General features: G+C 37.1%; 125 protein-coding genes, 1 tRNA gene, 4 pseudogenes and 1 riboswitch (1 of these 131 running past the window's edge). Of the genes and pseudogenes, 41 read left to right on the forward strand and 89 right to left on the reverse strand.

The annotated features are described in order from the left end of the window. The 8 genes from M3183_RS07130 to M3183_RS07165 form a co-directional block, all read right to left on the reverse strand. On the reverse strand, positions 1 to 363 hold the 5' portion of the coding sequence (locus M3183_RS07130; protein ID WP_251467987.1) for a head decoration protein. It extends 15 nt beyond the left edge of the window; only the first 363 of its 378 coding nucleotides appear in the window; the start codon lies at positions 361 to 363; its stop codon lies off the left edge, out of view. Beyond that, positions 363 to 1,415 (reverse strand): head maturation protease, ClpP-related, encoded by a 1,053-nt coding sequence (locus M3183_RS07135; protein WP_251467989.1) that lies wholly within the window; start codon positions 1,413 to 1,415, stop codon positions 363 to 365. Before M3183_RS07135 ends, M3183_RS07130 begins: the two co-directional genes overlap by 1 nt. A gap of 3 nt (positions 1,416 to 1,418) precedes the next feature. After that, on the reverse strand, positions 1,419 to 3,014 hold the full coding sequence (locus M3183_RS07140) for a phage portal protein (RefSeq protein WP_251467990.1): 1,596 nt from the start codon (positions 3,012 to 3,014) through the stop codon (positions 1,419 to 1,421). 18 nt (positions 3,015 to 3,032) lie between these two features. Continuing rightward, on the reverse strand, positions 3,033 to 3,254 hold the full coding sequence (locus tag M3183_RS07145; protein ID WP_251467992.1) for a DUF6148 family protein: 222 nt from the start codon (positions 3,252 to 3,254) through the stop codon (positions 3,033 to 3,035). Between the two features lies 1 nt (position 3,255). Continuing rightward, positions 3,256 to 5,070, reverse strand: coding sequence for a phage terminase large subunit family protein (locus M3183_RS07150; protein ID WP_251467994.1), 1,815 nt, complete (start codon positions 5,068 to 5,070; stop codon positions 3,256 to 3,258). 3 nt (positions 5,071 to 5,073) lie between these two features. Beyond that, complete coding sequence (locus tag M3183_RS07155) at positions 5,074 to 5,586, reverse strand: hypothetical protein (protein WP_251467996.1); 513 nt, start codon at positions 5,584 to 5,586, stop codon at positions 5,074 to 5,076. A gap of 457 nt (positions 5,587 to 6,043) precedes the next feature. Further along, positions 6,044 to 6,373 (reverse strand): hypothetical protein, encoded by a 330-nt coding sequence (locus M3183_RS07160; RefSeq protein WP_251467998.1) that lies wholly within the window; start codon positions 6,371 to 6,373, stop codon positions 6,044 to 6,046. Positions 6,374 to 6,715: 342 nt separating this feature from the next. Continuing rightward, complete coding sequence (locus tag M3183_RS07165; RefSeq protein WP_251468000.1) at positions 6,716 to 6,952, reverse strand: hypothetical protein; 237 nt, start codon at positions 6,950 to 6,952, stop codon at positions 6,716 to 6,718. 473 nt (positions 6,953 to 7,425) lie between these two features. On the opposite strand from M3183_RS07165, the gene M3183_RS07170 reads away from it, so the two are divergent. After that, positions 7,426 to 8,139: a hypothetical protein gene (locus M3183_RS07170; protein WP_251468002.1), complete on the forward strand. Its 714-nt coding sequence runs from the start codon at positions 7,426 to 7,428 to the stop codon at positions 8,137 to 8,139. Between the two features lie 44 nt (positions 8,140 to 8,183). Here M3183_RS07170 and M3183_RS07175 read toward each other — a convergent pair whose 3' ends face one another. The 21 genes from M3183_RS07175 to M3183_RS07270 all read right to left on the reverse strand — a co-directional run bounded on the left by M3183_RS07175 (position 8,184) and on the right by M3183_RS07270 (position 18,552). Then, positions 8,184 to 8,636 (reverse strand): ArpU family phage packaging/lysis transcriptional regulator, encoded by a 453-nt coding sequence (locus M3183_RS07175; RefSeq protein WP_311315353.1) that lies wholly within the window; start codon positions 8,634 to 8,636, stop codon positions 8,184 to 8,186. A 65-nt stretch (positions 8,637 to 8,701) separates the two neighbouring features. Further along, positions 8,702 to 9,049 (reverse strand): organic solvent tolerance protein OstA, encoded by a 348-nt coding sequence (locus M3183_RS07180; RefSeq protein WP_251468006.1) that lies wholly within the window; start codon positions 9,047 to 9,049, stop codon positions 8,702 to 8,704. A gap of 66 nt (positions 9,050 to 9,115) precedes the next feature. After that, positions 9,116 to 9,370, reverse strand: a complete 255-nt coding sequence (locus M3183_RS07185; protein WP_251468008.1) for a hypothetical protein — start codon at positions 9,368 to 9,370, stop codon at positions 9,116 to 9,118. Next, positions 9,370 to 9,660: a pyrophosphohydrolase domain-containing protein gene (locus M3183_RS07190; protein WP_251468010.1), complete on the reverse strand. Its 291-nt coding sequence runs from the start codon at positions 9,658 to 9,660 to the stop codon at positions 9,370 to 9,372. The genes M3183_RS07185 and M3183_RS07190 overlap by 1 nt, the downstream gene beginning before the upstream one ends. Before the next feature lie 12 nt (positions 9,661 to 9,672). Then, positions 9,673 to 9,885: a hypothetical protein gene (locus M3183_RS07195; protein ID WP_251468012.1), complete on the reverse strand. Its 213-nt coding sequence runs from the start codon at positions 9,883 to 9,885 to the stop codon at positions 9,673 to 9,675. A gap of 236 nt (positions 9,886 to 10,121) precedes the next feature. Next, entirely contained in the window at positions 10,122 to 10,379 is a 258-nt protein-coding gene (locus M3183_RS07200; RefSeq protein ID WP_251468013.1) for a hypothetical protein, read from the reverse strand. After that, positions 10,380 to 10,496 carry a DUF3983 domain-containing protein gene (locus M3183_RS07205; protein WP_251468015.1) on the reverse strand — a complete coding sequence of 39 codons (117 nt, stop codon included), beginning with the start codon at positions 10,494 to 10,496 and terminating at the stop codon, positions 10,380 to 10,382. Further along, entirely contained in the window at positions 10,496 to 11,035 is a 540-nt protein-coding gene (locus M3183_RS07210; RefSeq protein ID WP_251468017.1) for an ERCC4 domain-containing protein, read from the reverse strand. Before M3183_RS07210 ends, M3183_RS07205 begins: the two co-directional genes overlap by 1 nt. Continuing rightward, entirely contained in the window at positions 11,032 to 11,403 is a 372-nt protein-coding gene (locus tag M3183_RS07215; protein WP_251468018.1) for a YopX family protein, read from the reverse strand. The genes M3183_RS07210 and M3183_RS07215 overlap by 4 nt, the downstream gene beginning before the upstream one ends. Next, the gene (locus M3183_RS07220) at positions 11,390 to 11,668 is read right to left on the reverse strand and encodes a hypothetical protein (RefSeq protein ID WP_251468020.1); all 279 of its coding nucleotides are present in this window, start codon (positions 11,666 to 11,668) and stop codon (positions 11,390 to 11,392) included. Before M3183_RS07220 ends, M3183_RS07215 begins: the two co-directional genes overlap by 14 nt. 2 nt (positions 11,669 to 11,670) lie before the next feature. Beyond that, positions 11,671 to 12,099, reverse strand: a complete 429-nt coding sequence (locus tag M3183_RS07225; protein WP_251468022.1) for a hypothetical protein — start codon at positions 12,097 to 12,099, stop codon at positions 11,671 to 11,673. Positions 12,100 to 12,641: 542 nt separating this feature from the next. Next, positions 12,642 to 14,981 (reverse strand): phage/plasmid primase, P4 family, encoded by a 2,340-nt coding sequence (locus M3183_RS07230; protein WP_251468024.1) that lies wholly within the window; start codon positions 14,979 to 14,981, stop codon positions 12,642 to 12,644. A 75-nt stretch (positions 14,982 to 15,056) separates the two neighbouring features. Continuing rightward, entirely contained in the window at positions 15,057 to 15,533 is a 477-nt protein-coding gene (locus M3183_RS07235; RefSeq protein ID WP_251468026.1) for a DUF669 domain-containing protein, read from the reverse strand. Next, positions 15,533 to 16,225 carry an AAA family ATPase gene (locus M3183_RS07240; RefSeq protein ID WP_251468028.1) on the reverse strand — a complete coding sequence of 231 codons (693 nt, stop codon included), beginning with the start codon at positions 16,223 to 16,225 and terminating at the stop codon, positions 15,533 to 15,535. Before M3183_RS07240 ends, M3183_RS07235 begins: the two co-directional genes overlap by 1 nt. Before the next feature lie 2 nt (positions 16,226 to 16,227). Beyond that, complete coding sequence (locus tag M3183_RS07245) at positions 16,228 to 16,776, reverse strand: host-nuclease inhibitor Gam family protein (RefSeq protein WP_251468208.1); 549 nt, start codon at positions 16,774 to 16,776, stop codon at positions 16,228 to 16,230. A 19-nt stretch (positions 16,777 to 16,795) separates the two neighbouring features. Next, positions 16,796 to 17,023 carry a hypothetical protein gene (locus M3183_RS07250; RefSeq protein WP_251468030.1) on the reverse strand — a complete coding sequence of 76 codons (228 nt, stop codon included), beginning with the start codon at positions 17,021 to 17,023 and terminating at the stop codon, positions 16,796 to 16,798. A gap of 102 nt (positions 17,024 to 17,125) precedes the next feature. Next, positions 17,126 to 17,455 (reverse strand): hypothetical protein, encoded by a 330-nt coding sequence (locus M3183_RS07255; RefSeq protein WP_251468033.1) that lies wholly within the window; start codon positions 17,453 to 17,455, stop codon positions 17,126 to 17,128. 84 nt (positions 17,456 to 17,539) lie between these two features. Beyond that, positions 17,540 to 17,719, reverse strand: coding sequence for a hypothetical protein (locus M3183_RS07260; protein ID WP_251468035.1), 180 nt, complete (start codon positions 17,717 to 17,719; stop codon positions 17,540 to 17,542). Further along, a complete protein-coding gene (locus tag M3183_RS07265) occupies positions 17,719 to 18,030 on the reverse strand; it encodes a hypothetical protein (RefSeq protein ID WP_251468037.1) in 312 nt (103 codons plus the stop codon). Before M3183_RS07265 ends, M3183_RS07260 begins: the two co-directional genes overlap by 1 nt. Positions 18,031 to 18,094: 64 nt before the next feature. Then, on the reverse strand, positions 18,095 to 18,226 hold the full coding sequence (locus M3183_RS27060; protein WP_285878969.1) for a hypothetical protein: 132 nt from the start codon (positions 18,224 to 18,226) through the stop codon (positions 18,095 to 18,097). 35 nt (positions 18,227 to 18,261) lie between these two features. Next, positions 18,262 to 18,552, reverse strand: coding sequence for a helix-turn-helix transcriptional regulator (locus M3183_RS07270; RefSeq protein ID WP_251468039.1), 291 nt, complete (start codon positions 18,550 to 18,552; stop codon positions 18,262 to 18,264). A 160-nt stretch (positions 18,553 to 18,712) separates the two neighbouring features. Between M3183_RS07270 and M3183_RS07275 the strand changes: the two genes are divergently transcribed. The 3 genes from M3183_RS07275 (at position 18,713) to M3183_RS07285 (ending at position 21,197) form a co-directional block, all read left to right on the forward strand. Continuing rightward, positions 18,713 to 19,420 (forward strand): LexA family protein, encoded by a 708-nt coding sequence (locus tag M3183_RS07275; RefSeq protein ID WP_251468041.1) that lies wholly within the window; start codon positions 18,713 to 18,715, stop codon positions 19,418 to 19,420. An 11-nt stretch (positions 19,421 to 19,431) separates the two neighbouring features. Next, positions 19,432 to 19,650: a helix-turn-helix domain-containing protein gene (locus tag M3183_RS07280; protein WP_251468043.1), complete on the forward strand. Its 219-nt coding sequence runs from the start codon at positions 19,432 to 19,434 to the stop codon at positions 19,648 to 19,650. A 125-nt stretch (positions 19,651 to 19,775) separates the two neighbouring features. After that, positions 19,776 to 21,197: a recombinase family protein gene (locus M3183_RS07285; RefSeq protein ID WP_251468046.1), complete on the forward strand. Its 1,422-nt coding sequence runs from the start codon at positions 19,776 to 19,778 to the stop codon at positions 21,195 to 21,197. On the opposite strand, the gene M3183_RS07290 is transcribed toward M3183_RS07285, so the two are convergent. From M3183_RS07290 to M3183_RS07305, 4 genes are all read right to left on the reverse strand, one after another. Then, positions 21,186 to 21,395, reverse strand: a complete 210-nt coding sequence (locus M3183_RS07290) for a hypothetical protein (RefSeq protein ID WP_251468222.1) — start codon at positions 21,393 to 21,395, stop codon at positions 21,186 to 21,188. The genes M3183_RS07285 and M3183_RS07290 overlap by 12 nt on opposite strands. A gap of 199 nt (positions 21,396 to 21,594) precedes the next feature. Then, positions 21,595 to 22,317, reverse strand: coding sequence for an EcsC family protein (locus M3183_RS07295; protein ID WP_251468048.1), 723 nt, complete (start codon positions 22,315 to 22,317; stop codon positions 21,595 to 21,597). An 87-nt stretch (positions 22,318 to 22,404) separates the two neighbouring features. Continuing rightward, entirely contained in the window at positions 22,405 to 23,619 is a 1,215-nt protein-coding gene (locus M3183_RS07300) for an ABC transporter permease (RefSeq protein WP_251468050.1), read from the reverse strand. After that, positions 23,612 to 24,352 (reverse strand): ABC transporter ATP-binding protein, encoded by a 741-nt coding sequence (locus tag M3183_RS07305; protein WP_251468053.1) that lies wholly within the window; start codon positions 24,350 to 24,352, stop codon positions 23,612 to 23,614. Before M3183_RS07305 ends, M3183_RS07300 begins: the two co-directional genes overlap by 8 nt. 794 nt (positions 24,353 to 25,146) lie before the next feature. Between M3183_RS07305 and M3183_RS07310 the strand changes: the two genes are divergently transcribed. Together M3183_RS07310 and M3183_RS07315 are read left to right on the forward strand one after the other, a co-directional pair. Then, positions 25,147 to 25,566: an HIT family protein gene (locus tag M3183_RS07310; RefSeq protein WP_251468055.1), complete on the forward strand. Its 420-nt coding sequence runs from the start codon at positions 25,147 to 25,149 to the stop codon at positions 25,564 to 25,566. 135 nt (positions 25,567 to 25,701) lie between these two features. Continuing rightward, positions 25,702 to 26,229, forward strand: coding sequence for a tryptophan transporter (locus M3183_RS07315; RefSeq protein ID WP_251468057.1), 528 nt, complete (start codon positions 25,702 to 25,704; stop codon positions 26,227 to 26,229). Positions 26,230 to 26,291: 62 nt separating this feature from the next. Here M3183_RS07315 and M3183_RS07320 read toward each other — a convergent pair whose 3' ends face one another. Beyond that, positions 26,292 to 26,483, reverse strand: a complete 192-nt coding sequence (locus M3183_RS07320) for a hypothetical protein (protein ID WP_251468059.1) — start codon at positions 26,481 to 26,483, stop codon at positions 26,292 to 26,294. Between the two features lie 241 nt (positions 26,484 to 26,724). On the opposite strand from M3183_RS07320, the gene M3183_RS07325 reads away from it, so the two are divergent. Continuing rightward, positions 26,725 to 27,300 (forward strand): HTH-type transcriptional regulator Hpr, encoded by a 576-nt coding sequence (locus M3183_RS07325; RefSeq protein ID WP_251468061.1) that lies wholly within the window; start codon positions 26,725 to 26,727, stop codon positions 27,298 to 27,300. Here the strand turns inward: M3183_RS07325 and M3183_RS07330 are convergent, their stop codons facing one another. Then, positions 27,301 to 27,642 (reverse strand): DUF1878 family protein, encoded by a 342-nt coding sequence (locus tag M3183_RS07330; RefSeq protein WP_251468063.1) that lies wholly within the window; start codon positions 27,640 to 27,642, stop codon positions 27,301 to 27,303. Between the two features lie 199 nt (positions 27,643 to 27,841). On the opposite strand from M3183_RS07330, the gene M3183_RS07335 reads away from it, so the two are divergent. After that, positions 27,842 to 28,021 (forward strand): hypothetical protein, encoded by a 180-nt coding sequence (locus M3183_RS07335; protein ID WP_251468210.1) that lies wholly within the window; start codon positions 27,842 to 27,844, stop codon positions 28,019 to 28,021. 72 nt (positions 28,022 to 28,093) lie between these two features. Here M3183_RS07335 and M3183_RS07340 read toward each other — a convergent pair whose 3' ends face one another. Beyond that, entirely contained in the window at positions 28,094 to 28,186 is a 93-nt protein-coding gene (locus M3183_RS07340) for a YjcZ family sporulation protein (RefSeq protein WP_251468065.1), read from the reverse strand. 348 nt (positions 28,187 to 28,534) lie between these two features. Here M3183_RS07340 and M3183_RS07345 point away from each other — a divergent pair, with 348 nt between their 5' ends. Continuing rightward, positions 28,535 to 29,404, forward strand: a complete 870-nt coding sequence (locus M3183_RS07345) for a peptidylprolyl isomerase (protein WP_251468067.1) — start codon at positions 28,535 to 28,537, stop codon at positions 29,402 to 29,404. 50 nt (positions 29,405 to 29,454) lie between these two features. On the opposite strand, the gene M3183_RS07350 is transcribed toward M3183_RS07345, so the two are convergent. The 7 genes and pseudogenes from M3183_RS07350 to M3183_RS07380 form a co-directional block, all read right to left on the reverse strand. Further along, positions 29,455 to 29,643: a sporulation YhaL family protein gene (locus M3183_RS07350; RefSeq protein WP_251468069.1), complete on the reverse strand. Its 189-nt coding sequence runs from the start codon at positions 29,641 to 29,643 to the stop codon at positions 29,455 to 29,457. A gap of 104 nt (positions 29,644 to 29,747) precedes the next feature. Beyond that, positions 29,748 to 30,691 (reverse strand): annotated as a pseudogene (gene yhaM, locus M3183_RS07355) (3'-5' exoribonuclease YhaM). Positions 30,692 to 30,742: 51 nt separating this feature from the next. Further along, complete coding sequence (locus tag M3183_RS07360) at positions 30,743 to 31,639, reverse strand: ATP-binding protein (RefSeq protein WP_251468071.1); 897 nt, start codon at positions 31,637 to 31,639, stop codon at positions 30,743 to 30,745. A gap of 44 nt (positions 31,640 to 31,683) precedes the next feature. Continuing rightward, positions 31,684 to 33,729, reverse strand: a complete 2,046-nt coding sequence (locus tag M3183_RS07365) for an AAA family ATPase (RefSeq protein WP_251468073.1) — start codon at positions 33,727 to 33,729, stop codon at positions 31,684 to 31,686. Between the two features lie 15 nt (positions 33,730 to 33,744). Further along, a complete protein-coding gene (locus M3183_RS07370; RefSeq protein WP_251468075.1) occupies positions 33,745 to 34,962 on the reverse strand; it encodes a metallophosphoesterase family protein in 1,218 nt (405 codons plus the stop codon). 314 nt (positions 34,963 to 35,276) lie between these two features. Beyond that, entirely contained in the window at positions 35,277 to 36,530 is a 1,254-nt protein-coding gene (locus M3183_RS07375; RefSeq protein ID WP_251468077.1) for an ABC transporter permease, read from the reverse strand. Beyond that, positions 36,523 to 37,422 carry an ABC transporter ATP-binding protein gene (locus tag M3183_RS07380; protein WP_251468078.1) on the reverse strand — a complete coding sequence of 300 codons (900 nt, stop codon included), beginning with the start codon at positions 37,420 to 37,422 and terminating at the stop codon, positions 36,523 to 36,525. The genes M3183_RS07375 and M3183_RS07380 overlap by 8 nt, the downstream gene beginning before the upstream one ends. Before the next feature lie 123 nt (positions 37,423 to 37,545). Between M3183_RS07380 and M3183_RS07385 the strand changes: the two genes are divergently transcribed. Next, positions 37,546 to 37,731 carry a YhzD family protein gene (locus M3183_RS07385; protein WP_251468080.1) on the forward strand — a complete coding sequence of 62 codons (186 nt, stop codon included), beginning with the start codon at positions 37,546 to 37,548 and terminating at the stop codon, positions 37,729 to 37,731. A 92-nt stretch (positions 37,732 to 37,823) separates the two neighbouring features. Here the strand turns inward: M3183_RS07385 and M3183_RS07390 are convergent, their stop codons facing one another. After that, positions 37,824 to 38,615, reverse strand: a complete 792-nt coding sequence (locus tag M3183_RS07390) for an enoyl-CoA hydratase (protein ID WP_251468082.1) — start codon at positions 38,613 to 38,615, stop codon at positions 37,824 to 37,826. A 188-nt stretch (positions 38,616 to 38,803) separates the two neighbouring features. Here M3183_RS07390 and M3183_RS07395 point away from each other — a divergent pair, with 188 nt between their 5' ends. Then, positions 38,804 to 39,679: a nuclease-related domain-containing protein gene (locus M3183_RS07395; RefSeq protein ID WP_251468084.1), complete on the forward strand. Its 876-nt coding sequence runs from the start codon at positions 38,804 to 38,806 to the stop codon at positions 39,677 to 39,679. A gap of 545 nt (positions 39,680 to 40,224) precedes the next feature. Here M3183_RS07395 and M3183_RS07400 read toward each other — a convergent pair. The 3 genes from M3183_RS07400 to M3183_RS07410 all read right to left on the reverse strand — a co-directional run bounded on the left by M3183_RS07400 (position 40,225) and on the right by M3183_RS07410 (position 43,191). After that, complete coding sequence (locus tag M3183_RS07400) at positions 40,225 to 41,739, reverse strand: coproporphyrinogen III oxidase (protein WP_251468087.1); 1,515 nt, start codon at positions 41,737 to 41,739, stop codon at positions 40,225 to 40,227. Positions 41,740 to 41,852: 113 nt separating this feature from the next. Next, positions 41,853 to 42,722, reverse strand: a complete 870-nt coding sequence (locus tag M3183_RS07405) for a Cof-type HAD-IIB family hydrolase (RefSeq protein ID WP_251468088.1) — start codon at positions 42,720 to 42,722, stop codon at positions 41,853 to 41,855. A 121-nt stretch (positions 42,723 to 42,843) separates the two neighbouring features. Continuing rightward, positions 42,844 to 43,191 carry a YlbF/YmcA family competence regulator gene (locus M3183_RS07410; RefSeq protein WP_251468090.1) on the reverse strand — a complete coding sequence of 116 codons (348 nt, stop codon included), beginning with the start codon at positions 43,189 to 43,191 and terminating at the stop codon, positions 42,844 to 42,846. Between the two features lie 155 nt (positions 43,192 to 43,346). Here M3183_RS07410 and M3183_RS07415 point away from each other — a divergent pair, with 155 nt between their 5' ends. The 7 genes and pseudogenes from M3183_RS07415 to M3183_RS07445 all read left to right on the forward strand — a co-directional run bounded on the left by M3183_RS07415 (position 43,347) and on the right by M3183_RS07445 (position 49,954). Beyond that, on the forward strand, positions 43,347 to 44,732 hold the full coding sequence (locus M3183_RS07415) for a YheC/YheD family endospore coat-associated protein (RefSeq protein ID WP_251468092.1): 1,386 nt from the start codon (positions 43,347 to 43,349) through the stop codon (positions 44,730 to 44,732). Further along, on the forward strand, positions 44,729 to 45,832 hold the full coding sequence (locus M3183_RS07420; protein WP_251468094.1) for a YheC/YheD family endospore coat-associated protein: 1,104 nt from the start codon (positions 44,729 to 44,731) through the stop codon (positions 45,830 to 45,832). Before M3183_RS07415 ends, M3183_RS07420 begins: the two co-directional genes overlap by 4 nt. Next, on the forward strand, positions 45,810 to 47,174 hold the full coding sequence (locus tag M3183_RS07425; RefSeq protein ID WP_251468095.1) for a YheC/YheD family endospore coat-associated protein: 1,365 nt from the start codon (positions 45,810 to 45,812) through the stop codon (positions 47,172 to 47,174). Before M3183_RS07420 ends, M3183_RS07425 begins: the two co-directional genes overlap by 23 nt. After that, the gene (locus M3183_RS07430) at positions 47,171 to 48,196 is read left to right on the forward strand and encodes a YheC/YheD family endospore coat-associated protein (RefSeq protein WP_251468097.1); all 1,026 of its coding nucleotides are present in this window, start codon (positions 47,171 to 47,173) and stop codon (positions 48,194 to 48,196) included. The genes M3183_RS07425 and M3183_RS07430 overlap by 4 nt, the downstream gene beginning before the upstream one ends. Before the next feature lie 71 nt (positions 48,197 to 48,267). After that, complete coding sequence (locus M3183_RS07435) at positions 48,268 to 48,477, forward strand: YheE family protein (protein ID WP_251468212.1); 210 nt, start codon at positions 48,268 to 48,270, stop codon at positions 48,475 to 48,477. A 64-nt stretch (positions 48,478 to 48,541) separates the two neighbouring features. Further along, a complete protein-coding gene (locus tag M3183_RS07440; protein WP_251468099.1) occupies positions 48,542 to 48,733 on the forward strand; it encodes a hypothetical protein in 192 nt (63 codons plus the stop codon). Between the two features lie 130 nt (positions 48,734 to 48,863). Continuing rightward, positions 48,864 to 49,954, forward strand: a pseudogene (locus tag M3183_RS07445) (ABC transporter ATP-binding protein). A gap of 30 nt (positions 49,955 to 49,984) precedes the next feature. On the opposite strand, the gene M3183_RS07450 reads toward M3183_RS07445, so the two are convergent. Next, positions 49,985 to 50,227, reverse strand: a complete 243-nt coding sequence (locus M3183_RS07450; RefSeq protein ID WP_251468101.1) for a hypothetical protein — start codon at positions 50,225 to 50,227, stop codon at positions 49,985 to 49,987. Between the two features lie 293 nt (positions 50,228 to 50,520). On the opposite strand from M3183_RS07450, the gene M3183_RS07455 reads away from it, so the two are divergent. Then, positions 50,521 to 50,724, forward strand: a complete 204-nt coding sequence (locus M3183_RS07455) for an alpha/beta-type small acid-soluble spore protein (RefSeq protein WP_251468103.1) — start codon at positions 50,521 to 50,523, stop codon at positions 50,722 to 50,724. 82 nt (positions 50,725 to 50,806) lie between these two features. Here M3183_RS07455 and fumC read toward each other — a convergent pair whose 3' ends face one another. After that, the gene (gene fumC / locus M3183_RS07460; protein WP_251468105.1) at positions 50,807 to 52,186 is read right to left on the reverse strand and encodes a class II fumarate hydratase; all 1,380 of its coding nucleotides are present in this window, start codon (positions 52,184 to 52,186) and stop codon (positions 50,807 to 50,809) included. A gap of 358 nt (positions 52,187 to 52,544) precedes the next feature. Then, complete coding sequence (locus tag M3183_RS07465; RefSeq protein WP_251468107.1) at positions 52,545 to 52,859, reverse strand: YbjQ family protein; 315 nt, start codon at positions 52,857 to 52,859, stop codon at positions 52,545 to 52,547. Positions 52,860 to 53,015: 156 nt separating this feature from the next. Between M3183_RS07465 and M3183_RS07470 the strand changes: the two genes are divergently transcribed. Further along, positions 53,016 to 53,930 (forward strand): nuclease-related domain-containing protein, encoded by a 915-nt coding sequence (locus M3183_RS07470; protein WP_251468109.1) that lies wholly within the window; start codon positions 53,016 to 53,018, stop codon positions 53,928 to 53,930. A 1,036-nt stretch (positions 53,931 to 54,966) separates the two neighbouring features. Here M3183_RS07470 and M3183_RS07475 read toward each other — a convergent pair. From M3183_RS07475 to thiT, 6 genes are all read right to left on the reverse strand, one after another. Next, complete coding sequence (locus M3183_RS07475) at positions 54,967 to 57,048, reverse strand: transglycosylase domain-containing protein (protein ID WP_251468111.1); 2,082 nt, start codon at positions 57,046 to 57,048, stop codon at positions 54,967 to 54,969. 100 nt (positions 57,049 to 57,148) lie between these two features. Then, positions 57,149 to 57,616 (reverse strand): helix-turn-helix transcriptional regulator, encoded by a 468-nt coding sequence (locus M3183_RS07480; RefSeq protein WP_251468113.1) that lies wholly within the window; start codon positions 57,614 to 57,616, stop codon positions 57,149 to 57,151. A gap of 417 nt (positions 57,617 to 58,033) precedes the next feature. Continuing rightward, positions 58,034 to 58,189 (reverse strand): FeoB-associated Cys-rich membrane protein, encoded by a 156-nt coding sequence (locus tag M3183_RS07485; protein WP_251468115.1) that lies wholly within the window; start codon positions 58,187 to 58,189, stop codon positions 58,034 to 58,036. Between the two features lie 20 nt (positions 58,190 to 58,209). Beyond that, positions 58,210 to 60,213 carry a ferrous iron transport protein B gene (feoB, locus tag M3183_RS07490; RefSeq protein ID WP_251468117.1) on the reverse strand — a complete coding sequence of 668 codons (2,004 nt, stop codon included), beginning with the start codon at positions 60,211 to 60,213 and terminating at the stop codon, positions 58,210 to 58,212. After that, positions 60,213 to 60,437: a FeoA family protein gene (locus tag M3183_RS07495; protein ID WP_251468119.1), complete on the reverse strand. Its 225-nt coding sequence runs from the start codon at positions 60,435 to 60,437 to the stop codon at positions 60,213 to 60,215. The genes feoB and M3183_RS07495 overlap by 1 nt, the downstream gene beginning before the upstream one ends. Before the next feature lie 176 nt (positions 60,438 to 60,613). After that, on the reverse strand, positions 60,614 to 61,207 hold the full coding sequence (thiT, locus tag M3183_RS07500) for an energy-coupled thiamine transporter ThiT (RefSeq protein ID WP_251468121.1): 594 nt from the start codon (positions 61,205 to 61,207) through the stop codon (positions 60,614 to 60,616). Positions 61,208 to 61,277: 70 nt separating this feature from the next. After that, positions 61,278 to 61,383, reverse strand: a riboswitch (TPP riboswitch). Positions 61,384 to 61,511: 128 nt separating this feature from the next. On the opposite strand from thiT, the gene M3183_RS07505 reads away from it, so the two are divergent. From M3183_RS07505 to M3183_RS07525, 5 genes are all read left to right on the forward strand, one after another. Next, positions 61,512 to 62,072 (forward strand): GNAT family N-acetyltransferase, encoded by a 561-nt coding sequence (locus M3183_RS07505; protein WP_251468123.1) that lies wholly within the window; start codon positions 61,512 to 61,514, stop codon positions 62,070 to 62,072. A gap of 147 nt (positions 62,073 to 62,219) precedes the next feature. Beyond that, positions 62,220 to 63,527 (forward strand): hemolysin family protein, encoded by a 1,308-nt coding sequence (locus M3183_RS07510; RefSeq protein ID WP_251468214.1) that lies wholly within the window; start codon positions 62,220 to 62,222, stop codon positions 63,525 to 63,527. Between the two features lie 239 nt (positions 63,528 to 63,766). Next, entirely contained in the window at positions 63,767 to 64,168 is a 402-nt protein-coding gene (locus M3183_RS07515; protein WP_311315354.1) for a MerR family transcriptional regulator, read from the forward strand. A 60-nt stretch (positions 64,169 to 64,228) separates the two neighbouring features. Continuing rightward, positions 64,229 to 65,584 (forward strand): hemolysin family protein, encoded by a 1,356-nt coding sequence (locus tag M3183_RS07520; protein ID WP_251468128.1) that lies wholly within the window; start codon positions 64,229 to 64,231, stop codon positions 65,582 to 65,584. 119 nt (positions 65,585 to 65,703) lie between these two features. Then, entirely contained in the window at positions 65,704 to 65,889 is a 186-nt protein-coding gene (locus M3183_RS07525; protein ID WP_251468130.1) for a hypothetical protein, read from the forward strand. 41 nt (positions 65,890 to 65,930) lie between these two features. Here M3183_RS07525 and M3183_RS07530 read toward each other — a convergent pair whose 3' ends face one another. Both M3183_RS07530 and M3183_RS07535 read right to left on the reverse strand, forming a co-directional pair. Next, positions 65,931 to 66,227, reverse strand: a complete 297-nt coding sequence (locus tag M3183_RS07530) for a hypothetical protein (protein WP_251468131.1) — start codon at positions 66,225 to 66,227, stop codon at positions 65,931 to 65,933. An 85-nt stretch (positions 66,228 to 66,312) separates the two neighbouring features. Further along, positions 66,313 to 66,570, reverse strand: coding sequence for a CGCGG family putative rSAM-modified RiPP protein (locus tag M3183_RS07535; RefSeq protein WP_251468133.1), 258 nt, complete (start codon positions 66,568 to 66,570; stop codon positions 66,313 to 66,315). A gap of 280 nt (positions 66,571 to 66,850) precedes the next feature. Here M3183_RS07535 and M3183_RS07540 point away from each other — a divergent pair, with 280 nt between their 5' ends. Beyond that, positions 66,851 to 68,107, forward strand: a complete 1,257-nt coding sequence (locus M3183_RS07540; protein ID WP_251468135.1) for a DUF445 domain-containing protein — start codon at positions 66,851 to 66,853, stop codon at positions 68,105 to 68,107. Positions 68,108 to 68,324: 217 nt separating this feature from the next. Here M3183_RS07540 and M3183_RS07545 read toward each other — a convergent pair whose 3' ends face one another. Next, a complete protein-coding gene (locus M3183_RS07545; RefSeq protein ID WP_251468138.1) occupies positions 68,325 to 68,816 on the reverse strand; it encodes a PTS sugar transporter subunit IIA in 492 nt (163 codons plus the stop codon). Between the two features lie 84 nt (positions 68,817 to 68,900). After that, a pseudogene (locus M3183_RS07550) lies at positions 68,901 to 69,137 on the reverse strand (family 4 glycosyl hydrolase); the annotation flags it as partial. A gap of 375 nt (positions 69,138 to 69,512) precedes the next feature. Between M3183_RS07550 and M3183_RS07555 the strand changes: the two are divergent. Next, the gene (locus M3183_RS07555; protein ID WP_251468139.1) at positions 69,513 to 69,818 is read left to right on the forward strand and encodes a YciI family protein; all 306 of its coding nucleotides are present in this window, start codon (positions 69,513 to 69,515) and stop codon (positions 69,816 to 69,818) included. Between the two features lie 94 nt (positions 69,819 to 69,912). On the opposite strand, the gene ald is transcribed toward M3183_RS07555, so the two are convergent. Then, on the reverse strand, positions 69,913 to 71,049 hold the full coding sequence (gene ald / locus M3183_RS07560) for an alanine dehydrogenase (protein ID WP_251468141.1): 1,137 nt from the start codon (positions 71,047 to 71,049) through the stop codon (positions 69,913 to 69,915). Between the two features lie 129 nt (positions 71,050 to 71,178). Continuing rightward, the gene (locus tag M3183_RS07565) at positions 71,179 to 72,417 is read right to left on the reverse strand and encodes a PucR family transcriptional regulator (protein ID WP_251468143.1); all 1,239 of its coding nucleotides are present in this window, start codon (positions 72,415 to 72,417) and stop codon (positions 71,179 to 71,181) included. A 317-nt stretch (positions 72,418 to 72,734) separates the two neighbouring features. Here M3183_RS07565 and M3183_RS07570 point away from each other — a divergent pair, with 317 nt between their 5' ends. Both M3183_RS07570 and M3183_RS07575 read left to right on the forward strand, forming a co-directional pair. Continuing rightward, positions 72,735 to 74,129, forward strand: coding sequence for an amino acid permease (locus M3183_RS07570; RefSeq protein ID WP_251468145.1), 1,395 nt, complete (start codon positions 72,735 to 72,737; stop codon positions 74,127 to 74,129). A gap of 91 nt (positions 74,130 to 74,220) precedes the next feature. Continuing rightward, positions 74,221 to 75,036, forward strand: coding sequence for a 5'-nucleotidase, lipoprotein e(P4) family (locus M3183_RS07575; RefSeq protein WP_251468147.1), 816 nt, complete (start codon positions 74,221 to 74,223; stop codon positions 75,034 to 75,036). Between the two features lie 72 nt (positions 75,037 to 75,108). On the opposite strand, the gene M3183_RS07580 is transcribed toward M3183_RS07575, so the two are convergent. Both M3183_RS07580 and M3183_RS07585 read right to left on the reverse strand, forming a co-directional pair. Then, a complete protein-coding gene (locus tag M3183_RS07580) occupies positions 75,109 to 75,474 on the reverse strand; it encodes a cytochrome-c oxidase (RefSeq protein ID WP_251468149.1) in 366 nt (121 codons plus the stop codon). A gap of 161 nt (positions 75,475 to 75,635) precedes the next feature. Further along, a pseudogene (locus M3183_RS07585) lies at positions 75,636 to 76,544 on the reverse strand (DUF2935 domain-containing protein). 236 nt (positions 76,545 to 76,780) lie between these two features. On the opposite strand from M3183_RS07585, the gene M3183_RS07590 reads away from it, so the two are divergent. Together M3183_RS07590 and M3183_RS07595 are read left to right on the forward strand one after the other, a co-directional pair. Further along, positions 76,781 to 77,596 (forward strand): cation diffusion facilitator family transporter, encoded by an 816-nt coding sequence (locus tag M3183_RS07590; RefSeq protein WP_251468151.1) that lies wholly within the window; start codon positions 76,781 to 76,783, stop codon positions 77,594 to 77,596. Positions 77,597 to 78,390: 794 nt separating this feature from the next. Beyond that, positions 78,391 to 78,576: a hypothetical protein gene (locus M3183_RS07595; RefSeq protein ID WP_251468153.1), complete on the forward strand. Its 186-nt coding sequence runs from the start codon at positions 78,391 to 78,393 to the stop codon at positions 78,574 to 78,576. Positions 78,577 to 78,704: 128 nt separating this feature from the next. Here M3183_RS07595 and M3183_RS07600 read toward each other — a convergent pair whose 3' ends face one another. From M3183_RS07600 to M3183_RS07625, 6 genes are all read right to left on the reverse strand, one after another. Beyond that, entirely contained in the window at positions 78,705 to 80,030 is a 1,326-nt protein-coding gene (locus M3183_RS07600; protein ID WP_251468155.1) for a glycoside hydrolase family 18 protein, read from the reverse strand. Then, positions 80,027 to 80,665, reverse strand: a complete 639-nt coding sequence (gene cdaS / locus M3183_RS07605) for a sporulation-specific diadenylate cyclase CdaS (protein WP_251468157.1) — start codon at positions 80,663 to 80,665, stop codon at positions 80,027 to 80,029. The genes M3183_RS07600 and cdaS overlap by 4 nt, the downstream gene beginning before the upstream one ends. A gap of 374 nt (positions 80,666 to 81,039) precedes the next feature. Beyond that, entirely contained in the window at positions 81,040 to 81,642 is a 603-nt protein-coding gene (locus M3183_RS07610) for an NADPH-dependent FMN reductase (protein ID WP_251468159.1), read from the reverse strand. A gap of 40 nt (positions 81,643 to 81,682) precedes the next feature. Beyond that, positions 81,683 to 82,096 carry a DoxX family protein gene (locus M3183_RS07615; protein WP_251468161.1) on the reverse strand — a complete coding sequence of 138 codons (414 nt, stop codon included), beginning with the start codon at positions 82,094 to 82,096 and terminating at the stop codon, positions 81,683 to 81,685. 94 nt (positions 82,097 to 82,190) lie between these two features. Continuing rightward, complete coding sequence (locus tag M3183_RS07620) at positions 82,191 to 82,970, reverse strand: dioxygenase family protein (protein WP_251468162.1); 780 nt, start codon at positions 82,968 to 82,970, stop codon at positions 82,191 to 82,193. Positions 82,971 to 82,996: 26 nt separating this feature from the next. Next, complete coding sequence (locus M3183_RS07625; RefSeq protein WP_251468163.1) at positions 82,997 to 83,626, reverse strand: alpha/beta hydrolase; 630 nt, start codon at positions 83,624 to 83,626, stop codon at positions 82,997 to 82,999. Between the two features lie 237 nt (positions 83,627 to 83,863). Between M3183_RS07625 and M3183_RS07630 the strand changes: the two genes are divergently transcribed. Beyond that, positions 83,864 to 84,391: a helix-turn-helix domain-containing protein gene (locus M3183_RS07630; RefSeq protein WP_251468164.1), complete on the forward strand. Its 528-nt coding sequence runs from the start codon at positions 83,864 to 83,866 to the stop codon at positions 84,389 to 84,391. A 237-nt stretch (positions 84,392 to 84,628) separates the two neighbouring features. Then, positions 84,629 to 85,201 (forward strand): acetylglutamate kinase, encoded by a 573-nt coding sequence (locus M3183_RS07635; RefSeq protein WP_251468165.1) that lies wholly within the window; start codon positions 84,629 to 84,631, stop codon positions 85,199 to 85,201. Between the two features lie 128 nt (positions 85,202 to 85,329). Here the strand turns inward: M3183_RS07635 and M3183_RS07640 are convergent, their stop codons facing one another. The 3 genes from M3183_RS07640 to M3183_RS07650 all read right to left on the reverse strand — a co-directional run bounded on the left by M3183_RS07640 (position 85,330) and on the right by M3183_RS07650 (position 89,152). After that, positions 85,330 to 86,742: a SpoVR family protein gene (locus M3183_RS07640; protein WP_251468216.1), complete on the reverse strand. Its 1,413-nt coding sequence runs from the start codon at positions 86,740 to 86,742 to the stop codon at positions 85,330 to 85,332. Positions 86,743 to 87,108: 366 nt separating this feature from the next. Then, the gene (locus M3183_RS07645) at positions 87,109 to 88,113 is read right to left on the reverse strand and encodes a DUF3231 family protein (protein WP_251468166.1); all 1,005 of its coding nucleotides are present in this window, start codon (positions 88,111 to 88,113) and stop codon (positions 87,109 to 87,111) included. Positions 88,114 to 88,162: 49 nt separating this feature from the next. After that, positions 88,163 to 89,152 (reverse strand): M14 family metallopeptidase, encoded by a 990-nt coding sequence (locus M3183_RS07650; protein WP_251468167.1) that lies wholly within the window; start codon positions 89,150 to 89,152, stop codon positions 88,163 to 88,165. 137 nt (positions 89,153 to 89,289) lie between these two features. Between M3183_RS07650 and M3183_RS07655 the strand changes: the two genes are divergently transcribed. Next, positions 89,290 to 89,544, forward strand: coding sequence for a YhdB family protein (locus tag M3183_RS07655; protein ID WP_251468168.1), 255 nt, complete (start codon positions 89,290 to 89,292; stop codon positions 89,542 to 89,544). A gap of 94 nt (positions 89,545 to 89,638) precedes the next feature. Here M3183_RS07655 and M3183_RS07660 read toward each other — a convergent pair whose 3' ends face one another. Both M3183_RS07660 and M3183_RS07665 read right to left on the reverse strand, forming a co-directional pair. Continuing rightward, a complete protein-coding gene (locus tag M3183_RS07660) occupies positions 89,639 to 91,372 on the reverse strand; it encodes a phospho-sugar mutase (RefSeq protein WP_251468169.1) in 1,734 nt (577 codons plus the stop codon). A 400-nt stretch (positions 91,373 to 91,772) separates the two neighbouring features. After that, the gene (locus tag M3183_RS07665) at positions 91,773 to 92,171 is read right to left on the reverse strand and encodes a YhcU family protein (RefSeq protein WP_251468170.1); all 399 of its coding nucleotides are present in this window, start codon (positions 92,169 to 92,171) and stop codon (positions 91,773 to 91,775) included. A 112-nt stretch (positions 92,172 to 92,283) separates the two neighbouring features. Between M3183_RS07665 and M3183_RS07670 the strand changes: the two genes are divergently transcribed. Further along, complete coding sequence (locus M3183_RS07670) at positions 92,284 to 93,204, forward strand: RluA family pseudouridine synthase (RefSeq protein ID WP_251468218.1); 921 nt, start codon at positions 92,284 to 92,286, stop codon at positions 93,202 to 93,204. A gap of 43 nt (positions 93,205 to 93,247) precedes the next feature. Here M3183_RS07670 and M3183_RS07675 read toward each other — a convergent pair whose 3' ends face one another. Next, a complete protein-coding gene (locus M3183_RS07675) occupies positions 93,248 to 93,502 on the reverse strand; it encodes a GlsB/YeaQ/YmgE family stress response membrane protein (protein WP_251468171.1) in 255 nt (84 codons plus the stop codon). A 310-nt stretch (positions 93,503 to 93,812) separates the two neighbouring features. Between M3183_RS07675 and M3183_RS07680 the strand changes: the two genes are divergently transcribed. Next, complete coding sequence (locus M3183_RS07680) at positions 93,813 to 94,442, forward strand: DUF47 domain-containing protein (protein ID WP_251468173.1); 630 nt, start codon at positions 93,813 to 93,815, stop codon at positions 94,440 to 94,442. Positions 94,443 to 94,453: 11 nt separating this feature from the next. Continuing rightward, positions 94,454 to 95,455, forward strand: a complete 1,002-nt coding sequence (locus M3183_RS07685; RefSeq protein WP_251468175.1) for an inorganic phosphate transporter — start codon at positions 94,454 to 94,456, stop codon at positions 95,453 to 95,455. 46 nt (positions 95,456 to 95,501) lie between these two features. Here M3183_RS07685 and deoC read toward each other — a convergent pair whose 3' ends face one another. Then, positions 95,502 to 96,176, reverse strand: a complete 675-nt coding sequence (gene deoC / locus M3183_RS07690; protein ID WP_251468178.1) for a deoxyribose-phosphate aldolase — start codon at positions 96,174 to 96,176, stop codon at positions 95,502 to 95,504. A 213-nt stretch (positions 96,177 to 96,389) separates the two neighbouring features. Between deoC and M3183_RS07695 the strand changes: the two genes are divergently transcribed. Next, positions 96,390 to 98,567, forward strand: a complete 2,178-nt coding sequence (locus M3183_RS07695; protein ID WP_251468180.1) for an MMPL family transporter — start codon at positions 96,390 to 96,392, stop codon at positions 98,565 to 98,567. 17 nt (positions 98,568 to 98,584) lie between these two features. Here the strand turns inward: M3183_RS07695 and M3183_RS07700 are convergent, their stop codons facing one another. The 4 genes from M3183_RS07700 to M3183_RS07715 form a co-directional block, all read right to left on the reverse strand. Further along, complete coding sequence (locus M3183_RS07700; RefSeq protein WP_251468182.1) at positions 98,585 to 98,926, reverse strand: cupin domain-containing protein; 342 nt, start codon at positions 98,924 to 98,926, stop codon at positions 98,585 to 98,587. A gap of 163 nt (positions 98,927 to 99,089) precedes the next feature. Next, positions 99,090 to 99,410: a hypothetical protein gene (locus M3183_RS07705; RefSeq protein ID WP_251468185.1), complete on the reverse strand. Its 321-nt coding sequence runs from the start codon at positions 99,408 to 99,410 to the stop codon at positions 99,090 to 99,092. Positions 99,411 to 99,644: 234 nt separating this feature from the next. Then, positions 99,645 to 100,658 (reverse strand): DUF1646 family protein, encoded by a 1,014-nt coding sequence (locus M3183_RS07710; protein ID WP_251468220.1) that lies wholly within the window; start codon positions 100,656 to 100,658, stop codon positions 99,645 to 99,647. A gap of 135 nt (positions 100,659 to 100,793) precedes the next feature. Further along, positions 100,794 to 101,816, reverse strand: coding sequence for a diguanylate cyclase domain-containing protein (locus M3183_RS07715; RefSeq protein ID WP_251468187.1), 1,023 nt, complete (start codon positions 101,814 to 101,816; stop codon positions 100,794 to 100,796). 550 nt (positions 101,817 to 102,366) lie between these two features. Here M3183_RS07715 and M3183_RS07720 point away from each other — a divergent pair. Further along, on the forward strand, positions 102,367 to 103,638 hold the full coding sequence (locus M3183_RS07720; protein ID WP_251468189.1) for a sensor histidine kinase: 1,272 nt from the start codon (positions 102,367 to 102,369) through the stop codon (positions 103,636 to 103,638). A gap of 24 nt (positions 103,639 to 103,662) precedes the next feature. Here the strand turns inward: M3183_RS07720 and M3183_RS07725 are convergent, their stop codons facing one another. From M3183_RS07725 to queG, 6 genes are all read right to left on the reverse strand, one after another. Continuing rightward, positions 103,663 to 104,703, reverse strand: a complete 1,041-nt coding sequence (locus M3183_RS07725) for a CAP domain-containing protein (protein ID WP_251468190.1) — start codon at positions 104,701 to 104,703, stop codon at positions 103,663 to 103,665. A 207-nt stretch (positions 104,704 to 104,910) separates the two neighbouring features. Further along, positions 104,911 to 106,077: a sporulation protein YhbH gene (gene yhbH / locus M3183_RS07730; protein WP_251468192.1), complete on the reverse strand. Its 1,167-nt coding sequence runs from the start codon at positions 106,075 to 106,077 to the stop codon at positions 104,911 to 104,913. Between the two features lie 234 nt (positions 106,078 to 106,311). Continuing rightward, a complete protein-coding gene (locus M3183_RS07735) occupies positions 106,312 to 108,207 on the reverse strand; it encodes a PrkA family serine protein kinase (RefSeq protein WP_251468193.1) in 1,896 nt (631 codons plus the stop codon). Positions 108,208 to 108,559: 352 nt separating this feature from the next. Then, complete coding sequence (trmL, locus tag M3183_RS07740; protein WP_251468194.1) at positions 108,560 to 109,051, reverse strand: tRNA (uridine(34)/cytosine(34)/5-carboxymethylaminomethyluridine(34)-2'-O)-methyltransferase TrmL; 492 nt, start codon at positions 109,049 to 109,051, stop codon at positions 108,560 to 108,562. A 70-nt stretch (positions 109,052 to 109,121) separates the two neighbouring features. Beyond that, positions 109,122 to 109,997, reverse strand: coding sequence for an amidase domain-containing protein (locus M3183_RS07745; RefSeq protein WP_251468195.1), 876 nt, complete (start codon positions 109,995 to 109,997; stop codon positions 109,122 to 109,124). Positions 109,998 to 110,092: 95 nt separating this feature from the next. Next, the gene (gene queG, locus M3183_RS07750; RefSeq protein ID WP_251468196.1) at positions 110,093 to 111,232 is read right to left on the reverse strand and encodes a tRNA epoxyqueuosine(34) reductase QueG; all 1,140 of its coding nucleotides are present in this window, start codon (positions 111,230 to 111,232) and stop codon (positions 110,093 to 110,095) included. A gap of 134 nt (positions 111,233 to 111,366) precedes the next feature. On the opposite strand from queG, the gene M3183_RS07755 reads away from it, so the two are divergent. Next, on the forward strand, positions 111,367 to 112,038 hold the full coding sequence (locus M3183_RS07755; RefSeq protein ID WP_251468197.1) for a B3/B4 domain-containing protein: 672 nt from the start codon (positions 111,367 to 111,369) through the stop codon (positions 112,036 to 112,038). Between the two features lie 360 nt (positions 112,039 to 112,398). Here M3183_RS07755 and M3183_RS07760 read toward each other — a convergent pair. Next, positions 112,399 to 112,472, reverse strand: a tRNA-Gly gene (locus M3183_RS07760). Between the two features lie 208 nt (positions 112,473 to 112,680). Here M3183_RS07760 and M3183_RS07765 point away from each other — a divergent pair. Next, a complete protein-coding gene (locus tag M3183_RS07765; protein WP_251468198.1) occupies positions 112,681 to 113,616 on the forward strand; it encodes an NADP-dependent oxidoreductase in 936 nt (311 codons plus the stop codon). Between the two features lie 55 nt (positions 113,617 to 113,671). Here the strand turns inward: M3183_RS07765 and M3183_RS07770 are convergent. Continuing rightward, a partial coding sequence (locus M3183_RS07770) for an IS3 family transposase (protein WP_251467466.1) occupies positions 113,672 to 113,761 on the reverse strand: 90 nt, incomplete at its 5' end.

A 113,761-nucleotide genomic window follows, 5' to 3' on the forward strand; every position in this document is an offset into this window, starting at 1 on the left:
TTTCTTTACAAAAATACTTAAACCACGTAATGATGCCTTGTGGGTATCAGCAGTATCGGTTCCGCCAAATACTAATGCTGATTCATTAAATTCACCTGTTAAATAAATTGCAGCTGGTTTTGTCTCAGATGTTGCATCAACATCATCTGCTAATACTCCATAGGCTGTTTGTGAGCCATCAGAAGCTGTTGAATTAACAGTAGTTCCCTCACCTGTTGCAGTGACAATACCAATAACTGTTCCTCGAACGTATGAGGCTCCTGACTTTAGATTAATAGTTTCAGTGACAACTGGCATCACTCCACCAACAAAAAGATTATCCTGTTCTGACGTACCTAATGTACTTACTAATTGTTCCGGCATTATTTAACTCCTCCTCGCATTTTATTAATGAAATTGGCGATATTTTTACCTTGTTCATCTGCTTTAACATTATCAGATTTACCATTGTTTTCAGGAGCCGCTGAGCCTGCAACTTGATCCAATTCTTCTCCATCCTCTTGGCGATTTTGCAAGAAGTTTTGGCCGCGTTGCTTTTCCGCTTTTATGATTTGGATTGCAACATTTTCAGCAGTATCCTTTGTTTCAAATTTCGCCTTATTAATTAAACTTTCATTGCCTGGCATCTGCAATTCTTCAATTGCTTTAATACGGGAATTTTCAGCGTTAACTCCTGCTTCATACCCATCATTTCTAATTTGTTGATAGAGTTCTGAATAATCATTTTTTAATTGTTCAAGATTCATAATTTCGTTTTCCTCCTTTGTGCTTTGAGTGGTTACCTGATTAGTAACAGGTGGATTGGATTTACTCATTTGATTTCTCATTTTGTCGATTACCTCTTGAGGTAACAACCCTGTGCCAGTTCCTGCATCTCCAACAACCTGTACAGACTGTCCGAACATAATTTCGTCAATTAGATTATGTTCAAGAGCTTGTTGTGGTGTTAACCAGGTTTCCGCATCCATCATTGATAGCAATTCGTCATATGACTTACCACTTTTTAGGCTGTATGCATTGGCAATGGTTTGATTAACATTCTTTAAAAAACCAGATGCTTGGTCCATATCTCGATAATCCCCTTGTGCCATAACAGAGGCATTATGAATCATCATTTGAGAAGTTGGAGACATCATTATTTTATTACCAGCCATTGCAATAACACTGGCTGCGCTGGCTGCAATCCCCACGATTTTTACAGTGACATTACCTGAATAATCCTTTAATGCAGTATAAATTTCAGAGGCATCAAATACGGATCCACCGCTACTGTTAATTTCCACCTCCAAATCCTGATTGTTCGCATTCATTAAATGGTCAGAGATCTTTTTAGGACTAACTGCATCAATTCCAAACCAATCATAAATCCATTGATTACTACTCGGGATAATTGGGCCTTTAATATTGATCTTCATCTTTTACACCTCCTTTCCATTTTCGGTATCGACTTCATTATCATTTTGATTTGATTCTGGGGCATTTCCTCCAATCCCATTTGAAGCTAATCCCCCTTCCATTCTTAACTTTTCTTCTACTACCCTTTGTCTATGATTCTTATAGAAATCCCCACCCGTCAGTTCAACGGTTTCGCGCGCACGGGTACTGAATCCGTTAAGTACTCGTTTTTCAGCAGCGTTTACCTCTTTGAGTGGGTCAATCTGCCCTTGAGAAGGTCCATTCCACTCGGCCATGCAATATGATTTTCTTGCTAAAGGGTCAGTAAAAAAACCGGGCGCATTGATTCTCCCTTTTGCTACGGCTTCTGCAAGAAATTCTTCATAAATCGGTTGGCAAAAATCATTTGCCATCCATGACCGCCTCATCCTAAACATTTTCCAAGCTTCTAAAAGCGCTGCGCGACTTGCAGAATAGGAGGCATTAAAGTGTTTAAGTAATAATTCATAAGGAATTTCTAAGGCTGCCCCAACTTGACGGCATATGGCTGTTACAAAACCTTCAAATGCAACATTAGGACGTCCAGGATTAGATTCTTGAATACTTTCATTCTCCCCTAAATTAACGATGGTCCCATTCCCTAACTCATAGGAGTAATCATCCTCTTCATCTATTAGTTCATCATCGGAAAAACTTGGACCAAGTGGATCTACATCAGGTGTTTCAGATTTAATAAAAACCGTATACATTCCTGATACGACCGCAGCCATTAATTCTGCATCTGAGTACCTTGCTAATTGTTTAAGACTCTCAACTACCGGTGCAAGAATTGGCACTCCTCTTCTTTGCTCTGGTCTTTCTGATTCCATTAAATGAATAACGTTTGGGCGTCCTGTCTTTGCACCGAATTTAGGAATCCTTTTCCATTCCTTTTTAGCTAATGAAATAGAACTTGGGTGATGTTGTGCAATATGGTACGCCACCACTTCACCTCTAAAATTAATTTCCACTCCATTAACAATTTTAGAATCAAAAATTGAATCAATATTGTAGTCTGGATTACAAACACGGTCAGCCTCTATCAAATGAACTCGAATATCATAAGGCATTTCAGCCCTCGGAATAATGGGGAGTAAAGCAAAACAATCACCGCTCATTAACCATGACAAGAAAGCTAGTTGCTGAAGTTCATAAAAATTATTCATTCTCTGTGCATCACAATTGATTGAATCTGCCCATAAAGAAAACTCTCGCTCCACCTTGGTTTCCCAATCGTCGGCTTCTTCGAGAGTCATTCCCAAATATTCATAATCGATTTGTGCATTCAGTTTTAATCCTGCCCCTATGACATTAGTCCTTACGGTTTTAAGTGCGCCTGTTGCAAGGGGTGCCCCCATATATAAATCCCGTGATCGTTCTCTTAATTTCGGGATATTATACTCAATGTCTTCAAGGACAGAGCCGGAATGAGTAAGCCAGCCGAGTAGACTTTTCTTTTTCGTACTGGCACCGTGATTCCCATATCCTTGATTCAGAATACGCAACCTTTGTCTGGCACTCGCTCTTTTTAAGGCTATTTGGGGTGCAATTGCTTCAAAAGCTTTATCCACAATGTTCACTTTCCCACCTCCTTTCTGTTAAAAGTCACGAGGAACTACCCGAACAACTCTTCTGCTTTTACCACTCAACTTAGAAACCTGATTTCTCCAGAACTGAATTTGCTTTCTGATTTCCGAAAGATTGGCTCTTGTTAAGGACCTGCTCCCTAAGCTATAACTTTGTCCAGTAGTCACAGCAAGTTCTGCTTCAAGCCATGCTTCAAGATGTGTCTTGGCTCTATCTAAATCTATACCAGTCATTTTATCTCACTCCTTTGGATACCACGCCAGGTCGTCGCTTCTTCCTTCTTTTGTTCGTAGAGGATGAATATTCTTTATCAAGATTAGGATTTAAGATTTCAAGAGCAGCAGTATTGTAAACTCTTAAGTCTAATGGTTCATTTCTATCGCGTATCTTTTTCCAAACCCTATATGCAACGCCTTGAGAATATTTGGTTTGTATTTTTTCTGCTGTTAATCCTTCAAAATATTTTTGGTTATACTCTAAAGGAAAGTGACAGAATCCAGGTCCTATTTCTCTAATCTTAAGACTAGACATAACCTTGGCTTTGCCTTCTGATACACCTAAACTAATCAATAAAGCTTTTTCTCTTTTGGTTCTGGAATATCCATTGATTAAAGGAACATATTCATTATTTTGAGCACCTTGTCCTTTAATTGCGTAGATTCTTCTTGATTCTCTAGGCGCCGTAAATCTATATACCTCTTGTGTAAAGTGCCCACCAGAGTCAATACAGGTGCAAGCAATCCCATATAAACTTCCATCTTGCTTTGACCATGTTCTAGATAAATATTCATCCAGTTCACGCCAAATTTTTGGTTGCCTTAAATCTCCATATAATTGATGATATTCTATGCCCCATGATTCTTTTCCAGCACCCCATCCAACTATCTCAATCTCAAAACGGTCATCTTGAGTATCAACTGCAGCTGTTAAAATTTTTACTCCATCTGGAACAGGAGCAGGATACCCTTCTCTTCTATTGAACAGTTCCTCCTCATCCATTTGTTCCCCTTCTTCTTCCCAGGACTGTCCTAAAACTGTGTTTGTCCAAACCTTTAACTTCTCTCTACCTTCATGCTTAGCAATTAAAAACGATTGGACGATTTCTTCCCAAGAAGACCAAGGGCTAACTAATTGATTTAGGTGAAACCCACGTCTGGAAGAATGTTCTTTTTGTGCTACCCATTGCCCTTTCCCTTTCTTCCACTCTTTTTCAGGATATAAGAACCCGCAGCTACTGCACCTATGGCCAACTTTTTTTATTTGAAATTGTCCACTGTCAGATTTCTCATATGCAAATTTAATCTTTTCCCATTTAATTGGTTGCATTTCCCCACAATTAGGACAAGGTAAACACCATTCTTCCATAGTGCTATCGTTATAGAGTTGCTCTATTCGGGATGTTTCTTTGATTAGTGGTGTTGAAACAAATACATGCTTCCTATTATGCCTAAACGTAGTAGTACGTTTTAATGCTAATGATATTGGATCACCTTCTGTTCCAGCAGAAACGGGATAACGATCTACTTCATCACATAGGACAATTCTAATTGGCCTACTGGACAATGACGCAGGAGCATTAGCACCAACAATAGCAATATAACCACCGGGAAAACTTTTCTCATCAATTGTATTTCCTGAATCCCGACTTTTTGCCTCACTCACTTTTGAACGGAGAGTAGGACTTACATCAATCATTGTTGACAACCTTTTTTTAGAAAAGTAATCAATTAAGTTTTTATTAGGCAGCATAAACATAATTGGACACGGATCATAATCTATATGAAACCCAACCATATTTAACATAAATTCTGTCTTCCCAACCTGTGCAGAAGCCATAATTGCCACTTCTTCGGTTTCTTTATCTGCAACAGAATCCATGATTGCTCTCATATAAGGGGCTCTTTCTGTTCTCCAAGGTCCGGGTTCCGCGCTGGTCTCAGATGTTAAAACTCTATACCTGTCCGCCCATTCCGAAACTGTTAGATCTGGATTCGGCTCCCAAAGTTTAGCCAAACTTTTAAAGAGGCGAACTGTCTTTTCATGAACCATTTCTTAATCGTCACTTTCAGATTTCATAAATTGCTCTGGTGAATAGTTTGACAAAGACCTTAAAGCTTCGGAAATTTCTGTATTGAGAACTTTTTCTATTTTAGATGCAGGCTCACCATCTAATTGAGGTGAAACTCTTGCAGGAATGGACTGTAATTTTGATTTTGTAGTAAGAATCATATCAGTCATAACAGCTCGAACATCTTTCGCTTCATGAAGTTGCCCTTTAATTGCCCTTAATTCAAGCTCTGCTTTTTCTTTTTTTATTAATTCATGTTCTGTTTTGGCATCTACATATCTTGGTTTTTTAGAATCTTCTTTTCCGCCTTGCACATGTTCGATATAAGCCTGAAGGTTTTCACCAAGAAAATATTTCCCTCTTTTACATTGTTTTAAGACTCCATCCCGTGTAAGCTGCCTTATCCATTGTGGAGTTTTTCCAACAAGACGAGCAAACTCACCAGTTAAAATTTCTGAATCATATAGCGTTTCCCCTTTCGCTTTTTCTTTTCCCATAACAGCTTTCCTCACTTTCGTTCTACTAAACTAAAGGTTTTATCGTTTTTCCGACCCATAAGATGAAGGAATTTCTATTTTTTAATAGTAAATGTCATTTTTAAGGCGAAAGCGAAAGTAAATTTTTGAAATTAAAACTAGCGCAGCCGCGGGGTCGAACGCACCCGCTAATTTTTTTATTTTTTCAAAGGACCCAAAAAATTTTTTCGACATTTTTTTCTAGATATTTTTGTTTCTTCTTTGACTTTCTACAAATTCTCTAACTTTTTTAATCGGAGTTTCTAGCAGCATTTCAAGACCATTGTTTAAATCTCTCAATCTATCTAGTTCTTTTTTCTTTTTGTTATCAATCCTTAAAGCATAGATTGGCATAACAATCCATAGAATCAATGCAATAACAAAGAATAATTTGATTAATGCATTTAGGATTAATGAAACATATCAATGAACTCAATCATTAGCAGCAACTCCTTGCTCTTGCCATCAATGGCTTACGAATAATGACCTGGCTTTGTACTGCTAACTTCTTAGTTGTTGACAATGAAGGTTTGTTCGCAAGATAAAGATACGCAACATTGATTCGCTTAAATAACTCTTTTAATTCATTCCATTTCTTACGCATAGCATCAAGTAGAGGTCGCAAAGCTTCAGCTAATTTAGTTAAGTTTAGTATAAGTAGTTCTTTATTCATTTCCTTCTTAACCTTCTCTTGCTTCTTTCTCTTAGGTGACTTAAACTTCTCTAGCTGCTGTTTCTGTTCTTCTGATAAATGATCAGCAATTTTCATTTCATCACCTTCTAGTAAAAATAAAAAACACCTGTCTTTTAAACAGATGTTTTATAGAATATTTACCTTGCAAAGGCATTTGCAAGTATATATATTTCTTTATCATTCTTTATCATTATTGTTTATATCCAGTCGCTGTTACCTGGCTGTTACTTTCGCGTTACCTTGAAATAATTTTAATCGTTACAAACGTTGATACAACAATGTTTGTGTTATTAATTAAGTGTTACCATAAATGAAACATTAGAATTAGTAAAAAGTACTGACAATATTAACGAGACCCAGAACATCTGTTTGCTATTTATGTATATAAAAAGCACCCTCGAAAGGATGCCTAAATATCTAATTATCATCAATATCCTCTTCTGTAAACTCTTCTTCGGATAAATCCAAGAGTTCCCTTACGTAGGTTAATGTCTTATCTTCCAATAAAGTTGAGAATTTCTTATTTATTTCTTCTTGAGTGTAAATCCCTTTTTCAATAAGTAACTCATTAATTGCTTTAATCTTAATCTTATTTCTAACAACTTCTACACCAATTTTTTTTCCTAACTCTATAGCATCGATTGTTTTCGCCATGTTTTACACCTCCCTTCGCCCTAATTATGAGCAAAAGGAACTATATGGACAATTACTATCTTTCGTCAAATTTTGACATGTTTAATACATAATAACAACTGATTCTTAGGCCAATCAGAGTTATCAGCTCTGCCTCTTATCAAGTATCCCTCTGTAGCGACATCATCTGATTTTCAATATCAGCTACCACTTATTGCGGTAGGTAGCAAACCGTGTCGATCCACACCTTATCTGCTGACATCACAGACCCGGAAGGGATAGGAAAGCTATGGCCATTTTACAAAGCCACAACCAGGAGTGGAGTATAAATTGTATTAGCAATAAAAATGGAACTGGTAGGCTTGTCCCTTACTCAATTCCTGATGTTATAAATTTATCATGTTAAAAAGCCAATATCATACAAAAATATTATAAATTTTTATGAAAATAATTATAATATTTTTGTATCTTATTAATTATCAAGGAGTTAATCTATGAAAATATTTTATACATTGGAATCCAGTTATGTCAGCTGGAATCATGAGATTAAACTTACAGGATTGAATTTTCCCATCATCGAAATTAATATGACTAGGGAAAATCCGAACTCAGTTATATTTTGTTTTATCGTCGAGGATGGATTAGATATAGAAAACTTAAAAATAATCACTAAAGAAAAACTCATTGAATTAATTGATTTATTACTTTACAAATACAATGTAGTTTTTTACGACTTTTATCTAAGTAAAATTGAATTAAATGAAAGCGATGCTATAGGACAGACCCGTTTCGATATGCAAATAAAGATATACCAAGAAATATCTGAGGTGAATAAAAAGGAATTACAAAATTTGATTCGTGACAAACACCTGATACATTCTATTCAATCAAAAACAAACTTCCAATTGTTCAAAGAAGCGATGCGGGTTAGAGAGGAGATTGGTCAGTTTGTTATTTTGTATAGTATTTTAATAGATCTAAAAGGTCCACAACAATTTAAAGTAGATAATTTTATTAAGTCAGCCGAAAAAAATGTGGAATTAAGAACGAGTACAAAAAATGAAAATCAAAAAGAGACAATCTATACATGGATTAGAAACCAATTAGGTCATACTCAGAAAACATCTGACCTTAAAGAAGTAAGAATTTTAGTTTCAAACAATATAGGGAAATTTATAAGGATTGTAAAAAAGGCAATTTTTTCTTAATAATTTGGGAGAGAAAAAAAGCCACAATCTGTGGCCTTTTTCTTTTAATTTTTAGTTACTGCAATATTTAAATTCAGCGCCAGCCGGTAGAAAGCTTTCCACCTAATCTTGTCATAGGTCATCGCTGATATTGGAGGCTGGAACTTGTGACAATAAACGTTATAATCTGTTAAGTAGTCGCTGTCATCTGCCATGTATCTGGATTCAATTAAAAACCTTTCCATTGGCGGCAAATGCTTCACAGCTCTTTCAGTTCTTAAGCAAAATTGTTTTCTCTTTTCCTGTTCATCCACATTGTACATAGCAATTGATGCAGTTTGGTCACTCGTCTGATTTGTTGGACCATGGAATCTTGGTGTGCAACTGGCGGTAATCGATGCTTCACGCTCTTCAAATGTCAGGTACTTAAACAGCCGAAACTTTTCAAGGTGCACTTCCACCATTCGCTTTGTTGCTTTTCTATCTAATTCAGGAAGTTCAAAATCCAAATTCAACACCCCTTAAGAGGTGCCCTGAGAAATCCCAGGGCTTTGTCTATTAATTTTGTAATTTATTTCACCCTCTACAGCATAGGTTCATCCGATTGTTCATCATCAATGGATAATTGACCTTCTGAAACTGAAACATTTCGATTTCCGTCCACAGAATACTCAATGCCTTCATGGTCATCAATGCTCATTTGTCCCTCTGGCACATTATCATTTTGTGGACGACTCTCCATTACTTCTTTTGGAGTTTGATAAACATAAGTTAAATCAATTAAGTAATACTGACCGTACTTGTTATATTTCTCTGTAATTTTGTGCATTTGAAGATTTTCATTTTCTTTAGCAGCTAAAACAATTTCCTCAGCTTGCTCACGAGTATCTGCGTAATGTTGTTCCTTTTGATTAAGTTGTACTTTTGCCATTTTACATTCTCCTTTATAAATAGATTGAATATATGGTTTTTAGGAATTCTCAGCCTATTTTAGACGTTAAATAGCAATCTTAGACTTTATATATTCTTCGATTCTATTTACATCTAAAATAAGCTCAGATAAAGTCACAGCAGTTGATTGTTTGACTTTCATCCTTGTGAAGGCTTTAAGAGCCTGCTGGACAGTACCATAAAAACCATGAGTTTTAAATATTTCATTTCCATTCTTATCCTGTTTTCCGGTATATTCTTTAAGGATGAATTGCCTTTCGTCCGATTCAAGAAATAGGTTTCCTTCTATCTGTACTTTCATCAGTACGCCTTCCCTCCATGTTTGTATGGTCTTGTTTTATTAAATTCCATCTTTTTTGAAATGGCTGATTCTAAATCAATTCCCTTTAACCCACACAAATCAAAGGTTCGGATACATACATCTGCCAATTCCTCAGCAAAATTCTCATGGTCACCCTTGCGATCAGCTTCCAGTGCCTCAGATACCTCAGCATGAATTAAAGCTAATAAAGTACCTGTTTCACTTGGTTCATCATGCCAGCCCTTGGATTTTGCGGTCATATATGCTTCTTTACATAAGTTGTTAATCATTTCTTTCTCCTTTCATCTGAACCATCGGTGTTCAGGATGCTCGATATCCACCTGACGCATTTCGGCAATAACTAAAGCCATTTTCAATTCTTCATAATCCATATCGTAGATGGATTTGCCATCAAATTTTATTGCACCTAAATTTTCAAGTCTTTCGATTATCATGTTGCGTTTCATTTCTTGGTGAAGGTTAACTTTTTTCATAGAATCATATAAAATACCCATTTCTTCACCTCATTTTTTTAAGTCACTAAAGAATCGAACTATGACGTAACTCGCTTTTCATCAAATGTAGAATACCCACACCTTTTACATTTTTTCCAATGCCATTCATTGCCCCAACCATCATGTTCATGTTCTATATGCTTTTTTTCAAACTCATGACCTTTTCTTTTGCATATCCATTTCTTAAAAAACATCATTTTCACTACTCCTTTTAAGACGCAATTTTGGTCAATTGTTCACCACAATTCATTCCCATCAATCCAATTAGAAACATTGTTAGCAAAATCAGCTAAATGACCTTTTGAATTTATTGAAAGCAAATAACCATAAACACCAGGACACTTATATAACAATGAATCGTATGAATCTCTTTTAATAAATAAAGTTTCGTTATCTCGGTGGAATTCTACATACTCCCCATTATCTAAATCCTTTAACTGATCTTCAATCGATAAATCTAAAACATCAAATATAGATAACTGCTGCATATTCATCTATTCTAATATCCCAGCTTTAACGAATATGTTTCGCCAGCACGTTTTTACAACATCTTTTCCCCTTCGTTTGATGGCTTTTTTAAGCCTTCGCTTTTGTTTACGCTTATTTTTCATTAGATAATCCCCGACCTAAGATAATGCTTTGCTTGATAATAAAAATGGTGATATATCCAATTGCCGCTATATTTTTGGTCTAAATACACAATTTCAAAATTGTATTTAGCTTTGAATGTATTGAGCCTGCCAAGCAATGCCAATGGATTGTATTTGGAACGATATTCACCTTTCAGGATTTTTTCGTACCCATGCAGGTCCTCCACAATCAAAGTAAAGGGAATGTCCTTAGACCGGATTAATTCATTCTCAAATGCTGTTGCCGTATCTTTTTGTAAATTACCTGTGATTTCATCAATATGGGCCTTCCGTTCCAATCGACTATCTAAATAGATATCACGAGCAATTCCCAACTCTTCATTTCTAGGAATCATGCAGCCATAATCACCAGTGTTCAATTTTTGTATTTTTATAGGAATTTCCTTTTGCCGCAAATAATTTAGGATATGACCATTAACCTGTTCCCTGGTGTCTATGACTATCGTTAATGTTTTGAGTATTTTATTTAATTCCGTATCTGTGTAATGATAGGAGATCACTGAACTCCCTCCAGTAACTCTGGTTTCTCGAATGAATTCCCAATTACCTCATAAAGAGAGCTAAAATCTTGTCTCATTCCCATATATTGCTTAACGCCGACTAACCAAAATCCATGATAACCATAAACGACTTTCCCTATAAATCTTCTTTTTCTTCCGTATGCGTAGTAATGTCCTTTTAAAACATCCCCTTCATAAATCTCTTTACCGTTCTTATCCTTTAATCCGGTGTATTGCATTAATTCAATTTCATCGAAAAGCCGCCAAGCAGATTTTGTATTTATCATTTTGCTTTCAAAATTTATTTCATGTACTGGAATTATTTCTTTTAGACTTTTTTCCCACGCACGATACTTAATTTCTCTCATGCAATTCCACCTCAATCCATTTGAAATGTTGCATCATGTTTGTATAGCCTGCATTACAAACCGCATCATCACCGAATTCTTTTTTTATTACGGCTTCATGAGCTTTCATTTCTCTAATTGCTTTTTCTTTATTTTTGAAAATAGTTGCATCGTTTAAATCTTGAGTAATAAAATCACCGAATTCATTGTTATCTGCATAATACCAAGCACCGGTTAATCCATCTTTAGATTCATCTTTCAATTGTAAAACCCAAGCATCTTCCATCCTCATGCTCCTTTCTTCGCATATGCAACAGCACGTCTATATAATTCCTGTGCTAATTTATCAGATTCAGCATTTTCAAATTGCCGGAAATCATCATAAATATCTTTCCAACCATTCTTATTAAGAGCGATCATCCAATCATCAAACATCATTAGAGATTCTTTTTCATCCAATAACCAATCAAGCAATTTTTCATTTTCCTGCCATCCACAGAATTGATGAACCATTTTTTTGAGTGTGATTTTCACAGGACTGGCATTTTTCCACGATTTAAACCAAGCATCGATTTCTTTAAAATTATTTTCAGCAGCATCCATTACATCTGCTGGAATCAATTTTTGTCTATCAATTGCAATCCGATCATCTTTTTTATCAAGATAAATATCGGCACCAGATTTCCATATTTGGCTTAGAATCATTAGTACTTGCATGGCAACTCCTTCAACTCCACGTTGTAAAAGTAAATTTTTTTACGTTTGAATCCACGCGACTCTAATTCTTTGTAAAATTGCATAGTGCTAATTGGTTTAACACCTGTTAAATTGCAATAAAACAAATACCTAGAGAAAATAGTTCCTTGCCATATTCTTTTTGCTCCTTTTTTTCGACGTAGGTTGTTAGAAATGAATACTTCCATCACTTCTCCACCTTTCAGTTATTAGGAATATTGAAAGACAGCCGTTTGCTAACGAAAAAGGGTATTTAATAACGTTTAGTTACTAAGTGAATTTCACTTAAAACCCTTTAACACCAACGCTTCAACCGTAATTTAGTAGTCGATAGTTAGAAAAGTTATCGGGATTTCGGCTTGTAGCGTATATAATAGACTTATATATATATTATTTTTTTATTTTTTTAATTTATAAAAAAACCAATAATCTTACTAACTAACTACTAAAAAAACACTCTCAATACATTGATACAACTGACTTTGCAAAAAATTATTAAAAGTTATTTAAACTAACTTTAGTTACTAAGTGAGCTTAAAAAAGGATGTTTCTTCGTTTTCGGTAATCCCTTTAGTAACTGGTATTCGTTCCTTTAAGGTAATTCCTGTCAAAAATGTTTTATTTCCAGTTCCTTTCGTTTTTCCGAATCCTTTTGTTTCTAACATTCGATAAAATGACCGATTTCCTAAAGTACGTTCACCGGATTTATAACACCAGTTGTCATATACGTTGTATAATTCTTTTGCTTCGATTTTGATCGCTTCATTTTTCGGTTCATCGATGTAACAAGCTTCATTCAAGAAAGGAGCTAAAATATCCATATCTTCTTTGTACTGACCCGTTGCATCCAATACAACTTTCGGTTCTTTTAAACCTGATTGCTGCCATTTTAGACAACCTTGGACCGCCCAATTTAAAATACCAGGCATTTCCATTGATAGTTTTTCTTCAAGTTTTTTATCCCGTTCGTGTGGTTTTAGGCTTAAAGTAAAAGGAATAATTTTCACACGTCTCCAAATACCGTCGTCCACACCACCAATTACTGGTTTGTGATTAGTTGTGAAAAAGACTTTGAATTCGGGGATGAACTCAAAATATTCCTGTCGTAGGAATCGTGCTGTGATTGGTTCACCACCAGTAATAGTCTTAACAAGTGATTCTTGAAGTTTTTCACCTTCTTCTGACTCCACTGCTGAAACAAATCGAGATCCAGCCAATCTAGCAATATCGTTATTCGCTCCATCGTTTTTTCTTTTAATAAAAGTTTCTGAGTTTGTCTGGGTTCCATAATCCCCTACTATTTTTTTAATCGTATTCACAAAAGTAGATTTACCATTAGACCCTCCACCAACAAGAAAGAACATACCTTGCTCGGAAATATCTCCAGTGAGCGAATAACCTATGAGTCGTTGCATGTAATCAATCAAATCTTTATCACCTTTAAAAATTTGATTTAAAAACGTTAGCCAAACAGGACATTTTGCATTTTCGTCAAATTCGACATTTGCTAATTTTGTTAAATTCAATTCACGATCATGCGCTTTTAATTTGCCAGTTTTTAAATCGATGATGCCATTTTCGACGTTAAATAAATATTTATGTCTATCAAAATCATCACGACTGCCAGGAACCAATGGCATAAGGTCCTTAATGCTATTCATTCGAATATTTCTCCGTTCACACATTCGGGCCCATTTCTTTTCAAATTCATCATCTGACTTATAAAGACTCCGTAGCACTTTTGCGGTAATTCGCTCTATTTCTTTCTTGGTGTCTAACTTCCATCGCTTACCGTCCCAGATTAACCAACCCATATCAGATACATATTTGATTACATGGCCATATTCATAAGCAATCCGTTCAGCATTACCAAGTTCAGTTAAACGAAATTTCTTTTTCGGTTTTTCTTCCACAACCTCAGCAGCATCTCCAGTGTGAAAGTCAAAAGAGAACTCTGCGAATTGCTCCTTGTTGTCTAAGATCGTTGTGGAAGTAGAAGCAATGGCTGTTGCTATTGTCCTTTCGCCATATGTTTCATTAGTATCTCTATAATGGATTACATCCCATTTATCACGCATAAGGCCCGATTCCCGGAACATCGTATCCATGCGAGTTGCTGATTTACCTGTCCAGAATGCTAAGTGATTACATAGTGCTAAGTCACTTGCTGAATGATCACCATCGATTAAATTACCATTGAACAATGAGCGTATTTCATCACCATTTTTTGAGCGGAATATTCTCTCCCAAAGAACATCATTTGAAATTTTGATTTCATCTTTTTCAAATTCAGCAAGATTGATACGGCCTTGAATATCGCTGTCATCAAAATATCGTTCAAAAACATCTCCAAGTTCATCTGTTCGTTCATAAACATCATTGGAATTTTCACGATTTCCAGTGAATGTGAAGTAACGACCATAAGAATAAATTTCTAATCCATGTTTTGTATTTTTTCTCCCAGTACCAATTACATTCTGTGGAAGATTACCTTTTACAATGATGTGGATACCTTTACCGGATGGTGAAAACTCTGTATAACTATCAAGCGTATCTATGATTTCTGTTGCAAATGCATTAGGTTTTTCATCAGTAACACATTTATCAATATCAATTCCGATGTAATTGTCTTGCCGACTAAAAACAAATCCAATGCCGTCATAATCACCCTGAAGATAAAACTTAACTGCCGTAGCAAATGTACTCCATGTCCGGCGATTGTTTGCCTGGGCCATCTCTCCACTTGCTTGATACGGTACTTTAGTTGGCTTATTATTTCGTTTTTCCATTTTCCACAAAATCCATTGAGGAAGGGCTTTTAATTCGGCAGGGATTTCGTTAAAGTTGTATGGATTTTCTTTCATTTCGCCCTCCGATTACGTTTTTAGGGTATAAAAAAGAGAAGCCGGCAAAGACCAACCTCTCTATTCAGTTATTTCTCAAAATGGGATATCATCATCATTAATTGTTATTCCGCCATCTTGCATTACTGGAGTAACATCCGACACATCATAATATTTCGCTTTAGCAGCCTTTCGTTTTTCTTTAACACCGTCAACGTCTTTTTCATATTCTTCATGCTTAACAGTGATTTTTAAATTTTTATTGATAAGCTGTTTGGCCATATCATCCGGCGAATTAAATGGATGACCATTAGGAAAACCACAAGCTTTTAATAATGAGTTGACTATCTTTACAGCAACTTCATGTTCAAAAGTAAATGTATTATAAAGAATCTTTGCGCCTTGATGGTTTTGCGGTACATCACTTCTGATTTCAAAGTCAACTGATAATTTTGGCTTACCAGCTTGTGTTTTACCTGCTTCAGCGTTATAGATCACAGCTTCATATTTACCTTCGGCAACTAATTCAAATCCAGCACTTGCATTTTCCTCATCAAATTTAAAGAATGACATTATTTATTTCCCCCTGTATTTTGATTTGTGGATGACACTATTAATTCATCTTGCACACAGCCTTTACGCTGATCTAAGTGGTTTTTCGCAAAAATACTTTGATTTCCTTCGAGAATAAAACCTCTTGTACCATCAGCTTTTCGAACTAATCTTGCAACAACATGAACAATCCCCATGATGTGATTAACAATCTTATCTCGAATATCTGGAATGAATTGATTGTATTGCTGCCCATCATCATGAGTAATAACCCTTGTTGTCTCCCAAGCCGTAAAAATAATATTTGCATCTAATGTGTTAAACGTTTCTACTAATCCTAAAAGATGGTTATCTAGTAAAGCGTAATCTTTTAATTCTGGCATTCCACTTTTGGTGTTTTCTCCTTTCTTTAATAACCATAATTTTTGGTAATGAGTTAAATTATCGATGAATACATTGTCATATTTATCGATATTTGCTTTTGCAATAGCATAGAATTGCAAGATGCTGTCATGCGGATTTTTACCATCGATTTTCGCTACATCAACATTTGAATAGCCTTCAAGCACTTGACTGGTACCATCGATATCTAATACCAATGTTTTACCTGGGAGCTTACCTGCTACTGTCGTTTTTCCATCACCGGGTTTAGAGTAGATGATGATTTTTGCTTTTTTACTTTTTGTAATTTGGGCACCGTTTGTGATTTCCACTTTTACACCTCCACACTATAAGTAATTGATTCTGGCTTAACGGTCATACCAGGAACAATTTGTCCATTTTCATCAACTACAGCCTTTTCGCCGGATACTTCCACAATCTTTACTGCCTTTTTAAAGTCAGCCCATTTCAAACTATTTTTGATATATTCATCCATGCCATTTTCAATAACATGCTGTAGGATTGCGGACTCATCTGCTTTATCTGGAACCTCCTTAGTCTTACGTGATTTTGATTTACCATAAGGCGTGCTGATTGTTTTAGCTTTAGGATCTTCAGCCAGTTGTTGTGAATGGAATAGTTGAATATGAGATTCAAAGAAACTAATACTATTAACAATAGGATTTAACTCTTCTTGTTCCCATCGAGCGATACGGTCCCGTTCAATATCTGCCAGCTGCTTAATTTCCTTTTCCTTAGACTTTAAAGCGGATAATTTACGGAATGCCCAATTCAAGCCGTTAATATCCATAATTTCAAACTTACTTTCCTGCGCTTGGATTTCTTCAACTTCCATTAGTTCGATTTGCTGTAATGAGTTCATCATTATTTTTATCTCCTTTTTATTTCGATTGATAAAAAACAGTAGTTTCTAATTGGTTGTCATAATCATCTGCATAACACCAATGTGTACCATCGTTGCTGTCATATTCCACCTGAACAGCAGGTTGCAATTCGACCATAATCTCCGCTGCTTTTTCCTTATTTTCAATAAAGTAAAAATTTATTCCAACTTTTGCTCCCAATTCAAGAGCCTTGCGAATATAAGCTAATTTATCTTCAATATTCATTCCGTTACCTCCCCTTGATTTTTTGCTGTTACATCCTCTATGATGTATGTAGGTTGTTTAGAAAAACCCTTCTTTTAAGACTCGCTGTTGCCGCAGTGGGTCTTATTTTCGTTGTGGCCATTTTTCCGGATTAATTTCCCTTTGTTCTTTGATGTAGACGAATATTGTATTAAGCGAGACATCAAAAGCTTTAGCAATATCTCTTAAGGTGTTACCTGCTTTATACATCTTGTATAGTTTTTTAATATCGATATCATCCGTGATTCTTCTTCTATAACTCTTACGGACTTTTGATTTCTTATGCTGCATTTCATGTATATCTTCATACGATGAACCCTTTGGTTTTTCTATTGGAATGATTGGATGCTTTTCGATATAAGCTAAACGTTCTTCCTCAGTCATATACCAAACTGTAACCTCTCCATGTGACATTTATTTCACCTCCTTTCAATTGCCGCAAACGCCAGTAATGCAGGTACAAAGATAATCAAACCAGTAAAGATGTAACCCATGTGCCTACCTCCTTAAGAGCTCGTCCTGGATTACTTCCAGTAACGCCTGCTGCCTCTGTACATATTCATCAATGGGATTACCACCAGCGATATGAGAACCGATTCGGCGTTCAGTATCAAAGGCAAGGTTTGCTAAATCTGCATCTGATAAGTGTGGAAGGCATGTTTTCCAATAATCCAGCATTAGCAATTAATTCCTTTAATTTGATAATTTAGTAATTTGAGAGTCTGCCTAACTGCAAATTCAATCGCAGGGTTTGCGGCATTAGCTTCATAAAAGTTTATAACTTTTTCCTCCGGCCCTGGTTCAACTTCATATCCCACATACAATGCTTGGCAAACAGTATCTAAATCCAAATCATTTAATGGTGCTGTTTTGTCATCCCACAAATTATGTGAATGCCATTGAACTATACTTGATTTATCCCCACTACTTCTTTCCAGGGCAACTTCCAACGCTTTAGCTTCTTCTTTCGACAAAATAACTTTATTCACCATTTTCACCCCTTAATCGACAACATATTTTGCAAATTCCTTTAAAAAAAATAAAATTTAAAATTTAATTTTTAATGGTGATTTTTCCCATGGTTAATGTGACAAATTTAATTTCCTTACCATACTTTCTTGACAAAATGCTTTCAAATATAGGTTTCAATTTACGAAGTTTTTCTTCAGTCATCTCAATTCTCATGTTGATCACCTCTTGATAAAGCATATGCTGGTTATTCATGTGGACTGCTCTACAAGTTCGATATTTTTTAACATCTCAATTCGCTTCTCAATCTCCTTTCGAACGAGTACGATTCTATCGTACTTTGGGCCAAAAAAAATTTCCTCATAAGTTACATTGAACAAGTACATATATTTTTTGATTAAATCATCTGGAAGATTGCTAGAGTCCTGTTCATATAACCAGAGGGTTTTCGGTGATACATGCATAATTTCTTTAGCGAACTGCGCTTGATTATAACCTGTACGTTCACGAAGTTCACTGATTGTCCACTGCTTTTTTACCACTGTTATCTCCTCCTTATGTACCCATGATATTACCATTTTAATGTAATTTCAATACAAAATTACGATATTTTCATACAAATTTCATACTTTACGAATTTTTCGTAATATGTTATTGTTTAGTTGTAAATTATAATTTACAAAAGAATTTAAGGTGGTGATTTTGATGGATGAACAAAAGAAGGTCATCGCTAGTAATATTAAAAGTCTTCTAGTAAAAAATAATATGACCCAATCTGAACTAGCGAATAGAATCGGAATTGCAAAAAGCACTATGAGTGATTACATGAATTATAGAGCTATGCCTGGTCCAGGAGTACTTGAAAAAATGGCCATAGTATTTGGTGTAACTAAAGCAGATATAGATACTACTTATAAGAATACAACTGCTCAAATAATTAATGGCAAATTGGAATTAGTTAAAGGAACAAATTTAGTTGAACAATATTTGTCAATTCATAATAAAAAGACACGAAAAATTCCTATCATAGGAAAAATAGCAGCTGGACAGCCTATTGAAGCAATTGAAGATATTGTTGATGAGATAGTTCCACCTTATGAAGTTGCAAATCCCACTGAAATTTTTGGTTTAGTTGTTCATGGTGAAAGTATGAACAAGATAGTTCCAAATGGAAATTACGCGATATTAAGAAAGCAATCAGAAGTTGAAAATGGAGAAATAGCCGCGGTAATTGTAAATGGGAATTTTGCAACACTAAAAAAAGTATATAAATTTACAGACTTAATTGTATTAGAACCAAGTTCTTATGATGATTCATTTATTGATCAGAAATATACAAAAGAAAATTGTGAAGATATAAAAATAATTGGAAAATATTTATACAGTGTAAGTCCTATGATCAATAATTAGGCGGTGAAAGAGTGTTTGATGTCGGCAGATGCCGACTAAATGAAATCCTTAAAAAAAAGAAAATGTCACAAGTTGAATTAGCATTAAAACTAGGAATGAAGAAACAGCAAATTAATGCTTATGCTAATAACGAAACCACCATGTCTTATAAAACAGCAAAGAATATCGCCTTTCAACTGAATGTGCAAATGGAAGACCTATATGATTTCATTTGGTCGGAAAAACAGTGAGTTAATCTCACTGCGCACGACAGTCAAGTACTTACTTTACTCCAAAGAATACAAACTTCAGATTTCATACACCCATACATACATTACTCCCAAAAACATAATTAATTATATTGAGGTGATCTAAAATGAAATGTGTTATTTATATAAGGGTATCCACTGATGAACAAGCAAAACACGGATATTCTATAGCTGCTCAGGAAGAAAAATTACGCGCTTTTTGTCTATCTCAAGGTTGGGAAATCGTTGACGAACCTTTTATTGATGATGGATATTCTGCTAAAGACTTAGATAGACCTAAATTTCAATTAATGATGGAAAAAATAAAAAAAGGCGGAATTGATGTTTTATTAGTATATAGATTAGACAGATTGACTAGATCTGTACTTGATTTATATGAAGTATTAAAAGTTTTGGATGAACATGAGTGTAAATTTAAAAGTGCGACAGAAGTTTATGATACTACAAATGCTATGGGAAGATTATTTATCACTCTTGTTGCCGCTATTGCACAGTGGGAAAGGGAGAATACAGCTGAACGTGTAAGAATGGGCATGGAGAAGAAAACCAAATTAGGTAAATGGAAAGGTGGAATGCCTCCATTTGGTTATCAAATTATTAATGAAGAATTAGTAATAAATAAAGATGAAAAAAAAGTGGTAAAAAAAATTTTTGAATTAGCTAAATCACTTGGATTTTTTACAATAGCAAAACAACTAACTATTAATGGATTTCCCACCAGAAAAGGTGGCGATTGGCACGTTGATACAGTGCGAGGAATCGCAAATAATCCAATATATGCAGGTTATTTAACCTTTTATGATAATCCTAAAGATTATAAAAAGCCGCCAAAGCCAGAGGATTTATTCGATGGTATCCACGAAAAAATTATATCTAGAGATGCATTTTGGGAGTTGCAGGATATTCTTGAAAAGAGAAGAACATTCGGAGGAAAAAGAGAAGTGAGCAATTACTATTTTTCAACAATTTTAAGATGTGGTCGTTGTGGATCTGCGATGAGCGGGCATAAAAGTTCTGAAAAAAAAACTTATAGATGCTCGGGAAAAAAGGCTGGAAAAAAATGTACAAGTCATATCATTTTAGAGGATAGTTTAGTTAAGAAAATTTTTACTGACTTTGACGATTTAATTGATGAAATCAAGGGTCATACAGAATCAAGTACTTCTGATAAAAAAATAAAAGATTTAGAAACAGAACTAGCACATATAGAAAAAATGTTGGAGAAAGAAAACAATCTCTATAGGTTTGACCGTATTAGCATTGATGAATTAATTAAGAATACTGATGAATTAAGAGCAAAAGAAAAAAGTATTCGGGCTGAGCTAAGTGCATATAAAAGAGGAAACGAAAATACAGATGAAATCACTTATCTTACTGAAAATATTAGATCTCTTTGGGAATTGGCAAATGATAATGAACGGAAGCAAATGATGACCACACTTTTTTCTCAGATTGTTATTGACACCAAAGAAGAATATAAAAGGGGTACTGGAAAACCTAGAGAAATAGTAATAGTTTCAATAAAATAGCATTTTGTCTTTTGTCGGTAGCGGAACGCTCGTACCATGGGCTTTAATCCCTGCTGCCGCTATTTGTAATGTCGACCCGTTTGAACTTGCCAGACGGAATCTTATCCCAGTTGTAACCGGACTAATCGTGACAACTATTGCAGCGATCTTTTTAATATAAAGTGAAACTTCAAACAGCGGGATTTTTCCATCCACCACTGATTGTTAGTCCCGCGCTGCTATTTTACCCGATTAGTTCAACTAAGCCGTCAAAAAGCACGGCTGCAAGTTTCACTTTATCTCACCAATCGGTCATATGAGGCAGTGCCCCCCTGCTTATACTTCCTGCTATCGCTAAGTTCTGAAGCAGGGGTGATACTGCCGTTAATGCGGGATAAACTGAAAATCCCCTGAACTTTTAAAGTTCAGGGGATTTTTGTAACATCCGTAAGCGATAGGCATTCATTGCCGTTTCTCCGAGAGTTTTTAAAATATTGTTATTCGCATAGGCGCCGACGAATGCGCCTATTCCCGGGACAAGCTGAAACATTTTAGCAAGATCCATATAATCACGATATTCCTGCTGAAACTTCCGCCAATCCATTTCCACAAGCTCTTCTTTCTTTGTTTCCCAATTCTCAATATCATCTAATGTCTGCCTGCGAATTTCATCACTGGAAAAAGCCAGCTGAAAAACATGCAGAATAAATAACCGTTCTTCATACTCTTTTGTATTAAAACCATAAATGGCAGCTGTTTCGAATAAAAATTTCATTTCAATTGTCAAAAGCAGCGGAAAATCAGCCAATCCTAATAAAAGGCCGCCTGCACCCGTACCAGCACCTTCAACAATCGCCGTCTTTTGATACGTTAAGATTTTTTTTCGAACCAGCTCATCTCTTTCTTCTAAAGTAAGTCCTAATGCCTGCTTATGATTTGTTGTAATTTGTGAGCCCAATAATGTCGCTTTTACCATTGCTTTAATGCTGTCAGTCATCATCTGATGAACCTTATCTGGAATGTAGTCATTCACTTTTACTTGCGCTTTTTTTGAAATCCGCTTCATCATCCCAGAGCGTCTTGTTAGTTTGTGTTTCCATTCCTTCACTTCATCATATACTTTCAATTCATACTCATTCATTTCGCTTGCACCCCTTATCTATACTTATGCGAAACGTTTAATAAATCAGTCCTTTTTTGAGAAAGTGAAACGCCAATCAGCAGGGTTTTACCGCCCTTTTAAACGATTTTTACTGTAAATATTGATAAACAGCCAATTAAATATGATACCAGCCAGAATATCTAGAAGAGCGGTCGAAACCTCTCCTTTAATAAGGATCAGCAATGCAAATAGAACTGCCTCAATTGATAGAATTATCATTAATAAAGAATGAAAAGCCTTATGTTTATCTTTCACCGGAACAGGATATAAATCAATCCATAATTTATTTTGATGATGATTTATGAGCGGCAGTAATTGAAACCCGGTTAAATACAAAAACAACACACTCAGTAAGATCTGTCCTAGACCGAAGGAAATAAAATAAATAGCCAGCCCGCCAATAATTGTCAAGCGGATAAATAGACCCAGATAATCGGAGGACCGTAAAAACGTCCGGGACAATAAATACATATATGTCTGGTCTTGAGAAAATTTAATTTGGCTGAGGGAAACATCAAGATACTTTCTTCGTTTCACCGTTTCCTTTATATTTGGTACATCTGTAAACATATTAGCCATTCTGTAAAAGGAAGACATCCGCTTTTCTTCCTGATCAATCAGTACATCCCATTTTAAGCCCATTTTCCGTGTCCGCACGTAAAAATAGCGGAAATATAGCAGCATAATAACGCCTATGACTATAAGGATAAAAATATTTGCCTGCTTTAACAGCAGGTAAGTTAGGGTAAAATTTATAAAATAACGAACAATCGTATCCCATCTTTGGACAGAGAGTTGTACAAAGTACAGAATCTTCCATTTCACAGCTAAATTCCAAACTTTAACCACTAAGAGTACCGCTAAAAATGGCAAAAATAAACTAAAGCCGCTTGCACTTACATGGGCATACATTGGCATCAGAACCGCAAAGACCAATAAGAGTACATATCCCTGAAATAGCCAGCTAACCGCTCCTGATCGCAAAAAATATCCCTTGAGTCTATCTTCTACTGGAATTAAAAAAACTTTATCTGCCTCAAGCAAAAAGTTATAAACAGGACTATATGTAAGAAAAAAACCAAGAATAACAGCTAAAATCTCCTCAGAAGGAAATTGAGGTGACAGGGTCTCAACCCAATTTTGATAATAAAAAGCTGCTGTACCAATGAGAAACAATAATACGATGACAAGGTGCCCATTAAAAATATACTTTAAATATCTGCTTAAATCTTTTAACCGATTTCCAGCCCTGTCTTTCCATAATTTTTTATCATCAAACATGGTTTTCTTCCTTTGTTAATTGAATGTATAAATCATCAAGTGATGCTTTTGGCATCGAAAACTGTTCCCTTAGTTCAGCAAGTGTTCCTTTCGCCCTAATTTTTCCTTCATGAAGAATAACAAAACGGTCACAATATTTTTCTGCAGTAGCAAGTATATGTGTTGACATTAAAATTCCAGCCCCATTTTCCTTCATTTTTTTCATCAAATCAAGCAATGATTGTATTCCCAACGGATCAAGACCAAGAAATGGTTCATCAATAATATACAGGGACGGCTGAACAAGGAATGCACACATAATCATCACCTTTTGTTTCATCCCTTTTGAAAAATGGGCAGGAAACCAATTGAGCCTTTTTTCCATCCGAAATTCTGACAAAAGCGGCGAAATTCTTTCTTTATATGTGGATTCCTCCAAGCCATAGGCCATCGCAGTTAAGCGCAAATGTTCGTCTAATGTTAATTCTTCATATAACATAGGGGTCTCCGGAACAAAGGTAAACATCCTGCGATAAGCTTCTTTATCCTCGGTAAAAATCTTACCATTTATCTTAACTGCCCCTTGATGGGGTTCCATTAATCCAATAATGTGCTTAATCGTCGTACTTTTTCCTGCACCATTCAGTCCGATTAAGCCGACTATTTCCTTTTTCTCCACTTCAAATGAAATATCTTTTAAAACAGGATTTCTTGTATAGCCGCCAACAAGATTTTCGATTGATAATAAAGCCATGTGCAACGTCCTTCCGTAGCATGATTATTGTTATTTTAACAAATTGTGCTTGATAAAAATAGAAAATAACTTTTTAAAATAAATTTGTATAGATCTCACCAAAACGGACATGATAATATTCGAAGGGGAAATTCACTTGATGAAGAAATTCATCACACACTTGAAATGAGGTGTCTACAAAAGACAATATTCGTTTCAAACCAGAATAGCTTCACAAACGTTTCAAACATAAGGGGATGGTTGTTTTGTACAATGTGCATGTAACCATTGTGAGTTCATATAACACCACAAAGTTTTGGTAAAATAACCTAACAAATGAGGTGTTTATCGCAGACATCATCCGTTTTTAAAGGTAAGGTAACCGATAAAAACATTAGGGGATGGTCAGCTTGAACAATGATGATTCTTTATCCAAACACTAAATTGTCAAATGAGGTGTTTATCAAAGAAACATTCCTAATTGAACGTAAAAAATGAAGCAGTTCCCCTTCGATAGGGCGGGATTCCATGCGAATCCTGCTCTTTTCTTGTGAGCAAAAGAGGCAAAACGCTGTAATATTTTTTATATCTGGTGTTTTTAAATCGCAGCATTTTAGATTAGTAATGCCTAGCTCTGCTCACACCGCCTTTAATCTGTGGTAAAATAATACATAACAATAGGTAAAGCAAAAGCGCCTTGTCAGCCTCAAGCAAACAAAAGAGCCGCTAGCTCTTTAACCTTCCTGATGTAGGCCTATTACCTCAATGAGCCAGGCTGCATGCGCTGGACAATTTAATGAAAGGCTGTGTAAAAAATGAGTGATTGTATTTTTTGTAAAATTGTTAACGGTGAAATTCCTTCTCACAAAGTATTTGAAAATGAACATGTTGTTGCATTTATGGATATCAGCCAGGTGACAAAAGGTCATACATTGGTAATTCCAAAGATACATAAGGAAAATCTATATGAATTGACACCGGAAATCGCCAAGAATATTTTTGAGGTTGTACCTAAAATTGCAAATGCTCTTAAAGCAGAATTTGAACCTGTTGGGTTAAATCTTGTTAATAATAATGGAGAAAAAGCGGGTCAGTCTGTATTTCACTTTCATGCTCATTTAATTCCGCGTTATGGCACGGGCGATGGCTTTGGTGCAGTGTGGAAAAACAACCAAAATGACTATACTCAGCAAATGTTATCTGAGATGGCTGCCGGCATTTCAAAACATTTATAAAAAAATATTTTCTGAAAATTTTATCTTTATCAATATTATATTAATATGCTATAATGAGTATAAGTTTTTCGCTGCAGGCATATAGAGCACTGCAGGAGAAACAAAAGCTTTAGAAAAGCAGAGGAGAGATGAGTTATGAATACAAAAAATCTTGTCATTTTAGCACTTTTAGCAGGAATTGGGGTTGTTTTGCATACGGTTATGCCAAGTTTCTTTGGAATTAAGCCAGACATGATGCTGGCTATGATGTTTCTAGGCATTGTGTTAATTCCAGAAATTAAAAGCGTTTTGCTTCTGGCAATTGTAACTGGTGTATTATCTGGTTTAACTACCGGCTTCCCTGGCGGTCAAATTCCTAATATAATCGATAAACCTATAACAGCTCTAGTCTTTTTCGGTTTATTTTTAGCATTAAACAAATACCGTAATTCCGTTATTAGTGTTGCTGTATTAACTGCAGTTGGAACACTTGTTTCAGGTACGGTCTTTTTGACAGCAGCATATTTCATTGTAGGTTTGCCAAGCTCTTTTGCAGTTCTTTTTGCTGCCGGAGTTTTACCAGCTATTGCCATTAACGCTGTTGTAATGGTTATTGTATTTCCAATTGCACAAACCATTTTCAAAAGATCCAAAATATCATCAGCTTCCGTGGTTCAAAAATAATACGGGGCTGTTAAGAAAAGAACCCTTTAAGGGTTCTTTTCTTAAATTAATTATTTTGATTATTAGAAGAAATATGAAAACATAAGTGCGAGCAGCAGAAATACTCCGCCGCCGCCGGCACACACAACTGCCCGGTTTTTTAACACCTGCTTTGGCGGATATACCCCTGGTCTTTTAAGCGCTAATAGATATCTGCCAGATCCTAAAAAAAGAATCGTACATAAGAAAAAAAGCAAACCGGTTAGAATCTTCATTTGCTGCCCCCCCTGACAGGATTTTAAATCCTGTTATGCTGTAATTATTTATATGTTTTACCGTCCATTCCTATGAATCTGGTAAAAAGATGAATGTTTTGCAGAATAAATTTACTCAAAAATGATAAAAGAGCAAAAAATATAACAATTTCTAAAAATTTTGTGAATTTATATCTTTATTAATTTTTATTTTATTGGCATAATGATAATAGAGAATTAAAAAAGTAGGTGAAAAATGGGGATGACAGAGAAACAATATTCGGTGAAAGAAGCAATGCTTTTCAGTCAGAGGATGGCGCAGTTAAGTAAGGCCTTATGGAAGTCGATTGAAAAAGATTGGCAGCAATGGATTAAACCTTTTGATCTAAATATTAACGAGCATCATATTTTGTGGATTGCATACCATTTAAATGGAGCTTCCATATCGGATGTAGCAAAATTCGGGGTTATGCATGTCTCTACAGCTTTTAATTTTTCAAAAAAATTAGAAGAAAGGGGACTGCTGAAATTTTCTAAAAAGGAAAACGATAAACGTAATACCTATATCCAGCTCACCCCTGCGGGAGAGGATATCCTGCTGAAATTAATGGAAACTTATAAACCCAACGAGTACTCTGTCTTTTCTGGAGCATTGCCATTAAGAGATTTGTATGGTAAGTTTCCTGAAATTATTGAAGTGATGGCAATTGTCCGCAATATCTATGGGGACGATTTTATGGAAATCTTTGAACGCTGCTTCAATAACATAGAGACAAGATTCGTTGAAAAAGATGGTACGCTTCAAAAGCCGGAAGAATCAGAGCAGGAACTTGCCTAATCATGATATAAACTTATTGAACTCTTGAAATAGAGGCACATAAAGTTTCTGCACCAGACATGCCTTAACGATTTCTTTTATATCCAATTCAAGTGGTAATCCTGCAACAAATTCAACAAAAAGCGGATGGAAATGAACAAATCCTTCCGCTTTTTGTTTCTTCAATTTCAAGCTGAGTTCATCACATAGATTGAAAAAGGATTCCATCTCTTGTTTGGATATACCATGTTCAACAATGATTCGGTAAAAATCCATATCCGGGTTTTTAATCATTTTTACTAATAGCTTTTGATGAAATTCAAGCAGGTGAATCCTTTCCAAAAGGGCTTTATATTCATTCATCGATATCCCTCTTTCCCGAACATTCTACCCCCATATTGTATCATTATTCATGAAATCCAATCAGGGGTAACCTTAATTTTAGATGATTTATCCCATTTAAGGAAAAATGACTACTATTCTTCTATTTTTTTTGACTATCTTTTTTACTTAATATTTGGTATCTTAAAAAGGATACCATGTCATGAGGAGGGAATCCATGATGATCTCCATTTTTATTGTATTTGCGATTTTTATTCTGTTTTATGTCAATAAAATGACCAGCTCACTATGTATTCAAAAAGAAATACCCGAAGAACGCCAGCATAAGGTTTTTCGTACCATTAATGTTTTAATTACCATTCTGCTGATCTCTTCGTACATAGAAATTTTATATACCTAGTTCAGCTTAATTCCCCAGATAATAAAATTTCAAAAAAATACAAGCGATGAGGAAATCTCATCGCTTTTTACATTACCATACCCAAGCAGCACCCACGATAATCAATAGGATGAAAAGAACTACGATTAACGCAAAGCCTGCGCCATATCCACCACCAGCAGTCATCTTAAAACCTCCTTTTTCTTTTCTACGATATTCTATTCATCTACCCCCTATTTCGATTAGGCACTTTCCTTATTTTTAATAAGAAAAGCATAAGCGACTTGTTCAGCCCCGACAAGCACAAGACAAGCCGGCTGAAAGGTTGCTCTTCAACCTTTTGGAGGGCTTGTCTTATGACCTCGAGAGGCTAGGCTGCATGTGCTGGACAATTCCCAAAGTCATTCACACTTTTTTAACATTTTTACAGTTTCAAATGAATGGTTTATTTTTTGCAGTGCTTTCCATTTATGTTATAGTAAAGGATATGGACAACCGCCCATAAGAATTTACTATGTAGGAGAGATTTCAAATATGAAAAAGTGGATATTAGCCTTATCTCTAGCTGGAGGGGTACTTGCCTTAAGTGCATGTAATCAATCCGGTTCTGAAAAAATTGCGGAGACTAAAGCAGGAGATGTCACACAAGAAGAGCTTTATAACGCAATGAAGGAAAAGGTTGGCGACCAAGCACTGCAGCAGCTTGTTTATGAAAAAGTGCTTTCAAAGAAATACAAAGTAACTGATAAAGATGTAGACGAAAAGGTTGCACAATTAAAAAAGGATCTTGGCACTAATTTTGAAACAGCTTTAGCTCAATACGGCTATAAAAGCGAAGAAGATTTAAAAAGCACTTTAAAACTTGGTATGCTTCAAGAAAAGGCTGCCATGAAAGACATCAAAGTGACAGACAAAGATTTAAAAGACTATTATGATAATTATAAGCCTGACATTAAGGTCCGCCATATCCTAGTAAAGGATGAAAAAACAGCTAATGATGTGATAAAACAGCTAAATTCCGGTAAGAAATTTGAAGATGTGGCGAAAAAAGAATCAACTGATACAGCATCTGCCCAAAATGGCGGAGATTTAGGCACTATCAATAACCAAAATGCGGCTCAATATGATAAAGATTTTATTAAGGCTGCTTATGCCCTAAAAGTAAATGAAATCAGCAAACCAGTAAAAACACAATTCGGATACCATATTATTCAAGTAACTGAAAAAGCTGAGAAAAAACCTTATGATAAAATGAAGGACCAAATTGAATATGAAGTAAAATCCTCCAAGTTAACCAATGATGATATCAGTAAGGCTATGGAGCGGGAAATGAAGAACGCAGATGTAAAAATTAATGATAAAGACCTGAAGGATGCATTACCAGCGGCATCTTCCAGCAAATAACTAGGCAAAAAACAACGGAAGCACCTGTAATGGGATGCTTCCGTTTTGTATTATTCACCGGTTGCTTTAACTACCTGACGATCTTCTTTTTCTCTTTCCAGGCGTTTCATATAGATTTCGCCTTCTCGCTCGATGTTTTCCATTTCAAGCTTACGTTCATCCCTGCCCGTTTTAATAGCCATCAAAGCACTTATTACAATACCAACCACAACTGCATAGACCCAAATCGGAATCGTCAATTTCTTTTCCCCCTTATAGTGGTTGTCCACATTTTTGTTACCATCATATGCTTTTAAAAAAAGAAATATGCCCAAAAAAATAGAGACAACCCAAAAGGTTATCCCTACTTATGAAATGTTGGTTTGTAGAATGAACGATTATCTAATGCAAAAACCCGCTCTGAAAATTCACCAGGCTTCACTCTTTCTAAAGCCCGGTCTAACATATTCATTTTTGCATCTAAATTATCTATATAATGAAGAATTTCGGCTTCTTTTATTAGAGGAGGCTTTGGACTTCCCCATTCTGCCTTCCCATGATGACTTAGTACAAGATGTTGAAGAATCAATACCTCTTCCCCGGTAATTCCTAATTCCTCTGCAGCTTTACCAATTTCATTAATCATAATTGTAATATGTCCGAGCAAATTTCCTTCAAGTGTATAGACCGTTGAAATTGGACCGGATAACTCCATCACCTTGCCCATGTCATGCAAAATAATCCCCGCATACAGCAAATCCTTATCAAGGCTTGGATAAAGTGAAGCAATAGCCTTTGCCAAATCGAGCATGCTGACTACATGAAAAGCTAGGCCGGAAACAAACTCATGATGGTTTTTAGTCGCTGCTGGAAACTCCAGAAATTCCTTTTGATACTTCTTAATTAAATGGCGGGTGATCCTTTGAATATTAGGATTCTTCATTTCAAATATATACTGTGTTAACTTACTAACCATCTCTTCTTGACTAAGTGGTGCTGTCTCAAGAAAGTCTTCCAGTTTGACGCCATCCATTTGCCCTGATCTGCGTATCTGCCTAATTTTCAACTGACTTTTCCCGCGATAGTCTGAACATCACCATTGATTTTTACAATATTCTGGGCTGCATAAAGCTTTTCTTCTTCTTCTCCTGCATCCCAAAGCTTTGCTTCAATTTCTCCGCTTTTATCCTGAAGGATAAGAGTTAAAAAAGGTTTGCCATTACTGGCGATTCCCTTAGTAGAACTTTTTATTAAAAAGAATAATTCAATTTGTTCCCCAACTTCATGATATGCGATTCCTTTAGCCAACCTTATCACGCCCTTTCCCATATTAAGAGTATAACATATCAAGCTTTCATTCTATGAAATGATCTGGACAGCACCTTTTTCCAGCGGCAGAATCCTGTCTTTCGCAAATAATGGGAGCAGGTGTGCATGGCAGGTAAAGAACAAGACTTGATTTCCTTTAAGCGTTTTTAAAAGTTCAATGACTTTTTCTGTTCTTCCTGCATCAAAATTAACAAAACTATCATCAATAATGATCGGAAACTGATATTTTTCATAAAGTGTTACAGCCAATGCCAATCTTATAGAAACATATAGCTGTTCAGTTGTTGCCTGGCTAAGTTCATTTGCTTCAAAAAATGTATGGTCCATGCTTTCCACAAGAAATCCGGTTCCTGTCGGATTTAGGTGAATTTTTGTGTATCTGCCGTTTGTAAGATAGGCTAAGAATTCATCGGCCTGAGTGAGCATTCTTGGCAGATGAACATTTTTATAAGTATTAATTGTACTCATAAGTATATCTTGAGCAATAGAATAAACCGCCCATTCTTTTACATCCTCATCCAATTCATATTTTTTTTGCTTGAATTGATGAAGAAGCTCAGAATAACCCCCGCCTTCCTCAAGAATCTGAATCTCATATTTAATTTCGGCTTGTTCTTCCTGAAGTGTTTTTATGTTCGCCTTTAAATTCTGTAATTCTTCATGTAATTCAGTCATAACACCATCATCAAAATGGGTTTGCAAATAATTTTCCCGCTCTTGCTCAGAAAGGATGGAGTATTGAAGCTGCCCCTGAATAGACTCCAGCTGTGACTGAAGCTTTATCTTTTTCTCTGTCATTTCCCCAAGTTCATAGTATTCCTGTTCGGATTTGGTATTTGCTGCATTTAGCAGTTTGTCATATTCGATTTGAAGAGCTTCAAGTTCTTGATGCTTTTGCTTCCTTTCAGCCTCAAGGTTGTTCAGCATTACCAGTTTTTCCTGATATTTAATTCGTTTTTCTTGTTCGGTTTTCAGCGTAATAAATAGGCTGATTGCTGCAAGCTAGTTCCATTTTCCGCTATATATTGTCTAGAAAACGTCTTGATCCCTGCTGCAATTTTCTCCAGCCGGTTATTAACCTCTTTGAGCCTATTCAGCAAATTGTGCCTTTCCCGGATTATGGACTTATATTGTTCAATAAACTGGAAAGCTTCTAGCAAAAATACAGCCGCCATTTCTTTCGGAATATGTAACTCTGCACTTAAAGCGCTTAGCTTTTTCTGATTTTCAGCCGTCTCATACTCCCATTCTTCGAATTTGGTTATGACTTTATCAAACTGTGATTGCTGCTGATTCAATTTAAAGGTTAATAATTTTAATTGCTCTTGAATCTCTTGATCTCGCTGCAATTGTTCCTCAATTGTTGACAAATCCACCGATTTTGCTGACTTTAATTTTTCTATTAGCTCTATTTCTTTTTGTTTTAAGATTTTAAGCGTTTGGACCATGTCCTTTTCCTTAGTCTGTTTGGAAGTTTGAATTATAAAATAAGATAACAGACCAATCCCGGCTAATCCAATAAATAACAAAATCCATTGTTTTGTCATGGCTCCATATATAGTAAGACCTGCAAGAATAAATTCCATAATTAAAAATGGAAGTCTTTGTCTGCCATTTGCTGCCTTGTCTTTTTCAAGAGAGGACTGGCAAAATTCTATCTTTTCTCTTATATTTTTGATTTCCTCTTCTGACCGCTTTTTGTCACTGCCAAAAGCAGCCTGTTGTTCAAGACGAAATCTTTCCTGTTTTGATAAACAGAGTTTGTCATTCTGCCCGATTTCCTTTTCAATTTCCTCTAATAAATTCTTCTCTTCCTGATACTGTTTGTCTAACTCATCTTTTATTTCAGCCAGTTTCTTTGTTTTTTGCGAAACAATTTCTACCTGGTTTTTCATATAAATATTGGTATTAATCGAAAAAATATCTTCATCATTCAGCTGCAGGTGAAGCTTTTCTTTTATTCCTGTAATTTCTTCTTCATATCCTGATAGTTTTGCTTCATATTGCTGTTTTTCAAGCGATAATTGGTCATAGATTGGAACTTGATCTAATAATGGTACCAGTTCCGGCTCAGTCTTGAGAAAGGATTCATCCGGGGCTATCGATTCAAGCTCTTGTTTTACCTGTTCTATTCTACCGTTAATGCTTTTTAGCTTAGCATGGCATGGTTGAATAAACTCTGTTAATTTTTCCAAACGTTCGATTCCCCGGATTGGGAAGTCCCCTAATTCACCTAAGTCAGAGAGACCTTTTTTAATCTGCCTTTCCTCTTTAACGATAGCTTCGATTCGATTCCATTCACTTAATTTTTCTTTTCTTTTTTGAATGTCCTCGAGTCTTTCGGTGATTTGTTCAATTTTGCGAATGGTGTCTTCCCTTTTTCGAATTAAGTCATCATATTTGTTACTTTTTGCAGCGGACTTTTTTAATTCTTGACTTTTCTCATGAACTGCTTGTAATTTCCCATTTAAAACCGGTTTTTTCCCGCTTGGTTTAAAGCGGGATTCAAGCTCCTTTTGGAGAATATTTTCTGCTTTGACCAATCGTTCCGTCCCTAAAGTACCGGCAGAAAACAAGAATTTCCCCAGCTCTTCACCCTTCATTTGATGGATATTTTGCAGTCCTTGTAAATTAAAAGAAAAGACGGACTGATAAATGCTCTTATCAAAATTCTCAAGTAATTCTTTTAAAAGCTCTTCACCGCCGATTGTACCATTGTCCATCATGACTTTAACATCACCCGCGGCCTTTCCCTTCACCCGCTCCACATAGGCATAGCCTTTTTCCTCATGAAAGATGCGGATTTTCCCGCCATACTTGGAATGGTGTTTTGGCTCATATCTCAGCTCGGCTTGCTGTTTGGTAGGAAAACCAAATAATATCCCATGGATAAAGGCCATGATAGTTGATTTTCCAGCCTCATTTTCCCCGTAAAAAACCTGAAAGTCAGAAAGATTCTCAATCACAACATCAGCTAGCTGACCATAGCCATAAATGTGTAAAGCAACGATTTTCAAACAGCCATTCCTCCTTTAGTTATTCAACAGATTAAGCAAAAGTCTTTCTGCCTGATTTATAAGTTCCTGCTGCTCTTCTTTAGTGAACTGCGGCGCATATTTTCTTCCTAAAGAATGCTCATATAGTGGGGCCAAGGCACGGTCTAGATGGTCATATTGCTCAATTGTTTGAAAAAGCTCTGAATAAAAACCTGTTTCTGTTTTTAATTGGTCTTTGTTCAGCTTATTGGCTTCAAAAATTTCAAGTTTGACAACCCAAACAAAAGAGTCCTCTTCTTGCTCATCTTCCTGCAAAAGCCCTTGTAACTCTTGATGCAGACTGTTCCATTCCCGTTCATCCTTCAATTTAATATTTTTCAACTGAACAGTCAGCAATGTTCCTTTACCTTCTTTACGCAGTTGATTCATTACTGATTGGCATAATTGAAATATTTCATGAAAGGTTTCCTGAGAACCTGCATCAATTTCTACTTCCTCCCAAACAATATCAGAGGTTTCAATAAAACTTATGTTTGACTCTATTTCACTTAAATGAACATGATAAAACCCTTTGCTGCCCGTTTCCTTTCTATTTCTTCCTTGAATATTGCCTGGATAAATGATTGGCGGATTTTCTGATAGAATGGTTCGTTTATGGATATGTCCTAATGCCCAATAATCAAAGCCTTTTTCCTGCAGTTCTTTTACTGTAAAGGGTGCATAATTGTCGTGTTCAGTACCCGAATGCTCATTACCGTGAAGTATGCCAATGTGAAAATCAGCGCCTTCTTCTTTTCGATAATCCTCTATTTTCCTCTCCCACACATTCCGCTCCGGATAACTGAAGCCATAAAGATGAACGTCATTTCCGCTTTCTGTATGTAACTTTTTGGTCTCTACCTCACTTCCAAACTCATGGACATTCTCCGGCATTTCAATATTAACCCAGGAACCATGTAAATGATCATGATTACCGTGAATCACGTAAACAGGGATACCCTGTTCCTTTAGCTTAATCATTTCCGTCCTGAAGCGGGATTGGGCCTTTAAACTGCGATCCTCACCATCATATAAGTCACCTGCTAAAATGACAAAATCCACCTTTTGTTCAATTGCTGTCTTGGTTATTTTTTTCAAGGCTGTAAAAGTGCTCTCTTTTATCCTTGTAAAAATGGATTCAGGTAAAAATTTAAGCCCTGCCATCGGACTATCCAAATGCAAGTCAGCAGCATGAATAAACGAAATTTCTTTCATAAAAATTTCCTCTCATAGATACTTTTCTATATTGTAGCATGTCTTAAATACGAATGCACGTTCTATATTGAAAGCAAAAATTCCTTAGTGATATGGCTAACCATATTTTTATTTTTTACTAAAAGGCTATATTAAACTTAAATGTTGATTTTTCGCTCCACAAGGAATTCTTCGACAATAGGTATCGCACGACTAAAAGCAATAGCTTTTAGAAGGTAGACACAAGCGGTTCGCGGGCGTTACAGGGATCCTTCTAGGCGCTACTCCGCGGGGTTCATACAAAAACCTCCGCCGGAGGCAGAGGTTTTTGTAATCTATTCATTTTTTGTTAATTGCAAGGCTTTTTTAATATCTTTAAACGAGTTGGATTTTCCGTACATTAACACGCCGCCGCGGTATACACGTGCGCCGAAAATGGCCAGCACAATAATCGTTCCAGCTAATATAGCAATCCCGGTCAACGCCTCCCAAAAAGGAATACTTAACATTCCAACCCTTAAAAACATAATCATCGGCGTGAAGAATGGGATATAGGAGGTTACAGTAATAAACATTGCATCAGGCTTTCCAAGTCCGAACATAGCAATCATAAATCCTGCAACGACCAATAAGGTCATCGGCGTAATCATCTGCTGGACATCCTCAATCCGGCTTACAAGCGACCCTAAAAAAGCGGCAAGGGTGGCATAAAGGAAATACCCCAAAAGTAAAAACACTACTGCATAACAAATCGTTGCAACAGGTATAGATCCAAATCCAAATTCACCCCAGAAACCATCTGATAATGATTCCATATTACGGCTGAATGAAATGTAGCCCACAATTAAAAATACGGCTAATTGGGATAAGCTTAGCAAGCCTATTCCAAGTATTTTTGCAAACATTTGCTTAATCGGTGAAACACTCGAAATTAAGATTTCCATTACCCTCGAAGATTTTTCTGTCGCCACTTCCATCGCAATCATATTCGCATACATAATCACACTAAAATAAATGACGAATAACAAGACATAGACAAGTCCCCTGGCTTGATTCAGCTCTTCTTCTGTTTTTGCATTTTTCTCTAATGCAGCCTTCTCAAATCCAACTGGTTCGTATAACTTTTGAAGCTGGTTCTGAGTTAGATTTAGTTTAGCAGCCGCCATCATAGTCTTTACCTGCTGAAGTCCTGCCTGCAGGTCGTTAAATAGGGACGAATCTGCGATGCTCATTGCCTTATAAAGGGCCTCTGGCATTTGTTCTGAGTTAAAGTCCAATTGGATCAAGCCATCAAAGTCTCCATTTTCTACTGCCTGCTCTGCCTCTTTTTCATTGCCTTTGTACTGGGTTAGTTTGATATCCTTATTTATCACAGCCACCTGCTGTTTAAAGGGTTCAAAAAGCTTTCCCGTTCCATCAAGAACTGCAACCGTTTCACTCCCGCCGTTTTTATCAAAAATATTGATAATATTATTAATATTGGTCAGTCCTAGAACAATGATAACCGTCAATATGGTGGTTATAATAAACGATTTACTTTTCAGTTTATTTAGATAGGTATGAATGAGGATGATCCAGAAATTATTCATATGAAGCCCCTACTTTCTCGATAAAAATATCGTTCAATGAAGGTTCTTCCAAGGTGAATTTTCGGATGAATCCTTTACCGACAATCTCCTTTAAAATGCTATCCGCCACTATTTCACTTTCTATTTGTAATAGACTTCCCTCCATCGTTGGCTTTGCCTTTACTACTCCAGGGAAGTCTTTCAATGATTCCAGTGAGAAATCTGCATGTATTAATAGATTCTTTTTTCCAAATGCCCTTTTAATTTCTTTTAATGATCCATGAACAACAGGTTTTCCTTTATGCATGATACACAAATGTTCACATAATTCTTCTACATGGTGCATTTGATGACTGGAAAACACAATCGTTGTACCATTCTCTTTTAAAGCAATGACAGCGTCCTTCAATTGTTCTACATTTACGGGATCAAGACCGCTAAAAGGTTCATCAAGTATTAGTAATTTGGGCTTATGTATGACTGCAGCAATAAATTGGATTTTCTGCTGATTCCCCTTTGACAGTTCTTCCACTTTTTTATTCTCATAGTCCGGTACATTAAATTTTTCAAGCCAAAATCTTAGTTCCTGCAGTGCTTCAGATTTTTGCATACCTCTTAGTCTTGCTAAATAGACTATCTGATCTCGCACTTTTAGTTTTGGATATAAACCCCTTTCTTCCGGAAGATATCCTACCATATGGCTCGTAGAATAATTAAGCGGTATCTCCCCCCAGCTGATTTTTCCAATACTTGGATCAAGCAGTCCCAAAATCATTCTAAAGGTTGTAGTTTTGCCTGCCCCATTTGCTCCTAAAAAACCAAATATCTCTTTATCAGGTATCTCAAGGGATAGGTCATTTACAGCCGTAAATGTTCCAAATCGTTTTGTAACATGATCAAGTTTTAATGCCAATCCTATCTCTCCTTTCCTTCCTCCTACAAATATACCATATTATGGGATGCATATTCCTTTTGCAAAATATAGGGAATTGTGCAAAAATGAAGGTAATATTCTTTTTATTAAGGAGATTGCATGATGAAAACGTATAAGTTAACGGCATTTGAAGCAAATGGAGAAAAAATAATGGATGAATCTTTTCAAGCGGAAAATGATGATGCTGCAAAAATTGAGGGGGAAAAGTTGTTATCGGAAAAGGATTTACTAGAAAAAACCCATCGTTGTACATCACCAAGCGGCAAGCTGTTATTGTTTCATCCATAGATAGAAAAGCGCAAGCACCTTGGTCAAAAAAAATAATTTTTTTAATTTAAATGAAGCCGGTGCCTGAATTTGATGCACCGGCTTTCAGTTTATTATTTGCCAATAAAGATTGGTTTTCGTTTCTCAATAAATGCCTTGATTCCTTCCTGATGATCCTGTGTTTGACGCATTTTTAGCTGCCCATGTTTTTCCAGTTCGAGAATTTTCAATAATTGCGGCCGGTTCTTTTCCGCTAAAATCTTTTTCGTCTTGATCATCGCCTGAACCGGACGGCTGAGCCAGTCTGCTGCCTTTTTATGTACGGCTTCCTGAAGTTCTCCAGCTGCAATTTCTTGAATCAAACCAACCGTAAGCGCTTCCTCGGAACTCATCATTTTACCATCCCAAATGAGTTGCTTTGCCTTCATCTCACCTAATCTTTTTTCTAAAAAGAAATGAGAGCCCCCGTCTGGAATTAACCCAATGCCAATAAAATTCATCGCAAGCTTGCTGTCTTTTTCAGCAATAATATAATCGGATGCCAATGCCAAGCTGAATCCTAAGCCTGCAGCAGCCCCGGTGATAGCACTAATAGTTAATTTAGGAAGACCGTAAAGAGTGATGACCAGCTCACTTATGAGGTCCATGACTGGATAAAATTCAGATGGATCCATGTTTGACAGCATAGTTTTAATATCTCCACCTGCGGAAAAAGCTTTGCCCCTCCCTGTTAATACCACAATATCAATCTCGTCAGAATCACCGATTTCCTTCAACATTGCAACCAGCCCTTTGATCATTTCAACATCCAATGCATTTAAGCTTTCAGGACGATTCATTTCAACTGTTGCCACGCGGCCTTCTTCCTTCACTCTCACCTTATCCGTAACAAAATTGGTTGACACTGTCTTCCCCCCCATAATTTATCAATTTTATTATATATGAAGTTGAATAATAATTGGGAATTTTTAATTAAAATTGATATTATTTTAAAGACAACCAAGGATATTTTTTATAAAATAGATTTGAAAAAATTTTATTAGGATGTGAGTTTATGTCAGTTATGCCCCGTCCCATACCACGGGAGTTAATCATGTCGCGTTTGTTACATGCAAGAATGGAATTTTCCGAGCAAGACAAATGGAACTACTTAAAGCTTGAAAAAGGCCTTCAGGGAGAATTGAAATTTGACAAGTTAGTTGATGAAGGACTGAAAAATGACTGTATAGTTATAAAAGGATTGCTTCTTGAGGCAGACGGCAATGAATTTCAAATTGATATGGTTATTATTTTTCAAGGAGTTATTTACCTTGTTGATGTTAAAAATTTTGAAGGCGACTATTACTTTGAATCCGGAAAAATTTATCTTTTAAATGGAAATATCATAAAAGATCCACACCCTCAATTAATGCGCTGCGAATCATTGTTTATCAAATTGCTCCAAAAGCTCCGAATTGATTTTCCAGTTGAGTCCCGCCTAGTCTTCATTAACCCCGAGTTTACTCTGCTGCAAGCACCGCTTGACTATCCGATTACTCACCCTTCTCAAGTTAAACGCCTAATCAAAAAATGGAATACCATTCCTTCAAAATTAAATAAAACTCACGAGAGGCTAGCAAACCAATTAATTTCCTTACATAAGCCGTTTTCCTCCCATATGCGGGTGCCCCAATATGAATATGGACGGCTGAAGAAAGGGATGATGTGTAATTTATGTCTTTCCCTTTCTACCTTCGTGAATGGGAACCATCTGGTGTGTAAAAAATGCGGACACCATGAAATTATTGATGCTGCCGTGTTACGGTGTGTGAAGGAATTGGTGATTTTGTTTCCGGGGATTCGGATTACTACTAATGGGGTTTTTGAGTGGTGCGGAATAGTAAAGTCAAAAAAGATGCTTGGCAGGATTCTAAAGGAAAATTATAAAGCAGTGGGTTATGGACAATGGACGTATTATATACCTAAATAAAAATTGATTTTCCTAGACTAATGTTTATTGGCTACTAGATACAACAGATATTCAGGGCATTGGTAGTCAATAGATTATTATGGCTCGGCTACTTAGAATTTCTTTTTTCACAGGTTCAAAGACGTCAATTGCTCTTTTTGGCTACCTAGACCTATTTTCTTTTACATTCTCAGTCGCCAATTGCTCTTTTTGGCTACACAGACCCATTTTCTTTTACATTCTCAGTCGCCAATTGCTCTCATTGGCTACCCTGGCCTTCTTGCTTTCACGTTCTCAGTCGCTAATTGCTCTTTTTGGCTACCCAGACCTATTTTCTTTTACGTTCTCAGTCGCCAATTGCTCTTATTGGCTACCCTGGCCTTCTTGCTTTCACGTTCTCAGTCGCCAATAATATCTATTGGCGACCCAGGGATATCTTTTTTCTTGCATCCGGTCGTTAATTGCGCTTAGTGACTGGCCATTGTTCTATTTTTTCACAAACCCGGCAGCCATTCCTTATCAACCTCCGTTTTCTTTTAAAAGTAAAACAAACCCCTGCTTAAATCCTAAGCAGGAGTACCATTTTCCGAAAAAAGCTCGTCTAAGATTTTGATTTTTTCATTGGTGTATGCCTCGAATCCGTCGTTGTATGACTTTGGATCTTTTGGATTGGCAAAGTGGGTAATTTTTCCGCTTACCGGGTCAATAAATTTACTTGAGGCCCCGCAGCCGAGTCCAATGATGGTTTGCTGTTCCTCCATGATCATAATATTATAGATACTTTCTTGATTTGGAAGAGAATAGCCCACATTTTCAAGATTGCCAAGGATATTCTTTTGGCGGTAAAGGTAATATGATACATAACCGTGTGAAGCAGTCCATTCTTGGGCCAGGTTCATCATTTTTTCCACTTCTTTTCGATCTGCTACCTTATACCTGTCTCTATTCTTAGTCATTTCCGATGCCCGTTTGAATGACAATGTATGGACTGTTAAAGACTCTGGCATTAGTTTTTCCGTTTCGTCCAATGAATGGGTTAATTCCTCTGTACCCTCTCCCGGCAGTCCAATAATTAAATCCATGTTAATATTATTCATTCCGGCAGACCGGGCTAAATGGAATTTATCTATCGTTTCTTCTACCGTGTGATGTCTGCCGATTGCTTTGAGAGTTTCTTGTGTATATGACTGCGGATTGATGCTGATCCGGTCGATATTCCACTTTTTCAATACTTCTAATTTTTCAGGAGTAATGGTATCTGGACGGCCTGCTTCCACTGTCACTTCGCGAATATGTTCCACATCTGGGAAGGAAGCGTACATTTCTTCATACAACATGTCCATCTCTTCTGCCGTAATACTTGTTGGTGTTCCCCCGCCAAAGTAAACAGTAGTAATCCTGATCCCTTTTTCCTTTAGCCATGCGCCGATTTTTCGCATTTCATAATGAAGACCGCCTAAGAAAGAATCAACAGATCCCTGCCTGCCGTTAATGGCGTATGCAGGGAAAGTGCAGTAAGCGCATTTTGTCGGGCAAAACGGGATACCGATATAAATGCTTACTTCTTTCCTTAAAGAATAGAGATCGGGTATGACCGATAACTGGCGATTGACAATTTGCTGCATGAGCTCGATTTTTTCATCCGTAATCAAGTAATCCGCTTTTAACTGCTGATGGGCTGTTTCCATCGGAATTCCTTCCTGCACTTTCTTATGGAGCAGTTTTGTCGGTCTGACCCCGGTCAAGATACCCCACTTCTGTGTGATTCCAGTAAAGTCCTGCAATACTGTTACATACACATGTGAAACAGCATTTTTCACCTGTTTGAATTGTTCTTTATCCGTATCAAACGGCAGCCATTCCTTTTGATACTCAGCAGAATGGATGGCGCCATTTCCATCTTTTAATTCTGCCGCTGCAAAAATGGATTTTTCCGCAGCCTGTAATTCAAATTGTATCTGTAAGTCTGCCGCCTGTTCAAAAGACTGTACAATTTGTGACTCTTCAAAAAACAAATTGGCAATCAGCTGGAGCGGACGATTAAATCTTTCATCCTCTAATCCTAGTATGGAAATACGCAAAAATATCACCTTTTCAAATAAACTTCCTTAAGTGTACAAAATCGTTAAAACAAGGTCAATATAGTGGAAATGATTCGCAAAAAAATCACGGGCAAAAAAAGCCCGTGATCTCCTTAACGTTTAATGATTTTCATTTTCCGTAAAAATTCAATTGGCTGTTGTTTTCTAAAGTGTTCCTTTACCATGTAGGCGACACCCTGTTCATTTTCTGACCTTGTCACCCAGTCTGATGCTTTTTTGACGGCAAATGGTGCATTTCCCATTGAAACTCCAAGTCCTGCCGCCTCTATTAATGGAATATCATCTAAGCCGTCTCCGATATAAACCATTTCCTTCAGTTTAATTCCCAATTGGCTACCTAGATAGGTTAATCCGTTAAGCTTGGATGCACCTGAAGAAACGATGTCTAATCTTAGTGGATCAAGCTCAATCGCTTCAATTTCGGAATACATATTTTCTAATGCATTTTTGGCATCTTTTAAGTCTATTTCATCCTCAAAATAGACTTCAATTTTGGAAGGAGTAACAGGCTGTTCATGTAAGTATTCACTTAATGAATTAACAAATTGTTGTGAATAAACAAATGGCTCACTCGTTGTAAACACAGTTTTAGCTAGATAATCATTATGAATTTTAAATTTGTTGGCTAGTGAAAATTGTTCATGAACGAGGCGGATTTGACATGGCATTGCCTCGAAAAAGCGGACTGTGTCATACGTAAGGGTTTCGTTGATTCGCTGTACCCAAATAGGCTTTTCTTGTGAACTGGCGATATATGCGCCTTGATGGGTCACAAGTGGTGATTTAATTCTTAAAGCCTTGGCAACCTTTTTAGCTGAAGGGAAACTGCGGGATGTCACCAATGTTACATAAATTCCTTTTTGCTGAACGTATTCTATTGCTTCTTTTGTGGCCCGATGAAGCCTTCCATTCGATTGCAATAGGGTTCCGTCAATATTTAAAGCAAGTAAGCGATAAATCATCATGCTGCCCCCTGTTCTTGGTGAAATTCCTTTACTATCACTTTTATGTTTTTTCACTCATTTATAGAACAGGACATAAAGATTGGATTATTCTCCGGAAAAAACAGGGGATGATGTTTTCTTACATACCTCCGTAAAGATCAGATAATGGTTTCATGACAACTTGATTAATTTCATTAATAATCATGCTCATCTTCTGCTCTGCTTCCATGAGGCGTGAGATTTTTTCATTTTGCTGTACCTGTGCAACAACTGCCTGTGCCTGCTGTACTTCTTGTTCCGAAATATTTTGCCCCATCATCTGTTTTTGCTGAAGGTTCATTTGCATTTCGCGAAACTGATCAAACATACTTTTTGTGGCTGGGTCAGCATTTACTTCATCATACATCCTTTTCAAGTGTAAATATTCATCACTTTCACGGATTGCTTTTTCTAATGCATTTGCGGAATCATTTAGATTTACTGCCATTTTGGGTCACTCCTTTAAACTTTATAAATCCTTACAACTATACCAAATTATTCAGCAAATGGCCAGAATGTTCAAATCACCTTCTATCCTTCCATTACATACATTACTATATCCAACAAATGCCCATAGGCAGAGTTTAAGAATGAGGAATGCTTATGCCAACCACGATTACACCGGTTACTGTATCCAGTAGAAAACCAGCAAATGAACATGACCGGCTTATTCAAATGTCTAGTGCATTGATAAAGCAGTTAAATTTAAGCGAAAGAAAAACCATTTATATTTCCCTTGGCAAAACAATAGCAATCTTAAACATTCAAGCTATCGACAAATCAGGAAATGAAATTATTCTACCGGAAAATGTTTTAGAAAGTTTTCGTCTTCCGATTCAAACATATAAATTTCAAGCTCATTATTTGTCTGAGACAAATACGTTGAAGCTTGGACCAGTCATTGCGCTGCTGACAAATTTCAGTTTCAAAGAAAATGAGGAACCCAATTTTCGTTCCGTTCACAAGTTTTGTGAGGAGCTTGATCAAGTCATAAAAGGGAATAGCGGCTTTTTTTATGTATTTTCTTTTGACCAATTTTTAGCAAAAGGATACTATCTCCATGATGAAAAATGGATCCCTGGGGAACTGCCAATACCTGATGTCATTTACAACAGGATTCATTCACGAAAACTGGAACAAACCAATGGATTTATACAGTTCCGCAAAGATCTGGAATTGTTCTTGATTCCACTATTTAATGACCGTTTTCTTTCAAAATGGGAGGTTTATGAACAGATTCATCATGAAAAAAGCATTCTATCATCCATTCCCGAAACACAAATTTTTTCGAAAGAAAATTTATATGATCTTGCCCAAAAATATGAGACAGTTTTTATCAAACCTATCCACGGGAGCCAAGGAAGAAACATTATTAAATTATGCAGAGAAAAAGATAACCGTTATATGTTCCAGTCTTCATTACAAACTGGGCAGGAGCTGTCACAAACAGAATTTCCCCTTGAAGAAATATATGAGCATTTAAAGCCAATCCTTCAAAACCGTATTTATATTGTTCAACAGGGGATTTCTTTTCTAACAAAAGATTTACGGCCAATGGATTTTAGGGTCCTATGCCATAAAAGCAGTCCAAATCAGTGGGGTATTACCTCCATTGTCGCAAGGATTGGAGCTGAACAGGAATTTGTCAGCAACCTGGCACGAGGCGGCACCATTATGCGTCCATTAGAAGCCCTTAGTGAAAGTATGGGTATAAAGAAAGCAAAAAAGACTATATCAAAGATTAAAGAATTAGCGTTAGAAATAGCTTCGTCTATAAGTTCCAGTACACAAGGAATTATCGGCGAGCTTGGCATTGATATTGGAGTGGACATAAAAGGAAAGCCTTGGTTAATCGAAGTGAACTCGAAACCTTCTAAGTCATTTGAAGAGAACGAGGGAAAAATCAGACCATCTGCAAAAGCAATCATCCAATTCTGCACAACGCTAGTCTTTGAAATCGCATCTGGAAAGGAAGGCTTAAACAAATGATTGCTTTTGGAATTATGACATTAACACCGGATAGTGAAACATCCTATCTTACAGAAATCGCCAAAACGGCAAAATCATTGGGAATAGAATGCTTGCGGTTTGTCCCATCTGACATCAATCCACATACACAAAGAGTGCGTGGAAAAAAATTTGATAATAACAAAAACCAATGGGTGGATGATGAATTTGCCATCCCATCTATCCTTTACGACCGCTGTTTTTATGGTGACGATGAACATTCCAAACAGTGTCTGCCCATTGTTACGTGGCTGAAGAGCAGGAGGGATATAACCTTTTTAGGGTATGGCCTGCCCAATAAACTTGAACTCTATGAATCTTTAAAGGATACCGTGCTGTCTCCCTATTTGCCTCCAACCCTTTTTGCAGCAGATACAGACATCATTTTAAAAGAACTGGATGCAAGAAATAAAGTTATTTTAAAACCAATCAATGGAGCACAAGGTTACGGGATCTATTATTTAAAAAAGAGCGCCAAAAATTATCACGTTAAAACCGAAAAGCAAAAACAAATTATTTCGCGTATTTTTCCAAATGAAGTTAAGCTTCTAAAGTGGTTGAAGCCATTAATAAAAAATAGAAAATATCTCTTGCAGCCATACCTTGAATTATTTAATCAGGATCTGCAGCCTTTTGATGTTCGCATTTTGCTGCAAAAAAATGAAAAAGGAAATTGGAGTGAACGCGGCCGGGGAATCCGTTTTGGAACTACCGGCGGGCTTCTGTCCAACTTAAGCAACGGTGGAACAGCATCTTCCTTTCAGGAATGGACCGCGTCTCTTCCGACAGCAAAAGCTGACTACATTCGTTCAGAATTAGACTACATTCTTGATAAACTTCCTGGATTACTTGAAGATAAATTTCTTCCATTATTTGAAATTGGAGTTGATATCGGAATCGCTAGAAATGGCTCTATTTGGATTCTTGACCTTAATTCTAAACCAGGCAGGAAGGTTGTATTACAGACATCACCAGAAGTAAAAGAAACTCTTTTCCATGCCCCGCTTCTATATGCAAAAAATCTTTTTGGTATGGAACCACAGGAAAGGAAGAGCTTTTATGAAAAAACGTTATTTCATTGAAGTTGTCCAGAATGACCAATTAATTGTTTTCTGCCCCAAATCCTTAATCGAGAACAAGGTCATTAAACGTATAGCTTTTGGCTCTAATTCAATGGAAGTGGAATTTTATCCTCATCCAGACAAAAGCGATCGAATTGTGATCAGTAAAGAAATTCAGCAAACACTGCAATTTCCAAACCTTCGTATCCCGCTGCATGTGTTTCTTGAAAATGAAGTTCTTACCATTGGACCGCTTGTCGGCATATTCACATCTGGGTTTACCCAGGTCCCAGAACGGCCCATTGGGGAGAGAACATTGTTTTTTTCGAAGCTTTTGTCTGTAAACAAACAGGTTGGTGCACTTGCATTTCTTTTTGGGGAGCAGCAAATTGATTGGGAACAAGGCTGTATTGAAGGATATTTTTATCACCAAAATAAATGGAACAAAGTGGAAGTACCCTTTCCAAATGTCATTTACGATCGCCTGCCAAACCGCCGCAGCGAAAACAACCCGAAACTTAGAAAAGTAAGAGAAAGACTGCAAAGAGAATATCTCATACCTTGGTATAATCCTGGTTTCTTTAACAAGCTTGATGTCTATGAAAGGCTGCTGCAGGATGGGTCGGTTGAAAAATTCCTTCCTGAAACCCACCCTTTCACCTCTTTCTCATTAATCGAAACAATGTTGTCAAAATATGGGCACGTTTATATTAAACCTAAAAACGGAAGTCTTGGTTTAGGCATTCACCAAGTTATTTATGATAAGCATTCAAATGAATACTATTGTCGATATCAGGAAAAAGCAGAGGTAAACCGGCTGCTGAAATTTCACAGCCTAGAGAAATTATTTGAAGTGGTGTTCGACAAACAGCCGTTGGATAGGATGATTGTTCAACAAGGTATTCATTTACTTAGAATTGATCAGCGTGCTGTTGATTTTCGTGTCCATACCAACAAAGATGGAGATGGCCATTGGCAGGTAAGCGCTATTGCCGCAAAAATTGCAGGGCAAGGAAGTGTTACAACACATAAGCGGACTGGCGGCGTCATTAAAACAATACAGGAAATTTTCCCGCATGAAAAATATGTTGAATTTAAAGAAAAGCTGGAAAAAGCAGCACTTCTCCTAAGCACTGCACTAGAACACAATATGGAAGGAATAATTGGAGAAATTGGCTTTGATTTAGGAATAGATAGACACGGAGATGTATGGCTTTTTGAGGCAAATTCCAAACCAGGAAGATCTATCTTCACCCATCCAGAACTAAAGGCGTTTGATTTATTAACCCGAAAACTATCTATCGCCTATGCTGTCTTTCTGGCGGAAAAAGCGTTATTGCATCCTGAGGAACTATACAAATGAACAAACTGCCTCTTATTGGAATTTTAACCTCAAAAAAAGCAAATGGCGCCATTGCTGGAAATGGACCATTGTTTAAAAGCCTGCAAGAGAAGCTTATTTCACTTGGTGGAATAAGCTTTGTCTTTACTATCGAGGATGTTAATGAAGAATTCATTCATGGGTATCAATATTTACCAGAGATCAATAATTGGGTTAAAAAGCCATTTCCCTTTCCTGACCTTGTTTACAACCGTGTCCCATTCCGGACAGCAGAGCAGCAGGACGAAATTCAAAATTTCTTCTGTTTTTTAAAAAAGAATGACATCCCTTATTTTAATCCCTGTTTTATCAATAAATACCAACTTTATCAATGTTTTAAAAACCATTCTGAAATTAAAAAGTTTTTGCCTGAAACGGTACTCGTTGAGGGCAAACAAAATCTATTTCACTTTTTAGAAACTCATTCTTCCATTTACTTAAAGCCGTCAAACTCTTCGCGGGGAAAAGGGATTTACCGCCTCAACCTTCTTTCCTCTTCAGTTATTCAAGTAACAGGACGAAAGAAACAGAAAGAATATGAGACATTTCATGATTTTTGGCAGGATTGGCAGGAGAAACTTCTTTATAAAAACTATTTAGCCCAAGAGGAAATTCAATCGGCAGAATATATGGGGTCACGGTTTGATTTTCGCATTCTCGCCCATGCAGAAGGATCTGATTATTCGTTAACCGGGGTTGGCATCCGGCAATCACAAAAGCAGGATGTTACCACCCATATTCCTTCAGGTGGAAGGCTTTTGCCATATGAGATGCTTCAATCTCCTGAACACGACCAATTTATCCAAACTATTATCCCGCTGATTGGCAGGGCACTATCCGAACAGTTTGGTTTTTTTGGTGAATTTTCCGTCGATGCAGGTGTAAGCAAAACAGGTAAATATTATATTTATGAAGTAAACTCTAAACCCATGAGCTTTGATGAACCCGACATTGAAGCAGAAAAAGTCAACAATCTCTGCCGCTTATTTTTCGAACTTATTTAAAAATTGTATTTCAATCATCCCCCCAAACAGGTAATCTAATTGTAGATGCTCGATTTAGGGGGATGAAGACTTTGCTCATGCATTTTCAATTTAAACCATTATTTAAAAATAAAAACATGCCTGGCTGGAATATTTCTTTTTATCATAAGAAACAAAGATATACTGGAATTTATCATCAAACAGGGAAAATAGAATGGACATCTACCCCGCCAAAACAAGAAGATATTGAGGCATTAACTAGTCAGATTCACGAATTAATGCTTTTCCATGTTTATGAATAACCCTGAATGAAATTAACTCCTTTCCACACAATAATAATATTCATTTTTGGAAAGGATGATGGCAATGAACAAGAATAAGGAAAATCGTGTTGTACAAGGTTCTATGTATGAAGGCAGAGATCAAGCTTATATGGATATTGACAGAATGATTAATGAAGGAATGTCTGGCGGTTCCGTCCACATGCGCCATGATACAACAAATATTGAAGAAGCGCGTGATCTTGTAGAAGAAGAACCGCCATATGACGCGGAATAAAAGCCATTCATTGACTGAGCCGAAACAAGGCTCAGTTTTTTTGTTACAATGAAAGCAATAGAAACCCAGGACAAATGAAAATTCAACCAAACAGTAGTTATGAAAATGGCTGAATTAATATTCAGACCACATTTATAAAATTTATGATAATAAAGTAACAGCTGTTTCAATTTTAATTTACATATTAAAGATCAGGAGTTTATTGTTTTAGTCGGGCCGTCCGGTTGCGGGAAATCGACGACATTAAGAATGATTGCCGAACTGGAGAAAATAACGAAGGGCCATTTCTATATGGACGGGAAGCGTGTAAACGATGCAGCTGCAAAAGACCGTGATATGGCAATGGTATTTCAAAACTATGCCCTTTATCCGCATATGACAGTTTATCAAAATATGGCCTATGGGTTAAAGCAAGGGAAGTTTTCTCAAGAAGAAATTGACCAGCGTGTCAAAGTTGCGGCAAAAACACTTGGATTGGAACCACATTTATACCATAAACCTAAGGTATTATCAGGCTGGCAGTGCCAGCGTGTGGCATTAGCCGTGCAATTGTACGGGACGCGAAAGTTTTTTTAATGGACGAGCCATTGTAAATCTTGATGCCAAGCTTCGCGTGCAAATGCGTGCTGAAATTGCCAAGCTCCACCGCCGCTTGAATACTACAACCATTTATGTAACCCATGACCAGACAGAAGCAATGACCATGGCGACCCGGCTGGTAGTAATGAAGGAAGGAGCCATTCAGCAAATTGGCTCTCCAAAAGAGGTTTACGAGAATCCAGATAATGAGTTTGTTGGCGGTTTTATTAGATCACCTGCAATGAATTTTTTTATGGCAAGCTGGAAGATGGCAAGTTTATTATTGGCAAAACTGTTATTAATGTATCAGATGGTAAAATGAAATTCCTAAGCCAGCAAGGGTATGTTGGAAAATCGGTGATTCTTGGTATCCGACCGGAGGATATTCATGCTGAGCATGCATTCATCGAAACTTCGTCAACGGCTTTCATTACAATAAGAATTGATGCTGTGGAATTAACTGGAGCTGAATTAATGGTCTATTCCTGCATTGACAGCCAAAATTTAAAGGTTCGTCTTGATTCTCATGCATCTGTAAAATCTGGAGATACATTAGGATCTGCCTTAGATTTAAATAAAGCTCACTTCTTTGATATTGATACAGAAGTCAGAATCCGGCCATTTAATGACAATCAATTTTAACAGAAAAAAGCTCCGCTTTCATGACGGGGCTTATTCTTTTATAAAGATGACTTCATCTTTTTGACATATAGGACAGCGATATAAATGTGCACATTTATGACCAGAATTATTATCTGGATACCCATCTTCAAGCTTCATCAAATCAATTTCCATGTATGGACTATAATCATCATAATAATCCATCACCTTCCCGCTTTCTATCATTGAATGACCGCAATTAGAGCAAATTAAGAAAACTTCACGTAAACCATTACATACTGGGCATATCGGCATTCTTTTCATCCTTTTATATTGTTTTTCATAGTTTGCGTCACTTTATGATCCCTATGTAATGGAATAAATTACTAAGTAATCTTTCGAATAGGAAGTGGTGATTTATCCATAATAATGATTACAAACAGCAATTACATCAGTGGATGAAACCAAAACAGGGTTTAAACCGGTGCAACTCCGGTTCATCCAGCCAAACCTTTATACCACGGGTTAGGCCAAAGCGGCAAGGTGTTAAACCAATATGGTGCAATTCCATACTAACCCCAAACTTATTAAGAGGAGTGTTATACAACATGGCTAGTAACAACAACTCTAATCAACTTTTAGTACCAGGAGTACAAGAAGCACTTAACCAAATGAAGTACGAGATTGCTCAAGAGTTCGGTGTAAACCTTGGTGCAGACACTACTTCTCGTGCTAACGGATCTGTTGGAGGAGAAATCACTAAGCGTTTAGTATCAATGGCTGAATCTCAACTTGGTGGCTTCCAACGTTAATAAGCAACCCCTTTTTATAACAAATAAATAATATGGCCTAAGCCCCCTCTCCTTGAGGGGGCTTTCAATTTTGGTATATCTTTTAGACCATTTTTTCAGGCTGGACCCATTCATCAAACTCAGCTTCTGTTAAGTAACCGGTTTTAATTGCTGCTTCCTTCAATGTACTATTTTCTTTAAACGCCAGTTTCGCAATTTCAGCCGCTTTCTCATAACCAATGTGCGGATTTAAAGCTGTCACAAGCATTAACGACTGTTTTACAAGCTTATCAATCACTTCAATGTTAGCTTCAATTCCAATTGCACAGTTCGTATTAAAGGAACGAATACTGTCAGAAAGCAGCTGGACAGATTGGATAAAGTTATAAATAATGACTGGTTTAAAGACATTCAATTCAAAATTACCTTGGCTTGCTGCAAAACCAATTGCTGTATCATTTCCAAACACTTGACAGACGACCATTGTCAAGGCTTCACTTTGTGTCGGATTTACCTTTCCAGGCATAATAGAGCTTCCCGGTTCATTAGCCGGAATCGTTAATTCCCCTATTCCGCTTCTTGGACCGCTTGCCAGCCAGCGTACATCATTGGCAATTTTCATTAAATCTGCAGCCAATCCCTTTAAGGCCCCATGAACGTGAACGATTTCGTCATGGCTGGTTAAGGCATGAAATTTATTTTTCGAGGAGCGGAATGGATACCCAGTCAGTTTTGCAATCTCTTCGGCCGTTTTTATACTAAACTCTGGTCCAGCATTAATCCCCGTCCCGACCGCTGTCCCGCCAATCGCTAAATCTAATAGGTGTCCTGCTGCCTCTTTAATCATGGATTCACTCTTTTCAAGCATAAACCGCCAGCCGCTAATTTCCTGCCCAAGTGTTAAAGGCGTCGCATCTTGAAGATGTGTTCTTCCAATTTTTACAATCCCAGCAAAAGCTTTTTCTTTCTCAAGCAATGTATTTCTTAACTCTTCTATTGCTGGCAGCAGATTTTCTACAATTTTTATATAACCGGCAATATGCATAGCGGTTGGAAAAGTATCATTTGAACTTTGCGACATGTTCACATCATCATTTGGGTGAATCCGTTCATTTACTTTTTGCTCGCTTAGCCAATTGTTTGCCCGGTTTGCGATCACCTCATTTACATTCATATTCGCCTGTGTACCGCTTCCGGTCTGCCAGACAGCCAGAGGAAAATGGTCATCATACTTTCTATTTAAAATATCATCACAAACATTTTGAATGGCATCTCTTTTAACCTCATTCAGTTTTCCTAATTGAACATTAACATGGGCTGCAGCCTTTTTTATATAAGTTAATCCATAAATCAGTTCCAGCGGAATTTTCTCGGCACCTATTTGGAAGTTTTGCTTGCTCCTTTGTGTTTGTGCTCCCCAAAATTTATCAGCAGGTACTTGAACTTCTCCTAGTGTATCCTTTTCAACTCTAAAATTTTCCATAAATAACCCTCCATTTCTTACCCTCCATTATATATACCCAATTTTAACCACTTTATTAAAATTTTAAAAAAAGAAAAAGCCGCAGACCTTTGCCTGCAGCTTAACGTGATGAGAAAAGTGTATACCCGATATAATAAGATAGAACTAATACACTTCCAATGGCCAGCACAATTGAATAATCCGTCATTTTGCCCACCCCATAAGATTAATGTTAAACACTTTTAACCTTATCATGGGATAGGCTTTTTTTAAGTGATAAAAATTACACTTCTGCATTTAGATAGTGAAGTTTTTGTGAACTTTTTGGAAGAGTTTCTCAGAACTTCTTTTGCTCTATTTCAACAATTAATTTAAGTTTTTATTCTACCCAGACGGCTGTTCCGTAAGCGATAATTTCGGAGGCCCCCTGCATTACGGAGCTAGATTGCAGTCTCATCCCCACTATAGCATTGGCACCTGCATTCTCTGCTTCCTCCATCATTCTTTCAATTGCTTTCTCTCTGGCATCATTCAGCATATCTGTATATTCTTTGATCTCTCCGCCAACAATGGTCTTCAACCCTGCCATAAAATCCTTGCCAATATGCTTTGATTGAACCGTGCTGCCTTTTACCATGCCAATCACATCTTTAATTTCTTTCCCTGAAATCGAATCTGTTGTTACAAGAATCATTTCTAACACCCCTCTGCCTCGTTTGATACTATTTTACTAAGTATCCGTCCGGTTTAATATCTCTTTTTTTGAAATGTTAAAAAATATCTTTTTTAAGCCATGCCATTGTAATAAAATGAATGTAGGATTTCATCATTTAAAGGAAGGTGATAACTTTTGCCCCATGTTAGAAAACAAAGGAATATTCCAAAAGACTTATTGGTTCTGCGTCATTTAAACTGTCGAATGAAACTATTGGACCAGGATAAGAAACACTACTTTAGCGGTGAAAAAGGTTTGGAAGGAGAACTCAAATTTGATCAATTAACAGAAAACCTGCACAGTGAATGTATCATTATTAATGGGTTGCTGTTAAAGGTCGACAACAACTTTTTTCAAATTGACACCTTGATCATTTTTCAAAAAGCCATTTATCTGATTGATGTTAAAAATTATGAAGGAGATTATCAATTTGATGCCAAGCATCTTCAGCATATTAAATCTGAAAAAATCATAAAAGATCCGTTTATTCAACTGCAGCGATGTGAAACACTGCTTCACCAATTACTCCAACAGCTGGGATTCCACTACCAAGTTGAGTCATATCTCGTGTACATAAACCCCGAGTTTACCTTGTATCAAGCTCCACAAAACCCGTCGGTTATTTTTCCTACACAAATAAAATCATTTTTTAAGAAATTAAATACAGTTCCCTCGAAGTTAACAAACGGACATGAAAATCTGGCAGATTTATTAATTTCGATGGATTTAGGGGATTATCCCTTCCCGCAGCTTCCTGTCTATAAATATGAGCAGCTAGATAAGAGAATTATTTGTCCTTGTTGCTGGGGGGTTATGTTTGCCGAAAATGATATGAAACTGAAGTGTGATAAATGTGGATTTGAGGAAAATGTGGATAAGGCAGTTTTGCGATGTGTAAAGGAATTTAAGATATTATTTCCGGATTGGAAAATCACAACTAATATAATTTTTGAGTGGTGCAGTATTGTTAGATCTAAAAGAACAATTAGGAGAATCCTGCAAAAATATTATCAACCTTGCGGGCAAGGTAAACATTGTTACTATATATGAATGATTAGGACGCGCTCGAGATGAGTTTTTCCTTTTTCGCGTACTTAGAGCCTCTCTTAGTGCGCGTTTTCCCTTTTTTCCTTTTCCAGCGCGCTCTTTGAACTCCTCTTAGGACGCGCTCGAGATGAGTTTTTCCTTTTTCGCGTACTTTGAGCCTCTCTTGGTGCGCGTTTTCCCTTTTTTCCTCTTCCAGCGCGCTCTTTGAACTCCTCTTAGGACGCGCCGGAGATGGGTTTTTCCTTTATCGCGTACTTTGAGCCTCTCTTGGTGCGCGTTTCCCCTTTTTTCCTTTTCCAGCGCGCTCTTTGAACTCCTCTTAGGACGCGCCGGAGATGGGTTTTTCCTTCATCGCGTACTTTGAGCCTCTCTTAGTGCGCGTTTTCCCTTTTTTCCTTTTCCAGCGCGCTCTTTGAACTCCTCTTAGGACGCGCTCGAGATGATTTTTTCCTTTATTGCGTACTTTGAGCCTCTCTTAGTGCGCGTTTTCCCTTTTTTCCTTTTCAGGCGCGCTCTTTGAACTCCTCTTAGGACGCGCTCGAGATGAGTTTTTCCTTTATCGCGTCCTTTAAGCCTCTCTTAGTGCGCGTTTTCCCTTTTTTCCTTTTCAGGCGCGCTCTTTGAACTCCTCTTAGGACGCGCCGGAGATGTTTTTTTCCTTTATCGCGTACTTTGAGCCTCTCTTAGTGCGCGTTTTCCCTTTTTTCCTTATCCAGCGCGCTCTTTGAACTCCTCTTAGGACGCGCTCGAGATGATTTTTTCCTTTATCGCGTCCTTTAAGCCTCTCTTAGTGCGCGTTTTCCCTTTTTTCCTTTTTTCCTTTTCCAGCGCGCTCTTTGAACTCCTCTTGGGACGCGCTCGAGTTGGGTTTTTCCTTCATCGCGTACTTTGAGCCTTTCTTAGTGCGCATTGGTGATGGTATACACTTAATCATTCGTACCATCAACAGCCTTGACCCTTACATTCTATATATTTTTTTCCTATTGTCACGAAGCATAAAACATTATTTAGATATAGACTGTTTTAATTTTAAAACTAGTTACTCATCACGCCCATGTCCATGGCCCTTCCCCTTATTCTTTTCCTTTTCCTTCCCTTTCCCCTTATCTTTCTCCAGCTTTTTCTTCAGATTTTCCTTTTGTTTATTCCATTTTTCTTCCCACTTATGAATTTCGTTATTAAAGTTTTGTTGGAAGTTTTCATAGATTTTTTCTTTTTCTCTTTTTTCAGCTAATGGAGCGATATGGGGAACGTTGAAGCTTTGGACTGGTAAGTTTTTTAAGGCCTCACTCATCGCTTCGCGGAATACCACGGATGCTCCTGTACCGCTGGCAGGTGTTATATAATGTTTGGCATCTGTTTTGTCATAGCCTACCCAAAATGCACCAACTAGCTGCGGGGTATAGCCGACAAACCACTGGTCCTTCAATCCATTGATTCCTTCAATTGGTACTTGGGTGGAACCCGTTTTTCCGGCTGTTTCACGTCCAGGGATTTGCGCTGCTTTTCCGGTTCCATCCTCCACTACACCAAGAAGCATTGTTGTCATGTCATCGGAAACCGCCTTTGTGGTGACTCGCATGCCTTTTCCCTTCCACTCCGCGACAACATTTCCGTTAGCATCTACAATTTTTTTAATAACATGTGATTCATACCGAATACCTTTGTTTGGAAAAACTGAAAAAGCTTCAGCCATATCAATTGGAGCGATTCCTTTATGCAAGCCCCCCAATGCAACAGCTAAATTCCGATCTTCTTGATCTAAAGAAATGCCAAAGCGTTTCACGGCGTCTAACCCTTTTTCAAGTCCAATTTCATTTAGGAGCCAGACGGCAGAGACATTTTTTGATTCTTTTACAGCCTCATACATTGGCACTTCTCCCTCATATTGAAAATCATAGTTATCAGGCTGATAATTGCCAAAGCTCATCTTCTCATCTTTTAGCATGTCGGTAATTTTCCATCCTTCTTCAAGTGCAGGAGTATAGACCGCCAGCGGCTTAAAAGAGGAGCCTGGCTGTGCTGTTAACTGTGTTGCACGGTTATAGCCTCTAAAGGTATGTTTACCGCGCCCGCCGACGAGAGCTCTAACCCCGCCGGTCTTAGGATCAAGTAAAATCCCCCCGCTCTGAACGAGTTTATCACTTCCCGCCGGAAACAATTCGTCCCGTTGATAAGTGTCTTCCATAGCTGTCTGCATGTGCGGGTCTAGTTCTGTATAAATTTTAAAACCGCCTGTCAGCAGTTCATCCTGAGTAAAACCATACTTGTTGATGGCTTCAGCTAAGACTTGGTCGACATAATATGGATATTTCCCGCGAAATGGGTCACTGCCCTTATCATTTAAGAGCATTTCATCATGTTTTGCTTTTTCATATTGATTTTCCGAAATGTACCCTTGCTCTTTCATTTGCATCAGGACAACATTCCGTCTTGCCATTGCTTTTTCCATATGATCATAAGGATTTAGAGCAGACGGTGCTTTAATCAGTCCGGCAAGCATTGCTGATTCACTTAGCGTGAGATTCTTCACATCTTTGGCGAAATATTTGCCGGCAGCTTCTTTTATTCCCCATGCCCCATCTCCAAAGTAAATTTGGTTTAAGTACATTTGCAGAATTTCCTGTTTGGTATATTCCCGGTCCACAGCCAAAGCCAAAAATACTTCTTCAAATTTTCTTCTCAATGTTTTTTGCGGTGTTAACAGTGTGTTTTTGATTAATTGCTGGGTGATAGTGCTGCCGCCCTCTGCCATTTCACCCGCTTTTAAGTCACGAACGAGAGCCCTTGATGTACCAATAATATCCACACCATTGTGGTGATAAAACCGTTTATCCTCAATTGCCACGACTGCGTTTTTAAGTGAATCCGGGACTACGCTGATTGGAACACCCTCATTCTTATTGGCTGATACTTTACTTGCTACTTTCCCGTTCAAGTCGTAAAAAACAGTTGGCTGGGGTATTTCATTTTTCAGCCCTGAAATATCTGCATCTTTTGAAAAATAATATAGTAATCCAAAAAAACCTAATATTATGATTAGTATTAATAACAGTATGACCTGAATGAAATGATTTTTTCGTAATGCTTTAAACATACTGCCTATTGCCTGCTTATTCATAGTGCCTCCTAGAAGTCTTGTTCATTAATGTAAGCACGTATAATTTTCGATCATTTGCTCACTTTTATGACGGTACCAGCGGAAAAGAAAAAAGACGGGATTAACCCGCCCCTTCTTTACCTTGTGTTAATTCTTTAAATCTCAGCCTTGATTGTTGTTCATCCAGACTGCTAAAAATCCGAAAGTTTTGTTCATCCAATATTCGAAAATGCTTGCTTAATATATTTTGCTGCAGGATGAATCCCTTTTTCTTCACCAGAACCTTCCACCAAACGCGGCCGCCGAGCGTTTTGGATTTACGAAAATCAATCCCTTCTCTGGCTACCGTTTCAATTACTTCAAGAGGTTCGCTGCCGAAGAGAAATTGAACCGTTTCTGCTTCCCTAAAAAGAGCACAAATTGCCACAACGGTGGACCAATTGGCAAGTACTCTTCCTTTTTCAATTTGAACAAGAGTTTTTTTAGATACGCCAATAATTTCAGCCATTTTATCCTGTGTATAACCAGCCTCTGTCCGAATTAGCCGAAGTTTATCAGAAACCTGTTGGATGATATCATCCCTGTTCATTTAAGACCCTTCCTTCAAGTAGCATCTAGTGTAATTTTACACAATCCATCCCATTTTTAAAAGTAGGCTATGTTAAACTCGGCTGATGATTTTCGCTCCACATGGAAGTCTTCGTCAGTATGGGCATCGCACGCCTAAAAGCGATAGCTTTTAGAAGGAGGCACAAGCGGTTCGCGGGTGTTCCGTGAAGCCTCGGCGCTAACGCCTGCGGGGTCTCCCCTGGCACGTACTCCCGCAGGACTGAATTGACATCTTTGAATCCGCCCACGCACGAAGGAAATGCGTGCTTTAGCATTTACGAGGAATCTTCGTGCCTTCCGCTGCAATCAACAGGGTTATAAAAAGTCAACACCACACTTTAACAAAGCCTAAAAGTAAAAGACTGCTGTCGTTTCCGGCAGCAGTCTTTTCAACCTATTAGCTTATTTTCGGAGGCAGGCCGCAGTCGCTTTTACACGAATTTTTCAATTCACATGCAGCACACTTTCCCTTTTTCGATTTATTGATAAACCTTACAAAAGCCCATGCAGCATATCCGAAAATAGCTGCGCCGAGAATGATGCTGGCAATCATACGATCATCTCCTCTAAAATTTAAACCAGCCCAAACAATTTACCACCCTGATAAATAATAAGTGATAAAACATATGCAATGAAAAGAGCATAAACGACTGAAAAAACAGTCCACTTTTTTGAACCGGTTTCTTTGTATATCGTTGCAGTTGTGGCTAAACAAGGAATGTACAGCAAAATAAACACCATGAAACTATACGCTGCAAGCGGTGTATAGTAATTAGCTAACAGTCCTTGAAGGCTTGAATCATTTGGAACAAAATAAATAATATTCATTGTGGCAATAATCGATTCCTTCGCCAAAAAGCCTGTAATTAAGGATGCAGCCGCCTGCCATGTGCCAAAACCGATTGGTGCAAGCAGCGGAGCAATTACACCGCCTATCATCGCTAAAAAGCTGTGGTCCATATCTACATCCAGACCGCCTGGTCCTGCATATGATAACAGCCAGATAAATACGGAACCGGCAAAAATAAATGTTCCAGCCTTTCTGATAAACCCTTTTGCTTTATCCCACGTACTGCGCCATAATGATTGAAACTGTGGCATCCTATATGGCGGCAATTCAATTACAAATAAAGAAGTCTCCGATTTTAATATAGTAGAAGAGAAAATTTTTGCTAGAATTAACGCCACAACAATTCCCAGGACATATAAACTTAAAACAATGAGTGCACGATGTCCTGCAAAGAATGCTCCTACAAATAAAGCATATACAGGAAGCCTTGCTGAACATGACATCAAAGGAGTCAGCAGAATCGTCAACAGACGCTCCTTTGGCGTTTCAATTGTTCGTGCTGCCATGATTCCCGGTACATTACAGCCAAAGCCGATAATCATCGGGATAAATGCCTTGCCGTTTAACCCAACAGATTCCATAATCCGGTCCATAACCAGGGCCACACGAGCCATATAGCCGGAATCTTCTAATAAGGATATAAAGAAGAACAAAATAAATATTTGCGGAACAAACACCAGCACCCCGCCGACTCCGGCAACTAGTCCTTCTATAATCAAGGCATGAATAAACGCAGATGCATGGATGGTTGTTAAAGCCGATTCAAAAAAGCCGGTAACCGGTCCAGTTAAAAGTGCGTCCAATGCATCTGATAATGGAGTTCCCACCCAATCAAACGTTAGCATGAACAAGAGATACATGAACATTAAGAAAATCGGTATTCCTAAGAATTTATTCGTGACAATCATGTCTATTTTTTCACTTAAAGGGACTACCGTACTTTTTTTAACTGCTGCCTCAGCGACAATTTTATCAATCGTTTCTTTTCTTTTTAAATAGATGAAATTAGATAATGATTTACTATTATACCGATTTTGCAGCTCAGCTTCTAGGGCTGAATGGATTTTGCTAAGTGTCACAGAGTCCGTAATTGTATGCAAATAATTTTTGACTTGTTCATTGCCTTCAAAATATTGAATGGCTAAAAATCGAAGGGACTGCTCTGTTTTCCCTTCGATTTCCTTTGATAAGGAGATAATCGCAGCCTCAACCTCTTTTCCATAATAAACGAGGTTCTTTTTAGCCGGTTCCACTGATTTTGTTGAAATGACATCAACAAGTTTGTCACAGCCCTTGCCGCTTCTTGCAACCACCGGGACAACAGGGACGCCAAGGAGACTGGAAAACTTCGATACATCTATTTGAATTCCGCGCTTATTTGCTACATCTATCATATTTAAGCCAATCAGAACAGGTCTTTCATATTCTAAGAGCTGTAATGTTAAATTTAAATTTCGTTCCAATTGAGAAGCATCCAAAATATTTAATAAACGGTCAACTGATTCATTTAAAAAGAAACTTGTTACAACACCTTCGTCCCTTGAAAGCGGGTTAAGTGTATAAACACCTGGTAAATCAATCAGGTGACCGATATTATTTTTAAAAACACCAACTTTTTTTTCAACCGTAACACCGCTCCAGTTGCCAACATACTCATAGGAACCTGTTAGATTATTAAACAACGATGTTTTTCCAGTATTCGGGTTACCAATGAGAGCGATTTCCATTATACCTTCACCACTTCCATTTGGACAGCTTCTTTCCGGCGAATGCCAATGCATTGGCCGCAGGATTCAATCATGATGGGCCCCCCGAACGGCATGACGCATTTTACACATACCTCGGTACCCTCTGTAATCCCTAAATCAAGGAGTCGTCTTTGTACAAGGTGATTAACATGTGAAAGATCAACGATTTTCCCTTTCTCTCCTGCTTTAAACGAAGTAAACATGAAATGATCACCTTTCTTAATTAAATGAGAATGATTCTCTTTTTCTATACTGTCATTTTAGCACGTTTTACGTGTATCTGTATAATAAATTTTTGACAATTATACGAAAAAAATAGGAAAGTCCTGGACCTTCCTATTTCTTATATAAGTTATATAAATCTTCATTAAACACAGTATTACGATTTAGATTCCTGTATAAGCATTCTCTTCGGCATTGCCCCGATAACAAGGACAACAATAATAGCACTGATCACAAAGCAAGGAAGCATATAAGTTCCATTATATAAGATGGAATAAAGCAAGACGGGCTGGCCTTTTGGTGCATATGCACCAAAAAAGACAACGCCGGTAAATACGTGACAAATATAGCGGAGCAAACTTCCAAGAAATGCCCCCAATATGGCATACGTAATCCAAGTTCCTCTTTTTCCTTGTTCATAGGACTGTTTGATTTGCCGGGCAAAAACTCCCGCTAAGCCGACCACTGTAAAGGCGACGAAATAATCGATGATTCCTTGTACAATTGTATAAAATTGTGCGAATCCAAGCACCACCTGTAAAAGGCCAAGGATAAATCCGGTAAGTGCACCGCCTTTGATTCCCCAGCGGTATGCCATTAGAAAAATTGGCACCATAGCAATGGAAATGGAACCTCCCTGCGGCCATATTTTTAGCGACATAATCCCGGCTAAAAAATCGAATAAGCAGGCCAGGGCTGAAAACACTGCCACTTCTGAAATAAATAATGTTCTGCTTCTTGTTTTTGTCACTCCAATATCCCCCCATTTTCCATAAAAAAAAGCAATGCAAACATAGGATTGTCCGCATTGCTTGATACTTCCATCAGCAAAACCACATCCCTACGCTAGTGTTAACTAACAGGTTCGAAGGGTTAGAACGAATTGTTCACTCTCAGCCGTTATATGCAGCTCCCCTTGTGGAACGTGCTATTAAATTCAAGTCCACTATACAACTGAACTTAAGTGAATACAAGAAAAACTTGAATATTTTTAAAAAAAGCACCTATCCCTTTCTTTCTCATATGATGTAGTAAAAATTTTAGGAGTATAGCCCATGTTTACATTAAAGGTTGATCATGAAATTGAATTGCAATTACTGCAGCGGCATCATGCCATGAGACTCTTTCAACTGGTCGAATCCAACCGGACACATTTGCGCGAATGGCTGCCATGGGTAGACAGCATGCAGTCCCCTTTTGACTTTGATCATTTGATACCCGTATGGCTTAATCAATTTGCCGAGAATAGTGCCTATAATTTAGGAATTCTCTATAAGGGAGAATTAGTCGGAACAATTGGGATTCACCAAATCGACTGGTACAATAAAGCGGCAAGCATCGGCTATTTCCTAGCAAAAAATGCTGAAGGAAATGGAATTATTACCCGTTCTGTAAAGGCTGTATTAAATTATGCTTACTTTGATTTAGGTTTGAACAGAATGGAAATCCGCTGTGGAGTAAAAAACACAAAAAGCCGTGCAATCCCTGAACGCTTAAACTTTGTAAGGGAAGGCACTATTAGAGATGGAGAACTCTTAAACGGATTTTACCATGATATCATCATTTACAGCATGCTTGCACGTGAATGGAATGGCATGCACCGTGTACTAAAGTAATTCTTATCGTCAGCCTTATGGCTGCTTTTTTATTTGCTAAACAAAAGTTTTTTTGAAATAATAACTAAGATAAGGAAATCGGATTAAACTAATATTACTTAGTAATTTTGTAAGTGAGGTGGCATGCCTTACGATGTAAGGCGACCGATGATTTGGATAGATGTCATAATTATTGCATTACTAATTGCATTTACCGCCTTTTTTGTAGCGTCGGAATTTGCAATTGTAAGGGTGCGTACAACAAGAATAGACCAACTAGTATCTGAAGGAAATAAAAAAGCTGAGGCAGCTAAAAAAGTGATTACCAATATGGATGGTTATCTGTCTGCCACCCAGGTTGGCATTACAGTGACATCCCTTATTCTGGGGTGGCGGGGTGAATCCACCGTCCGCGAACTTTTAAATCCAATTTTCCATTGGATTCCAATCCCTTTATCAGTTAAGCAGGTTATTTCTTTTATCTTAGCATTCGCCATCATTACCTTTTTCAATGTCGTCATTGGTGAACTGGCCCCTAAAACCTTTGCCATTCAAAAGGCAGAGCAAATTATTCTGCAATTTGCCAAACCGCTTATTTGGTTTTACCGGGTTATGTTTCCATTCATTTGGATTCTTAATCACTCCGCACGTTTGGTTACAGGGCTATTCGGAATTAAACCAGCTTCAGAAAACGATATTGTGATGTCTGAAGAAGAATTAAGATTAATTCTTTCTCAAAGCTATGAAAGCGGAGAAATTAACCAATCTGAATACAGTTATATGAATAATATCTTTGAATTTGATGACCGTATGGCGAAGGAAATCATGGTACCAAGAACAGAGGTCGTTACCATTTCAAAAGATGCAACATTAGATGAAATTATTGAAACGGTAAAAAACGAAAAATATACCCGTTACCCTGTTATTGATGGGGACAAGGACAATATTTTAGGAATCGTTAATATGAAGGAAGTATTAACGGATTGCATTCGACAAAAATGTATGGGAGAACAGCCTTTAAGTAATTACATTAACCCTGTGATTCATGTAATAGAAACCATTCCCATAAAAGAATTATTAGTCAAGCTCCAAAAGAACCGTTCCCATATGGCCATATTATCTGACGAATATGGGGGGACTGCAGGGATTGTTACTGTTGAGGATATTCTAGAAGAAATTGTCGGAGAAATTCGTGATGAATTTGATGTTGATGAACTGCCGCTAATTCGTAAAGTTGGGGATGATCACTTCATTCTTGACGGGAAAGTTTTAATTAGTGAAACAAATGACCTGTTAGGAACGACACTGGAAGAAGATGATGTAGATACCATCGGAGGCTGGTTTTTAACGCAAAAGTTTGACGTCCAGAAAGGCGATTCAATTGAAAGAGATGGATATGTTTTTCAAATAACAGAAATCGAAGGCCATCATATACTATATATAGATGTAAAAAAAACATTAGTGTCTCCTGAATAAGGAGGCATTTTCTTTATATTGAATCCCCTATATTTGAATGTACAAAATACATCTGTTTCCCCTCCATCGTACTTGCAGGAGTTTTTTTAAAAAATAGTTTCATATTTATGACAATTTGCCCATAAAATAAAAGATAATCATGCATACACTAACCAGAACGTTTGACTGTACGGTTTATTTCTTTTATAATTATTTTTAATTTACATTTATCGAGGTGGTAAGATGGGGCTGTCTATCGTATTGGAGAACTAGCAGAACGCGCAATGGTTTCGAAACGAACCATTGACTACTACACGTCTATTGGCCTGCTTAAGGCAGATCGTTCAAAGTCCAATTACCGCATCTACACTGATGAATCATTACATGATTTAAAATTTATCGAAGAATGCAAGAATCTGCATTTTCCATTAGACGAGATTAAAAGAAAACTAGAAATGAGGAAAGCAGGCAATATCTGCTCCTCAGAGGTTGATAAACATGTAAGTGCTGTTACACAGCAAATGAAGCAGCTGTATAGTGATTTATTTGATTTATTTCCTATTTTGGATCATTTAGATGATGGGCAGAAAGAACAGTTAAACAATAATTTAAGTTTACTAAGGTCTGCATTAAAGAAATCTTTAGTCAAGGTTTCTACTTAATTTTTTAAAAAACCGGGAGGTGACACCTTAGTCATCGTTAAAAACGGACTAAGGGCTTATTTGGACATATTTAACTTGGTTTTAATAGCCATTTTAATTGTGTTAACTGCTTTTTTTGTAACTTCGGAATTTGCGATTGTCAAAATTAGAAGTTCGAGAATTGATCAGTTAATCGAGGAAGGAAATTCGAAGGCAGTTTCCGCAAAAAAGGTCATTTCTAACCTGGATGAATACTTGTCGGCATGTCAGCTGGGAATAACCATTACTGCTTTAGGGCTGGGCTGGATTGGAGAATCGACCATCGAGCACCTGCTTGGGCCGTTGTTTCGCGGGATAAGTATTCCAGACAATGCTGCGACTGTGTTATCCGTTTCAATTGCCTTTGCAGCGATTACCTTTTTACATGTCGTTGTCGGGGAACTCGCGCCGAAAACACTGGCTATTCAAAAAGCCGAATGGATTACCCTTCATTTATCAAGACCGCTGATTCTATTTTATAAGGTCATGTACCCTTTTATTTGGGTGTTAAATGGTTCAGCAAGGGTTGTGTCCCGCTTGTTTGGATTAAAACCAGTTTCGGAAAATGAAATTGCCCATACGGAAGAAGAACTTCGAATTATCCTGTCTGAAAGCTATAAAAGTGGCGAAATTAACCAATCTGAGTTTAAGTATGTAAATAAAATATTTGATTTTGATGATCGAATCGCCAAAGAAATTATGGTCCCAAGAACAGAAATTGTTTCATTATCAAAAGATGACACGCTTGATACACTGCTTAAGGTCATCCGCGATGAAAAATTTACTCGTTACCCAATTATTGATGGGGATAAGGACCATATTATCGGGCTTATTAATATAAAGGAAGTCATGACAGATTTAATCGGAAATGATAAATCAACTTCACTGACACTTGAAAATTATACCCGCCCGATTATCAGGGTGATTGAGACAATTCCAATTCATGACTTGCTTGTAAAGATGCAAAAAGACAGACTTCATATGGCGGTTTTGATGGATGAATATGGCGGTACTTCTGGACTTGTAACCGTTGAAGATATCCTTGAGGAAATCGTCGGCGAGATTCGCGATGAATTCGATATGGATGAAATTCCTGAAGTCCGTAAGATAAAAGATCATCACTACATCATTGACTCAAAAGTACTCGTTACTGAAGTAAATGATTTATTAGGAATTGATATAGATGATGAAGATGTGGATACGATTGGCGGCTGGATTTTAACCGAAAATTATGAAGCCAAAGAAGGCGACATTATTCAACATGACTCTTATGAGTTTAAAATCATTGAAATGGAAGAACATCATTTAAAATATATTGAGGTTACAAAAATAGCAAATGAAGGCGAAGAATCTGCCCTGCAGCATATAACCATGCCAAAATCAGAGGTACTCTCTTAATGTGAACAACCACACCAAAAAAATCTTGGTGTGGTTGTTTTTATGGGCGAAAAACAGGCCAAAAAGACCATTCCTCCCCACCCTTTGTCCGCATATTATGCTAAAAAGGAGGGATGAAAATGAATCATGTGGCTGTGTTGTTTTTAGCTTGTATTTTGGCAGGATTCGCCTTAGTCAAAATGCCGGCCATTTCATTTTTAGCTAGTTTGTCATCATTCTTTCATGTCGTCGGAGCACTGGCCATTCTTGTCTTTGCCTTAGCTTTATTATATCTAGGCGTCAAAGCACTATTTAAACAGTTTTGAACCCTAGACTAAAAGAAGACCAGGCTTAAGCTTGGTCTTCTTTATTTGTCTTTTAACATTAATATGTCTTCTTCTGCTTTGGCAATTTTGACCAAATGGGAATCAAGACGACGGCTAATATGATGAATATCACTTTTATGAGTTTCTTCAATTCGCTCCAATGATTCTTTAATATCAGACAGATCAATTTGATTCACGGTAACTCGATGTTCAATACTATCCATTTTTTCTAGTCTAGACAATCTATTTTCGATATTTTCTAATGTCTCATTAAACGCAGCAATGAGGCTTTTTATATCATTAACATTTTCAGTAAGCCTTTTAAACTCTCGCTCCATAGGTCAAAACTCCTTTTTTCCTGCATAAATTATTAGTTTCTATGATTAAAACAACAATCAGCCACCAAGATACCTTAAAATATCATTATTGTTTCCAAACTCTCAAGACATACCCGCCGCATCCACATTGGTCAATAAATTTGCCCCTAACCTTCTCCGGAAAAAGCGTTTCTATCAACGGCAGTAAATAGTCCTCAGGGTTTCCAAAAGCCTGGGCAGTAACTAAATTCACATAACAGCCAGGGGCAGTTTCTTCCACTGCTGTTAAAGCATCCTTAATAATTAGATCAATATCATTCTCATATTCATCATGTTCTAAATCCTTTGTCCAATCCTTATCCATATAATCCCCACCATATTATTTACTACTTATATTAAATCTCATATTGCCAAAATGAGAATTGATTTAGTTCACACTTTTATCGTAATAAATTTGAACATTTTTTTACATTTGCATTTTTTCATCCTGTTTTTTGTTCAAAGAGCCGCGAAGAGAGATATTTTTTACACCCATCCCTTTTTTTCAGCCATTCTGTTTGTATATTAGACCTTTTTTCGTTATATTAATTCTTGACCTAACATTTAATATTTAATTGTATTATCGACAAATAAGGAGTTTTGAAATGGAAAAACCGAAGAAAAATTCACGGCATTTAGCAACCCTTTCTCTCGCTGTAATGGCTGCCGGGTTTATCATAACCATACCTTTAGAGCCATCCCTTTGGAAAACAATTCTTCAGGGCGGCTTTGAAGCTGGTTTAGTCGGCGGACTGGCGGATTGGTTTGCTGTAACAGCCTTATTCAGGCATCCGCTTGGGGTCCCAATTCCGCATACAGCGCTATTGCCTAAAAATCGCGAGAAAATCACCTCTAAAATTATTTCAATGCTGGAAAATGATTGGCTGACAAAGGAAAGTATCCGTGCTAAAATCAATTCCTTTCAAATAACTGAAAAATTATTGGCGATTGTCGAGAAAGAAATTCACACAGAAGCTGTTAAAAAAAATAGCATTCATATCATTCACTATTTCTTAAACACTATCGATGTTAAAAAAATAGCACCCATAATTGAAAAAGAACTAAAAGAACGGCTGTACGAAGTCGAAATTAGAAACTATCTCCCTAAGCTGATTGACCAAATTTCGCTTCGAAATTATGATGAAAAAACGCTTGATTATATACTGAAAGAAGTGGATGAATGGGCTAAAAAAGACAGTACCAAATATCGACTTGGCGGAATGGCTGTCGATATGATTGAAAACATTAAGGCCGATGGGTTTATGCAGCTGGCCCTGCGGTCATTCAGCAGTCTTGTGAATGAAGAAAAACTGGGGAATATCATTCAAAACCTTATTATCAAAGGTGTTGACAGCTTCCGTGACCCGTATAATCAAAATCGCCAGACATTGTTGAGTCATATCCATCAAAAGCTTGAAAGCCTTAAAACCGATGAAAAGGTTTATGAGGAATTGGAACGTTTTCGGTCGCAACTGATTGAAAGCTGGCAGCCAGAAGAGAAAATTATTGAGTTGTTAACGGAGATTCAACAAAAGGCACTGAATTTCACATCCACCCCTTCTTTTTATGAAGAATATGTCCTTCCGTTTATGACCAATAGTCTCGACAAGTTTAAAGCTGATGATGAGAAAATAAACCTTTTCGAGGCATGGTTAAAGAAACATATTGAAGAATTTATTAATCAGCATCATTCAAAAATTGGAAAACTTGTAAAAGAGAACTTAGACAAATTAGATACAAAGACACTGACACATATGATTGAAACAAATGTAGGAAAAGATTTGCAGTGGATTCGTGTAAATGGTGCTGTTTGCGGCTTTTTAATCGGCCTTATTCTTGTTGGTATCAAAGCTTTATTTTAAGCATAAGAAACGCACGATGATAAGTCCATTTTTTAAGTGTGGAAAGGATATAGGGTCCTAATTTGGCCGGACTGCCATGTTTGTCATCGGGCTAATTATTTTAAAAAACTGACATGAAATTAATCCATGTGAGTATAAGAAGCGAAAGAGGATAAATCTCCTTTCGCTTCTTATATAATTTATTCTATTATCAATAATCCAGCTAATTCGGCCGTTACTATTTCAGTTTCGCCTGTAACAATATTGATTCTCCACGTGTTACAGATGTATCTTTCGTTTTTGTTAAAGACTCCACTATATCAAAGTTAGTGATTACAACCGGTGAGATAATACTTTCTGCTTTATCCTTGACCAAATCCAAGTCAAAGGTCACCAGCTTGTCACCAGCTTTTACCGTATCTCCTTGTATGACATGGCCTTGAAACCCTTCTCCCTCCATTGCTACGGTTTCCATACCGATATGAATTAAAATTTCCAGGCCATCCTTATTGCGAATTCCAACGGCATGATTGGTTGGAAATATTTGTACAATCTCTCCATCTATTGGAGCGACTACTACTCCTTCTGCTGGCTCAACCGCAATTCCATCTCCAATCATTTTCTGATTGAACACTTGATCTGGAACATCTTCTATTTTGACCACTTTTCCGGTAATCGGAGAAACAAGGGTAACCGATGTTTCTTTTTTTCCAAAAAACTTTTTAAACATGCATTTTTCCTCCCATCCATTATATTTGCAGGAAAAGGCAAAAATGCTCTAAGCTTTATTGCCTTTTCACAAGTTTTCTATTCATTAGTTTAATTCAGGCAAGTAATCTTTATTAGCTTCAATTAAATCGTCCAAAATCTCTTTTGCTGCTTTTGCACTTGGTACTGTTTTCGATAGTGTTAAAGCCTGCCATGATTTTCCTCCAATAAACGCTTGCACCACTAATTTTTCAAACGTTACCTGCTGGTACATTCATGCTCTTTGGAACTCGGGAATCTTACCTTTTCTTAATAGTTCAGAACTATTACTGCCGACAATACATGAACTGGAATCAATATTTTGATTATATCGGAGTAGAAATTTTACTACAAACCATCTATTTAAATGGAAATCACTTCCTTATATTAGCAGATCCCCCTTTTTTTCTACAGAAATATTCAATAATTTATTGGCTTAAGCATTTAGAAAACTTCTGTTGTATCCAAATCAAACTATTTCCATGCCTTACATTTTAATAGTTACAAAGAAAACACTATAATAAACGATAAAGGGTGCTGTTATTATGGATTTACAATGTAAAAGGAAAAATGCGTAATTACATAATCACATGCGGCCAAAGGGAATTAGGATAGCCATTGCCTAGGCCCTTCCTGCTGAAGGAGTAAAATGTCACAATGATCAAAGGAGTGATGGACAATGCAATACATAGTTACGGCATATGATGGCACTGATGAAAAAGCGATTGAGAGAAGATTGACGGTAAGAGAAGAACATTTAAAATCCGTGGAAAAGAGATTTGAGGAAGGTCATCATTTGTATGGGGCAGCCATACTTAGTGATGAAGGTAAGATGATAGGATCGATGATGGTGGTGGATTATTCCTCAAGAGAAGAGCTGGATAATTGGCTGAAGGTTGAACCTTATGTAACGGGAGATGTGTGGAGAAAAATCGACATACAGCCCTGCAAGGTAGCATCTGCTTTTATGGAGCTTTATAAATAAAGGATTCACCAAATCTATAATATTGTCTTGAATTGACTAAATAAGTGAAGACGCTCAAATTTGAATGAGCGTCTTCTTCTTTCTATATTCAAACTTATTTAACTGCAGAAAGCTCTTTTCCAAGTGCATCTTCAACTGGTACATATTTATATCCAAGATCTTTTGCAACTGCTTCAAAAGTAACTTCTCCAGCTGCTACGTTGACGCCGAGTCTCAAAGCAGGGTTATCAGAAATGGCTTTGAATACGCCTTTATTAGCAATTTGAAGTGCAAATGGAACAGTTACATTTGTTAAAGCCATTGTTGATGTTCTAGCAACAGCACCAGGCATATTAGCTACAGCATAGTGGACAACATCGTGTTTTACAAAAGTTGGATTGTCGTGGGTAGTCGGCCCTTCGATTGTCGCAACAGAACCACCTTGGTCGATAGCAGGGTCAACAATTACTGAACCTGGTTTCATCGATTTCACCATTTCTTCTGTAATTAGTTTTGGAGCTTTTGATCCAGGAATTAATACAGCACCAATTACTAGATCTGCTTCTTGTACGGCTTTTGCGATATTATATGGACTTGACATTAATGTTTGGATGGAGTTTCCAAAAATATCATCTAATTGAGCAAGACGGTTTGCATTAATATCAAGAATCGTTACTTGAGCACCTAGTCCGATAGCCATTTTAGCTGCGTTTGTACCTACATTGCCGCCGCCAACGATAGCTACTTTACCACGTTCAACCCCTGGTACGCCTGCTAAAAGGATTCCTTTTCCGCCTTGAGTTTTTTGCAGATAATGAGCACCAATTTGTGATGCCATACGGCCTGCTACTTCACTCATAGGTGCAAGCAATGGTAAAGTACGTCCAACTTGTACTGTTTCATATGCAACACCAATTACACCATTTTCAACTAGTGCTTTTGTAAGTTCTGGCTCATTTGCAAGGTGTAAATAAGTAAATAATATTAAACCTTCACGGAAATATTTATATTCACTGGAGAGAGGTTCTTTAACCTTCATAATCATATCTGCTCTTGCCCAGACATTCTCTGCACCTTCAACAATTTCGGCACCTACGCTTGCATATTCCTCGTCAGGGAAACCGCTTCCATTTCCTGCCCCAGATTCAATTAAGACAGTATGTCCTGCTTTTTCTAAAGAAACAACCCCTGCCGGCGTTAATGCAACACGATTTTCATTGTTTTTAATCTCTTTTGGTACACCGATAATCATTTTTTATTTCCTCCCCATTAATCAAAAATGTTTTTTTGCTATGGCTAAAGTATAAAATGTTTACCGGTGAATTTCTTTGTTCAGAATGGAGAAAGATTTTTTAAACCTTTGTAGATTTTCACAAAAGGTTCATATTTTATGATATTTTTCCAGCCTTAAATCAATATATAGCGTAATTTTTTGATTTGGATTTTTAAAATCAACTTCTCCTAATTCTGCAATTCTTTTTAAACGATAATTTAATGTATTGGCATGTACATTTAATGCTTTTGCTGCATCATTAATATTGGTGTCTTTGCTAAGAAATACATCAAGGGTTTCAACTAAATTGCTATTATGCTTTTGGTCATATTCACGAAGTACTTTCAAGGTGTAATTCTCATAATGATTGGCTTTTCGTTTTTGTAAAAGTACATCAAAGAACTGGTAAATCCCCAGATTTTGATAGGTGAAAATATTCTTGGTTTCATTAGGAAATTGATTTTTAATCAACAATACCTCCAGTGTTTCATCATAGGCATGTGTTACATAGGAGTAATCTTCATAATGATTGGTAAACACAGGTGTAATGTCTTTAACCCCATATCGTTCCTTCATTTTATGAATAAAAAATTCGCTAAACTGGGTAAGTTCTTGAATTGTATTCTTCATATTATCGGCAGAAGCAAGCAAAATAAATTGATTGCAGTCAACCGTATAAAGCATAATTTTTAATCGCTGATTTGTTTTTAATAAATAAGTGAGGTGTTGTTCCTCTTTAGCTGAAATATTTTCCTTAAACTGAAAAACAAGCAAAGCATAAGAAGCGGCCGGTGTAATTTTCAAGGAATGAAAATGATTGATAATTTCCTCATTATTTTTTAAATGCCCCGTCAAAAGTTTCCAAAAGAATTCCTGAAATCGCTCTTCTTTCTTATTTTTTCTTGTTTGAAGCTGTAATAATTTATTTTTTGCAGACTCAGCGGCCTTCTTTAAAAGAACAAATTCATCCTTCGTTAACGTTTTATCAATCTCCAATGCCCAAATAAATCCTAATACCTCTTCCTGTTTCCAAATGGAAATGGCAACCCGGTGTCCCAGTCCGATTTCATTCATATCTTTGACTCGAATCGGCTCTTTTGAGGACAGCAAAGCAGGAATGGTCCCCTCTTTCCATAATTGATTAATCACCTTTTCAGGTACTCTGCGGCCAATGATTGTAGAAATTCGAGCAGGATCTGTTCGTTCATCATGTGTACTATAGGCCAATAGGCGATGACTGGCATCCTCAATTGTAACAGGGCATTCCAACACCTGGCTGATTCTATCGGCTAATTCGTCCAAACTATCAAATTCTATTTTAAAAGGATCATTTACACCTTTATACAATTTTTTTACCTCCATCTATACAAATGAGAACTATTAACATTCACCCTTTGTTTAATTTTACAAAAAAAACGGATAATTTTCATTAAATTTTCCAAACATTTTATATTTAAAAATATTGTATTATAATGTTAAAATGTTACTAGAAACATCTATATGAATTACCTTGTGTATTGAAAGCGTTGTCAGATTATAATTAAAAATTGGAAGGTGGGAAATGAAGGATATTAAGTCATGTTTTTTAAAATATTAATACTATCTCAATAAAGGATAAAATGTTGATTTATTAACATTTTACGATAGTCAGGGAGAGTGAATTTATGGATCAAAATAACACAGAACTTAAACGCGGACTGGAAGAAAGACATATTACATTAATGTCCTTAGGAGCTTGTATTGGAGTCGGATTATTCCTTGGGTCTGCATCTGCCATTAAAATGGCGGGGCCGGGGATTTTGTTTGCTTATGCAATTAGCGGATTGATTATCTTTTTTATCTTGAGAGCTCTTGGGGAAATGGGAATCCAGAAACCTGTTGCCGGATCCTTCAGTACGTATGCAAGAGATTTTTTGGGACCGCTCGCAGGATATCTTACAGGCTGGAATTATTGGTTCTTGTGGATTGTGACATGTATGGCGGAAATCACGGCTATCGGAATCTACATGGAATATTGGTTCCCTGGTGCACCTAGATGGATTTGGGCATTAGCAGCTCTGGTCATTATGACAGTAGTAAACGGCATTGCCGTTAAGGCTTATGGGGAATTGGAGTTTTGGTTTGCTCTTATAAAAATTGTGACAATTATTGCCATGATTATTGTTGGTGCTGCAATGATTTTCTTCGGTTTAGGAAATGGCGGGGTTGCCACTGGCATCAGTAATCTTTGGAATCACGGTGGATTATTCCCGAATGGATTCAAAGGTGTCCTATTTTCCATGCAAATGGTTATGTATGCTTATTTAGGAATTGAAATGATTGGGGTAACTGCCGGAGAAGTAAAGAATCCGGAAAAATCATTGTCGAAGGCTATTGATACGGTATTTTGGCGTATTTTAATCTTTTACGTAGGTGCCCTGTTCGTCATCATGTCCATCTATCCATGGAATGAAATAGGGACAAGTGGAAGTCCTTTTGTTCTTACTTTTGAAAAAGTTGGGATTAGAGGTGCAGCCGGTATTATTAACTTTGTCGTCTTAACAGCTGCCCTATCTTCATGTAACAGTGGAATATTCAGTACGGCCCGTATGTTATTTGACCTGGCTAACCATAATGAAGCACCGAAAAAATTTGGAAAAATAACAAAAAAAGGTGTTCCAGGGGTTGCAGTTATTGCTTCTGCAGCGGCTTTATTAATTGGTGTTGTTCTAAATTACATTGTTCCTGCAAAGGTATTTGCATGGGTAACAAGTATTGCAACTTTTTCTGCTATTTGGACATGGGTAATCATCCTTCTGTCACAACTTCGCTACCGGAAGACGTTAAAACAGGATGAAGTGAAAAAATTAAAATATAAAATGCCATTATTCCCGTTTACGAATTATCTTTCATTAGCTTTCCTAGCCGTGGTCATTGTTCTAATGGCATCTAGTGCGGATACAAGAATTGCGTTAATTGTAGGACCGATTTGGCTGATTCTTTTAATTGCCTTTTATTATGGTAAAGGCCTTCATAAAAGAGATCATGGACAAGTTATTTCTAATAAACAAGTTAGCTAAAAATGATTAATGAGGCTCTTCTAGAAGGGTCTCATTTTTTTACCCATTTTCCACATACTATTAGGGCTATCACAATTAGGAGGTCCATTGGATGAAAAAATTATTATGGTTCATTTTAGCCGTTTTTACCTTGTTCTACACATCTAATGTTTCATATGCTCAGCCGGTAAAAAATCCCCCAGCTGAGGCTTATGAACAAAATACGATGTCAATCCTATGGTTCCAAAATGCCGGCGAAGCCAAAGCCTTGTACTATCAAGGATATAATATCGGCAAACTCAGATTGGATGAAATCCTCAGAAAAAAACAATATAACAGGTCATTAAAGCCAGCAATTGTCCTTGATATTGATGAAACAGTCCTCGATAACAGCCCCTATCATGCTTCCTTTATCATCAATGGAAATGGCAATCGATTTGATTGGAGCAAATGGTTTAATCGGGCTGAAGCCAGGGCATTACCCGGAGCCCTTGATTTTTTACGCTATGCTGACTCTAAGGGCGTTGAAATTTTCTATATTTCTAACCGGCAGGAGAAACAAAAGGAAGCGACCATTAAAAATTTAAAAAATGTCGGGGCTCCTCAAGCTAATCCAGATCATGTACTATTACAGCAAAAAAATGAAAAGGGAAAGGAAACCCGCAGGAATCACGTCGCAAAAACCCATGATATTGTTTTATTATTTGGAGACAACTTAGGAGACTTTAGTGGATTTGACGGTCTTACAGATACCGGCAGAGTAAAAACAGTCGATAAAATGAAAGAGGAATTCGGCAAAAAGCTGATTGTTTTCCCAAACCCTATGTATGGGGACTGGGAAGAAGCCATATATGACTTTGAGCAAAAGAAATCATGGGAGGAAATCACAAAGCTTAGAAAAGATCATCTTAAAAGCTATGAGCCTTAAATGTGAAAAACGCTGCAGAACTTACTCCTGCAGCGTTTTTACATAAAAGAGGATGATAATAGTTCTGATTCCCTAATTCCTCACATTAGCAAGAATATTAATGGCAAAGAGAATAATACCTAAAACCAATAAAGTTCCACCGACAGCTACTGCAGGACCTGCGGATGTAACACCAGATACTAAGGCGGCAAGACCAATCATCATAATCGGCAATGCAATATTATGAAGCCAAAAATGAACTTTTGCCAGCGTTGTTTCAGCGGCACTAGGGAAAGCAACATAAATGAGACCGGCAAGTGTCATAGCGGTCCATCCCAGCAAGTTAATATGGACATGAACCGGCTTAAGGGTAAATGCCTCTGTCATGGACATATACATCCCTAAACAAACCCCAATGACAAAGTATACCACGGAAATTTTGATAAACTTAATTCCCATCTGCCATCCTCCATTTCATGTAAGAAATATGACTACAGTAGTAATTATGAACGAGGAGAAACGAATAGAACTTTGATTTATTGGGACGAGAAAGGTTTATTTTTGAAGAATATTGTAGAATAACAAATAAAAAAGGCCTGCATATAAAGGCCTAAAATTGGTTACATATGTTGTTCTGCTTTTTGCTTTGCATTTAATCTTTCTTCCAATACATGAATCATATATAGGAAGTGATCCGCTTCCCTTAATACATGATCTGCAAGTAAAGGATTAATGACATTCCGAATTTGGCATGATTTAATTAAGTCCAGTCCCGTTTTCTTAAAAGCACGAATTTCTTGGGCAGCACTTTCACTTTCTTTATTCATCCTTCCAATAATCGGGGAAGTTGGCTGCTTTTGATATAACATTGATTCCACATCTCTAGCTTGGTTTAAAAGAATTTCGAAATCATCTCCAAATTTCCTTGCTGTACTAATTAAATTCCTTTCTGATGCATCAAGTAATGACACAATAAAGCGCGAATGCTCCATCGTAATTCTTAACCAAAATACATTTTCACTAATAATGGCATCCTGAATGGGTTCTAATATTCCTTGATTGAATTTTGTTAGAGTCCTCATGAAGTATTCTGCTTCCCTCGCTATATGGTCCACAAGCAATGGAAAATTAAAACCGCTTATCTTACAATTAATAATTAATATTAGTAGGTTTCTCTTAAAATAAATTTCGGAATCCATGAACCAATTCGATGCTTTCTTCGTTTAATTTTTTAACCAAAGAAACGTTGTTTGGAACTTGATAAGCTTTTTTTTCTTGCTGTTCAAAGTAATAATGAAACCTGTCAGTCTGTTGAATCAAATGAGTATCTTTCCGGTTAAAGCCCTCGCCTAAAAATAAGGCATGCTCTTTCATAATTCTAAGCCAAAACCTATTTTCCGTTAAGGAACGCTCCACAAACATTGTTCCGTCAGCGATTCTGGTTTAGCAGCAAAGGATTCGGGAGAAGCTAACATTTGATTAAACTGATCAATACTGACATGACCAGGCAGTTGAGGGTGGTTTTGCATGGTTGACCTCCTTATCAGTGCTTTATTACTAATAATATTGAACTATTAATTTAAATATGTTTTGGACAAAAACATCATTTTTTGTATTTTAAGGGGCAGACAGCCACATTACAACTTTACCAAGTGAAACTTTTTTTCACTCATTTTAGAAGTATAGTACAGTGAAAAAAGGTTGCTGTAGACCCACTAGTCAGTAAACTGTTATGATTTTTAGGGGTAAAGTGAGGTTTGAAAACATGGTAGATAATAGATATATAGATTTAAAAATGGGAGAAAAAGGTGCTATCGTTAGTATAGCAGCTTACATTTTCTTATCAGTATTAAAACTTGCTATTGGGTTTTTTTCCAATTCTGAAGCTTTAAAGGCTGATGGATTAAACAACACTACAGATATCATTGCATCTTTTGCCGTACTTATTGGGCTTAGATTATCTCAGAAACCACCGGATAAAGACCATCCATATGGTCATCGGAAAGCAGAAACAGTTGCCGCCATGATTGCTTCTGTTATCATGGCGGCTGTTGGAATGCAAGTGTTATTTGATGCAGTATCCTCTTTTTTCAATCGTAATACGGAATCACCGGATATCATCTCAGCATGGACTGGTTTTTTTAGCGCTGGAGTCATTTATTTGGTTTACCTCTATAACAAAAATCTAGGAAAAAAAATTAATAGCCAAGCAGTTACAGCAGCTGCAAAAGATAATCTTTCGGATGCTTTAGTAAGCATTGGAACAGCGATTGGAATAATTGGATCCCAATTCAATCTTCCTTGGCTTGATCCTGTAACGGCATTGATTGTTGGATTGATTATTTGCAACACAGCATGGGGAATTTTTCGCGAGTCCTCCCATAACTTAACTAAAGGAGTAAAAGGTGTTAAAGAACTAAGAGCAAGATCTTACGGCAATCACTATGTTGTTGATGTGGTCATTATTGTTAATTCTACTCTTGATATACGAAGTGCACATGATATTTCTACGTCAGTAGAAAATATATTAATGATGGAATATGGGGTTTATGATGTTCACGTCCATGTTGAACCAATTTAATATACCTATTTCTTTTATGAAAGGAAGCAGTTTCAAAAGCCCTTATTTTGCCAAAACCAGTGGATAATGTATGGAAATCTTATTTAACTATCACCTTACACTTAATGTTTGCAGACTCTTAAAGACAATGCTGGCTTTAAATCTGGTGATTCTGTCTTTGATATGAGCTCTTAAAGACCTTTCTGGCTTCATTTGGTGATTCTGTCCTTAATATGAGTTCTTAAAATCCTTTCTGGCTTCATTTGGTGATTCTGTCCTTAATATGAGTTCTTAAAATCCTTTCTGGTAAAATTGTCCTTAAGTAACCTCTTAAAGCCAAAATCTTACTGACAACCTCGAAGCTGTCTTTCATATATTCGATGAAAGACAAAACCTAGCTGTCACCCCTCTTAACTGTCTTTCATACACTCGATGAAAGACAAATTCAAGCTGTCTCCCCTCTTAACTGTCTTTCATACACCCGATGAAAGACAAAACCAAGCTGTCTCCCCTCTTAACTGTCTTTCATACACTCGATGAAAGACAAATTCAAGCTGCCTCCCCTCTTAACTGTCTTTCATACACTCGATGAAAGACAAATTCAAGCTGTCTCCCCTCTTAACTGTCTTTCATACACTCGATGAAAGACAAATCAAGCTGTCCCCCCTCCTAAACTGTCTTTCATACACCCGATGAAAGACAAATTCAAGCTGTCTCCCCTCTTAACTGTCTTTCATACACTCGATGAAAGACAAATTCAAGCTGAAACAAGTAAAAGTTTGGAAAAATCAAATGGGTAGATTGGAGAACATGACATGAGTAGTTTGACGAATGGATCTGTGCAAATAACAAGCAACTTACCTTATAGTTATGAAAGAAAACGAAAGCGGAAAATGGATATGAATCAATTAAACGAAGTTTTATATGCACAGACCATGGATATCTCTTATGAAATCCGGTATTTACCAATAAAACAACCAAAAAAAAGTGCTAAACCCTAAAAGTCGTTTTTAACATCCTTTTGGTTCAGCCTCTTTTTATATTTCTTATTAATTGTTTATCATAAACTTTTAATGCCCCGCTACAATTAAAATCTAATTTCTAACTGGTAAGACGTTACTAAGAATTCTTATTGTACATTGAACTCTTCAAGTAACATTTTTTCTGTCTGAGGCATGGTTAGACCTAAATGCCAGCAGCCCATTCCAGCTAATCCATATTCTTTAACAACACGTAGCTTTACAAGCAAGCTTCGTGGGTCTTCAAACCACACTTCGTGTGAATTTCCTTTATTATCAATATATCGGAACCAAGGTTCAGCAGCTTTTTCATCGTAGTGAATTGGACTCTGATATCCAGTATATAAATCAATGGCATGCTGTGTGGAATAAGCAGTACCTGAACGCTTACTACTTCCATTCACCCAATCATATGCATATTGGGGTATTCCTAACATTAATTTTGATTTATCCACAACAGAAACTGCATAGTCAAGTGTTGCTTTTACTTTGTCAATCGGGGCAATTGGACCTGAGGGGCCTCCCGGCCAGTGCCAATCATACGTCATCAGAAACATTTTATCAAGGTATTTTCCAAGTGTTCCGTAATCATAGGCAACGGAATAGGACGGTGTTTGATCTCCTTCTTTTGGCGGTACGGCCATCAAAACTTCCATCCCTTGCGGATGAATCTTTGCTGCTAATTCCTTAATAAATTGATTAAGATTTGCACGATCTTTTGTCTTTACTTGTTCAAAGTCAATGACTACTCCTTTATAATCATGACTATCTAAAAGACCATAAATATTATTAATGAATTTCTGGCGCAGCCAAGGTGTGCTAATTAATTGATGAGTAAGCCCAGGATCAAACCCCTTATTACTCAAATTTGTTACGGTTGCATATGGTGTGAGTTTTTTTTTCCAAGCAATCTTATGGGCCTGGTTTTCTGGTGTTTCAATGATATTTCCTTGCTGATCGGACTGATACTCAAATACAAAAATACTAGAAAGAGTACTTTTATAATTATTTAGCATCCAAGCATTAGAATTCTTATCTTTTGGTACAAAGTAGGTTCCTGTCCAAACATTCATTTTGGGAGGACTAGGTATACTCAATTTCTGGCCGGGTTTTATTACTCTGCTTTTTAAATGATTAAATTGCATTAAACTTTCCTCAGAAATAACGTGCCGGTTGGCAATATCCCATATACTGTCCCCAGACTGAACAATATAGGTCGAACCAGGTATCAACATAGCTTGACCAAGGACGAGCCCTGTATTTTTTGCTAAACCATTCAACTTAGCAAGATTATCTTTGTCTATTTTGTATTTTTTTGAAATGTTCGTTAAGCTATCGCCAGCTCTCACTTCATGGATTACCTGAGCGTTAGTAAAAGTGGGAGCAATTAAAATGCCTAAAACTAAAATTAAGGATAACGAAAATTTCTTAGTCATTGGGGACCTCCAAAATTAATGGGTTTAGTATTGTTAATCGGATATAGTTTACCATTTAAAGCAAATGAAATTTTCCCCGTTTCTTCAGAAACGACTATTGCAAGTGCGTCGCAGCGTTCTGATATTCCAAGCGCAGCTCTGTGACGCGTTCCGAGTTTTTTACCCCCTATATTTTTTGATGTTAGCGGTAAGACATTTGCGGCAGAAACCAATTCGTTTCCCCGGACTAAAACTGCTCCATCGTGTAGAGGATTCCCCGGATAAAAGATAGATTCCAATAATTTTGGTGTTACTAAAGCTCCTATTTGGGTTCCTTTTTGAATAATCGGCTCAACTGAATCAAGACGTTCAACTACAATTAGGGCACCATGTCTATGCTGCGAAAGCTGTTGTGCTGAAGTGGATAAATCCTTATATGTATCTGTAAAAGATGATAAATAACAATTTAAATAGAAAGAAGCGGCCATTAATTCAATCTCAATTAGATGTTCTTTAACATCCTCAAGACTTCCTAATACACAAAAATTTTCATTTCCAAGTACGTTTAAATTAGATTGGAGCTGATCAATCACTGCATGAATCCCATCCTCTATATGCTTTTTCATCGGTGAAAAATCACAATTATTACTGTCCATGTATGGATCCCTCCATATTCATTTTTTCTTGAAGAACTACTGGATAATAAATTTCCTTAGATTGTTTTGAATAAATAATTTCCCTCTCTTATTTTTAATATAGTATCCGTTAATTATCCTGTTATTATTTATGAGGCAAATAACCCCATATTGTTTATACGGTATTGTTTTTTATTTATGCATATTGATTTAACTGGAGCTAGGTTTTGCGTTCCTTAGTCTTTCCAAGGTAAAAACATCCTAATCTTCCCGGGATAGCCATATTTTTCTGCAACGTTTTCAAACGGATTACTACTAATGTGATTTTTCTCAAAAAAAAAAACGCTATTTTTTCTGAAATTGATGACAGAAAGAATAGCGTTATTAATTATGGTTTATCGTAAAGTTTTTAATGCCCCGCTCCATGCAATCACTTGATCAAGCATTCCATTCACATTATCAAGATGTAATTCCGCTGGTTTGAAAGTAGTCATATTTTCAAAGTCTGTAAATAATGATAAGGTTGGATGAATACGTACGTCTGCAATTAATAATTCTCCGCAGATTCCACGTAAATGTTCAACTGCTCGAGCTCCGCCTGTTGATCCATAGCTTACAAAACCAGCCGCCTTATTGTTCCAAGTTTCACGTGCTGAATCAAGTGCATTTTTTAAAGCACCCGTGATACTATGGTTATATTCTTGGACTATGAAAACGAACCCATCTAAACTGGCAAGTTTTTCATTCCATTTTTGAATGCCTGGCTCCTGCCCGGTTCCTGTTCCAACGAACGGTAAATTAAAATCAGCAATGTCAACTATTTCATAATTTGCATCGCCGCGTTTATCTGCTATACCCTTTACCCATTCCCCTACCTGTGGACTTACACGTCCTTGACGAGTGCTTCCTAAAATAATACCAATGTTCAATTTTTCATTTGCCATTGTTTCTCTCTCCTTTTGTGATGAATGACCAAATATATTGCTAAAGAATCCCATGATGATTACCACCTATACTAGAATTGAAAATACTATTATATTAAATCTGTGCAGATTCACTTTTATCAAAAAATTTATCGACTGCTAACTGTTTGCTGCCATTTATAGCTAAAAATAAAGCCATTGTTAGGAATGCCAAATCTAATTCATATCCGGCCATTTGTCCATTCCCTAAGAAACCAACAGCTAGTTTTACCTTGATGATTGCTCCAATCATTAGCAGGACAAACAAAGAGGATACAATCCTAGTTCCAAGTCCAATTACTAAGGCGATTCCGCCAACTAATTCTATCCCTGCAACGACATATGCCATAAACCCTGGTATACCGATACTGTCAAACCATCCAGCTGTATTTCCAATTCCGCCTTGAAACTTTGCCAACCCATGAATGAAAAATGTTATGCCTAGAATAACCCGTAAAATAACTGCGCCAATTTCATTTTTAAAATTCATTTTTCTCTCCCTTTAACTTTATTTATTTTTCATCTCAAATTCCTATATTTCTAATTCAAGATAAATGGGCAAATTTATTTTTGTTATCAATTTATTAACCAAACTGCCAAACACTATGGCTTAAATTCCCATAGCGGAAACTGCGATGAAGCAATGCGGCTTTTCGATTATCATCTGCTGCACCCATGGCATAAAAAATAGGAATAAAATGTTCAGACCCATATGGAGGTACAGCGTATTCCGCATATGGTGCTATTGAACGATAGGAAAATAATGATGGTAAATCCCATGTTTGCAAATGATATGCTAACCAGTCATCGAACTCAAGCGCCCATTGATCAGCCTCTCCATTGTTAACCCACTTGACTGCCCGAAGATTATGCACTGTACCGCCGCTGCCAATAACTAATACGTCTTTGGCCCTTAATTCAGATAATGCTTTTCCAATTTTGTATTGTTCTTCCGGCATAATTCTTGAGTTGACGGACATAGAAATGACAGGAATATCAGCATTGGGATAAAGTAAGCGGAGGACAATCCATGCTCCATGATCCAATCCACGCTGAGTTTCTATTTCAAACGATACATCGTTTTTTGTAAATAATTCTTCTATTTCTTTGGAAATTTGTTCGTCACCTTTTGCAGGATATTGTATTCTGTATAAAGCTTCGTCAAACCCTCCAAAATCATAAATCGTACTGTATTGATCCACCTTGCTGACTTTTTGAACATTGGACTCCCAGTGTGCCGAGAATAACACAATAGCTTTTGGACGAGGCATTGTTTGACCTAATTGGCTTAAAAATTGTGTATACTCATTATCTTCAATGGCAAGCAATGGTGCACCATGTGCAATAAATAATGATGGCATCATTTTAGATTCCTCCTTTACAAATTGTTTTATCTTTGAACATCATTTAAAAGCCATTCTCTAAAATCAAGAACATTTTTTTCAGATACTGTATGTCCTTCAGGGTAGGATTTAAACGTTACCGGTAAACCTAACCCAGTAAAATATTCATTATTTTCTCTTCCCCATTCATATGGCAATGCTTGATCATACTCTCCATGTGAAATAAATACAGCCAAATTTTTATTGGGATTTATCTTATATTCCTCTTTTACAAATACAGGAATATAACCACTTAAAGCAACAACGCCTTTAATAGCAGGCAGTGTTAATCCAAGTGTCATAGAAACAATTGCTCCTTGACTAAATCCCATCAAATACAATCTGCTTGGATCCAAGGAATAATTTTGAGAAGCAAACTCTATAAAATGAGTTAGTTTATTAATACCTTCATCAAATACTTTTCGATGGGGTTTCCCATAACCTTGAATAGTGAAAAATGCATATCCCTGACCTTGATTCAGATGCCCTCTAATACTAAAGATATAAAAGATATCTTCTAGACCATCCACCAGAGAAAGCATATCGTATTCATTCGTTCCCATCCCATGCATAACAAACAGTGCGGGATATTTTTTTCCTGGGACTATATGTTTAGGTGACCGCAATTCATATATCATTGGGGCTTCCATCATTGAAACCTCCTTTTAAACATCGAGTATATTTTAAACATGAAAAGCCAAATTTATTTATATAAACATTGTTTCATATTAAAAAACCTCGTTTTAAATTTTTTGTTGTTTCTAAATATGAATCTTTGTTCTCCTATAGAATACCAAGATAAAAATGGCATGTCAATCATTTTTTTGTTAATATGAAAATAAGTTTACAAATATGAAACCTTCGAGGTGACAAAAATGGATATAGGGTCAAAAATACGTACGATTAGAAATAGAAAAAAAATAACGATAGCCCAAATGTGTGAAGGTACTGGACTATCTAAAGGATTTATCAGCAATGTTGAAAATAATAATACTTCACCATCGATCAATACCTTGCAGACCATAGCGAATTTTTTAAAGGTCCCTCTCCCCTATCTGCTTTTAGAAAAGGATGAGCAAATGACAGTTATTCGAAAAAATGAAAGAGAATTTACGTTCTCTAAAAACCCTGAATTAAAGGTTGAGCATTTAGCATCTAGAGGGGGGCTGAGCTTAAGACTTGTGGAATTCCCCCCTGGATATTCAACAGGAGAACAAAAAGCACATGAAGGGGAAGAATGTCATTTAGTCTTAAAGGGAAAGATTCTTGCAGAACAAGGGGAAGATTCCTATATTCTTGAAGAAGGAGACACTTTTAGCTGGTGTGCCAGTGTTCCTCATTTTGTAAAAAATATTGGAGATGAAACTGCTGAAGTATTAATTGCAGTTTATACGGAAAATTAAAATTGATATACCTATATGGCTTCATTTTGGCTTTGTGATAAAAAGGGAACGGTTCCTTCCGTTCCCTTTTATGTTATTAACTGAGACAGTTCTTTAAATTCTTCACATAATTTTTAGCATTTTTCATTGCTGTTACATAAAAAAAATCTACCAGCACAAAAAAACGATTAGCCCTTAGCTAGAGTACAAGCCGCTTTTTTGAATCGGAATATACTATTACAATAAGGGGTGAAAATCATGAATCCTTGGTTCAACATTTCGTGTATTAGTGAACAGGAAGATCGACTAAAAAGTGCCATGCGTTTAGTTTGGGAACAACACGTTTACTGGACAAGAATGACAATCAACAGCATAGCATTTAATTTACCTGATGTAGATGCGGTTACCGCACGTCTTCTTCGGAACGCTCCGGATATGGGAAATTTATTAATGCCTTTCTATGGAAATAAAATAGCAGCAAAATTCACCAGCTTAATAAGAGCGCACCTGGTAATTGCAGCGGAACTGGTTAAAGCTGCAAAAGCAAGTAATCAAAGAGCTGCTGCAGATGCAGAGAGAAGATGGTACGCCAATGGAGAAGAAATTGCCGAATTTTTAAGTAGAATAAATCCTTTTATATCAAGAAAGGAATTCCAAGAAATGTTTTTCGAACATCTGGCACTTACTAAATCAGAAGCAGTATTGATTCTACAACAAGACTTTAAAGCAAGTATTACAGTATTTGACAAAATTGAAGCAGAAGCTTTAGAAATGTCGGATACTATTACGGGAGCAATTGTAAAACAATTTCAAAAAAAGTTTAAGATATAAGAAGTATGGATTGAGAATAAGTTCAAAAATACATTTTTAACTGTTAAAATATTTTCGCCTAACCCTTTTGTGCCATATTCAGTTAGAAAAGTGAGGGTGTCCCATACTTTGGGACACCCTCTTTAAGCTTATAGATATTTTCGATGGACACCCTTCCCATCATAGGTAAACAGCATGGTTCTGTCCTCTATCTCAGTTTCCATATGAACAGGTCTGCCCCAAAGCTGGTGGATATATGGCAATACCTTTTCAAGGTATTTGACATCTAATTCTATCCCCTCATACCAATGTTTTAAATAAAGTTCACCGGTTTTCATATAATCGCCGTCATTGACAGTAATATATGGGAACCCTCCGTTTACCCGCATATTCACTAATTGGTCACGTACCTTTTCCCATTCTTTATCAACGATTTTATAATCCCTTCCCTGTTTTTGGAAAAGATACATATCTTCCCTAAAGACAAGATCTTTAGTTAAATAGTTTCTAAGGAATGAAATATCAGATTCAATTTCACGCACTTCAAATATTTTTTCTCTGCCAGAGTTTGGCTCAACGCCCCTTCGTTTCATTTCTTCCGATGGATTATTATAGCGTTCTTCAATATCTTCAAAAATCTTTAATCCTAAATAATATGGGTTAATCCCAGTTTTTGAAGGCTGCACAACCCCTGCATTAAGTTTGGCAAACTCAATTGCTTCTCCACTGGTCAAATTCAATTCGCGAAGAATTCGTTGATGCCAATAGGATGCCCATCCCTCGTTCATGATTTTCGTTTCAAGCTGCGGCCAAAAATAAAGCATTTCCTCACGCATCATGGTGAGTATATCACGCTGCCAATCCTCTAATTCCCTGCTATATGACTCGATAAACAATAATAAATCCTTCTCTGGTCTTGGCGGAAGTTTCTTTTTCCGAGGTTGTTTCGGAACCTCTTTTTCCTTCTCATCCAAATTCCACAATTCATCATATGGTGTCGGCGAACGACGTTCCACTTCCTCTTCCTCATCGTCCTCCATGGACCAAGCAAGCTTCGGTCTCATCAAGGATGGGTCAATATGTTCATCAATTGCTAGTACGGCATCAAGGAAGGACTCTACTTCTTTCTTTCCGTATTGAATTTCATATTGATGGATCCGGTCCGCCGTTGCAGCCATACTTTCCACCATATCCCGCTTTGTATTTTGAAAGCGGACATTATTTTTAAAGAAATCACAGTGAGCCAAAACGTGGGCAACAATAAGTTTGTTTTGGATTAATGCATTGGAATCCAATAAAAACGCATAACATGGATTGGAGTTGATTACAAGCTCATATATTTTACTCAGCCCAAGGTCATAATGAAGTTTCATTTTGTGGAATTGCTTACCAAAGCTCCAATGCGAAAACCGGGTTGGCATACCGTAAGCACCAAAGGTATAAATAATTTCAGCAGGACAAATTTCATAACGCATCGGATAAAAATCTAAACCAAAACCATTGGCGATTTCGGTTATTTCACTAATCGAATATTCGAGAGCTTTACGATCTTCCTCATTCATCAACCGATTCCCCCCTTTACCTCTTACCACAATGTATGAAGGAAAAGCATGAATGATGAAAAATAAGGTTATTTTTTAATCCCGCCATAATAAAAGGTGAGTACAATTTATGCCCTCACCTTTTAACTCAATGTGAATTGAAGATTTTTTAGTAACTACTCATTGCTCAAGTTAAAGACGGTGTCCTTAATAGAGTTCTTAATTTGTACTCCACCTTATCCATTAAGAATCCAGCTTTAATAGCCAACGTAATAAGAGCTGAAATTAAGCTAATAAGTATATGCAAAAATAATCCCCCCACATTGAAATTTAGTGTTAAAAAATCTAACACTAGGATTATTATCTGTCCATTGACTATATTTATTCTTATCGGTTTATTAATTTGTTTCGGTCCTCCGTCTGGGGGGGTTCTTCATACCATCCGTTTTTAAACATAATTTCTAATCCTTCTTGACCATAAAAATAGACATCTTTTGCCAATAACGCTGTTTTTAAGGATAAATCATTTCTTAATGTAAAAAAAGTCCCAAAGCTATTTCCGACAATACTAAATCCATTAAGAAAGTCGATGCAAAACATCATTAACTTATCAGAAAATGGGGCCATCGTGGAAGTTGTTACTGTGCTTCCTGACGTAGCCGAAAACTGAATATTATTTTCTAAAAGTAAATTCTGAAATACTTTTATATGCTTTTTGGCAATTTCCTTCCCTTTTTCAAAGTATTGCCTTACTTCTTTGTTCTGTGCACATTGAGCAAACCCGGTAATCAGCTGCATTCCGATATTATTTGCTTCAATACCATGATGAAGGAAGCCTAACTCAATGTCATTTAAAGCTCTTTTCTCACCAAAAGGTGTAAATCCTTTCATATAGTTCTTATCTTTAATAATCTCAGTTGTCTTTGGCATGGTAACCTTAGGAGGTAGTGTAAGGATTCCTCTTTCAAGAAGATAAAGTGTTGATAGCTTGTATATCTTCTGAGTAATCACAGTCAGCCCTTCGTAAATCTTCATGACGTCGTCGTTATAGGCCATATTCATATTAATCGCATACAAGCCCATACTAACTTCTTTTAACATACGGACAAACATAATGTCAAAGCCATTGTCAAAAAGCTTAGGTGCTTCCAAATTTACATCTTCTTTTTTAAATCCGACAGGACATACCATTCCTTGTTGTTCAAAAATTTTTTCCATTTCCAATACATAATAATTCAGCTCTTGCCATAAACACCCTAATATATTTCTTGCCTGCTCATCATCTGCATGTTTGATAAAATATTCCAAAATCCTTAAAATAAGAGTTTTTTCTTGATAAGTCATCCAAAGTGTGCCTACTTCTGATGAACTTATTGGATTTGTTAAAATCATCCATCCCACCTCCTACAATCATTTAAAATATTTCCAGAGGACAGAATAACTATTCTGTTAAAAATATCCTCTGCGCAGCTTGGGCAAGCTTCAAACCAACATATTGATTTCTTTTCCACTCACTTTTAAAAACAGATATTGGCGGATTGGTTTCTCCTACTAAATAGCTGATTTCTATGGTCAGTGCCGGACGTCGATATTTGGTGATAAACCAGTCTGTAAATCCTCCTCCTGTCGCTTCCTTATCCGGATTAGCCAATCTATAGCCTGTTAAATGAGATATTTTTCGGGCAATTAAGTAATCGCGAAGGTAAAAGAAGCCATTTTTGTAACTCCAAAAGATTTCCCTTCCGGCTGAATGGTAGGCTGCTGCAATGGCTGGATTAATTTCAGCAATAAACTTCGTTAATGCTTTAACTTCCGCTGCTTCCAGCGGCTTTTTTCCTTTAAAGAATTTATAATATGGTTCCCTAGTGTTGGTAATCAGTTTATCCCAATCAGCCGGATATTGACGATTCAGATCGACGCCTTTTCCATTTGCCTTCCATCCTTCAAAATTCATTCTGCCTCCGTTCATTTTAACCAATCGTTTTTGGTGTTGCAGTGGAAAAGAATTTAACTGATTTTGTTGGATTGTAACACCGTCTGGATTTAACATTGGTACAAACCAGATAGATACTTGATCCAGGATTTGCGTTAGCTCAGGACCAACTTTTCCTTGATTGTCATACGCATCCGCATAGGTCTCCAACATTTTCATGAGAAGCATGGTTGTCATCCATTCACGGCCATGATGGGAGCCAATTAAAACAATCGTTTTTTTTCCTTTGCCAAGCCTTGCAGCCCAGATTTCTCTGCCGAATTCCGATTGACCGATAGATTTTACTTCCACCACATCTTCAAATTTATCTTTTATTTCGCTAATATCTTGGTTCAATTGTTCATATGTATAAGTTTGATTTGTTTCCACTATTTTTGCTGATGCTGAATGTTCAGACAACAAATAAATAATTAGTACTAACCCAATAAGTTTCTTCATACACCCTCCCTTATTTCAAAAAAATATACAGGTAATAGTTGAAAACCGCATTATTATTAGCTGTCCAACATTTTCTGCGAGTGTTATTTTAAAAATATCATACAATAATCTCAACTCCTAATGAGGAGGAGAGAACAATGAATAAAATGGATTACGATCGAGCGTTATTTTATACGCACAGATCAGAATGGGATAATTTGCTAATTTTGATGGTACGTACAACTGACCACTTTCTTTCAAAGAAAATAGAGCATTTCCTGCATGCCTATAATTTTGAACGTGATTATACCGTGATTGAACAAAACCTATATAATCTCCTTCGTTACATCGACCATGCGAATGAGACGCTTGAAGAGGATATAAATGAGATACCGATGTATAGTCTTTCCTGAAAACATTAGTGGATACATTTTTTTACTTAACCGGACCAGAGAATTCCACCAAAAAAGCACGGCTCTTTAACCTGAGCCGTGCTTTCAAAGTGTTCTAAACTAATTTGATTTTTTGATCAACAAGTTCCATAAATTCTCTTTCGATTGTCTCGAGTTTTACTTTACTCTTTTCAAGGCTGTCGCTTTTAACCCCAAAGTAGAATTTAACCTTTGGCTCCGTACCGGATGGCCGCAGGCAAACCCAGGTTCCATCATCGAAAATATACTTAAGAACATTGGATTTAGGTAAAGCAATTGTTTCTTCTCCATTTTCCGTAACGCGTTTTCCGGTTAAATAATCTTCTGTTACCACTGTTTTAATTTGGCCTAATCCATTTAGCTGCTCACTGCGGAAAGAAGTTAATATACGCTGAATTTTTTCTGCTCCTTCTTTACCTTTCAGTGTTAAGGAACGAAGCCCTTCTTGATAATAACCGTATTTCTCAAATACATTCATTAATCCTTCATATAAGGACATACCTTGCTTTTTATAGTAAGCACAAACTTCTGCTGCCATCAGAGAAGCCTGAACAGCATCCTTATCACGAGCAAAATCCCCGATTAGATATCCATATGACTCCTCATAACCAAACAAGAATGTATGATCGCCGCTTGCTTCATATTGTTTAATTTTTTCAGCAATAAACTTAAAGCCTGTCAGAACATCAATGGTTTCTAATTGATAGGCAGAAGCAATCATTCTTCCCAGTTCAGATGTCACAATCGTTTTTAATACTACACCATTTTGAGGCAAAGTTCCTTTTTCTGTCTTTTGGGTTAGAAGGTAATCAAGCAATAATGCACCGGTCTGGTTGCCTGTTAAGACAACATATTCTCCCTCATGGTTTTTTACAGCTATTCCCAAGCGGTCTGCATCCGGATCCGTAGCAATTAAGATGTCAGCTCCCACTTTTTTCCCGTCCCGGATTGCCAGCTCAAAGGCAGCGTGTTCTTCTGGATTTGGACTTTTTACCGTTGAAAAATTCGAATCAGGAAGCTCCTGTTCTTTTACCACTGTCACATTTTGATAGCCCAAAGCAGAAAGCGCTGCCCGTACAGGCTTATTAGCTGTTCCATGCAATGGTGTAAAAACAATCTTAATATCCGTTTCCTTTGCCAGGCCCGGGTTTTCGGAAATCGTTTTTAACTTTTCAATATATACCTGATCAATTTCTGATCCGATGGTTTTAATCAATCCTGAAGAACGTAAGGTTTCCTCGCTCTCCACTTCAATCAATAATTCATTTTCAATTTCATTCACCTTAACAATTAATTCATCAGCTTCTTTAGGAGGCAATTGTCCTCCGTCAGAGCCATATACTTTATATCCGTTATATTCAGGCGGATTGTGGCTTGCTGTAACAACAATACCTGAAAAAGCATGTAAATGTCTTAAGGCAAATGAAAGTTCAGGCGTTGGTCTTAGCTCATCAAATACATAAGTTTGAATCCCTCTTGTTGCTAGGGTTTTCGCAGCTTCTACTGCAAATTCCGGAGATTTACGGCGTGAATCAAAGGCTATAACAACGCCGCGCTTTTTCGCTTCTTCACCAAATTGTTCTATGTATGCTGCAAGTCCGGCCGAAGCCTTGCGGATAGTATAAATGTTCATTCTGTTAGTTCCAGCACCGATTTCACCACGCATGCCTCCGGTACCAAACTCTAAATTCTTGTAAAAGGCTTCCTCAAGTATTTTTTCATCTTGTGTTAAGGATTGCAGCTGGTGCTTTAATTCTTCATCCAATCCTTTAAATTCCATCCAGCTCTTTGCTGCTGTTTTCCAATCCATTCTAATAGTTCCCTCCAATTTTTATGTACTTTAATATTCTTTCTTAGTTGTACGGGGTAACTCCTTTAAATATAGCTTAAAATAAAACGACAATTTTTGCGAAAATATATTTATCCCGCTTTACGGGCAGTAAGGCCTCCCCTTCAAGGTTTAGCGTAAGCGTGTACAGCTTGCCGTATGCGCCTGTTTGAAGAGATCAGCTAAACTGCCGAACGGAAGCGGTGATTAGCCTAAGCTAACCCGTATTTGTATTGACTCTAAATTGGTGCGTTTTCAGAGTCAGTAAAAATGGACTAACAATCATTGAAGATAAAAAAACTCTCCCGATTGAAGTTTCACTTTATTTTCCATTATCATTTTACCAAAATAAAAAAAAAGAAAAAGCCTTTGACGGCTTTTTCTAAATAAGCAGTTCATTATCTGCTTTTGAATAAATACTTAACATCACTGGCTTCATATTTTTCGCAGTTTCAAACTGCTCAAATTCAAATGGAAAAAATAATCCTAAATCATTGAGATTTGCTGCATTTTTATTAAAAACCTCAGCATACTCTTCATTAAGTTGAGGTGATTCTAAAATAGAAATAATAGTTTGAATGCTAGTCATTACTTGAAAGGCATCCTTTAAGGTGCCAATCTCTTCAAACTGTTTTTTCGACGTATTCAATACTTTCAGTTTTTCAAACTGTGAAATCTCATTGTCAGTAAAATAAAGTGGAAATATATTTGAATAAATATACCTCACAAGTTCACAGATTTCTTCCTCTTGACTTGGTGTCGAGGCAAAAACTATTTTCACTTATAACCCACCCTTGCAATCGCTTTTTTCTCTAATTAAATATATGATAAGGATAACATAATTAAGAATGCCATGACGGTGGTAATTAGTGGAGATAGAAGGAGTTCTTATGATACAAACAATGCGTTTTGGCGAATGGTTCCAAATTTTAATACCTAAGAAATGGGAAGGGAAATCCATCGAAGAGTTATTTCGGCAGGAATGGGAGATCCCCAAAAAACTTACTCATGCCTTTCGGATGGAAAAAAGTGTTCAGGTTAATGGAAATGATGTCAACTGGACTACTTCTCTTTCAGCAGGTGAAAAATTACAAATTCGTGCATTTAATGAAGAAGACATACAGTTTCCTCCCCATTATCGTGAAATGGAAGTTCTTTATGAAGATGATCACTTAATGGTCGTCAATAAACCGCCATTTTTGAAAACCCATCCAAATGATGCAAATATGGAGACAGATACCCTTTTAAATATGGCACAATATCATATGCTGGCAAATGGCGAGTTAAGAAATATCAGACAGATTCATCGATTAGATCGTGATACTTCCGGTGCGATAGTATTTGGAAAACATGCTTTGGCCGGTGCTATTTTAGATAACATGCTGGCTAAACGTGAAATGAAAAGGACCTATGCTGCGATGGTCGAAGGTATCCTGAGAAAAAAATCAGGAATTATAAATGAACCCATTGGCCGTGACCGGCATCATCCGACAAAAAGGAGAGTTTCTCCTTCCGGCCAGTCCGCTGTAACACACTATCAGGTACTTGCGGAAGATAAACGAAGAAATTTCTCCTATATTAAAGCTTGGCTGGAAACAGGAAGAACTCATCAAATCCGGGTCCATTTAAGTCATCTTGGGCATCCGTTGGCAGGGGATCCCCTTTATGGCGGAAAACCCATTATTACAAGACAAGCACTCCATGCGGGCAAGCTTGAATTTCCCCATCCGTTTACAGGAGAAAACATCCGGGTGTTTGCTCCCTTTACAGATAATCCAGTTATTTTTAAACATATTGATGTTTATTCACTATAAAAGCCTCCCGAATCCGGGAGGCTTTAAGTTCCATTTTATTTAGTTAATCCGCTTTTTTAAAGGCCCTCATGATGAAGCTTAAGAGGAGTACTAATACGGCCGAACCTATGATTGCCGGGATAATCGCAAAATCAGCCACATGCGGTCCCCAGTTTCCTAAAATAGCTGTTCCAAGCCATGCCCCGATAAATCCAGCAATGATATTACCAATAATGCCTCCTGGAATATTCCTTCCGACAACTAGACCTGCTAACCATCCAATGATCCCTCCGACGATTAATGACCAAATAAAACCCATTAAGAACACTCCTTTTTAAGTATTCAGTATTCATTGACTTAGGTTGTGCTTTCATGCACTTAAGACCAGGAAATTAAATTCCCGTCTATACAGTTTACAATACCCAATTTTTCATTTTATACTCATAAAATTCTCTAGGTACATTCATACATAAATTAAAATACACCAGGAAACAGTAATAGTAAAATAGGAATTTAATACTTTTCAGAAAATTCTAATGTTAAGTTTTTGTAAATTTTGTTAAGATAGTTTCATTTTTCGACAATGATTCGATAAAATGGTTAAGTTGATTTAGGTATTTATCTGAAAGATGGAGGTACATATTATGGCAAAAAAACATGATAAATTTTATAATTTGCTTCATAGTATTTCGTCAAATTTAAAAGAAGGCTCACAATTTTTTACTGATTATGAATTAAAAAATGTGAGTGATTTAAAAATATTCTCCGAGAAAATGAAGGAATATGAATCAAAGGGAGATACCTTTGTTCATGAAATTATCAAAGAACTAAATGATACTTTTATTACGCCGATTGAACGCGAGGACATTCTCCAGCTTGCCATGACAATGGATGATGTCATTGATGGTCTTGAAGCAACTGCAGCACTGTTCGAAATGTACTCCATTACACAGGCAGATGACTTTATGAAGAAATTCGTTGATGCCATTCATAAAAGCGTCCTTGAAATTGATAAAGCCATCGAGATGTTAGCAAATAAAAAGCTGCCGCCTTTAAGAGAGCATGCCATTAAAATCAAGGATTACGAATCTAAATGTGATAATATTTTGAGACAATCCATTAAACATTTATTTAACATTGAAAAAGATCCAATTCGTATTATTCAATATAAGGAAATTTATGAAAATCTGGAGGAAATCGCTGACAGCTGCCAAACAGTCGCCAATACTTTTGAATCCATCATCATGAAAAATGCTTAAGGAGTACGACTATGAGCTTTTTATTAATTCTAACCATTTTAATCGTAATTGGTGCTCTAATATTTGATTTTATTAATGGGTTTCATGACACAGCAAATGCCATTGCAACAAGTGTTTCTACAAAAGCTTTAAAGCCAAGACAAGCTATTCTTTTAGCTGCAGTAATGAACTTCGCTGGTGCATTGACATTTACCGGGGTTGCTAAAACAATCTCGAAAGATATTGTTGACCCCTTTATGCTTGAGAATGGTTCAATTGTCATTTTAGCAGCATTGCTGTCTGCTATTGCCTGGAATTTAGTCACTTGGTATTTTGGAATACCGAGCAGTTCTTCCCATGCACTAATTGGTTCTATTGCCGGGGCAGCTATTGCTGCTGAAGGGTTAAATATCTTAAACTACTCCGGCTTTACTAAAATCCTTGAAGGACTTATTATTTCGCCTATTTTAGCCTTTATTGTCGGTTACATTATTTACAGTATTTTTAAAGTTGTTTTTAAAAATTTAAATCTCGCCAAAACAAATCGGAATTTCCGATATATTCAAATTGCAACAGCAGCACTCCAATCATATTCCCATGGTACAAATGATGCCCAAAAATCAATGGGGATTATTACCATGGCGTTGATTTCCAGTCAATTCCTTCCTCATGATGCGGATGTACCTTTCTGGGTTCAATTATCTTGTGCAACCGCAATGGGACTTGGAACTTCCATTGGGGGCTGGAAAATCATCAAAACTGTTGGCGGAAAAATTATGAAAATCCGCCCTGTCAATGGTGTTGCAGCCGATTTAACTGGTGCTGCCATTATTTTCGGTGCTACTTACATCCACTTGCCTGTAAGTACAACACATGTTATTTCTTCTGGTATTATGGGTGTTGGTGCTTCACACCGTCTGAGAGGGGTAAAATGGGATACGGCCAAACGCATGGTGATTACATGGGTGATCACACTGCCGATAACGGCTTTAATCGCTGCGATTCTCTACTTTATTCTAAATTTATTTTTCTAACACAAAAAACCAGGGTCTCTAAGAACCCTGGTTTTTTGTGTTACTATTAATACTTGCTGTCTGAAACTTCGCCATTGCAAATGGCGATTCCTGAGCTTGCTCCAATACGTGTTGCTCCTGCTTCAATCATGGCCATAGCATCTTCACGGCTGCGGACACCGCCAGAAGCTTTAACCCCGACAGCAGGACCGACAGTTTTACGCATTAAACGAACATCTTCTGGCGTAGCACCACCGGTTGAAAAACCGGTTGATGTTTTGACAAAATCAGCTCCAGCCTTAACAGACAATTCACAAGCTCTCACTTTTTCATCATCGGTTAATAGACATGTTTCGATAATCACTTTTACCAAAGCCTTTCCCTTTGCCGCTTCAACAACACTTGCGATATCCTTTTCTACTAATTCATCCTGATTGCTTTTGAGCGCTCCAATATTAATGACCATGTCTACTTCAGAGGCCCCATTTTCGATAGCATTCTTGGTTTCAAATGCTTTCGTTTCCGGTGTGGCTGCACCAAGAGGGAAACCAATTACCGTACATACCTTTACATTAGCAGTGCTCTTAAGCAGTTCTGCAGCTGTGCTCACCCATGTTGGATTAATACAAACAGATGCAAAAGAATATTCCTTTGCTTCATTAACTAATTTTACGATTTGCTCTTTTGTCGCATCCGCTTTTAATAATGTATGGTCAATCATTCTTGCGATATTTTGTGTCATCCGAATACCTCCACCTATTTCTATGATTCAATTACAAAGTAACTATAACAAAGAATGACAAGCGATTCCACAATATGATAATTCTTAGTAAAAATCATCTTTTTGCATTTTATCACGTACTAAAGGGAACAGTTATGGAAAAACGAATGAATCTTTCTACCGTTTTTTTTGAATGTTTTGGAGGAAATTCTTTCCTTTGAAGGAGGGGTTATCATGATGAAATTGGGCGGTTGGATTTATCAGCAGCGAATCTGGATACTTTTATTTTGGATTGTCATGATCATCGTCTTTGGCTTTTTTGCTTTAAAGCTTCCATCCGTCTTAAGCGGAAATGGCTTTGAATATAAAGGGGAATATAATGAAACGAGAAACTTGTTGGAAAAAGACTTCGGAGAGCCAAAATCATCGATTATACTTGTATTTGAAAAAAATCATCATATTAGTGCAGAAAAATTCAAAGATTTTATCCATGATACTATGGATAACCTAAAGGGCTTTGATAATACCAAAAATCTTATTTCCCCGCTTGAGAGACCGGGCATGCTGAAAGAAAACTATGCCTATGGCCTGTTAACCTTTGATAAAAGTGCTGAAAGTCTCGGAAAAGAAATAAACAATTTAAAAAAGCACCTAAAAAATAAGGTTGGATTGCAGGTAACTATGACCGGCGAACCGGTGATTGTTAAAGACCTTAATACTGCCAGTCAGCAAGATCTTGCCAAGGCTGAAATGATTGGGCTCCCTATTGCTTTAATTGTACTGATTCTTGCGTTTGGAACGCTGACTGCCGCGGCCCTTCCGCTTGTGATTGGCGTTGTTTCCATTTTAATTACGATGGGGATGGTTTATTTTTTCAGTTTACGGGCAGAATTAACCATTTTTATCTTAAATATTATCCCAATGATTGGTCTTGCGTTAAGCATTGATTTTGCTCTGCTGTTTATTAACCGGTATAAAGAGGAAATCAAAAATAAATCTATTCAGAATGCCATTGAAATCACGGTTGCCACTGCCGGCCGTTCGATTATTTTTTCTGGGCTTTGTGTGTTTATTGGTTTATCCGGCTTATGGTTTATCCAGATTGATATTTTTCAAAACGTTGCCCTGGGAGGAATGACGGTTATTTTTATTTCCGTTCTTTCTGCCTTAACATTTCTGCCGGCATTACTTGGGTTGCTTGGGCAAAAAATTCATAAATTTGGCGTTATCAAGGTTAAAGATCAAGAGAAAAGCTTTTGGCATACATTTGCTGAGTTAGTCATGAAGCGTCCGGTCATCATGACTATAGGTGCCCTTGTCATTTTATTAATCGGCCTAATTCCAGTCAGGGAAATGGTTTTAACGATTCCTGGAACTGATTCACTTCCGCCAAATTATCCTTCCAGGACGGCATTGGAAACATTCCAGGAGAAATTTATTGCAAAAGAAAAACGTGATTACAAAAAAGTTTCCATTATCCTTGAAACAAATGGAAAGGTTACGGAACCAAAGAACCTTGATAAGATTTGGGAGGTTATTCGACAGCTGGAAAAAGATCACCTTGTTCAGACAGTGGATTCCCCGTTTTCCGCACTTGGAGCAAAAGACAGTAAACAGCTCTCCAAGGTTTTAACTTTTCAAGATTCGGCTATGTTAGCACCTGTGACAGACCATTATATCAAGGAAAATAAAATGCTGGCAGAAGTTTATTTGAAGACAGGTGAACATTCTTCTATAGCACGAAAATGGGTACGTGATTGGTCTAAACGGAAATTAGGAGTGACCGCCTCATTTGGAGGCCCAATTAAATTTGAGCAGGAAATATTTGATGAAATTTATGTTAAGGCTCCTTATGGACTGCTGTTAATTGTTGTTTCAACCCTAATCATTTTAATGACCGCGTTCCACTCAATTCTGATTCCGTTAAAGGCGGTATTGATGAACATTTTAAGTCTAGGCTGTACATTTGGAATTGTGGTTTGGATTTTTCAAGAGGGACATCTTGGCATCACACCCGTTTATATCGGTTTAATTTTACCCGTGTTTGTGTTTACTCTTGTCTTTGGGCTGTCGATGGACTATGAGGTATTTCTAATTTCACGGATTCAGGAGTTTTATCTAAAAACCGGTGATAACAGTCTTGCCACGATTTCTGGTTTAACCTATACGAGCAAAATTATTACCTCGGCTGCAGCGATCATGATTGTAGTCACTGGTGCTTTTGCCTTTACTGGTGTGATGCCAATTAAACAGATAGGTATCGGGATTGCCATTGCTATTTTTATTGATGCAACCATTGTAAGGATGGTGCTGGTTCCATCACTTATGAAGCTTCTCGGTGATTGGAACTGGTGGTTCTTTGGTTTTAAAAACAAGGGAATATCCGGTCAAAGAAAGAAGCCAGCTTCCTGATGCTGGCTTCTTTCTTTTTAAATATTTTTAGCATAGTTTTCATTTGGGACTTTGCTTAAAACGACATAAAGACTAACAGGGTCACTGCCGCTGTTCTTAAATGCCATTTCTTCTCCACTGCCAACTTGAATTAAATCTGCTTCAGAGATTTCTGATTCTTTTCCATCTATTATGATTGTTCCATTTCCTGTGATAGCGTACAGATATACTACTGAACCTGGGTGCTTGTGTGCAGGAAGTGACTGATCAGGCATGAAATTTAGTACAAATGCGGTGGTACCTTCATTTTTGTATATAACTCTTTTAGTAAATTTATCTTCATTATATTCCATAAATTCTTTGACTGAATTTTTTTCCATCGTAATATCCTCCTTTTGTTTATCTAATGATTATTCTAAATGAAATTCTTTCTCAATCTAGTGAGTTTAATCACACTTATTACTATTTCACGATTGTTATAAATTAAATACACGATTAATTATGGATCTTATTAAAAGGAAAAAGAGGATCCAGAGAACCTCTTTATGCCATATAGGACAAAATAACTTTTTGTGGAATATCAAGTTCTTTATCTGTAATTGCTTTTAACCGTTCACAAGAAGGCATTTCAAAAGAAAAATCCTTCACATTTGGCGGAATAACCCCTTGCTGCTGCAGCCGATGAAATACCTTTTCCATTCCCTCTTCCATTGTCAGGGTGGTTTTTGAATCCTCCAGCAGAAAACACTCGACACAGGTTTCTACGATATTCTCTTCAATCTGTTCCTGTGCAAAAACTAATTTAGCCCCCGCAAATGATTCCACTTCTTGATTTTCCAGTTCTATAAACGTTGTAATATTCATATCCCTTACCTCCCTGTTTCTATGCCCTCATTATAAATAACTTTCACATCATTTTTTGCTTACAAGCCTTAGTTTCATTATTTATTCATATGTTTTTGACAGATTTTTGTCTGTTCCCTATTTCCCTTTCTATTTGGGTATTAACATTTTTTAGCAGGATAAAAAAAATGTTGCCCGGCTGCCAAAGCTGATTATTTCTAATCAACTTTGGCAGCCCGGGCAACAAATTTCAAACTAAAATACAAAAAGAACAATAAAGTAAATGACCATCGTAATCAGCCCAACTGGAACACCAAAGCGGGCCCATTCTTTACTTGTAATCTTTAATTTACCTGCAGCAATAATGTTTGGAATATTACCAGGAATCAGCATTCCACCGCTGATAAGCAGGCCAAGCAGTATAGCACGAACAGTTTCACCATCCATTACAGGACTAATTTCTGCTGCTGCTAATGTTGCATTATCTAAAATTGCAGAAATCATATTAATCCAATAAAGGATTGTTGGATGAAGGCCAAGAATGTACTCATTGATTAATGGTTCAAATCCGTGTCCCAAGAACGTTAATCCCATTACAAACAAGTAGATTTTAACAGAGCGAATAATAATTTCCTTGTAGCTCTCAGACCTTTCTTCAGATTTTAGACCATCAGAACTTTCCTTAGGCTTAACAAGAAACATTGACAAAATCCCGAATAAGACTACAGCCGGTATTACCTCAGCACCGATTAAGTCTATTAAATAAAAGAATCCTTTATCTAACTTACTTAATGTGATGGTAGATAATGGCTCGCCAATTGGTGTAAGCGCTGCCCCTAGACCGATAGCAAAACAGGCCAGCACAGTAAATCGAACTTCAGATTTCCTGTCGAGCGGGAGAACATTTATAACAATAACCAGCACAATGGCCGCAATAATTGCTGTAATAATACTTGATACCAAACCTAATACAATTATCGTTAAAGCAAGAAAAATTCTTGGGGTTAATAGCCGATTTAATGCTGTAATGGACTTCTCCAAAGGACTTTGGGCCCATTTTGTAATTAATCCGGCTAACAATACCGCAATGGTAATATTAATTGGATCAACAAGCGCTTTAGTGATTAAGTGTTTGTCCATCATACCGCTAATAAGTGAAGCGGCAACCCCCATAATAAAGAGGAAGGCCTCCAAATTATGTTCTACCTTTTTAACCGAAAAGGGCAAAAATAAAACTAAAATTAATATAATAATCAATCCTATTAACACTTTCTGTTTCAACCCCTTTATGTTCTGCGAATTATGTAAATTATTAAATTATTATAAACCTTTTAATGAAAGATTGCATCAATTTTCTTCTTTTTTAGACAAAATCAGCGTATTCTAAAAAATAACAGCCGCTGTTTAGTAAGCGGCTGTTATTTTCCCCATTTGTTTCATTGCTCTAACCTTCAATTTTGGTGTGAAAAATGAGAAACAATTTCTTCCTTTTGCCTTTGAATGATACATTGCCAAATCGGCATGAGTAATTAAAAGGTTTAGATCGTCCCCATGGTCCGGATATATACTTATACCGATACTTGGTGAAATGGAAAACTTCTGATTGCAAATTTTAAAAGGCTCTTTCATTGCTTTTAGAATCATATCACAAACTTCTTCCGCTTCTTCTTTATTCTTTAATTTTGGCAGCAGCAGCACAAATTCATCACCGCCAATTCTTGATAGAACATTGTCTTCTGTTACAGCATCAGCGAGCCGTTCTGCCGCCAATTTCAATAATTCATCACCTGCCTGGTGCCCTAAAGTATCATTTATCACCTTAAAATGATCTAAATCCAAAAGAATAACACCCAGCATCTTCTGAAAATTTCCCTTTTCCGACTTAAATTGATCTAAATAGGAATTAATATACCATCGATTAGGTAGTCCGGTTAATGCATCATGGAAAGCCATATGAGCGATTTTCGCTTCCGCTTCCTTCAAATTTGTAATATCAAGGGCAAATCCTACAAGAAAGTCTTTTTCGGTTTCTGGTAAATGAACGATTGTCTTCCCCGTGAACATATGGGATTCTCCTCCCCGAAATCCGGCAGACATTTCAGTGGTAATAAGGCTTTGTTTCCGCCAAACCTCCAAATCCATTTCCCTATTCTTTTTAGCAATATCCTTTGGAAAAAGGTCAAATACAGTTTTGCCCACCAATTCCTCTAATGGCAATCCGTTTGCTTCACACGCCTGTTTATTTGCAAATATAGTCCTGCCTAATGGATCTTCAAGAAAAACATTGATAGGAAGGGCATCAAGGATTTTCGCATAAAGAGAGTTTTGCACTTTAAGTTGTCTTGTCAATTTCTTTTCTCTGTTTTCCAATTCTGCTATTCGTAATTTAAGTTTTTCCAATTCATTTTTTTCGGATGGTTCCCCCACATTGACCCCGTCCTTATTCATCTTTCAAATTTGATTTCTGTTTACTTTATATAACAATTTAATAAGATTATTCCTATTTTATTGAATAATTGGTTTTCTATATCCTTAATTATAAAGAATTTTTAAACTAAAGTGAATGAATTTTATCATTCTGCTGTTTTTTATGGATTCAAAAAACAATTCTAATACTTTTCTTCTAGTCAGCCAATGCTGCTTAATGCGATAAAGTGACATGTTGATATATATTAAAGATCGATGCAGGGATACTTATGTTATGTCACCATTAAAAAAATCCTACCTTTTTTGTCCCCCTCTGCCTTTTCTCCAAATTTCTAGGCAGCAGGACTCATTTTTATTTCCCGGAAAATGTCGAATAAGTAATTCAAATTTTTTTATATGATTTTTGACTAGCCTTTTATCAAAAACTTGTAAAACAATACATTTAATTACCAATTATTTAAGTCTTATTTTTTTATTCTGAAAATTTTGTTGTAAGCTGTTGAAAAAAGCTGTAAGATTTTACTAACATACCTTTTGGACGGTGATGTGAATGGAAATTACAAAGCATTTCTTTCTGAATCTTTCTGTAATTGTGATTTTATTATTCTTCTGTTTTATTTTCCTGGAAAGAAATAAAAAATGGACTCTTTCTAAACATCCATTAATTTTTTTCTTCATTGTACTGTTATGGATTTGTATTCAATTTTCCTATCACCCGTCTCCACATACAAGATATGATTTGAGGATCATCCCATTAGTAATTGGCGGATATTATGCAGGAATTGGACCGATTCTTATTGCAGCAACTATTATAATACGTGGTCTCTATGGAGTAGACTTAGGCTTCTATCTTACATTAGCTTTTTACATACCCTTTGGTTTTGTGGTTTGGCAGCTATATTCCTGGTTTTGGGAACGCTCACCTGCCCGCCGGATTGAAATTGCGGTTATTAACAGTTTGATTCTCGGATTACTTACCATGTCCGGGGTTCAATTAAATGGAACAGATTCTTCCTTGCTTGATGCGTTTACCGCTTATATATTGATTCCTCCATTGGGAGTTTTTATCATATCTTATTCGATTGAGTTCTTCAAAAAGAATGCCGAGATGCGACAACGGCTTATTAAAACAGAAAAATTAAAAGCTGTGGAACAAATGGGAGCAGCTATTTCCCATGAAATTCGGAATCCCCTCACCGCAGCCAGTGGATTCGTGCAATTACTGCAAGATGATTATCTGCCTAGACAAAAGAGGAAGGAATATCTGTCAATTGTAATGGACGAACTGCAATCAGCTGAAAGGGTGATTCAGGATTACCTTACATTCGCTAAACCATCCTTAGAATCCTTGGAGGAAATCAATGTTAAAAGCGAACTAAGACAAACACTAAATATACTCCAGCCATTAGCCAACCAAAATTCGGTTGAAATCCATACTGATTTTTCTATCCTAGGCTTTATAAAAGGTGACAAGCAAAAATTCCAACAATGTATAATCAATATTTTAAAAAACGCAATTGAGTCTATGCCAAATGGCGGCTATCTAACAGTATCAACAGAGTTTAGCCAAACAGAGGTAACAATAACAGTGACAGATACTGGTGAAGGAATGACAAGTGAACAGCTAGCAAGACTTGGGGAGCCCTTCTATTCCACGAAAGGAAAAAATGGAACAGGATTAGGAATGATGGTTGTATACAGCATTCTTCGTGCCATGGAAGGTTCTATCAAAGTGGAAAGTAAAGTGGGGACAGGAACAACAATTTGTATTACTTTCCCGACTATTTCGCTTACAAAAGAAAAACAGAGCCGGCAAAGCTGATTGCCGGTTCTGTTTTTTGGTTATTTATTTCCCAATAAACATTTGCGACCAATGTTTTCCTGCATTTTCAAATCCTACGCCAATGTGGGTATATTTTGTGCTAAGAATATTAGCTCTATGCCCTTCACTATTCATCCAGGCAGTCACCACTTCTTTTGGTGTCTGCTGTCCTTGAGCAATGTTTTCTCCTGCGGATTTATACGTAACTCCAAAATCCCGCATCATATCAAATGGGGAACCATATGTTGGGCTGGTATGAGAAAAATAATGATTTTGCTGCATATCTGCCGCCTTTTTCTGAGCCACACTGCTTAACTGGGTATCTGCTTTCAAGTCTGAAAGGCCTTTTTTCCTGCGCTCCACGTTTGTTAAATCAATTACCTGGCGGGCAAATTCACTAATGTTTCCTGTTGCAGCCTGGTTTTTAGGCGCTGTCTGCTGTGCTGGTGCCTGTTGTTTTTGATTTGGTGCCGGCTTCTGGGCTGGAGCTTGCTGTTTTTGATTCGGTGCCGGCTGCATTGGCTTTTGCTTCTCAGGTGTCTGTGTTGGCACCTTATTCTCTGTTCCCCTATTCGGCTGCTGCTGATCCTGTTGTGGAACATTAGGCATTACCGCTGAAAATTGTCCATAATACGGTCCAAACCCTTTGAAGAAACTAGTATCAAAGCGGTCTTCCTTGCCAACCGGTACATATTGGTATTTTGCATCCTGGATGACAATCGCTTTCGTTTCTGGATATTGATCACTATTTAATGTTGTTTGATAGGCCGAAATCATGGGTTTGTTCGTTCTATCCCGGTTTTTTGGATCAAATAGATTTAAATCAAGATCATTGTCATTATCGTTTCTGTAATCCTCAGTCAACGGCCCGTTATGGTCAAACCCGTCATTGTTGCGGACATTACGTACATCGTTTAAATCGGTATTCCTATTGGTAACATTAAGACCCACGCGGTCATTCCGATCATTCATTTCGTCTAATCCGGCTCTGTCATTATTATTACAAGCAGCCAGTCCTAATGTAAGCATGGCTGTTATACATAATCCTGCTGATTTCTTTATCACCCGTAATTCCTCCTTTGGCAAAAAGAATGATTTTCTTCTTGCACTTCTATTTTTTTAATTTTACGGGTAAAGTATTAATGGTAATTAACGCAAAAAAGACAGGTTAATTTTACCTGTCTTTCTTTCCTATTGGTCCGATTGCAGCTCCTATAAACTCCGTCAATAAAGGCCAAAAATCGGACTTTTTGCAAAGATTTGTTTTTTTATTTAAGCATACATTTTTTCCTCTTCTTTTTGGAAAAAGCTCTTCATTGCATGAAATACGTCGGCCTTTTGCTTTAAAATATAGTATTTAAAGCTCTCATCTTTAATGTTTTTATATGCAGACATTAGGGTAGAATGACGGTTGTACTGATTAACTTCACCATAGCCAAACATATTGGAAACCTTCATTAATTCTTCCACAAGTTTAACACACCGGGCATTATCGGATGTGAGATTATCACCGTCTGAAAAGTGGAATGGATAAATGTTAAACTTTCGCGGATTATATTTTGTATCAATAATTTCCAATGCTTTGCGATAGGCAGACGAACAAATCGTTCCACCGCTTTCCCCTTTAGAGAAGAAGTCTTCTTCGGACACTACTTTTGCCTCTGTATGATGGGCAATAAATTCAATTTCTACCGTCTCATATTTTGTTCGCAAAAAGCGGGTCATCCAGAAGAAAAAGCTGCGGGCCATATATTTTTCCCAAATCCCCATACTTCCGCTTGTGTCCATCATTGCAATAACAACTGCTTTAGAATCTGGCTTTAAAACCTCATTCCAGGTTTTGAATTTCAAATCATCTTTGTAAATTGGATGGAATCCCGGCTTTCCGCTCATTGCATTTCTTTTAAAAGCGGAAATCATGGTTCGTTTTTTATCAATATTCCCCATGAGCCCAGTTTTCCTAATGTCATTGAACTCAATGTTTTCAATAAGATGTTCCTGTTCCTCTTTTTTCTTTAAATTTGGAAGCTCTAATTGTTTAAAAAGCGCTTCCTCCAGCTCCATTAATGATACTTCTGCTTCGAAATAATCTTCGCCGGCCTGATCCCCGGCTCCCTGCCCTTTCCCAGGGCCACGCTCTGCACCTGATCCATCGCGTGCCACTACATCACCAACTTGACTGTCACCATTACCTTGGCCAACATGCTTATTTTTGTCATAGTTATATCGAATCTTGTATTCGTCTAATGAGCGAATTGGGATTTTCACCACATCTCTACCATTAGACATGATAATACTCTCTTCTGTAATTAAATCTGGAAGATTATTGCGAATGGCCTCTTGAACTTTTTCCTGGTGCCGCTGCTGATCATCGTGGCCTTTACGGTGGAGGGACCAATCTTCTTTTGAGATCACAAACTGATGGTTATCACCTGTCATTAATACCCCTCCTTAAAAATTTTTTTATACATGCACACATTTTTAGCCATAACATACAATAACGCGAGTGTAAAAATAGATAAAAGATAGATTACTTTATCCTATGCAGAAACCAAGAATAATTTACAAGGAATTTAGACAATTGGTTATTCGCCTATAAAAATGGACAAGATTTTGAAAAAAACAGACTGGCAGAGATTTCCGCCAGTCGTTTATTTTTTAACCATAAATCCCTTACCGGTTTAATAAGCTTCCAACATAACGCAATAATTCATTAGCGGATGTGGAATTATAACCATGTTCATCAATTAAGCGGGCCACAACGTCGTTAATTTTCTTAAGCTGCTGCTCATCCGGTGTTTTAGTGGAAGTTGTAATCTTGACGACATCCTTCAAGTCTGCAAATAGCTTTTTCTGGATTGCTTCACGAAGACGGTCATGAGAATTGTAATCAAAACGCTTGCCTTTACGAGCAAAGGCTGAAATTCTAATTAAGATTTCTTCTCTGAATGCTTTCTTGGCATTTTCGGAAATACCAATTTGCTCTTCGATGGAACGCATTAGCTTCTCATCCGGATTAATTTCTTCACCAGTTAATGGATCTCTTAGTTTTGCCTTGTTACAATAGGCTTCCACATTATCGAGATAATTGTCCATTAATGTCTTGGCAGACTCTTCATATGAATAAACAAATGCCTTTTGAACCTCTTTTTTGGCAATATTATCATACTCTTTACGTGCTATTGAAATATAATTCAAATAGCGCTCACGCTGCTCTTGGGTAATCGAAGGATGTTGGTCAAGGCCATCCTTTAACGACTTTAACACATCAAGCGCATTAATTGATGGCACCTCTTTACGAATAATTGTAGAAGAAATCCGATTAATCACGTACCGCGGATCGATACCGCTCATTCCTTCATCCGGATGTTCTTTCTTCATTTCATTCACATCGGCACTATTAAATCCTTCAACAAGCTGACCATCATAAAGCCGCATTTTCTTTACTAGGTCGACATCGCCTTTTTTTGGTTCTTTAAGGCGGGTCAAAATGGTGAACATGGCGGCTACTCTTAATGTGTGCGGCGCAATATGCACATCTGCCACATCACTTTCATGAATCATCTTTTCATATATTCTTTCTTCCTGAGACACTTTCAAATTATATGGAATTGGCATGACAATAATTCTTGAATGGAGTGCTTCATTTTTCTTATTTGAAATGAAGGAGCGGTATTCTGTTTCGTTTGTATGTGCCACAATTAACTCATCGGCACTTATGAGTGCAAATCTGCCTGCTTTGAAATTGCCTTCTTGTGTCAAGGATAGCAAATGCCACAGGAATTTTTCATCACACTTTAACATTTCCTGGAATTCCATCATCCCGCGGTTTGCTTTATTGAGTTCCCCGTCAAACCGATAGGCACGCGGGTCAGATTCAGAACCAAATTCAGCAATTGTGGAAAAGTCAATACTTCCAGTTAAATCCGCGATATCTTGTGATTTCGGATCAGATGGACTGAATGTTCCAATTCCCACCCGTTTGTCTTCAGAGAAGAAAATTCTTTCTACTAATACATCTTCTATTCTGCCCCCATACTCTTGCTCAAGACGCATCATATTGAGCGGTGACAGGTTTCCTTCAATACGGATACCATATTCATCAAAGAAATCTTGTCTTAGATGATGGGGAATTAAATGGAGCGGATCTTCATGCATTGGACACCCTTTAATTGCAAAAATGGATCCGCGGTCTGTAAGGGAATACTGCTCAAGCCCTCTTTTCAGCATAGTAACAAGTGTTGATTTTCCTCCGCTGACAGGACCCATAAGAAGAAGAATCCGTTTCCTGACATCAAGCCTTTTGGCTGCCGGATGAAAATATTCCTCCACCAATTTTTCCAGTGCTTCCTCTAACCCAAATAGCTGATGGCTAAAGAAATTGTACTTTCTCGTCCCTTTTTCTTCTTCAATACCGGCATCTCTAATCATATTATAAACTCGAGAATGTGCTGACTGTGCTACCCATGGCTTTTCCTTTAACAACTCCAAATAATCGCCAAAAGTTCCTTCCCAACGAAGTTTTTCTTCTTCTTCACGAAACATCTCGATTTTTTTTAAAATATCCATGTATACCCTCCCCCTGCTCTTAAATCAGAGACGATTAATATACTCTATGCGCCTAATCAATTGAACATGCGTAAACAAGAAGTATTCGTTTCTTACTTTTTTGTTTTCTTTAAATCTTGCCCTTTTCATTTTTCAAAGATAGGCTATAATAAAGCTATATGTATAAATTGAAAATATAATGATGAAGGGTGGATTACATAACAATGAGCTTATTCCTAATCATTTGCGTAATGATCGCATTCTTAGCGGCAATTTTAACCTCAGGATTTAATGATAAACCAGGGAAAAATAATTAAGAAAAAAAGGACTGCACACAGATGCGGTCCTTTTCATTGAACAGGATTTATGAATGTCAGTGTTCCGGCTCTTTTTTGATTAAATTTGGATAATCCTGCTGTCTTAACACTTCGTAGACTAGAATGGCTGCGGTGTTGGACAAGTTTAAAGCGCGGACCTTTTGGTTCATTGGAATGCGTAATGCCCGGTCGACATTTTGTTCAATAACCTCTTTCAGAAGCCCAGTCGATTCCTTGCCAAAAATGAAGTAATAATTTTTATTTGTGTCACTATAATCAAACGAACTATGCCGCTTTTCACCGTATTTTGTTAAATAGAAAAATTCTCCGCCTTTATTTTTCTCAAAAAATTCATCTAATGAATCGTAAAAAATAATATTGACGAACTCCCAGTAGTCCAAACCGGCTCTTTTTAACATTTTATCATCTGTTGAAAACCCTAACGGCCGAATTAAATGTAAAGTGGTATTGGTTGCTGCACAAGTACGGGCAATGTTACCGGTGTTTGCAGGAATTTCCGGCTGGTATAATACTACATGCACTGACACGTTTCTCACCTCTATAAAAAACTCTACTTGCCATTATACCATATCCGCCCGCAGCTCAGTACAAGATGGTTTAACCATCAACAATAGTAAAAAACCTATATTTTATATTCGGAGTATAAGCGGAGGAATCTTCATATGCCCAATACCTCATCCGGCTGTTATAAGTATTGGCATTCACCAATGGCATACCGAAAGCATCCTTACCCGTGACAATGGTATTATGATTAAACCTTCCGTCACCTTCAAAATCATAACAAATCACGTCACCTAAATGAAGCTGTTCCGGACCGCTTACCTCTTTTGCTCTCAGCCCGCTTTTAGAACTGCCTAAGTAATTTTTTAGTGAATGAGCTACAGCCCAGCTATAACTCCAATTGGAATGCGCGTACCACCACCCTAAACCTCGGTTTGGCTGCCCTCTCATCGGTGCCTCACCCGCATGAAGACATTGAGAAATATAGTTGGTGCAATTATTTTCAAATTTTTTAAAGGCCGGATTATACGTATTCCACCATCGTTCCGCGTATTGAACAGCTTTTAGGCGGTTATAGCTGTAGCTTTTCCGTTCCTCATACTCCGCTTCAATATCTGTTGAAATGGAAAGGGGGTCACTTTCCATCATGGGAGGATTTACTTCCTCATCCATAATCAGGGCTCCTTTATAAAACTTTGCAACCCTCTCTTCCGCCTCTTCTTCCATATAAAGATTTCCCTTTTGTTTAATTAAATACTGATAATGGGTCAAATATTTGACATTTTCAAATTCATCATCATTTTTTGTTTCAAGTATTTTACCACTAGCTTTTACTTTTACTATCTCTGCAGATCTTTTTATTAAAGATTCAAGCTTTTTTTCAGCTTTTGAAAAAATATCCCGGGAATTTCGCTGATTTCCGACAAATTGCTGCACTCTAAACTCAAAAAGGTCTTGAAGAGCCTCCTGCATAGAGATGAATTCACTCCTTTCTTTTCATACATATGAAGGAAAGGTAAAATTAACATTAAAATTAACATTAAAAATATGGAGAAGGTTATGAGTTCTCAATTCTGGTCAATCAAGGCTAATCCTTTATTAATTTCTTGAATTACCTCTGGTGCGGTTTCTGATTTCTTGGCTTTTTTTAATGCGTTATAGGCGGTTTGCCCGCCAATTTTTCCGAGAGCCCAGGCAGCAGTTCCTTTGGTAACTGGGCTTGCCTCATTTTCTAAGACATCTATCAAGTCCTGAACAGCTGTTTCGTCTTTAAAATGTGCAAGGGCAATGATCGCATTTCTCTGAATAGGCTTTTTCCCGCGCCAGGATCCTGAAACATGTCCAAATTTCAGTTTAAATTCACGATTGCTTAATTTTAAAATTGGTTTGAGCAGTGGTTTAGCAATCTCAGGTTCAGGTTCCATTTCTTTATGAAAGGAAAAATTTATACCCTTATTATATGGACAGGATGTTTGGCAAGAGTCACAGCCATATAGACGATTTCCAATTTTCTCCCTAAATTCTTCTGGAATCAATCCTTTAGTTTGCGTTAAAAAAGAAATGCAGCGCTGGGCATTGATTTGTCCACCCTGCACCAATGCACCTGTTGGACAAGCATCAAGACATTTCGTACAAGAACCACACATATCCTCCACCTGTGAATCCGGTGTAAAAGGAAGGCTGGTTATCATTTCTCCAATATAAACATAGGAACCATATTCCGGAGTAATGACTGCACAGTTTTTTCCGCTCCATCCAATACCTGCCCTTACCGCAACTGCCCGGTCAGAAAGTTCCCCGGTATCAACCATTGATTTCAACCGTGCATCCGGCACCTTGGATAATATAAATTCCTCCAGTTTTTGGAGTCTGTCCCTGATAATATCATGGTAATCCAGCCCCCATGAAGCACGGCAAAATATCCCTCTTCTTTCGCCCCTTTTGCTTTCTACACGGATCTTCATTTTTGCTGGGTAAGCAAGCGCAATCGAAATAATTGATCTTGGCTTTTCCATTAATAAAGCTGGATTGGTCCGTTTCTCAATATCAGGTTCTTCAAACCCTGATTGAAAACCCAGTTCCTGCTGTCGAATCAAACGATTTTTTAATTCAGTAAAAGGGGTTGCAGCAGCAAATCCGATTTTATCAATTCCAATAGTTTTACTAAAGGCGATGATTTCTTCCTTAAATTTGTTATAGTCTTGCATTTTGTTATTCACTTCACTTAAAAAGATTGTAGGCATATATCAAAAAACTAAATTTTTTTCGTTGAAACCATGAATTATTAGCTGTTCTCCAATTTATGATAAACTATTTTTAATGAATTTTGGAGGTGGAGTTGTTGGAAATTCAACTTTCAACGGAATTAACAGAGCTGATTCCCCATTTTAAAATGGGAGTAATTGAATATCAAAATATCATTGTTGAAGATTCGCCGCAAATGCTTAAAGGACGTCTTCAGCTGTTTCAAGAATCGATTTATTTTGACTTAGAGGATCATAATTTAACAGAGATTCCAGGGATTCAAGAATGGCGTGCTATTTTTAAAAAGACAGGCAAGGATCCAAATCGCTATCGTCATTCAGCAGAAGCATTATTTAGAAGAGTTAAAAAGCAAAACTACCTTCCTTCTATTCAAAGTGCAACAGATTTAAATAACTTTTTCTCGCTGAAGTATCAAGTTCCAATAGGGGTTTATGATATGGATTTCATCGAGGGTCCTATAGAAATTCGAATTGGCGGGGAAAATGAAGAATACATAGGATTAAATGGAAGGTCAAATTCTCTGAACCGGCTAATTATTTCTGCCGACCATAAAGGACCATTTGGAAGTCCATTTGTTGATTCGGAAAGAACGGCTGTTACGAAAAATACAAAAAACGCCCTGCAGTTGATCTATCTGCGTCCTTCAACCAGCCTGGAGGAAGCTAAAAAACTAACAGAGTCGTTAATGACCATGTTCACACAAATAAGCGGTGGAGAAAGCAAATGTTATTTATTGGGATCTGAATAATTTTTTAGTGGTGAACCTCTTCAATTAAACCATATGTGGAGGTTCCTTCTTTTCTATTGCCTCGATTTTTCTTTATTGGGGATTGATGTATCTGGACTTATTGACTTGTCTGGACTTACCGGAAATACAGATTCTCCTCTTTTACAGGCAATCCTGTCTTCCTGCATTGCTATAAATGATGTTTTTTTTCTTCACGGGCAACCCATTCTTGCATTAACAGTGTGCATTCAAGGGCACACCAGCTTCTTTTAAAACTCAGCAAAGCCATTTTCCCTTTAATTAAGCAATAGAACCCTTTAAAAAATAAAAAACGCAATACATCGTTCTAATTGAAACAATATACTGCGTTGTTAATATGTATGGAGCGGGTGATGGGAATCGAACCCACAACAACAGCTTGGAAGGCTGTGGTTTTACCACTAAACTACACCCGCGCGAATATCCCTATTCTATTCACTTAACACCAAATATTTTAACGAATATTTGTCTATTTCATGAACAATTGACTTTTATAATATTACATACCTTTTATTACTTCGTCAAGTATTTTTCGACAGCTTTTGTCGAATGTTTTTGCAAGAAAAATATTTTTTTGAACATACTATTCAAGAATTTCAAATTTTATACATGCAGGAGTTAAAAATGAAGGCAATTATTATTGATCAATATGGCGGTAAAGAACAATTAAAAGAAAGACAAGTTGAAAAGCCGGTCCCTGGTGAAAATCAAGTTGTTGTGAAGCTTCATGCGACATCGATTAATCCAATTGATTGGAAGCTTCGCGAAGGTTATTTAAAAACTATGCTTCCCTTTAAATTTCCAATTATTTTAGGCTGGGATGCAGCAGGTATTGTGGACGAGATAGGCGCCAATGTACAAGGATGGAAGGTTGGGGACAAGGTATTTGCCCGGCCGGAAACGACTAATAAAGGAACATATGCTGAATATACCGTAATAGATACCTCGCTTTTAGCAAAAGTCCCAGAAAATATCAGCTTTGAAGAAGCTGCTTGCGTCCCCCTTGCAGGATTAACTGCATGGCAATGTTTGTTCGATTTTGGGCAGGTAAAACAAGGCGATAAAGTACTGATTCATGCAGGTGCAGGCGGAGTTGGAAGTTTTGCGATTCAATTTGCCAAACACGCCGGAGCATATGTGACTGCAACTGCAGGAACGCATAATGTTGGGTTTTTAAAGTTACTGGGTGCCGATGAAGTGATTGATTATAAAAAACAAGACTTCGAATCAATCCTCCGTGATTATGACTTTGTCCTTGATTCCTTAGGCGGGGACAACCAGGAGAAAAGTTTTACGATTTTAAAGAATGGCGGAAAACTGGCATCTATTGTCTCGGAACCGGATAAAGAAAAAGCTGCAGCCAAAAATATTAAATCTGGTCTGGTGTGGCTTGTTCCGAATGGCGGGCAGCTAAAGCAAATAGCCGATCTTTTATCAAAGGAAAAAGTAAAAGTAATAATAGGACACCGTTACCCATTAACGGAAGAAGGATTGAAAGAAGCCCATGCTTTAAGCGAATCCCACCATGCGAAAGGGAAAATCGTCATTACTATCCACTAATAAAAAAGTCCGGATTTGAAGTGTACCCCTTGTAAAGGACATTTTAAAAAAAGGCCTAGGCTACCTGTAACAGATGATTCCTGTACTGTACAGGAGTCATCTTTTTTAGATTCCATTGATATCTAGTATGGTTATAGTGGCGGAT

Source organism: Neobacillus mesonae (genome assembly GCF_023715155.1).
GTDB classification, from domain to species: domain Bacteria; phylum Bacillota; class Bacilli; order Bacillales; family Cytobacillaceae; genus Neobacillus; species Neobacillus mesonae_A.

What these genes read in the sequence shown, in the direction of transcription:
- ald (WP_251468141.1), bottom strand. Translation starts at nt 71,049, where the DNA reads ATGATTATCGGTGTACCAAAAGAGATTAAAAACAATGAAAATCGTGTT.
- M3183_RS07300 (WP_251468050.1), bottom strand. Translation starts at nt 23,619, where the DNA reads ATGTTTGATGATAAAAAATTATGGAAAGACAGGGCTGGAAATCGGTTA.
- M3183_RS07485 (WP_251468115.1), bottom strand. Translation starts at nt 58,189, where the DNA reads ATGATTGCCAGCATCATTCTCGGCGCAGCTATTTTCGGATATGCTGCA.
- M3183_RS07590 (WP_251468151.1), top strand. Translation starts at nt 76,781, where the DNA reads ATGGTAGATAATAGATATATAGATTTAAAAATGGGAGAAAAAGGTGCT.
- M3183_RS07170 (WP_251468002.1), top strand. Translation starts at nt 7,426, where the DNA reads ATGAAAATATTTTATACATTGGAATCCAGTTATGTCAGCTGGAATCAT.
- M3183_RS07330 (WP_251468063.1), bottom strand. Translation starts at nt 27,642, where the DNA reads ATGAATGAATATAAAGCCCTTTTGGAAAGGATTCACCTGCTTGAATTT.
- M3183_RS07640 (WP_251468216.1), bottom strand. Translation starts at nt 86,742, where the DNA reads ATGAATGAGGAAGATCGTAAAGCTCTCGAATATTCGATTAGTGAAATA.
- M3183_RS07745 (WP_251468195.1), bottom strand. Translation starts at nt 109,997, where the DNA reads ATGCAGGAGGCTCTTCAAGACCTTTTTGAGTTTAGAGTGCAGCAATTT.
- M3183_RS27060 (WP_285878969.1), bottom strand. Translation starts at nt 18,226, where the DNA reads ATGAGAATTGAGATGACTGAAGAAAAACTTCGTAAATTGAAACCTATA.
- M3183_RS07600 (WP_251468155.1), bottom strand. Translation starts at nt 80,030, where the DNA reads ATGACTAAGAAATTTTCGTTATCCTTAATTTTAGTTTTAGGCATTTTA.
- M3183_RS07295 (WP_251468048.1), bottom strand. Translation starts at nt 22,317, where the DNA reads ATGAATGAGTATGAATTGAAAGTATATGATGAAGTGAAGGAATGGAAA.
- M3183_RS07135 (WP_251467989.1), bottom strand. Translation starts at nt 1,415, where the DNA reads ATGAAGATCAATATTAAAGGCCCAATTATCCCGAGTAGTAATCAATGG.
- M3183_RS07675 (WP_251468171.1), bottom strand. Translation starts at nt 93,502, where the DNA reads ATGGGTTTTATTTGGTCATTAATCGTCGGAGGGATCATTGGATGGTTA.
- cdaS (WP_251468157.1), bottom strand. Translation starts at nt 80,665, where the DNA reads ATGGACAGTAATAATTGTGATTTTTCACCGATGAAAAAGCATATAGAG.
- M3183_RS07410 (WP_251468090.1), bottom strand. Translation starts at nt 43,191, where the DNA reads ATGGCAGTAAATCTAAATGATTCCGCAAATGCATTAGAAAAAGCAATC.
- M3183_RS07255 (WP_251468033.1), bottom strand. Translation starts at nt 17,455, where the DNA reads ATGTCACATGGAGAGGTTACAGTTTGGTATATGACTGAGGAAGAACGT.
- M3183_RS07570 (WP_251468145.1), top strand. Translation starts at nt 72,735, where the DNA reads ATGGATCAAAATAACACAGAACTTAAACGCGGACTGGAAGAAAGACAT.
- M3183_RS07310 (WP_251468055.1), top strand. Translation starts at nt 25,147, where the DNA reads ATGAGTGATTGTATTTTTTGTAAAATTGTTAACGGTGAAATTCCTTCT.
- M3183_RS07440 (WP_251468099.1), top strand. Translation starts at nt 48,542, where the DNA reads ATGAACAAGAATAAGGAAAATCGTGTTGTACAAGGTTCTATGTATGAA.
- M3183_RS07200 (WP_251468013.1), bottom strand. Translation starts at nt 10,379, where the DNA reads ATGAATATGCAGCAGTTATCTATATTTGATGTTTTAGATTTATCGATT.
- M3183_RS07685 (WP_251468175.1), top strand. Translation starts at nt 94,454, where the DNA reads ATGAGCTTTTTATTAATTCTAACCATTTTAATCGTAATTGGTGCTCTA.
- M3183_RS07630 (WP_251468164.1), top strand. Translation starts at nt 83,864, where the DNA reads ATGGATATAGGGTCAAAAATACGTACGATTAGAAATAGAAAAAAAATA.
- M3183_RS07335 (WP_251468210.1), top strand. Translation starts at nt 27,842, where the DNA reads ATGATCTCCATTTTTATTGTATTTGCGATTTTTATTCTGTTTTATGTC.
- M3183_RS07475 (WP_251468111.1), bottom strand. Translation starts at nt 57,048, where the DNA reads ATGAATAAGCAGGCAATAGGCAGTATGTTTAAAGCATTACGAAAAAAT.
- M3183_RS07705 (WP_251468185.1), bottom strand. Translation starts at nt 99,410, where the DNA reads ATGAATATTACAACGTTTATAGAACTGGAAAATCAAGAAGTGGAATCA.
- deoC (WP_251468178.1), bottom strand. Translation starts at nt 96,176, where the DNA reads ATGACACAAAATATCGCAAGAATGATTGACCATACATTATTAAAAGCG.
- M3183_RS07510 (WP_251468214.1), top strand. Translation starts at nt 62,220, where the DNA reads ATGATTTGGATAGATGTCATAATTATTGCATTACTAATTGCATTTACC.
- M3183_RS07595 (WP_251468153.1), top strand. Translation starts at nt 78,391, where the DNA reads ATGAGTAGTTTGACGAATGGATCTGTGCAAATAACAAGCAACTTACCT.
- M3183_RS07245 (WP_251468208.1), bottom strand. Translation starts at nt 16,776, where the DNA reads ATGAACTCATTACAGCAAATCGAACTAATGGAAGTTGAAGAAATCCAA.
- M3183_RS07495 (WP_251468119.1), bottom strand. Translation starts at nt 60,437, where the DNA reads ATGTTTACTTCGTTTAAAGCAGGAGAGAAAGGGAAAATCGTTGATCTT.
- M3183_RS07315 (WP_251468057.1), top strand. Translation starts at nt 25,702, where the DNA reads ATGAATACAAAAAATCTTGTCATTTTAGCACTTTTAGCAGGAATTGGG.
- M3183_RS07260 (WP_251468035.1), bottom strand. Translation starts at nt 17,719, where the DNA reads ATGCTGGATTATTGGAAAACATGCCTTCCACACTTATCAGATGCAGAT.
- M3183_RS07455 (WP_251468103.1), top strand. Translation starts at nt 50,521, where the DNA reads ATGGCTAGTAACAACAACTCTAATCAACTTTTAGTACCAGGAGTACAA.
- M3183_RS07190 (WP_251468010.1), bottom strand. Translation starts at nt 9,660, where the DNA reads ATGATTAACAACTTATGTAAAGAAGCATATATGACCGCAAAATCCAAG.
- M3183_RS07735 (WP_251468193.1), bottom strand. Translation starts at nt 108,207, where the DNA reads ATGGATATTTTAAAAAAAATCGAGATGTTTCGTGAAGAAGAAGAAAAA.
- M3183_RS07650 (WP_251468167.1), bottom strand. Translation starts at nt 89,152, where the DNA reads ATGAAGAAACTTATTGGGTTAGTACTAATTATTTATTTGTTGTCTGAA.
- yhbH (WP_251468192.1), bottom strand. Translation starts at nt 106,077, where the DNA reads ATGACAGGTGATAACCATCAGTTTGTGATCTCAAAAGAAGATTGGTCC.
- M3183_RS07525 (WP_251468130.1), top strand. Translation starts at nt 65,704, where the DNA reads ATGAATCATGTGGCTGTGTTGTTTTTAGCTTGTATTTTGGCAGGATTC.
- M3183_RS07530 (WP_251468131.1), bottom strand. Translation starts at nt 66,227, where the DNA reads ATGGAGCGAGAGTTTAAAAGGCTTACTGAAAATGTTAATGATATAAAA.
- M3183_RS07250 (WP_251468030.1), bottom strand. Translation starts at nt 17,023, where the DNA reads ATGAATATTGAAGATAAATTAGCTTATATTCGCAAGGCTCTTGAATTG.
- M3183_RS07575 (WP_251468147.1), top strand. Translation starts at nt 74,221, where the DNA reads ATGAAAAAATTATTATGGTTCATTTTAGCCGTTTTTACCTTGTTCTAC.
- M3183_RS07340 (WP_251468065.1), bottom strand. Translation starts at nt 28,186, where the DNA reads ATGACTGCTGGTGGTGGATATGGCGCAGGCTTTGCGTTAATCGTAGTT.
- M3183_RS07165 (WP_251468000.1), bottom strand. Translation starts at nt 6,952, where the DNA reads ATGGCGAAAACAATCGATGCTATAGAGTTAGGAAAAAAAATTGGTGTA.
- M3183_RS07655 (WP_251468168.1), top strand. Translation starts at nt 89,290, where the DNA reads ATGAATAAAATGGATTACGATCGAGCGTTATTTTATACGCACAGATCA.
- M3183_RS07700 (WP_251468182.1), bottom strand. Translation starts at nt 98,926, where the DNA reads ATGGAAAAAAATTCAGTCAAAGAATTTATGGAATATAATGAAGATAAA.
- M3183_RS07205 (WP_251468015.1), bottom strand. Translation starts at nt 10,496, where the DNA reads ATGAAAAATAAGCGTAAACAAAAGCGAAGGCTTAAAAAAGCCATCAAA.
- M3183_RS07385 (WP_251468080.1), top strand. Translation starts at nt 37,546, where the DNA reads ATGAAAACGTATAAGTTAACGGCATTTGAAGCAAATGGAGAAAAAATA.
- M3183_RS07450 (WP_251468101.1), bottom strand. Translation starts at nt 50,227, where the DNA reads ATGCCGATATGCCCAGTATGTAATGGTTTACGTGAAGTTTTCTTAATT.
- M3183_RS07285 (WP_251468046.1), top strand. Translation starts at nt 19,776, where the DNA reads ATGAAATGTGTTATTTATATAAGGGTATCCACTGATGAACAAGCAAAA.
- M3183_RS07360 (WP_251468071.1), bottom strand. Translation starts at nt 31,639, where the DNA reads ATGCTGAACAACCTTGAGGCTGAAAGGAAGCAAAAGCATCAAGAACTT.
- feoB (WP_251468117.1), bottom strand. Translation starts at nt 60,213, where the DNA reads ATGGAAATCGCTCTCATTGGTAACCCGAATACTGGAAAAACATCGTTG.
- M3183_RS07325 (WP_251468061.1), top strand. Translation starts at nt 26,725, where the DNA reads ATGACAGAGAAACAATATTCGGTGAAAGAAGCAATGCTTTTCAGTCAG.
- M3183_RS07430 (WP_251468097.1), top strand. Translation starts at nt 47,171, where the DNA reads ATGAACAAACTGCCTCTTATTGGAATTTTAACCTCAAAAAAAGCAAAT.
- M3183_RS07555 (WP_251468139.1), top strand. Translation starts at nt 69,513, where the DNA reads ATGCAATACATAGTTACGGCATATGATGGCACTGATGAAAAAGCGATT.
- M3183_RS07695 (WP_251468180.1), top strand. Translation starts at nt 96,390, where the DNA reads ATGATGAAATTGGGCGGTTGGATTTATCAGCAGCGAATCTGGATACTT.
- M3183_RS07370 (WP_251468075.1), bottom strand. Translation starts at nt 34,962, where the DNA reads ATGAAAGAAATTTCGTTTATTCATGCTGCTGACTTGCATTTGGATAGT.
- M3183_RS07535 (WP_251468133.1), bottom strand. Translation starts at nt 66,570, where the DNA reads ATGGATAAGGATTGGACAAAGGATTTAGAACATGATGAATATGAGAAT.
- M3183_RS07645 (WP_251468166.1), bottom strand. Translation starts at nt 88,113, where the DNA reads ATGATTTTAACAAATCCAATAAGTTCATCAGAAGTAGGCACACTTTGG.
- M3183_RS07180 (WP_251468006.1), bottom strand. Translation starts at nt 9,049, where the DNA reads ATGGCAAAAGTACAACTTAATCAAAAGGAACAACATTACGCAGATACT.
- M3183_RS07220 (WP_251468020.1), bottom strand. Translation starts at nt 11,668, where the DNA reads ATGGAAGATGCTTGGGTTTTACAATTGAAAGATGAATCTAAAGATGGA.
- M3183_RS07235 (WP_251468026.1), bottom strand. Translation starts at nt 15,533, where the DNA reads ATGTCATTCTTTAAATTTGATGAGGAAAATGCAAGTGCTGGATTTGAA.
- M3183_RS07215 (WP_251468018.1), bottom strand. Translation starts at nt 11,403, where the DNA reads ATGAGAGAAATTAAGTATCGTGCGTGGGAAAAAAGTCTAAAAGAAATA.
- M3183_RS07505 (WP_251468123.1), top strand. Translation starts at nt 61,512, where the DNA reads ATGTTTACATTAAAGGTTGATCATGAAATTGAATTGCAATTACTGCAG.
- M3183_RS07375 (WP_251468077.1), bottom strand. Translation starts at nt 36,530, where the DNA reads ATGAATAATTTCTGGATCATCCTCATTCATACCTATCTAAATAAACTG.
- M3183_RS07230 (WP_251468024.1), bottom strand. Translation starts at nt 14,981, where the DNA reads ATGAAAGAAAATCCATACAACTTTAACGAAATCCCTGCCGAATTAAAA.
- M3183_RS07720 (WP_251468189.1), top strand. Translation starts at nt 102,367, where the DNA reads ATGGAAATTACAAAGCATTTCTTTCTGAATCTTTCTGTAATTGTGATT.
- M3183_RS07765 (WP_251468198.1), top strand. Translation starts at nt 112,681, where the DNA reads ATGAAGGCAATTATTATTGATCAATATGGCGGTAAAGAACAATTAAAA.
- M3183_RS07305 (WP_251468053.1), bottom strand. Translation starts at nt 24,352, where the DNA reads ATGGCTTTATTATCAATCGAAAATCTTGTTGGCGGCTATACAAGAAAT.
- M3183_RS07195 (WP_251468012.1), bottom strand. Translation starts at nt 9,885, where the DNA reads ATGGGTATTTTATATGATTCTATGAAAAAAGTTAACCTTCACCAAGAA.
- M3183_RS07145 (WP_251467992.1), bottom strand. Translation starts at nt 3,254, where the DNA reads ATGACTGGTATAGATTTAGATAGAGCCAAGACACATCTTGAAGCATGG.
- M3183_RS07540 (WP_251468135.1), top strand. Translation starts at nt 66,851, where the DNA reads ATGGAAAAACCGAAGAAAAATTCACGGCATTTAGCAACCCTTTCTCTC.
- M3183_RS07545 (WP_251468138.1), bottom strand. Translation starts at nt 68,816, where the DNA reads ATGTTTAAAAAGTTTTTTGGAAAAAAAGAAACATCGGTTACCCTTGTT.
- M3183_RS07345 (WP_251468067.1), top strand. Translation starts at nt 28,535, where the DNA reads ATGAAAAAGTGGATATTAGCCTTATCTCTAGCTGGAGGGGTACTTGCC.
- M3183_RS07155 (WP_251467996.1), bottom strand. Translation starts at nt 5,586, where the DNA reads ATGGGAAAAGAAAAAGCGAAAGGGGAAACGCTATATGATTCAGAAATT.
- M3183_RS07480 (WP_251468113.1), bottom strand. Translation starts at nt 57,616, where the DNA reads ATGAACAGGGATGATATCATCCAACAGGTTTCTGATAAACTTCGGCTA.
- M3183_RS07625 (WP_251468163.1), bottom strand. Translation starts at nt 83,626, where the DNA reads ATGATATATGAATTGCGGTCACCTAAACATATAGTCCCAGGAAAAAAA.
- M3183_RS07635 (WP_251468165.1), top strand. Translation starts at nt 84,629, where the DNA reads ATGAATCCTTGGTTCAACATTTCGTGTATTAGTGAACAGGAAGATCGA.
- M3183_RS07425 (WP_251468095.1), top strand. Translation starts at nt 45,810, where the DNA reads ATGAAAAAACGTTATTTCATTGAAGTTGTCCAGAATGACCAATTAATT.
- M3183_RS07185 (WP_251468008.1), bottom strand. Translation starts at nt 9,370, where the DNA reads ATGAAAGTACAGATAGAAGGAAACCTATTTCTTGAATCGGACGAAAGG.
- M3183_RS07615 (WP_251468161.1), bottom strand. Translation starts at nt 82,096, where the DNA reads ATGAATTTTAAAAATGAAATTGGCGCAGTTATTTTACGGGTTATTCTA.
- M3183_RS07610 (WP_251468159.1), bottom strand. Translation starts at nt 81,642, where the DNA reads ATGGGATTCTTTAGCAATATATTTGGTCATTCATCACAAAAGGAGAGA.
- M3183_RS07415 (WP_251468092.1), top strand. Translation starts at nt 43,347, where the DNA reads ATGCCAACCACGATTACACCGGTTACTGTATCCAGTAGAAAACCAGCA.
- M3183_RS07395 (WP_251468084.1), top strand. Translation starts at nt 38,804, where the DNA reads ATGTCGCGTTTGTTACATGCAAGAATGGAATTTTCCGAGCAAGACAAA.
- M3183_RS07660 (WP_251468169.1), bottom strand. Translation starts at nt 91,372, where the DNA reads ATGGATTGGAAAACAGCAGCAAAGAGCTGGATGGAATTTAAAGGATTG.
- fumC (WP_251468105.1), bottom strand. Translation starts at nt 52,186, where the DNA reads ATGGAAAATTTTAGAGTTGAAAAGGATACACTAGGAGAAGTTCAAGTA.
- M3183_RS07225 (WP_251468022.1), bottom strand. Translation starts at nt 12,099, where the DNA reads ATGCAAGTACTAATGATTCTAAGCCAAATATGGAAATCTGGTGCCGAT.
- M3183_RS07150 (WP_251467994.1), bottom strand. Translation starts at nt 5,070, where the DNA reads ATGGTTCATGAAAAGACAGTTCGCCTCTTTAAAAGTTTGGCTAAACTT.
- M3183_RS07420 (WP_251468094.1), top strand. Translation starts at nt 44,729, where the DNA reads ATGATTGCTTTTGGAATTATGACATTAACACCGGATAGTGAAACATCC.
- M3183_RS07320 (WP_251468059.1), bottom strand. Translation starts at nt 26,483, where the DNA reads ATGAAGATTCTAACCGGTTTGCTTTTTTTCTTATGTACGATTCTTTTT.
- M3183_RS07405 (WP_251468088.1), bottom strand. Translation starts at nt 42,722, where the DNA reads ATGATTTATCGCTTACTTGCTTTAAATATTGACGGAACCCTATTGCAA.
- M3183_RS07620 (WP_251468162.1), bottom strand. Translation starts at nt 82,970, where the DNA reads ATGATGCCATCATTATTTATTGCACATGGTGCACCATTGCTTGCCATT.
- M3183_RS07680 (WP_251468173.1), top strand. Translation starts at nt 93,813, where the DNA reads ATGGAGGTACATATTATGGCAAAAAAACATGATAAATTTTATAATTTG.
- queG (WP_251468196.1), bottom strand. Translation starts at nt 111,232, where the DNA reads ATGCAAGACTATAACAAATTTAAGGAAGAAATCATCGCCTTTAGTAAA.
- M3183_RS07160 (WP_251467998.1), bottom strand. Translation starts at nt 6,373, where the DNA reads ATGAAAATTGCTGATCATTTATCAGAAGAACAGAAACAGCAGCTAGAG.
- M3183_RS07580 (WP_251468149.1), bottom strand. Translation starts at nt 75,474, where the DNA reads ATGGGAATTAAGTTTATCAAAATTTCCGTGGTATACTTTGTCATTGGG.
- M3183_RS07465 (WP_251468107.1), bottom strand. Translation starts at nt 52,859, where the DNA reads ATGATTCTTGTAACAACAGATTCGATTTCAGGGAAAGAAATTAAAGAT.